General features: G+C 45.3%; 105 protein-coding genes and 2 pseudogenes (1 of these 107 cut by a window edge). 50 read left to right on the top strand and 57 right to left on the bottom strand.

The genetic code is table 11. From position 1 onward, the window contains the following. On the top strand, positions 1 to 729 hold the 3' portion of the coding sequence (locus ACYIA1_RS10405; RefSeq protein ID WP_480335200.1) for an ABC transporter permease. It extends 561 nt beyond the left edge of the window; 729 of the gene's 1,290 nt are visible here — the last part of the coding sequence; its start codon lies beyond the left edge, outside the window; it ends in the stop codon at positions 727 to 729. A gap of 43 nt (positions 730 to 772) precedes the next feature. Next, entirely contained in the window at positions 773 to 2,035 is a 1,263-nt protein-coding gene (locus ACYIA1_RS10400; RefSeq protein ID WP_121961827.1) for an ABC transporter permease, read from the top strand. Positions 2,036 to 2,133: 98 nt separating this feature from the next. Here the strand turns inward: ACYIA1_RS10400 and ACYIA1_RS10395 are convergent, their stop codons facing one another. Both ACYIA1_RS10395 and ACYIA1_RS10390 read right to left on the bottom strand, forming a co-directional pair. Continuing rightward, positions 2,134 to 2,691 carry a phosphatase PAP2 family protein gene (locus tag ACYIA1_RS10395; protein WP_005854688.1) on the bottom strand — a complete coding sequence of 186 codons (558 nt, stop codon included), beginning with the start codon at positions 2,689 to 2,691 and terminating at the stop codon, positions 2,134 to 2,136. A gap of 4 nt (positions 2,692 to 2,695) precedes the next feature. Continuing rightward, positions 2,696 to 3,073 (bottom strand): diacylglycerol kinase family protein, encoded by a 378-nt coding sequence (locus ACYIA1_RS10390; protein ID WP_005864789.1) that lies wholly within the window; start codon positions 3,071 to 3,073, stop codon positions 2,696 to 2,698. A 218-nt stretch (positions 3,074 to 3,291) separates the two neighbouring features. On the opposite strand from ACYIA1_RS10390, the gene ACYIA1_RS10385 reads away from it, so the two are divergent. The 6 genes from ACYIA1_RS10385 (at position 3,292) to ACYIA1_RS10360 (ending at position 10,047) form a co-directional block, all read left to right on the top strand. After that, positions 3,292 to 4,332, top strand: a complete 1,041-nt coding sequence (locus ACYIA1_RS10385; RefSeq protein ID WP_008778169.1) for a sensor histidine kinase — start codon at positions 3,292 to 3,294, stop codon at positions 4,330 to 4,332. A gap of 1 nt (position 4,333) precedes the next feature. Continuing rightward, positions 4,334 to 5,038: a LytR/AlgR family response regulator transcription factor gene (locus ACYIA1_RS10380; protein WP_349194886.1), complete on the top strand. Its 705-nt coding sequence runs from the start codon at positions 4,334 to 4,336 to the stop codon at positions 5,036 to 5,038. A 125-nt stretch (positions 5,039 to 5,163) separates the two neighbouring features. Further along, positions 5,164 to 6,648, top strand: a complete 1,485-nt coding sequence (locus tag ACYIA1_RS10375; RefSeq protein WP_048927625.1) for a TolC family protein — start codon at positions 5,164 to 5,166, stop codon at positions 6,646 to 6,648. Between the two features lie 9 nt (positions 6,649 to 6,657). After that, positions 6,658 to 8,028 (top strand): sigma-54-dependent transcriptional regulator, encoded by a 1,371-nt coding sequence (locus tag ACYIA1_RS10370; RefSeq protein ID WP_048927626.1) that lies wholly within the window; start codon positions 6,658 to 6,660, stop codon positions 8,026 to 8,028. 12 nt (positions 8,029 to 8,040) lie between these two features. Continuing rightward, entirely contained in the window at positions 8,041 to 9,342 is a 1,302-nt protein-coding gene (locus tag ACYIA1_RS10365; RefSeq protein WP_480335195.1) for a sensor histidine kinase, read from the top strand. A gap of 312 nt (positions 9,343 to 9,654) precedes the next feature. Then, positions 9,655 to 10,047, top strand: coding sequence for a Dabb family protein (locus ACYIA1_RS10360; protein ID WP_005854703.1), 393 nt, complete (start codon positions 9,655 to 9,657; stop codon positions 10,045 to 10,047). Between the two features lie 65 nt (positions 10,048 to 10,112). Here the strand turns inward: ACYIA1_RS10360 and ACYIA1_RS10355 are convergent, their stop codons facing one another. Together ACYIA1_RS10355 and ACYIA1_RS10350 are read right to left on the bottom strand one after the other, a co-directional pair. Further along, complete coding sequence (locus ACYIA1_RS10355; RefSeq protein WP_122382516.1) at positions 10,113 to 11,210, bottom strand: phosphotransferase enzyme family protein; 1,098 nt, start codon at positions 11,208 to 11,210, stop codon at positions 10,113 to 10,115. An 88-nt stretch (positions 11,211 to 11,298) separates the two neighbouring features. After that, positions 11,299 to 11,553, bottom strand: a complete 255-nt coding sequence (locus tag ACYIA1_RS10350; protein ID WP_005854707.1) for a type B 50S ribosomal protein L31 — start codon at positions 11,551 to 11,553, stop codon at positions 11,299 to 11,301. Positions 11,554 to 11,776: 223 nt separating this feature from the next. On the opposite strand from ACYIA1_RS10350, the gene ACYIA1_RS10345 reads away from it, so the two are divergent. The 8 genes from ACYIA1_RS10345 (at position 11,777) to lepB (ending at position 19,910) form a co-directional block, all read left to right on the top strand. Then, positions 11,777 to 12,775 carry a class II fructose-bisphosphate aldolase gene (locus tag ACYIA1_RS10345; RefSeq protein WP_005854709.1) on the top strand — a complete coding sequence of 333 codons (999 nt, stop codon included), beginning with the start codon at positions 11,777 to 11,779 and terminating at the stop codon, positions 12,773 to 12,775. A 130-nt stretch (positions 12,776 to 12,905) separates the two neighbouring features. After that, positions 12,906 to 13,313: a transposase gene (locus tag ACYIA1_RS10340; RefSeq protein WP_195283813.1), complete on the top strand. Its 408-nt coding sequence runs from the start codon at positions 12,906 to 12,908 to the stop codon at positions 13,311 to 13,313. Beyond that, positions 13,271 to 14,173, top strand: coding sequence for an IS3 family transposase (locus tag ACYIA1_RS10335; RefSeq protein WP_480336318.1), 903 nt, complete (start codon positions 13,271 to 13,273; stop codon positions 14,171 to 14,173). The genes ACYIA1_RS10340 and ACYIA1_RS10335 overlap by 43 nt, the downstream gene beginning before the upstream one ends. A gap of 540 nt (positions 14,174 to 14,713) precedes the next feature. Beyond that, positions 14,714 to 15,592 (top strand): DUF1573 domain-containing protein, encoded by an 879-nt coding sequence (locus ACYIA1_RS10330; RefSeq protein WP_034531973.1) that lies wholly within the window; start codon positions 14,714 to 14,716, stop codon positions 15,590 to 15,592. Between the two features lie 649 nt (positions 15,593 to 16,241). Then, a complete protein-coding gene (locus ACYIA1_RS10325) occupies positions 16,242 to 17,255 on the top strand; it encodes a 6-bladed beta-propeller (RefSeq protein ID WP_057326709.1) in 1,014 nt (337 codons plus the stop codon). Positions 17,256 to 17,261: 6 nt separating this feature from the next. Next, a complete protein-coding gene (locus ACYIA1_RS10320) occupies positions 17,262 to 18,599 on the top strand; it encodes a glycosyltransferase (RefSeq protein WP_057326673.1) in 1,338 nt (445 codons plus the stop codon). Continuing rightward, positions 18,596 to 19,045: a cysteine peptidase family C39 domain-containing protein gene (locus ACYIA1_RS10315; protein ID WP_036613051.1), complete on the top strand. Its 450-nt coding sequence runs from the start codon at positions 18,596 to 18,598 to the stop codon at positions 19,043 to 19,045. Before ACYIA1_RS10320 ends, ACYIA1_RS10315 begins: the two co-directional genes overlap by 4 nt. A gap of 1 nt (position 19,046) precedes the next feature. Beyond that, the gene (gene lepB / locus ACYIA1_RS10310) at positions 19,047 to 19,910 is read left to right on the top strand and encodes a signal peptidase I (protein WP_048927632.1); all 864 of its coding nucleotides are present in this window, start codon (positions 19,047 to 19,049) and stop codon (positions 19,908 to 19,910) included. A gap of 164 nt (positions 19,911 to 20,074) precedes the next feature. Here the strand turns inward: lepB and ACYIA1_RS10305 are convergent, their stop codons facing one another. After that, on the bottom strand, positions 20,075 to 22,081 hold the full coding sequence (locus ACYIA1_RS10305) for a gluzincin family metallopeptidase (RefSeq protein WP_005864803.1): 2,007 nt from the start codon (positions 22,079 to 22,081) through the stop codon (positions 20,075 to 20,077). Between the two features lie 89 nt (positions 22,082 to 22,170). Here ACYIA1_RS10305 and ACYIA1_RS10300 point away from each other — a divergent pair, with 89 nt between their 5' ends. Then, positions 22,171 to 22,794 carry a DUF4923 family protein gene (locus ACYIA1_RS10300; protein ID WP_122297561.1) on the top strand — a complete coding sequence of 208 codons (624 nt, stop codon included), beginning with the start codon at positions 22,171 to 22,173 and terminating at the stop codon, positions 22,792 to 22,794. Positions 22,795 to 22,800: 6 nt separating this feature from the next. Further along, positions 22,801 to 24,158 (top strand): annotated as a pseudogene (locus ACYIA1_RS10295) (MFS transporter). On the opposite strand, the gene ACYIA1_RS10290 reads toward ACYIA1_RS10295, so the two are convergent. From ACYIA1_RS10290 to ACYIA1_RS10275, 4 genes are all read right to left on the bottom strand, one after another. Next, positions 24,129 to 26,273, bottom strand: a complete 2,145-nt coding sequence (locus ACYIA1_RS10290; RefSeq protein ID WP_083434114.1) for an HRDC domain-containing protein — start codon at positions 26,271 to 26,273, stop codon at positions 24,129 to 24,131. The pseudogene ACYIA1_RS10295 and the gene ACYIA1_RS10290 overlap by 30 nt on opposite strands. A gap of 92 nt (positions 26,274 to 26,365) precedes the next feature. Further along, the gene (locus ACYIA1_RS10285; protein WP_005864811.1) at positions 26,366 to 26,728 is read right to left on the bottom strand and encodes an MmcQ/YjbR family DNA-binding protein; all 363 of its coding nucleotides are present in this window, start codon (positions 26,726 to 26,728) and stop codon (positions 26,366 to 26,368) included. A gap of 21 nt (positions 26,729 to 26,749) precedes the next feature. Beyond that, positions 26,750 to 28,717, bottom strand: a complete 1,968-nt coding sequence (locus ACYIA1_RS10280) for an alpha-L-arabinofuranosidase C-terminal domain-containing protein (RefSeq protein WP_480335190.1) — start codon at positions 28,715 to 28,717, stop codon at positions 26,750 to 26,752. A gap of 27 nt (positions 28,718 to 28,744) precedes the next feature. After that, a complete protein-coding gene (locus tag ACYIA1_RS10275; RefSeq protein ID WP_480335188.1) occupies positions 28,745 to 30,343 on the bottom strand; it encodes an aspartate:alanine exchanger family transporter in 1,599 nt (532 codons plus the stop codon). 130 nt (positions 30,344 to 30,473) lie between these two features. Here ACYIA1_RS10275 and truA point away from each other — a divergent pair, with 130 nt between their 5' ends. Genes truA through ACYIA1_RS10260 form a run of 3 tightly spaced genes read left to right on the top strand, consistent with a single transcriptional unit; the run spans position 30,474 to position 32,773 of the window. Continuing rightward, a complete protein-coding gene (gene truA / locus ACYIA1_RS10270; RefSeq protein ID WP_005854725.1) occupies positions 30,474 to 31,232 on the top strand; it encodes a tRNA pseudouridine(38-40) synthase TruA in 759 nt (252 codons plus the stop codon). 3 nt (positions 31,233 to 31,235) lie between these two features. Next, positions 31,236 to 32,132, top strand: a complete 897-nt coding sequence (locus ACYIA1_RS10265; RefSeq protein WP_005854727.1) for a DMT family transporter — start codon at positions 31,236 to 31,238, stop codon at positions 32,130 to 32,132. Positions 32,133 to 32,143: 11 nt separating this feature from the next. Next, positions 32,144 to 32,773 (top strand): DUF3256 family protein, encoded by a 630-nt coding sequence (locus ACYIA1_RS10260; RefSeq protein WP_005854730.1) that lies wholly within the window; start codon positions 32,144 to 32,146, stop codon positions 32,771 to 32,773. Positions 32,774 to 32,877: 104 nt separating this feature from the next. Here ACYIA1_RS10260 and ACYIA1_RS10255 read toward each other — a convergent pair whose 3' ends face one another. The 5 genes from ACYIA1_RS10255 to ACYIA1_RS10235 form a co-directional block, all read right to left on the bottom strand. Further along, positions 32,878 to 33,720: a PepSY-like domain-containing protein gene (locus ACYIA1_RS10255; RefSeq protein ID WP_122382519.1), complete on the bottom strand. Its 843-nt coding sequence runs from the start codon at positions 33,718 to 33,720 to the stop codon at positions 32,878 to 32,880. Between the two features lie 49 nt (positions 33,721 to 33,769). After that, on the bottom strand, positions 33,770 to 34,213 hold the full coding sequence (locus tag ACYIA1_RS10250; protein ID WP_121772316.1) for a PepSY-like domain-containing protein: 444 nt from the start codon (positions 34,211 to 34,213) through the stop codon (positions 33,770 to 33,772). A gap of 67 nt (positions 34,214 to 34,280) precedes the next feature. After that, a complete protein-coding gene (locus ACYIA1_RS10245) occupies positions 34,281 to 35,552 on the bottom strand; it encodes a sensor histidine kinase (protein WP_480335184.1) in 1,272 nt (423 codons plus the stop codon). 2 nt (positions 35,553 to 35,554) lie between these two features. Further along, the gene (locus ACYIA1_RS10240) at positions 35,555 to 36,235 is read right to left on the bottom strand and encodes a response regulator transcription factor (RefSeq protein WP_005854737.1); all 681 of its coding nucleotides are present in this window, start codon (positions 36,233 to 36,235) and stop codon (positions 35,555 to 35,557) included. Positions 36,236 to 36,312: 77 nt separating this feature from the next. Further along, entirely contained in the window at positions 36,313 to 36,765 is a 453-nt protein-coding gene (locus ACYIA1_RS10235; protein WP_373233584.1) for a PepSY-like domain-containing protein, read from the bottom strand. Positions 36,766 to 36,834: 69 nt separating this feature from the next. Here ACYIA1_RS10235 and ACYIA1_RS10230 point away from each other — a divergent pair, with 69 nt between their 5' ends. The 4 genes from ACYIA1_RS10230 to ACYIA1_RS10215 are packed head-to-tail and all read left to right on the top strand — an operon-like array spanning position 36,835 to position 39,327. Then, complete coding sequence (locus ACYIA1_RS10230; protein ID WP_005864832.1) at positions 36,835 to 37,386, top strand: RNA polymerase sigma factor; 552 nt, start codon at positions 36,835 to 36,837, stop codon at positions 37,384 to 37,386. Next, positions 37,377 to 37,922, top strand: a complete 546-nt coding sequence (locus ACYIA1_RS10225; RefSeq protein WP_224201663.1) for a hypothetical protein — start codon at positions 37,377 to 37,379, stop codon at positions 37,920 to 37,922. Before ACYIA1_RS10230 ends, ACYIA1_RS10225 begins: the two co-directional genes overlap by 10 nt. Positions 37,923 to 37,935: 13 nt before the next feature. Continuing rightward, positions 37,936 to 38,400: a DUF6108 family protein gene (locus ACYIA1_RS10220; protein WP_005864834.1), complete on the top strand. Its 465-nt coding sequence runs from the start codon at positions 37,936 to 37,938 to the stop codon at positions 38,398 to 38,400. Between the two features lie 21 nt (positions 38,401 to 38,421). Continuing rightward, a complete protein-coding gene (locus ACYIA1_RS10215; protein ID WP_480335181.1) occupies positions 38,422 to 39,327 on the top strand; it encodes an outer membrane beta-barrel protein in 906 nt (301 codons plus the stop codon). A 113-nt stretch (positions 39,328 to 39,440) separates the two neighbouring features. On the opposite strand, the pseudogene ACYIA1_RS10210 reads toward ACYIA1_RS10215, so the two are convergent. After that, positions 39,441 to 39,707: pseudogene (locus ACYIA1_RS10210) on the bottom strand (HPP family protein); the annotation flags it as partial. A 191-nt stretch (positions 39,708 to 39,898) separates the two neighbouring features. Between ACYIA1_RS10210 and trxA the strand changes: the two are divergent. From trxA to ACYIA1_RS10195, 3 genes are all read left to right on the top strand, one after another. After that, the gene (trxA, locus tag ACYIA1_RS10205; RefSeq protein ID WP_057326684.1) at positions 39,899 to 40,369 is read left to right on the top strand and encodes a thioredoxin; all 471 of its coding nucleotides are present in this window, start codon (positions 39,899 to 39,901) and stop codon (positions 40,367 to 40,369) included. Between the two features lie 119 nt (positions 40,370 to 40,488). Beyond that, positions 40,489 to 41,325, top strand: coding sequence for a helix-turn-helix domain-containing protein (locus ACYIA1_RS10200; protein WP_005864844.1), 837 nt, complete (start codon positions 40,489 to 40,491; stop codon positions 41,323 to 41,325). 93 nt (positions 41,326 to 41,418) lie between these two features. After that, positions 41,419 to 42,000, top strand: coding sequence for a DUF417 family protein (locus tag ACYIA1_RS10195; protein ID WP_005854756.1), 582 nt, complete (start codon positions 41,419 to 41,421; stop codon positions 41,998 to 42,000). Between the two features lie 54 nt (positions 42,001 to 42,054). On the opposite strand, the gene ACYIA1_RS10190 is transcribed toward ACYIA1_RS10195, so the two are convergent. Next, positions 42,055 to 43,542 (bottom strand): RagB/SusD family nutrient uptake outer membrane protein, encoded by a 1,488-nt coding sequence (locus tag ACYIA1_RS10190; protein WP_057326685.1) that lies wholly within the window; start codon positions 43,540 to 43,542, stop codon positions 42,055 to 42,057. Positions 43,543 to 43,575: 33 nt separating this feature from the next. Then, positions 43,576 to 46,662 (bottom strand): SusC/RagA family TonB-linked outer membrane protein, encoded by a 3,087-nt coding sequence (locus ACYIA1_RS10185; RefSeq protein ID WP_057326686.1) that lies wholly within the window; start codon positions 46,660 to 46,662, stop codon positions 43,576 to 43,578. Between the two features lie 237 nt (positions 46,663 to 46,899). Between ACYIA1_RS10185 and ACYIA1_RS10180 the strand changes: the two genes are divergently transcribed. Further along, positions 46,900 to 47,292 carry a YkvA family protein gene (locus tag ACYIA1_RS10180; protein WP_005854762.1) on the top strand — a complete coding sequence of 131 codons (393 nt, stop codon included), beginning with the start codon at positions 46,900 to 46,902 and terminating at the stop codon, positions 47,290 to 47,292. Between the two features lie 7 nt (positions 47,293 to 47,299). On the opposite strand, the gene bioD is transcribed toward ACYIA1_RS10180, so the two are convergent. The 12 genes from bioD to ACYIA1_RS10120 all read right to left on the bottom strand — a co-directional run bounded on the left by bioD (position 47,300) and on the right by ACYIA1_RS10120 (position 62,408). Continuing rightward, positions 47,300 to 47,980, bottom strand: coding sequence for a dethiobiotin synthase (gene bioD / locus ACYIA1_RS10175; RefSeq protein ID WP_005864849.1), 681 nt, complete (start codon positions 47,978 to 47,980; stop codon positions 47,300 to 47,302). Positions 47,981 to 48,199: 219 nt separating this feature from the next. Further along, positions 48,200 to 48,961 carry a malonyl-ACP O-methyltransferase BioC gene (gene bioC / locus ACYIA1_RS10170; RefSeq protein WP_122382520.1) on the bottom strand — a complete coding sequence of 254 codons (762 nt, stop codon included), beginning with the start codon at positions 48,959 to 48,961 and terminating at the stop codon, positions 48,200 to 48,202. After that, positions 48,952 to 49,617 (bottom strand): DUF452 family protein, encoded by a 666-nt coding sequence (locus tag ACYIA1_RS10165; protein WP_121961165.1) that lies wholly within the window; start codon positions 49,615 to 49,617, stop codon positions 48,952 to 48,954. Before ACYIA1_RS10165 ends, bioC begins: the two co-directional genes overlap by 10 nt. 44 nt (positions 49,618 to 49,661) lie before the next feature. Then, positions 49,662 to 50,825, bottom strand: coding sequence for an 8-amino-7-oxononanoate synthase (locus tag ACYIA1_RS10160; RefSeq protein ID WP_121961166.1), 1,164 nt, complete (start codon positions 50,823 to 50,825; stop codon positions 49,662 to 49,664). A 30-nt stretch (positions 50,826 to 50,855) separates the two neighbouring features. After that, a complete protein-coding gene (gene bioA / locus ACYIA1_RS10155) occupies positions 50,856 to 52,136 on the bottom strand; it encodes an adenosylmethionine--8-amino-7-oxononanoate transaminase (RefSeq protein WP_480335175.1) in 1,281 nt (426 codons plus the stop codon). After that, entirely contained in the window at positions 52,133 to 53,116 is a 984-nt protein-coding gene (bioB, locus tag ACYIA1_RS10150; RefSeq protein ID WP_272059156.1) for a biotin synthase BioB, read from the bottom strand. The genes bioA and bioB overlap by 4 nt, the downstream gene beginning before the upstream one ends. Before the next feature lie 6 nt (positions 53,117 to 53,122). Continuing rightward, the gene (locus ACYIA1_RS10145) at positions 53,123 to 53,587 is read right to left on the bottom strand and encodes a hypothetical protein (RefSeq protein ID WP_480335173.1); all 465 of its coding nucleotides are present in this window, start codon (positions 53,585 to 53,587) and stop codon (positions 53,123 to 53,125) included. Positions 53,588 to 53,604: 17 nt separating this feature from the next. Further along, positions 53,605 to 55,260, bottom strand: a complete 1,656-nt coding sequence (locus ACYIA1_RS10140) for a peptide MFS transporter (protein ID WP_048927647.1) — start codon at positions 55,258 to 55,260, stop codon at positions 53,605 to 53,607. A gap of 26 nt (positions 55,261 to 55,286) precedes the next feature. Further along, positions 55,287 to 56,354: a DUF4831 family protein gene (locus ACYIA1_RS10135; RefSeq protein WP_005854780.1), complete on the bottom strand. Its 1,068-nt coding sequence runs from the start codon at positions 56,352 to 56,354 to the stop codon at positions 55,287 to 55,289. Positions 56,355 to 56,514: 160 nt separating this feature from the next. Beyond that, positions 56,515 to 57,171 (bottom strand): endonuclease/exonuclease/phosphatase family protein, encoded by a 657-nt coding sequence (locus tag ACYIA1_RS10130; protein ID WP_261385579.1) that lies wholly within the window; start codon positions 57,169 to 57,171, stop codon positions 56,515 to 56,517. Positions 57,172 to 57,342: 171 nt separating this feature from the next. Further along, complete coding sequence (locus ACYIA1_RS10125; RefSeq protein WP_121961170.1) at positions 57,343 to 58,989, bottom strand: RagB/SusD family nutrient uptake outer membrane protein; 1,647 nt, start codon at positions 58,987 to 58,989, stop codon at positions 57,343 to 57,345. Positions 58,990 to 59,006: 17 nt separating this feature from the next. Then, positions 59,007 to 62,408, bottom strand: a complete 3,402-nt coding sequence (locus tag ACYIA1_RS10120) for a TonB-dependent receptor (RefSeq protein WP_034531963.1) — start codon at positions 62,406 to 62,408, stop codon at positions 59,007 to 59,009. A gap of 81 nt (positions 62,409 to 62,489) precedes the next feature. Between ACYIA1_RS10120 and ACYIA1_RS10115 the strand changes: the two genes are divergently transcribed. Further along, positions 62,490 to 62,747: a sigma-70 family RNA polymerase sigma factor gene (locus tag ACYIA1_RS10115; RefSeq protein WP_008773389.1), complete on the top strand. Its 258-nt coding sequence runs from the start codon at positions 62,490 to 62,492 to the stop codon at positions 62,745 to 62,747. A gap of 82 nt (positions 62,748 to 62,829) precedes the next feature. Then, a complete protein-coding gene (locus tag ACYIA1_RS10110) occupies positions 62,830 to 63,699 on the top strand; it encodes a FecR family protein (RefSeq protein WP_480335169.1) in 870 nt (289 codons plus the stop codon). A gap of 116 nt (positions 63,700 to 63,815) precedes the next feature. Here the strand turns inward: ACYIA1_RS10110 and ACYIA1_RS10105 are convergent, their stop codons facing one another. The 5 genes from ACYIA1_RS10105 to ACYIA1_RS10085 all read right to left on the bottom strand — a co-directional run bounded on the left by ACYIA1_RS10105 (position 63,816) and on the right by ACYIA1_RS10085 (position 69,942). Beyond that, positions 63,816 to 64,106 carry an RNA polymerase sigma factor gene (locus ACYIA1_RS10105; protein WP_211738187.1) on the bottom strand — a complete coding sequence of 97 codons (291 nt, stop codon included), beginning with the start codon at positions 64,104 to 64,106 and terminating at the stop codon, positions 63,816 to 63,818. Positions 64,107 to 64,203: 97 nt separating this feature from the next. Then, entirely contained in the window at positions 64,204 to 65,058 is an 855-nt protein-coding gene (locus tag ACYIA1_RS10100) for a sugar phosphate isomerase/epimerase family protein (RefSeq protein WP_480335167.1), read from the bottom strand. Between the two features lie 21 nt (positions 65,059 to 65,079). Continuing rightward, the gene (locus ACYIA1_RS10095) at positions 65,080 to 66,594 is read right to left on the bottom strand and encodes a Gfo/Idh/MocA family oxidoreductase (protein WP_122368854.1); all 1,515 of its coding nucleotides are present in this window, start codon (positions 66,592 to 66,594) and stop codon (positions 65,080 to 65,082) included. A 29-nt stretch (positions 66,595 to 66,623) separates the two neighbouring features. Next, positions 66,624 to 67,892 (bottom strand): 3-keto-disaccharide hydrolase, encoded by a 1,269-nt coding sequence (locus tag ACYIA1_RS10090; RefSeq protein ID WP_048927652.1) that lies wholly within the window; start codon positions 67,890 to 67,892, stop codon positions 66,624 to 66,626. A 538-nt stretch (positions 67,893 to 68,430) separates the two neighbouring features. After that, the gene (locus ACYIA1_RS10085; protein ID WP_005854801.1) at positions 68,431 to 69,942 is read right to left on the bottom strand and encodes a bifunctional ADP-dependent NAD(P)H-hydrate dehydratase/NAD(P)H-hydrate epimerase; all 1,512 of its coding nucleotides are present in this window, start codon (positions 69,940 to 69,942) and stop codon (positions 68,431 to 68,433) included. A gap of 123 nt (positions 69,943 to 70,065) precedes the next feature. On the opposite strand from ACYIA1_RS10085, the gene hpt reads away from it, so the two are divergent. The 9 genes from hpt (at position 70,066) to rny (ending at position 76,612) form a co-directional block, all read left to right on the top strand. Next, the gene (hpt, locus tag ACYIA1_RS10080; protein WP_010183721.1) at positions 70,066 to 70,602 is read left to right on the top strand and encodes a hypoxanthine phosphoribosyltransferase; all 537 of its coding nucleotides are present in this window, start codon (positions 70,066 to 70,068) and stop codon (positions 70,600 to 70,602) included. Between the two features lie 36 nt (positions 70,603 to 70,638). Next, positions 70,639 to 71,211 carry an adenylate kinase gene (locus tag ACYIA1_RS10075; RefSeq protein WP_005854805.1) on the top strand — a complete coding sequence of 191 codons (573 nt, stop codon included), beginning with the start codon at positions 70,639 to 70,641 and terminating at the stop codon, positions 71,209 to 71,211. Positions 71,212 to 71,226: 15 nt separating this feature from the next. Further along, complete coding sequence (gene obgE / locus ACYIA1_RS10070; protein WP_005864880.1) at positions 71,227 to 72,387, top strand: GTPase ObgE; 1,161 nt, start codon at positions 71,227 to 71,229, stop codon at positions 72,385 to 72,387. Next, positions 72,359 to 73,186: a peptidoglycan editing factor PgeF gene (gene pgeF / locus ACYIA1_RS10065; protein WP_005864883.1), complete on the top strand. Its 828-nt coding sequence runs from the start codon at positions 72,359 to 72,361 to the stop codon at positions 73,184 to 73,186. Before obgE ends, pgeF begins: the two co-directional genes overlap by 29 nt. Before the next feature lie 27 nt (positions 73,187 to 73,213). After that, the gene (locus ACYIA1_RS10060; RefSeq protein WP_005854811.1) at positions 73,214 to 73,903 is read left to right on the top strand and encodes a B3/B4 domain-containing protein; all 690 of its coding nucleotides are present in this window, start codon (positions 73,214 to 73,216) and stop codon (positions 73,901 to 73,903) included. Positions 73,904 to 74,025: 122 nt separating this feature from the next. Further along, positions 74,026 to 74,226, top strand: coding sequence for a winged helix-turn-helix domain-containing protein (locus ACYIA1_RS10055; RefSeq protein ID WP_005854813.1), 201 nt, complete (start codon positions 74,026 to 74,028; stop codon positions 74,224 to 74,226). A 150-nt stretch (positions 74,227 to 74,376) separates the two neighbouring features. Next, on the top strand, positions 74,377 to 74,670 hold the full coding sequence (locus tag ACYIA1_RS10050; RefSeq protein WP_005864886.1) for a hypothetical protein: 294 nt from the start codon (positions 74,377 to 74,379) through the stop codon (positions 74,668 to 74,670). 5 nt (positions 74,671 to 74,675) lie between these two features. Next, the gene (locus ACYIA1_RS10045; protein WP_005864888.1) at positions 74,676 to 74,966 is read left to right on the top strand and encodes a cell division protein ZapA; all 291 of its coding nucleotides are present in this window, start codon (positions 74,676 to 74,678) and stop codon (positions 74,964 to 74,966) included. 107 nt (positions 74,967 to 75,073) lie between these two features. Further along, positions 75,074 to 76,612 (top strand): ribonuclease Y, encoded by a 1,539-nt coding sequence (rny, locus tag ACYIA1_RS10040; RefSeq protein ID WP_005854819.1) that lies wholly within the window; start codon positions 75,074 to 75,076, stop codon positions 76,610 to 76,612. 63 nt (positions 76,613 to 76,675) lie between these two features. Here the strand turns inward: rny and ACYIA1_RS10035 are convergent, their stop codons facing one another. From ACYIA1_RS10035 to ACYIA1_RS10025, 3 genes are all read right to left on the bottom strand, one after another. After that, a complete protein-coding gene (locus ACYIA1_RS10035; RefSeq protein ID WP_057327810.1) occupies positions 76,676 to 78,544 on the bottom strand; it encodes an LTA synthase family protein in 1,869 nt (622 codons plus the stop codon). Continuing rightward, positions 78,541 to 80,157 carry an ABC-F family ATP-binding cassette domain-containing protein gene (locus ACYIA1_RS10030; protein ID WP_005854824.1) on the bottom strand — a complete coding sequence of 539 codons (1,617 nt, stop codon included), beginning with the start codon at positions 80,155 to 80,157 and terminating at the stop codon, positions 78,541 to 78,543. The genes ACYIA1_RS10035 and ACYIA1_RS10030 overlap by 4 nt, the downstream gene beginning before the upstream one ends. Positions 80,158 to 80,230: 73 nt before the next feature. Further along, complete coding sequence (locus ACYIA1_RS10025) at positions 80,231 to 81,076, bottom strand: BRO-N domain-containing protein (RefSeq protein WP_480335161.1); 846 nt, start codon at positions 81,074 to 81,076, stop codon at positions 80,231 to 80,233. A gap of 514 nt (positions 81,077 to 81,590) precedes the next feature. On the opposite strand from ACYIA1_RS10025, the gene ACYIA1_RS10020 reads away from it, so the two are divergent. The 7 genes from ACYIA1_RS10020 (at position 81,591) to rodA (ending at position 90,722) form a co-directional block, all read left to right on the top strand. Next, positions 81,591 to 82,334: an acyltransferase family protein gene (locus ACYIA1_RS10020; RefSeq protein ID WP_121961321.1), complete on the top strand. Its 744-nt coding sequence runs from the start codon at positions 81,591 to 81,593 to the stop codon at positions 82,332 to 82,334. A 1,072-nt stretch (positions 82,335 to 83,406) separates the two neighbouring features. Beyond that, a complete protein-coding gene (gene purH, locus ACYIA1_RS10015; RefSeq protein WP_005854829.1) occupies positions 83,407 to 84,930 on the top strand; it encodes a bifunctional phosphoribosylaminoimidazolecarboxamide formyltransferase/IMP cyclohydrolase in 1,524 nt (507 codons plus the stop codon). Positions 84,931 to 84,941: 11 nt separating this feature from the next. Then, positions 84,942 to 85,961: a rod shape-determining protein gene (locus tag ACYIA1_RS10010; protein ID WP_005854830.1), complete on the top strand. Its 1,020-nt coding sequence runs from the start codon at positions 84,942 to 84,944 to the stop codon at positions 85,959 to 85,961. Positions 85,962 to 86,063: 102 nt separating this feature from the next. Next, complete coding sequence (mreC, locus tag ACYIA1_RS10005; RefSeq protein ID WP_005854831.1) at positions 86,064 to 86,918, top strand: rod shape-determining protein MreC; 855 nt, start codon at positions 86,064 to 86,066, stop codon at positions 86,916 to 86,918. Then, a complete protein-coding gene (gene mreD / locus ACYIA1_RS10000) occupies positions 86,911 to 87,429 on the top strand; it encodes a rod shape-determining protein MreD (protein WP_005854832.1) in 519 nt (172 codons plus the stop codon). Before mreC ends, mreD begins: the two co-directional genes overlap by 8 nt. Continuing rightward, positions 87,419 to 89,287 carry a penicillin-binding protein 2 gene (gene mrdA, locus ACYIA1_RS09995; RefSeq protein ID WP_121773344.1) on the top strand — a complete coding sequence of 623 codons (1,869 nt, stop codon included), beginning with the start codon at positions 87,419 to 87,421 and terminating at the stop codon, positions 89,285 to 89,287. The genes mreD and mrdA overlap by 11 nt, the downstream gene beginning before the upstream one ends. Continuing rightward, positions 89,277 to 90,722 (top strand): rod shape-determining protein RodA, encoded by a 1,446-nt coding sequence (gene rodA / locus ACYIA1_RS09990; RefSeq protein WP_272057363.1) that lies wholly within the window; start codon positions 89,277 to 89,279, stop codon positions 90,720 to 90,722. Before mrdA ends, rodA begins: the two co-directional genes overlap by 11 nt. Here the strand turns inward: rodA and ACYIA1_RS09985 are convergent. From ACYIA1_RS09985 to spt, 3 genes are all read right to left on the bottom strand, one after another. Further along, positions 90,682 to 91,254 (bottom strand): gliding motility lipoprotein GldH, encoded by a 573-nt coding sequence (locus ACYIA1_RS09985; RefSeq protein WP_029257204.1) that lies wholly within the window; start codon positions 91,252 to 91,254, stop codon positions 90,682 to 90,684. The genes rodA and ACYIA1_RS09985 overlap by 41 nt on opposite strands. Further along, the gene (locus tag ACYIA1_RS09980) at positions 91,175 to 92,689 is read right to left on the bottom strand and encodes a PSP1 domain-containing protein (protein ID WP_057326700.1); all 1,515 of its coding nucleotides are present in this window, start codon (positions 92,687 to 92,689) and stop codon (positions 91,175 to 91,177) included. Before ACYIA1_RS09980 ends, ACYIA1_RS09985 begins: the two co-directional genes overlap by 80 nt. Before the next feature lie 174 nt (positions 92,690 to 92,863). Further along, positions 92,864 to 94,051 carry a serine palmitoyltransferase gene (gene spt / locus ACYIA1_RS09975; RefSeq protein WP_005854840.1) on the bottom strand — a complete coding sequence of 396 codons (1,188 nt, stop codon included), beginning with the start codon at positions 94,049 to 94,051 and terminating at the stop codon, positions 92,864 to 92,866. Positions 94,052 to 94,249: 198 nt separating this feature from the next. Between spt and ACYIA1_RS09970 the strand changes: the two genes are divergently transcribed. Further along, positions 94,250 to 95,221, top strand: coding sequence for a diacylglycerol/lipid kinase family protein (locus ACYIA1_RS09970; protein ID WP_005854843.1), 972 nt, complete (start codon positions 94,250 to 94,252; stop codon positions 95,219 to 95,221). On the opposite strand, the gene ACYIA1_RS09965 is transcribed toward ACYIA1_RS09970, so the two are convergent. Further along, on the bottom strand, positions 95,206 to 95,919 hold the full coding sequence (locus tag ACYIA1_RS09965; protein WP_181987538.1) for a tRNA1(Val) (adenine(37)-N6)-methyltransferase: 714 nt from the start codon (positions 95,917 to 95,919) through the stop codon (positions 95,206 to 95,208). The two genes, ACYIA1_RS09970 and ACYIA1_RS09965, sit on opposite strands and share 16 nt — an antisense overlap. Positions 95,920 to 96,007: 88 nt before the next feature. On the opposite strand from ACYIA1_RS09965, the gene lon reads away from it, so the two are divergent. Continuing rightward, positions 96,008 to 98,479, top strand: coding sequence for an endopeptidase La (lon, locus tag ACYIA1_RS09960; RefSeq protein ID WP_480336317.1), 2,472 nt, complete (start codon positions 96,008 to 96,010; stop codon positions 98,477 to 98,479). Positions 98,480 to 98,616: 137 nt separating this feature from the next. On the opposite strand, the gene ACYIA1_RS09955 is transcribed toward lon, so the two are convergent. The 5 genes from ACYIA1_RS09955 to ACYIA1_RS09935 all read right to left on the bottom strand — a co-directional run bounded on the left by ACYIA1_RS09955 (position 98,617) and on the right by ACYIA1_RS09935 (position 103,894). Further along, the gene (locus tag ACYIA1_RS09955; protein WP_480335155.1) at positions 98,617 to 99,432 is read right to left on the bottom strand and encodes a sugar phosphate isomerase/epimerase family protein; all 816 of its coding nucleotides are present in this window, start codon (positions 99,430 to 99,432) and stop codon (positions 98,617 to 98,619) included. Between the two features lie 2 nt (positions 99,433 to 99,434). Next, positions 99,435 to 100,916: a Gfo/Idh/MocA family oxidoreductase gene (locus tag ACYIA1_RS09950; protein ID WP_005864916.1), complete on the bottom strand. Its 1,482-nt coding sequence runs from the start codon at positions 100,914 to 100,916 to the stop codon at positions 99,435 to 99,437. Between the two features lie 32 nt (positions 100,917 to 100,948). Further along, the gene (locus ACYIA1_RS09945) at positions 100,949 to 101,863 is read right to left on the bottom strand and encodes an endonuclease/exonuclease/phosphatase family protein (RefSeq protein ID WP_005864918.1); all 915 of its coding nucleotides are present in this window, start codon (positions 101,861 to 101,863) and stop codon (positions 100,949 to 100,951) included. Positions 101,864 to 101,932: 69 nt separating this feature from the next. Continuing rightward, positions 101,933 to 103,096 carry a Gfo/Idh/MocA family protein gene (locus ACYIA1_RS09940; RefSeq protein WP_480335152.1) on the bottom strand — a complete coding sequence of 388 codons (1,164 nt, stop codon included), beginning with the start codon at positions 103,094 to 103,096 and terminating at the stop codon, positions 101,933 to 101,935. A gap of 21 nt (positions 103,097 to 103,117) precedes the next feature. Next, positions 103,118 to 103,894 carry a 3-keto-disaccharide hydrolase gene (locus ACYIA1_RS09935; protein ID WP_005854859.1) on the bottom strand — a complete coding sequence of 259 codons (777 nt, stop codon included), beginning with the start codon at positions 103,892 to 103,894 and terminating at the stop codon, positions 103,118 to 103,120. Positions 103,895 to 104,062: 168 nt separating this feature from the next. On the opposite strand from ACYIA1_RS09935, the gene ACYIA1_RS09930 reads away from it, so the two are divergent. Continuing rightward, positions 104,063 to 104,956, top strand: coding sequence for an AraC family transcriptional regulator (locus ACYIA1_RS09930; RefSeq protein ID WP_005854860.1), 894 nt, complete (start codon positions 104,063 to 104,065; stop codon positions 104,954 to 104,956). 74 nt (positions 104,957 to 105,030) lie between these two features. On the opposite strand, the gene ACYIA1_RS09925 is transcribed toward ACYIA1_RS09930, so the two are convergent. From ACYIA1_RS09925 to nusB, 11 genes are all read right to left on the bottom strand, one after another. Beyond that, positions 105,031 to 105,621 carry a sugar O-acetyltransferase gene (locus ACYIA1_RS09925; RefSeq protein ID WP_005854862.1) on the bottom strand — a complete coding sequence of 197 codons (591 nt, stop codon included), beginning with the start codon at positions 105,619 to 105,621 and terminating at the stop codon, positions 105,031 to 105,033. 64 nt (positions 105,622 to 105,685) lie between these two features. Beyond that, the gene (locus ACYIA1_RS09920) at positions 105,686 to 106,615 is read right to left on the bottom strand and encodes a glycyl-radical enzyme activating protein (protein ID WP_480335149.1); all 930 of its coding nucleotides are present in this window, start codon (positions 106,613 to 106,615) and stop codon (positions 105,686 to 105,688) included. After that, positions 106,605 to 108,884: a pyruvate formate lyase family protein gene (locus ACYIA1_RS09915; RefSeq protein ID WP_048927662.1), complete on the bottom strand. Its 2,280-nt coding sequence runs from the start codon at positions 108,882 to 108,884 to the stop codon at positions 106,605 to 106,607. Before ACYIA1_RS09915 ends, ACYIA1_RS09920 begins: the two co-directional genes overlap by 11 nt. A gap of 65 nt (positions 108,885 to 108,949) precedes the next feature. After that, positions 108,950 to 109,690 carry an N-acetylmannosamine-6-phosphate 2-epimerase gene (locus ACYIA1_RS09910; RefSeq protein ID WP_005864927.1) on the bottom strand — a complete coding sequence of 247 codons (741 nt, stop codon included), beginning with the start codon at positions 109,688 to 109,690 and terminating at the stop codon, positions 108,950 to 108,952. Positions 109,691 to 109,701: 11 nt separating this feature from the next. Continuing rightward, positions 109,702 to 110,667 (bottom strand): ROK family protein, encoded by a 966-nt coding sequence (locus tag ACYIA1_RS09905; RefSeq protein WP_005864930.1) that lies wholly within the window; start codon positions 110,665 to 110,667, stop codon positions 109,702 to 109,704. Positions 110,668 to 110,811: 144 nt separating this feature from the next. Next, on the bottom strand, positions 110,812 to 111,636 hold the full coding sequence (locus tag ACYIA1_RS09900) for an alpha/beta hydrolase (RefSeq protein ID WP_048927664.1): 825 nt from the start codon (positions 111,634 to 111,636) through the stop codon (positions 110,812 to 110,814). A 121-nt stretch (positions 111,637 to 111,757) separates the two neighbouring features. Then, positions 111,758 to 112,195 (bottom strand): DUF5606 family protein, encoded by a 438-nt coding sequence (locus ACYIA1_RS09895; protein ID WP_005864934.1) that lies wholly within the window; start codon positions 112,193 to 112,195, stop codon positions 111,758 to 111,760. 211 nt (positions 112,196 to 112,406) lie between these two features. Further along, positions 112,407 to 112,988: a dephospho-CoA kinase gene (gene coaE, locus ACYIA1_RS09890; RefSeq protein ID WP_005854875.1), complete on the bottom strand. Its 582-nt coding sequence runs from the start codon at positions 112,986 to 112,988 to the stop codon at positions 112,407 to 112,409. Beyond that, positions 112,981 to 113,994, bottom strand: a complete 1,014-nt coding sequence (locus ACYIA1_RS09885) for a YbbR-like domain-containing protein (protein ID WP_011966616.1) — start codon at positions 113,992 to 113,994, stop codon at positions 112,981 to 112,983. The genes coaE and ACYIA1_RS09885 overlap by 8 nt, the downstream gene beginning before the upstream one ends. Before the next feature lie 14 nt (positions 113,995 to 114,008). After that, positions 114,009 to 114,323, bottom strand: a complete 315-nt coding sequence (yajC, locus tag ACYIA1_RS09880; protein WP_005864940.1) for a preprotein translocase subunit YajC — start codon at positions 114,321 to 114,323, stop codon at positions 114,009 to 114,011. 62 nt (positions 114,324 to 114,385) lie between these two features. Beyond that, complete coding sequence (gene nusB, locus ACYIA1_RS09875) at positions 114,386 to 115,312, bottom strand: transcription antitermination factor NusB (protein ID WP_480335144.1); 927 nt, start codon at positions 115,310 to 115,312, stop codon at positions 114,386 to 114,388. Between the last annotated feature and the right edge of the window lie 31 nt (positions 115,313 to 115,343).

Below are 115,343 nucleotides of genomic sequence, written 5' to 3'. Positions count from 1 at the left end.
GTGCGGGATGTCTCCCTGCTAGCCGAGTCTGCCTATGGCGATGTCTGGTTGCCTTATACCACCGACAATTCCCTGTATGATAATGGTTCCGACCGTCTCGTCGGGGGCTTCCGTTGTTATATCCTCGCAAGTTCGTCCGCCGACTTTGATGCGATCCACTCCGAGGCTGAGGCGAATATCGCTCGCCTTAACGAATCGCAAAGCACGCACCTACTGAAAATTGGAGGAGGACCTGATACCCATTTGGGCGATTTGGCTCGCGAGGATGCTTTCTCTGAGCCGAATGTACGGGAACTGGTCATGAAATATGTTATCATCGTTCTTGTCCTTTTGCTGATCCCTGCCATCAACATGAGCGGTATCACGCAAAGCCGGATGCGTAAACGTATGGCGGAGATCGGGGTGAGGAAGGCGTTCGGGGCGACACGCTCGGAATTACTGACGCAGGTACTCTACGAGAATCTGTTGCAGACCTTGCTGGGAGGTGTGTTAGGTCTGTTTTTCTCATACGCCTCCGTATTGCTCTTGTCCGATTGGTTGCTAGATACGGGCACGGCATCGATGGGTATCGGTCGCACCTTCGTCAATGCGGAGATGATGTTCAATCCATTGATCTTCCTTTATGCGTTCCTTGCTTGTCTTGCGTTGAACCTGCTGAGCGCCGGCATCCCGGCTTGGCGAGCCTCAAGGATGCGTATCATCTCGGCTCTCAACGAGAATGTTCATTAATCTCCCGCGTTGGATGATAGCTATACTAAAATAATAGAAAGATATGATACGACATTTATTACAATTGATCTGGAACCAGCGCAAGCAAAACGCTTGGTTGTGGGCTGAGTTATTGCTGGTCTCGGTCTTCCTTTGGTTCCTTGTGGACTACCTGTATGTGATGGGGCGCACGTATACGGCTCCTCTGGGCTTCGATATCCGGCATACGTACAGCATCGTGATCAGCAGCCTCTCGGAAAGAAGCCCGGATTATATCCCGAAGGAGAAGCGGGAGCGGCCGGATGGTGTTCATCTGCTGACGGCGTTGGATCGCATCCGCACCTATCCCGGCGTGGAATCGGCCTGCCTTACGGATGGGGGGATGCCTTATTATATGGGAAGCCGTAACCTCGTTTGGCGGATTGATACGTTGCAGGTGCCCTGCCGCTATGCTTTCGTCACCCCGGAGTTCTTCGACGTGTTCCGTATCTATGATAAGGACGGCAAGACGGCTTCCTTGAAACGGGCCATCGAGGATAACAACTCCATCGTAATCTCCGCCGACGTGGAGACGATGAATCCCGGCCTTTCCCTACTCGGGCAAAAGGCGTACCGGGGGAATGTGACCGACGAGATCGAGGAGACGATCCGTGGTATCAGCGTCCCCATCCGCCGTCATGAGTACACCAAGGCGGAACCCAACGTCTATAGGGCCCTGCGGCTAAGCCGGATGGAGGAAGGATACTATGAGGGGATGATAGATGCCGTGCGACTCTGCGTACGTGTCCGTCCGGATGTCGATAATGCTGATTTCCCCGCACGCTTCCGCAAGGATATGGCCGAACAGCTTCGGCTAGGCAACCTCTATCTGCTAGACGTACAGCCCTTGTCATATATTCGCAACGGTTATATCCGTTCGATCGGCGTAGAGAACGAGGTGAAAACCCGTGTGGCGGTAGCCTGCTTCCTATTGGCGAATATATTCCTCGGCATCATCGGTACCTTCTGGTTCCGTACGGAATATCGCAAAGGCGAGATGGGGCTTAGGATGGCCTTAGGCTCTACCCGCCGTCAGTTGAACTCGATCATGGTGGGAGAGGGTGTCCTATTGCTGGTCTTGGCGTTCATCCCGTCCTTACTCATCAGCTTCAACATCGCCCATATGGATTTGATAGATACCTATCAGCTTCCGTTCACGTGGCTGCGCTTTGCGATTTGCGGAGGGATTACGTTTGTCTTGATCGTCCTCATGATCATCTGTGGCGTATGGTATCCCGCCCGCTCGACAGCCCGCTTGGAGCCAGCGGAGGCGTTGCATTATGAATAAGAGTTAACTTACATATTTCACACATACACACAATTGAAAGCCCGGTCTTGTAGTGATACATGGCCGGGCTGTTTTCGTGCTTGGCAAAAATCCGCGAGTTAAAACGTCATTGACGCATATACCCCATAATGCCCGTCTCCCGCTACCGGGCTGATAGACAGGTTATGTTTCTTCGCGAACGGACGGGTAAAGATATAGGCGCTACCGGCGCCGATAACGGCTCCCGCCGCCACGTCCCACCAATCATGCTTCTTTCCATAGACCCGGCTCCAACCCACGTAGGTAGACACGGCATAAGCCGGAATACCCCATTTCCATCCATAACGCCTTTGGATAAAAGCGGCTCCCGCGAAGGATACGGAGGTATGCATGGATGGGAACGAATGATTATCGCTGAAGTCGGGCCGCTCTTTCTTCACTAGGTATTTCAGCGCATAGGTTACGCCCAATGTCGTAACCCCGGTGAATACGCCTTGTTTCAGCCCTTGCCAGTCTTGGGTTGCCAATACGGTTGCTAGACTCGCCACCGGAGTGATAAACACCAATACGTCTCCCGAGGTCCGTACGGCTTTCCGGCTACCGGTCACCTTCAATTCTTGTCCGTTAACGGACAGGCATAGCATGAGCATTGTAATTGCGAAAAGGATATGTCTCATAGATTTAAAATATAGTTGCTATTTTAGGTATAAAAATGACGAACCCGACGATCGCTGCCGCTATCGCCATCAATAATACAGCTCCCGCCGCCAAGTCTTTCGTTCGCTTGATAGCCTCATTATACTCAGGGGAGACCAAATCTGCTAGGGCCTCGATGGATGAATTGACCGCCTCGGCAGCTAATACCGCCCCGATCACGATCGTTACTGCGATCCATTCCATGCGGGAAAGTCCAAATACCATTCCGGCGATAAGTACGCAAACTGCCGCGAAACAATGGATCCAAGCGTTATGCTCCTTCGTGATCAATAGCTTGATTCCGTTGAAAGCGAATTTAAAGCTTCTGGCTCTCTTTCGAAATGTGAAACCGTCATTCTTCATTTTTATAGCATCTCTTATTGAGGAGGGCAAATATAGGTATTTTTTGCCTTTATCGCATATCCTGACGAACAAACAGGATATTCACCTTTCATATTCCGCAATTCGTCAAGATTATTTGTTGGTTTTTATCTGGAACGATAACTTCGTTGATTAAAAAAGTGCCCGTGATACGAGCATAGATCAAAGTAAAAGAATAAATTTATGGCTTGAAATCAGATATGAAGATAAAATATAACTTTCTAAGTCCGTTGCTAATGGCGATATTGGCGATCTGTTGCCTGTGGATTGTTACGGATGTCGCTTATGGTGTCCGCATGTGGGAACTGGGAGTGGACGCATGGATCGGGCGTATCAAGGCCCTTGCTATTATATTGATCGGCGTTAGCTTATCTTATTTGTTTTTTAATTACTTGGCTAATACTTTTTTAGATAGGAATAAAGAGCGGAGGTCCCGCCCGGTGTTCCGGGAATATCTATGGGTGGTCTTGTTTAATTTAGTCGTGCTCAATATCGGCTTATATATCGTGATCTATTCTATAAATGGAACGACCTATCGGTGGGGAGAGGCGTTAATGATCAATGCGGTAGCTGTGCCGATCTTTCTCCTATACTATTTCTTGATCCGTAATAATATATTAGCCAAACGCTATTCGGAGAAAATCGTCCAATTGGAGAAAATGAAAGTAGATCAATTGGAAACGCAATTGAAGCTGCTGAAGATGCAATACCATCCCCATTTCCTGTTTAATGCCTTGAATACGATCTATTTCTTGATTGATGAGGAAAATGAGGAAGCGATTGAGGCTGTAGAGTTACTTTCGGACTTACTCCGTTATCAATTATATGATATAAATACGAAAGTGACGATCGAAGAGGAGATTGATTATTTGCGAACATATATTCAATTCCAGCGACTTCGTATGACGAAACGCTTACAGTTCGAGGAGTCCTTTGACCCGGAATTGACCGGACAAAAAATACATCCGTTGCTTTTCCTTCCATTATTGGAGAATGCGTTTAAATATGTGGGCGAAGCGTATTGGATACAAGTATCTATGCGGAAAGAGAGGTCAAAGGTCTGCTTTGGAGTAAGCAATACTTTCAATCCGGACTCCTTGGAACAAAGAAAGGGGAAAGGCATTGGGATCGACAATCTGAGAAAACGATTGGAGCTATTGTACCCGGATAAACATGAGCTACGTATAAAAAAAGACAATACCCGTTTTAGGGTTGAGTTATGTATTGATTTATCAGAATAATATGGAAATAAAGTGTATCATAACGGATGATGAGCCAATCGCCAGAAAAGGACTTCGGCGACACATCGGTAAAATTGATTTTCTGACCATCGTCGGAGAATGTGAGGACGCTATACAACTCAATAATATGCTGAATTCGGTTCAAGCGGATTTGCTTTTTCTGGATATAGAGATGCCGGATATGTCTGGACTGGACTTTTTGGAGAGTGCTCAGAACGCTCCTAAGGTAATTATCACCTCGGCATACGAGCGGTATGCGTTGAGAGGATATGAGTTTGACGTGGTGGACTATTTATTGAAACCAATCTCTTTTTCCCGTTTCCTGAAATCGGTCAATAAAGCACATGCGTTGATGGAATCTACATCGAAAAGCGAGGAGCCTGCTTATATCTTTGTCAAGACGGAGAAGCAACTTAAAAGGCTTTATTTAAAGGAGATTCAATTTATAGAGGGCATGGAGAACTATATTGTTATCCATGCCCTCACTTCCAAAGAGATCGTTCATCTCCGGTTGAAGAGTATATTGGAAACGTTGCCGGCACAAATTTTTATGCAAGTGCACCGCTCTTTCATCGTGAATCTTTCTTATGTACAAGCGATAGAAGGAAATCTATTAATCATTGGGGAGCATAAAATACCGGTGTCGCGCCCTTTACGGGAAGAGGTCTATAAATCGATCGTCAATAATCAACTCATTCAAAGATAAGTATCCAAAAACGGACACACTGTTCATTATCGAACACTTTAAATATTCCTATTTGTCGGATTATCAATAGTATATGTTTTTGGCATGCCTTTTGCCTTAGGCAGGATAAAAAAACTTATACTAAGATGAGAAGGATCTATATAGCGATGTGTTGTCTGTGGGCGGGGATTTCGGGAGTATGTGCCCAAGACAATACGAATAAAGTTCGAATAACCCTGCGGCAAGCGATCCAGATCGCACAGCTTCAATCCGTAGACGCTGCCGTGGCGCTCAATGAGTTGCGAACGGCCTATTGGGAATTCCGTACGCATCGGGCGGATCAGTTGCCGGAAGTGATATTTACGGGGACTCTGCCTTCATATAGCAAGCAATACTCGAAGTACCAGCAATCGGATGGTTCTTATACCTATGTGCAAAACAATGCCTTAGGCTTAAATGGAGAGATCTCTATCGCCCAGAACATAGCCTTGACCGGAGGTAAGATCGCCTTGAATACCTCTTTGGATTTTACCCGTCAGCTAGGTAGTGGCGCTTACAACGAGTTTATGAGCGTACCTGTTAGTTTGACATTGACGCAACCGATCTTCGGCGTGAATGACCAAAAATGGAAACGTCGTATCGAGCCTGTTCGTTACCAAGAGGCTAAGGCCGCTTATATGGAGAACGTGGAGAATGTAACGATCGCTACCATCACGAATTACTTCAACTTACTGTTGGCGGAAGATAATCTGGATATCTGTAATCAGAACTTGTTGAACGCCAATAAACTCTATGACATAGCGGTAGCGAAGCGTAAGATCGGGCATATCTCGGAGAGCGAGTTGATGCGTTTGAAACAGTCGGCCTTGCAAGCGAAAGGTAAGCTAACCGAGGCTCAATCCAATTATAACGCGATGATGTTCAAGCTCCGTTCCTTTTTAGGGATGAGCGAGCAAGACGTGATCGAGCCTGTTCTTCCCGAGGCGATAGAAGGGGTCCGTATGGATTATCAGGCGGTATTGGAGAAGGCTCAAGAAAATAACTCGTTCTCAAAGAATATCATGCGCCGTCAGTTGGAAGCGGATTATGATGTGGCGACCGCCAAGGGAAACCGTCGAAGTATTAACCTGTTTGCCTCCGTGGGTTATACCGGTAAGGATGTGTCCATGCGAGGAGCTTACAACCCGTTGAAAGATAACCAGATCGTAGAGGTCGGGCTTTCGATTCCTATCTTGGACTGGGGAAAACGAAAAGGTAAGGTAAAAGTAGCCGAATCGAATCGGGATGTCGTACTTTCCAAGATCCGTCAGGAGCAAATGGATTTCAATCAAGATATCTTCCTCTTGGTGGAGAATTTCAACAATCAGGCCGCTCAATTGGAGATAGCCGCCGAGGTGGACACGTTGGCGGAAAAGCGCTACAAGACCTCGATCGAGACTTTCATGATCGGAAAGATCGATATCCTAGACTTGAATGACGCCCAGAGTTCGAAGGATGATGCGAAGCAAAAGCATATCCAAGAACTGTATTATTACTGGCGTTATTTTTATAACATCCGTAGTATAACATTGTATGATTTCTTGAATAATCGTACATTAGATGCCGATTTCGAGGAAATCGTGAAACGATAAATTGATTATATGATACTGATAATAGATGATGATGCGGCTGTTCGTTCCTCGCTTACATTCCTGCTAAAACGTGCGGGTTTCCGGTCGGAGGCGGTTCCGGGGCCGAAGGAGGCCTTGGAGGTGGTCCGTGCCACGGCGCCGGAGCTGATCTTGATGGATATGAACTTCACGCTGACTACCACGGGCGAGGAGGGGATTCAATTATTGAGACAGGTGAAGATCTTTCGTCCCGATGTACCTGTGATCTTGATGACCGCTTGGGGATCGATCTCTTTGGCAGTGCAGGGAATGCAAGCCGGAGCCTTCGATTTTATCACGAAGCCTTGGAATAACTTGGTATTATTGAAATCGATCCGGACCGCCTTGGAATTGAGCGAGCAGAAGAAAGAGACAAACGCTCCCTTGAACCGTTCGGATGCCGACCATAAATTTCATTTTGATAAGATCGTGGGGCAAAGTGCCGCTTTGATGGATATATTGGGGACGGTCTCGCGTATCGCCCCGACAAATGCCTCTGTTTTGATTACCGGCGAGAGCGGTACGGGTAAAGAGCTGATAGCGGAAGCGATCCATGCGAATAGCCCCCGGTCGAAAGAGGCTTTCGTAAAGGTAAACCTAGGCGGACTATCCCAGAGTCTTTTTGAAAGCGAGATGTTCGGACATAAGAAGGGGGCTTTTACGGACGCATACATGGATCGGGTAGGACGTTTCGAGATGGCGAACAAAGGTACGATCTTCTTGGATGAGATCGGCGATTTAGAACTGTCTTGCCAAGTAAAGCTACTTCGGGTATTGCAAGACCAGACCTTTGAGGTCTTGGGGGATAGCCGCCCCCGGAAGGTGGATATACGGGTCGTAAGCGCTACGAACCGGGATTTACGATCGATGGTGGCGGACCGTACGTTCCGTGAGGATCTTTTTTACCGGATCAATTTGATCACGGTGCATTTACCCGCCTTGCGTGAGCGAAGGGAGGATATCCCATTGCTGGCCCGATATTTCGCGGATAAGCAATCGGAGGTCAATGGGCTACCGAGGGTGGAGTTCTCATCGGATGCCCAGACCTATTTAAGCCGTCTTCCTTTTCTCGGTAATATCCGTGAGTTGAAGAACTTGGTGGAGCGGACGATCCTTGTGTCGGGTAAGACGCTTTTGGATGCCGCTGATTTCGAGGTTCATTGCATGAATACATCCGGCTCTAAATCAACGATTCCGTCTTCTTTGGAGGGCTTGACCTTGGATGAGTTGGAGAAGCAAACCATCTTACGCTCCTTGGAAGCGCATGGAGGTAATTTATCGCATGTCGCTACGGCACTGGGAATCAGTCGTGCCGCATTGTACCGGAGATTAGAGAAATACGGAATCCCGATCGATAAATAAGAAGAGGCGAGGATGAGGCTGAAAGGACTATTCTGGATATTGACGACGCTACTGTTGACTATATTGGCGGTGGTGACTTATTATGTCTTTTATACGTCTTCTATCCGGATGTTTTTCGCGCTAGAAGCCTTGGTCTTGCTTACGATCATCTATTTATTTGTCTTTTATCGCCGTATCATAAAGCCCTTGCATATCATCGGTAACGGTATGGAGTTGTTGAAAGAGCAAGACTTTAGTTCCCGCTTGGGAAAGGTCGGGCAAACGGAGGCGGACCGGGTGGTCGATGTGTTTAATAAGATGATGGAGCAGTTGAAGAATGAGCGTTTGCACCTCCGGGAGCAAAACCATTTCTTGGACTTGCTGGTCAACGCCTCTCCGATGGGAGTGATCATCTTGAACTTGGATGAGGAGATTCTATCCATGAACCCGGCCGCGTGTAAATTGTTTGGTGCGCAAAGCTCGGAGGATATGGTGGGAAAACGTTTTCTTCAACTAGATTCTCCCTTGGCGGAAGAATTGGTACGGGTTCCGATGTATCAAGCGCAAACCGTCCGGCTGAACGACGCTAATATTTATAAATGTACGCATTCCTCATTCGTAGACCGGGGTTTTCACCACCAATTTTATTTGATAGAGACGTTGACCCAAGAGGTGTTCAAGGCCGAGAAGAAGGCGTATGAGAAGGTGATACGTATGATCTCTCATGAGGTGAATAATACGACCGCGGGTATCACCTCTACCTTGGATACGTTGGAGTCTACTTTCAGCGGGATGGAAGATATGGAGGATGTCTGCGAGGTTTTGCGGGTCTCCATAGAACGCTGCTATAGCATGAGCCATTTTATCACCAATTTCGCTGATGTGGTGCGTATACCCGAGCCCCAAAGTCGTCCGCAAGAATTGAACCAAGTGGTGTCCGCTTGTAAACGCTTTATGGAGACGGTTTGCCAGAACCGGAATATCGAGATTGTTATGGATCTGAGCGAGGAATCTCCAGTCGTGAATTTGGATAATTCATTATTCGAGCAAGTCTTGGTCAATATTATCAAGAATGCCGCCGAATCCATCGAGCGAGATGGAAAGATTTATATCCGGACGACTGTGCGTCCCACCTGCTTGGAGATAGCCGATACGGGCAAGGGCATCGACAAGGAAACGGAAACTAAACTATTCAGTCCGTTCTTCTCTACGAAACCGAACGGACAAGGTATCGGCTTGATCTTTATCCGTGAGGTACTGTTAAAACATGATTGCCGATTCTCTCTCCGCTCTTACGCGGATGGATTGACAAGGTTTAAGATTTGGTTTAGTTGAAATAATCCCTTTATTGTTTAAGGTTTTTTTCTTGTAGGCTAAGACTGTATCCTTACAGATGTTAGCCTTTTTGTCTGCTTGTATTCATCATGCAACAGCCGTTGCATGATCATCTACCAACTGTTGCACGATCTTCTACCAGCCGTTGCATGATCGTCCAACAGTTGATAGATGATGGATGTCTCTAGAGGAAAAGTCTAAAGATAGGGATGGAAAGGACTAAAGGATACGGAGGTTTTGGGCAAGCTGTACTGGATTTTATACTATCTTTGGGCCGTATAACAAAGCAATAGAAATCTAATCTTGAATATCATGAAGAAAGTAGTATCTGTATTATTTATCCTTGCGATTATCGTATTTTCTGTATTAATGGTAAGCTATTCGAGTGATCAAAAGCCGGAGAAAGTTCTTCGCCATGTTGTTATGTTCGGTTTTAAGCCGGATGTGTCCGAGGCGCAGGTGAAAGAGGTTGAGGATGCCTTTTGTAAGTTGCCTTCTCAAATCGACTTGATCAAAGGATATGAGTGGGGAACGGATTGTAGTCCGGAGGGATTGCAACAGGGCTTGACTCATTGCTTTTTCTTGACTTTTCATTCGGATGCGGATCGGGACGCCTATTTGGTACATCCGGCGCATAAAGCGTTTGGCAAGGTGTTAGGAGGGAAGGCATCGGCGGTTACGGTGTTGGATTATTGGACGAAATAAAAAGAATGGGCGGGATGAATCGATGAGTCATCCCGCCCGTTTTTATATTCCTCAGTTACTTTATATTATAACCATTGATTCATGAACTGATCCATCTCTTCCGCATGGGCTTCTAGGCTTTGAAGTAGCTTGAATTGGGCTTTTGTGCGGATTAAGTTATGTTTCGGGCTATGGATCTTGTAATAGGTATCGCCGTTGATATAATCGGTTAAGAAACGAACGGTCTGCATATAAGTCAATAAGCGTCCACCGTAAGGTAGCAATTTGATCTCGGTAGGAGTTAAGAACGCCTTGGCTTTTTCCATATATCCACGGGTATAGGCTTTGAATATCTCCATATTAACGTTTACGTTATCCAGATTCTCATCGTCCTCGGCACCCGTATTGGCTCCGGTACGGATAAAGTCGCCGATATCGGAAAGGACGAAACCCGGCATCACGGTGTCCAAGTCGATCACGCAAAGCACCTTGTCGTTATCAGCGTCAAACATCATATTGTTAACTTTTGTATCGCAATGGTTCGTGCGTTTCTTCAATTGGCCCTCACGGTACAGGCGTTCTTGAATGCACATCGCTTCGGCACGTTTCTCGATCTCCTCTACCAAATCTTTCACCTCTTCCAACCGGCCTGCCGGATTAGCGGCTACAGCCTCATGGAATTGTCGCAAGCGGAACTCCATATTATGGAAATCCGGGATGGTCTCGCCCAGCGTACCCTCGGGTATATCGGACAACATGGTCTGGAAATCACCGAACGCTTTGCCAGCCTCATAAGAAAGCTCAGGAGTTACTTCCTCATAGCTTTTGCTGCGAGGGATGAATAGGCATACCCGCCAATAACTATCTCCGTCGAAATAATATTTTTTCCCGTCTTTAGTCGGCAAGAAGGTTAATACCTTACGGTCGATATCCGTTTCACCTTTTTCCTCCAGCTTCTTGCGGATATGAGTGGTAACCACATGGATGTTATTTTGCAGCATATCCACATTGGTGAAGATTAAATGGTTGATACGCTGTAGCACGTATTTGATCTCCCCTTTCTCGTTGGTCACTTTCAATGTATCATTAATGTGTCCGTTTCCGAATGGTTCAGCGGAAACTACTTTCTCGTCCAACTGGAACTGGGCCAAGATGTTTAGTAATTGTTCTTTCGTTTTTGCCATGATATTTCATATGTTAACTCCGGCAAAGATACAAAAAAAGGCCACGATACAAATCGTGACCTTTTTTTATTTCTTAAAGAAAGAAATCTTATTTCTTGTTACGGTTACCATAACGGCTCATGAACTTATCAACACGTCCGGCTGTATCGACCAACTTAGACTTACCAGTGTAGAACGGGTGAGAAGTGTTAGAGATCTCGACCTTTACCAACGGATAAGTTACGCCGTCGATCTCGATCGTCTCTTTAGCGTTAATAGTAGAACGAGTGATGAATACATCATCGTTTGACATGTCCTTAAATACTACAGGACGATAATTTTCAGGATGAATACCTTTTTTCATTGCTTTATTATCTATTTTAATTTATACTCTGTATATATTTGGTAACCGGTATTTTGGCTTGCAAAGGTAAGGGTTTGCCACAAACAAACAAAGAAAATCGTATTATTTTTTTCAAGAGCGTTGATTTTGTGTTATTTTATATGCTTTGAAGCATCATTTGTCGTGAATCTTGATTATCTTTGTGCAAGTTTTTAATCATTAACGTAATAACATAATAACAACTATGGTAAATTACAAAGATTTGGGCTTGGTGAACACAAAAGAAATGTTCGCTAAGGCTATCAAGGGCGGATATGCTATTCCTGCTTTCAACTTCAATAACATGGAACAGATGCAGGCTATCATCAAGGCTGCTGTAGAGACAAAATCTCCGGTTATTTTGCAAGTTTCAAAGGGCGCTCGCCAGTACGCAAACGCTACTTTGCTTCGTTACATGGCACAGGGTGCTGTTGAATATGCTAAGGAATTAGGTTGCCCGAATCCTCAGATCGTTCTTCACTTAGACCATGGTGATACGTTTGAGACTTGCAAGAGCTGTATCGACTCTGGCTTCTCATCTGTAATGATCGACGGTTCTCACCTTCCTTATGAAGAGAACATCGCTTTGACTAAGAAAGTTGTTGAGTACGCTCATCAATTCGATGTAACTGTAGAAGGCGAGCTTGGTGTATTGGCAGGTGTTGAGGATGAGGTTTCTTCAGACCACCACACTTATACCAATCCTGAGGAAGTTATCGACTTCGCTACTCGTACGGGCTGCGATTCTTTGGCTATCTCAATCGGTACTTCTCACGGTGCTTATAAGTTCACTCCGGAGCAATGTACGATCGACCCTGTTACAGGTAAGATGGTTCCTCCTCCATTGGCATTCGATGTTTTGGACGCTGTTATGGAGAAACTTCCGGGATTCCCTATCGTTCTTCACGGTTCTTCTTCTGTTCCTCAGGAAGAGGTTGAGACTATCAACAAATTCGGTGGCGCTTTGAAGGCTGCTATCGGTATTCCTGAAGAGTGGTTGCGTAAGGCTGCTAAATCTTCTGTATGTAAGATCAATATCGACTCAGACTCTCGTTTGGCGATGACTGCCGCTATCCGCAAGACTTTCGCTGAGAAACCGGCTGAATTCGATCCTCGTAAATATCTGGGCCCGGCTCGTGATAACATGGAGAAACTTTACAAACACAAGATTATCAACGTTCTTGGTTCTAACGACAAGTTATAATCGGAACATAAGATTCTTTCTATATAAAAGAAGGCCATCTCGGAAACGGGATGGCCTTTTTGCGTTAAGGGGGGTGACATGATACAGATTTACTTCACACGCAATTAACAATTAAAAGAACGTGTGTAAGATGTCAAACAAAGCAAGAGAACGTAAAAGTTACAGCCAGGATTTCAAGCTCCGTATGCTGAAGGAGTATTATGAGAGTGGCTCAACCAAGTACAGCCTATGTAAGAAATATTCGGTTGATTACGTGACATTCAGTCGCTGGGAAGGTTATTTTGAGTCAAAAACGCTATCTTTACCGTCCGATCTGACAGAGTTAGAGCATCAGGTATATATGGCACGAAAGAAATCCGAATCATCCAAGGCGACCGGTCCCCAAACGGAGAGCGAGAGGCTCCGGGAGGAGAACTTGCGCCTACGCAAGGCGTTGGCCTACTCTGAGTTGCGCAATGAGGCTCTGCATGAGCTTCTTAAGATCGGGCGGGAACAATATGGCATCGACCTGCTAAAAAAAGCTGGCGCCAAGCGGTAGACAACCTTCGGCTCAGGCATCCCAAGGAATCGATCGGTAGCCTGAGCGGGCTGTTTGGCAAGACTAGAGAAGGTTATTACTCCGTGAGCAAGGAGAAACGCATACGCAGGGAATTGTCAGAGAAAGAGATACTTGACACCGTGAGGGATATCCGGCATGAGGCTCCGGGCATCGGGGCGTACAAGCTGTACCTGATGCTCAAGGAACTCTATCCGGACGGGATGCGTGGCCGGGACTGGTTTTACGGGCTGCTGCACAAGTCGCAGCTGATGCTGAAGCCCGGGAAGCGCCGTCACACGACAAGCTCCAACCATCCTTACAGGAAGTACAAGAACATGATCAAGGAATTGACCGTCAACAGGATCAACCAATTGTGGGTGGCCGACATCACCTATATCGACACCGATGAGGGCGTGGCCTACCTGCATCTCCTGACGGACGCGTTCACGCATGAGATCATAGGCTGGGTCCTTTCCGACAGCCTAGTCGCCTCCAATACCGTGACAGCTCTGGACATGGGTATCTCGCACGTGTCACCCCTGGGGGTCGATGGACTGATCCACCACTCCGACCGCAGCGTTCAATATTGTTGTAATCAATATATTGATCGTCTACAGGCCATTAAAGCCACGATCAGCATGACGGAGGACTACAAGCCTACCGACAACGCGATCGCCGAGCGGGTCAACGGCATCATCAAGCAGGAATGGCTCTACAGGATGAAACGCCCCCCGGACGTGGTGGTCGCAAGGGATTTGTTGGCGAGGATCATAGACTTCTACAACAATAGGAGACCGCATAGGAGCAACAGGGACATGCTCCCACCTGTCAGGTTCCGAGAAGCTCTGACTTGTATGTGATCGCTCAATGGAGGCTTTGCGCCTCCAGCCGCAAGGCTTCCTCCGCAGTGGTTTTTTCATGGTTGTTTTGCATGGAAAAAGAAAAACGGTATTTTTGCCGCTGTGAACCGGTTTAGGAAACAACTTTCAACCCTGTGAAGTTTTTCAGGAGAAGGTTCTCTAAGATGTGAAGTACCTTAGAAAATAACAGTAAAATCTGTGAAGTAAATTTAGGCATAGTCAAAGTACTTTAGAAAATAACATAATATATACTTACTTGGCCATAGAAGATATACTGCAAGTGCCCATGGATATGTACTTACTTCGCTTAGTAAGTATATCCTTGAGAAAAGAATATTAATTTTTTTGTTAATTTTTTTTACTTTTTCTTGTTGGTTCGATGTTTTTTTTATATATTGCCATCGTGATTACCGTTACATCTGTTTAATACGTCTTTTTTTAATTTAGTCCCTCTAGAGAAAGAAACTATCCGGCTGATATGGAAACTTTATGAAGAAAAGATTTCAGGTGTTTTTTACAGACTCTTAAATTGATAGGCTTATGAAAAGGAACACATGGCTTATGCTGCTTACTTTTATCATGTTTTTATCCTGTGGCAGGCAAAAGGGCGATAATGAGCTGCTTCCCATCGTTAAGGAATGGTATGGGAAAGAGGTTAAATTCCCGGATCATCCCGTATTCACACTTTACGGCAAAGATACTGTGGACTACTCGATACCCCAGTCTCCCTATAAGGTGTTGGTGTATGTGGATTCCTCCGGTTGTGTGGACTGTAAACTGCAATTGCAGAAATGGCAGGAATTGATTAAGTATACTAATTCGATAAGCGATGGGGAAATCCCTTTTCTGTTTTTCTTTTTCCCGAAAGACTATAAGGAGTTGTGCCAATTCTTTAAAAGGGATCTGTTCGACTTGCCGGTCTGCATCGATTTTGATGGCGAGCTGAACAAGTTAAACGATTTCCCACCATTCCCCCAGTTCCATACCTTATTATTAGATAAAGACAATAAGGTCTTGGTGATCGGCAATCCTGTGCATAGTACGGAGATCCGAAGCCTGTATTTCAAGCAGCTGTCGGAGACCTACGATACAGCCAACGAAAAAGATGACAAATTGATAACAACGAGCGAGGTAAGCCCCATCAAGGCCGATTTGGGAACCTTGAAGGTAGGCGACAGCAAGAAACAGCTTTTCGAGGTAAAGAATACGGGCGACAAGCCGCTGGTTATCATTGCCACAAGCTCCACTTGCGGTTGCGCCTCGGTAGAATATCCGAAACAGCCCATTCCCCCGGGTGGAATCGCTACCGTGGAAGTCACGATGAATCCCAAGGATGTCGGCTTTTTCAATGAGATCATTCAGTTGAAATGCAATACGGAATATCCGGCAAAGCTTCGGATCCGAGGTAGAGCGGAATAAATAATCATCAGGTAAAGAAAGGAGAAGTTTGCCCTGCGCTTCGAAACACCTAGGCAAACTCTCCCCACTACCCCTTAAAAAGAAAGGAGGTGTACAAAGGTACGAAAAGTTATCGACCTATAAGTTAGGTTTTGGCAATTTCCATAAGTTTAATAGGCTTAGGAAGTGTGGATTATTTCCAATTAACAAATCAAAAACAAGAACATTATGCTTAATAAAATTTTAACAATAGGTAGCTTTGCGGCGATAGCAGCCGCTTTCGGGTTCAATAATACCGATAGTGCTAACGAGGAGGTTTCAGTTTCCGATCTTATGTCGGCTAACACTGAGGCGCTGGCTTACTGCCCGAATGGGTGTGTAGATGGTAGTGGTGGTTGTGATTGTAATGGCTGGCATAACTAGAAGGAATATGGAGGTTGATGGCAATAGTATTATGTTAGATATTAATATAATACTAGTATAGATGAGGGTGTGCCAAAATTACTGTATATCATAGAGAATTTGATCTGCTTTGTTTACAAAACTGTTTATCAGTGTAATACAAAAGCCTTAATTGATCTTGAGAGGACATGATAAAGAGTTTTGGCGCATTCTTATTCTATTATATATGGGAAAAATAAATAGAATAGATTTTATACACAAGAAAAGTATGAACAAAAAGATATATTTATTTCTGCTAATTATTATTTACTGGAGTTGCTTATCAAATTCAAAGTCAGAAAAATATCACAATAAAAAAAGCAATGTAATTAATATACGTAGTCAAATAAAAGAGATAATTATAGATGATTTACTTATCAATAATTATTCATGGTTGCAGATTATAGATAAGTATTTATTTATCAAGGATTACAAATCGGCAAATGAATTTATACATATTTTCAACAAAAACGACTTTGGATATATAACAAGTACGGCATTTAAAGGGCAAGGTCCAGGAGAGATTACAAATATAGGCCATATAGCAGAAGATAAAATGAATCGTAAATTTTACGTGTCAGATCATGGAAAAAACAAAATTTTTAGTTATGATATGGATAGCGTAATTACTGATCCATCTTATCTTCCTGTAGAAAAAACGAAAATGGGGGAGCAAACATTTCCTACTGAATATATATATATAAATGATACATTATCTATTGGTATGACTATACAACGTCTTGGTAATGGGAATTTCAAACCTATTGTTGGAAAATTCAATATGGAAACCAGCAAAATAACACCTATGAGTTATACTACTCATCCGGATGTTAAAAAGAAACGTGTTTGTTTTGATATCTCTATGGAACATGGTATCTATGTGGAGACTTATATCCCTCATGATTTGATGACAATATGTAATCTAGATGGAACATTAAAGTATAATGTATATGGAACTGAGTGGAGTACGGAAACGCATGGCATTGACTATTATGGACCTGTGGTATTTTGTAATAATAGAATAGTCGCTCTTTACTCTGGAAATAAATCTTTCACAAATGGAAAGACTAATTATCCCACAAAATTTGTAGTTTTCGATTTGGATGGTAATTATCTAAAGACATTGGAAACAGGATATCCTATCATTTCTTTTTGCTATGACAAGGATAATCACCGAATCTTAATGAGCATGAATGCAGATATACAGTTCGCCTATTTGGACTTAGGTAAATTACTAGATTAAAGAGCCATGACCCTATTATTCGACATATATCCGGCCATCGGCCACTTGAACGCAAGCTTCGCTCTTGCGAATCAGTGGCGGGAGAGACAGCATCGAGTTGTTTATTGTGCGGTAGAAGCCGGGCATAAGAAGCGGATAGAAGACAATGGATTTGAATGCGTCATGCTGGATTATCTTTTGGACTCCGACAAGCAAGAGCTGCGTGTAAAGGGTCTGCGTTTTATCTTGGAATGCGTAATCTCTGCGTTTACACAAGAAAGGGAACAGGCTTTTTCCCGGAGAGCGGCCGATTGGGAAAAAAAGATTGCGGAGCTGTCTCCCGATCGTGTCTATTTGGATGCCCAATGCGCCTTGCGCACGGCCTTGTATCATAAGCTGGAAATCCCTGTCGTATTAGTAGAGACGATGCCGCTATCCCTTTATGACCCTTGGGTTCCTCCTTTCACCTCCGGCCTGATCCCTAAGCAGACAGGCATATCCAGGCTGGGCATACGCTTGGCGTGGGAAAAGATCGTGATAGCGAGAAAGATCAGGAACCTGTTTTTTTCTATGCTGCTATGTAGACAAGACTATTTTTCTTTGTATAAGAGGCTTTTCTTAGAGTGTGGTTTCCCTTTTGAGGAGAAGATCGATTGGAGGCGGCCTTTTATAATAGGAATAAAAGAGAGTAAGATCCTCTCTATGAATCCCTCAAGCCTTGATTTTCCCCGTAAATATCCACCTAATTGCCAATATGCGCCCTCTAGAGTGGACTTGAATCGGGAGGATCCCATGCTCAACCGACGATATGCCCGAGTCATGGAGGAGGTTTGTTTACAGAAGCAGCAGCGCCCGGATACCAAGATCATCTATTGTTTCTCGAGTACCGTTATGGGGTTTGAAAAACGATCTAAGATCATTTTCATGAAAATAAGGGATATTTGCTTACGAAATCCTCAATTCGTTTTCATACTATCTGTAGGAAAGTATCATAATACCTCTTATTTACTCCCTTGTCCGTCCAATCTATATGTGTTCCAACAGGTACCCCAGTTGCACTTGCTTTCATACTGCGACTTGATGATCACGTCTGGCGGGATGAATAGTATCGCGGAATGTATCGAAAAGGAGGTACCCATGCTTGTATGCCCCTTATCATTAAAATCGGATCAATTAGGAAACTCAGCGCGGGTGGTCTATCACGGTTTGGGGTTGAGGGCACGTATTAAGTTGGACTCTTCACGAACAATCGAGAAGAGAATCGTCCAACTGTTTGAGAATTATGCTACTTTCAAACGAAATCTTTCCATGATGCGAACAAAGATCTTGGCGGAAAGTACGGCTATAAATACAGAGGTAATATGAAATCACTCCGCTTTATACGAAAGACATTTGTGTATCGGGATATTCCATCTTCCGGGGTGATGTGTCTGCTATCAATCATAAGATACCATAAAGGAGCTGTAGATTCCGCCCGTTTATTGCCTGCCTGCCAGTCAACAGACGGAAGAACCTTTCTATCCGATTTGGCGAACGTGGCGGAAACGGTGGGATTACGTACGCAAACCGGAGCGTCTACCTTGTCGAACTTGAAAAAATTCCCCCATCCGGTCATCTTACATATAAGGAATGATTGGGGAGCGTATGACTTCGCTGTGTGTTATGGCTTTCATGGAAGATTCTTTTTGGTGGGCGTGCCTAATTGGGGATTGATGGAATTTAGGGAAATGGAGATGGAGGTGTTATGGGAATCTCGTGTGCTACTGTATTTGGAACCTACGGGTGCTTTTAAAAGGAAATCGTTCTTGTAAGATGAAGAAAAATGAGAAAATAGATCTTGTTTACAAGCTCTGCCGATATGTGGTCGATACGCTATTTTGGGGCTGTATGGTCGTGGCCTTATTCGTGGTTATGCAAATATTCCTCTTCTCGTCCTTTAAGATCCCGAGCAATTCCATGGAACCCGGACTGATAGCGGGAGACTATGTGCTGGTGAACAAGCTGATTCCTGGAGCCCGTTTGTTCAACGTTTTCGCTTCTTTGCGTGGCGAGCAGGTTCAGATCGTTCGTCTACCGGGGCTAAGAGAGATAAGGAGAAATGACGTGGTCGTGTTTAATTATCCGTACCCTAACGATTCGGACAAGATAGGGATGCATATGATGAAATATTACATTAAACGTTGTCTGGGGTTGCCGGGTGATAGTCTATCTATCGTAAATGGTTATTATAGAGTCAATGGGATATTTGAACCCGTAGGGAATATCGAGGGACAAGAACTATTTTCCGTCCAGAGTAACAAAATGCTGAAAGATGCCGGGTTATATTGGAGTTTTCCGAAAGACAGCTTGATAAGTTGGAACGTGAAAAACTTCGGCCCGCTGTATCTCCCAAGGAAAGGGGATGTGATTGATATGAATCGTGAGAACATCAGTATCTATCGTAAGCTGATAGAATGGGAGACCGGCCAAAAGCTTGATCCCCGGATCGTGAGCTACACCTTCCAAAAGAATTACTATTTCGTGGCAGGGGACCGGATCGAGGACTCGCAAGACTCTCGTTATTGGGGCTTGTTGCCTGAAGAATTTATCGTGGGAAAGGCCACCTTTATATGGAGATCCATGAATCCGCAGACAAGGGGGGTACGATGGGATCGTATTTGTAGCCGTATAGAATAACTTGGCGAATAATAATCAAATTGGGGAAAAGTCTTCTTTTTATTGTATAGGTGTGTGCCAAAATGTTGTCGTGTCCATACAGACTTGATCATTCTTTTTGACACACACACATCTGAATCGGTTTGTTCTGGTTGTAAGAGCCAAGTATATGAGGCCTAAGAGTTTTAGTCTTTTAATACCTTACGGAGTGCTTCCAACATCGGATCTACGGTAAGATCGTTGCCGGTAGCTTGCTTGATCCACACATTCGGGGTGAGGCGGCCTTGCTTGAAGATACGGCTAACCTCATTCGCAAAATCCTTGCCGTTGAGGTAGTTCTCAAGTTGGAACTCAATAATCTGTCCGAAAGCGTAGGCGGAAAGGTAGAGCGGATAACCGATCATATGGGAGTAAATCGCTAGGACGGTCTCGTCTTTCACGCCGAATACCGGAGCGTAATACTTATTCCAGATTTCCTTGGAAAGACGGATCACGGCCTCCTGCAATTCCCCGGCGGTAGCGTTAGGATGTGCGTACATCCATTTCCATACGGAGATATCCAGCATGGAAACACCGCAAATCTCATACATGCTCCATATCTTATCCAAGATATCCATCTTTTCTTTTTCTGGATTCTCGTCTTTTATGCCCAGTAACTCAAGGTCTCTTTTCTGGAAGACAAAGGCCAGCGCTTCGGTGAAAGCCGTATTGGGAACTCCGTTGAGCATATAATAATCGACATCATATAATGAGATCGTTTGCTCTACGTTGTGCCCAAACTCATGGATGGCGATATTATATCCTTTGTAATCCATCCCTTGTGAAGGGATACGGGTACGTAAACGGGAACGCTGGCCTTTCATGGAGGCTCCCCACGCATGACCGGAACCACGGGCGGGATCGACTGCGATCTTATCCGCCAGATATTGGGCACGATCGGGGCTGAATCCTAGTTTCTGTAAGATTTCCGGTAGCTTCTTTTCCATCGTTACCGCATCGGGATACAGGGTACGGGTTTGCTCGTTTAGCTTGTTCTCGTCCAGATTGCTACGGGCCTTGAAGCCATCGTACCATATATCGTAGGCTTCCAGTTTGCGTCCGAGGCGTTTGGAGATGATTTTCCCCACTTCCTTTAGTTCGGGGGCGGAAAGGAACTGATCGAACAGGGCTTCTACATCGTTGACATCTATTTCCATATCTTCCGTGAACTTACGGTCTATATAAGTGTTTCCCGTATATTTGTCTATACGCTGCATGGCGTTGAAGTTATTCAACATTTTCTGATAGCGGGCCGGGCTTTCAGGGGTACCTTCTAGTTCATTTCCAGCTTGGGATAACGTATTGGCGTACGGGTTCCATTCGTAACGATCCGAGTTGATCACCTCTTTCGGGATTTCTTGCGAGATGATTCGCTTCATGACCTCATATACCATCCGTTGTTTTTCCAATCCCTCTTTTCCTTTGTTATAATTGGCCTTGATCTCGTCGCGAAGGTTCCAATGGCAAAGTAAGCGCATGTCGGAGGGGAAAATGGTTTTTCCTTTAGGAGTTAGTAAATGCCCCATATAGATATTATAATCCGCGATGTAAATATCTGCGTCACTTTCCGTATCGGCGGCGGCTTGCTTTACTTCCGCCGGTATCCGTTCCGTAAACATATCGCCCAGACGGGCGTAGGCCCATGCTTTACGGTCATCACCTAACGCCTCTTTCTCCTTGAGAGTAAGTTGGGGAAAGTTGAGGGCGATGATGAAGCCGATCTTGTTGGCGTATAGATCGTCCATTAGGTGGGAACTGGGGCTGTAGGACCCGAATTTCTCGTCGATGGCGTGTAGAGGTCCGGTATCTAGGTTCAAATTTCGTTGCAGACAGAGTACCATCTCGTTGAAATTGCCATTGATACCTTCAAGATACTCGCTGATCTTGAGGAAAACTTGGTCTTTTTCGGCGGGATCGGATAGATAATTCTCCCGGCAGAAGGTTTGAAACGCTTGCTCATCCCCATCGGAGGTTTGCCAGAGGCGGGCTACTTGCTCGACACCCTTCGTGATTCCTGCTTGATTCTTAGCGTCCTTGGCTATTAGCTCGTCAATCGTAGCTTTTACGATAGAAGGCTGGATGCTGGCTTGCCCTTGCATAAAGCCAAAGGCGCAGGCCAGTAACATACAAATACGTACGACTTGCTTTCTCATGGTATGTTTGTATAAAGTTATTTAAAACAAATGTATGAATAATATTCGTATCTTTGGCCGATTTTTCTAATTGAGTAAAAAACAAAGAGATGAAAAAGTTACTATGTATGTGGATGGCCGTATGCGGCCTTTTGTTGATTCCCGGAAACATGAAGGGACAGTCCTTGAAAGATATCTTAAATTCATCTGCCGTAAAGAACGCCGTGACTTCTGTCACCGGAGGGAAAGCCGTGACTTTCGAGAATTTACAGGGAACTTGGATGTATGTGAATCCTGCCTTGCGACTGGAAGGTGATAATGCCTTGAAGAATGTAGCGGGAAGCTTGGCGGCTACCGAGGCAGAGAAGAAAATGAAGGAATATTGCGAGAAAGTAGGTATCGTGGAAGGTGTATTTAATTATGTCTTTAATTCGGATAGTACGTTTACGAGCGCATTGAAAAGGGGAAGCCTGAAAGGTACTTACTCGGTGAGTCCGGAAGATAAAACGGTGACGTTACGGTATACGGTGGGTAATAAGAAGCTGACCGTTTCTACGCTTACCGCCCATGTCATCCTTTCTGGTAATGAGTTGACATTGCTTTTTAACGCGGATAAATTACTGAAGTTCTTGAGCACGGTTTCTTCTATATCCAGCAATACGACCTTGAAAGCCATCAATAAGTTGGCGAGTGAGTACGATGGCATGATGCTGGGTTTCGATTTGAAGAAATAATGTAATATGATACGATTTATACCGAGGCGCTATTGGGCAGTAATAGCGGTTGCGTTGGCATTAATCATGTCCGTGTTGGACGGCACGATTGTCAACGTGGCGCTTCCTACCTTGTCCCGTGAATTCGGGACATCCCCTTCCTCCACGATCTGGATTGTCAACGCTTATCAGCTAACGATTACGATGTCTCTTTTATCGTTCTCCGCTTTGGGAGATATTTATGGATATAAGCGGATTTTCTTGATCGGGACGACAATATTCTGCTCAACGTCATTATTCTGTGCCTTATCCTCGTCTTTCGCCATGTTGACGGTCGCGAGAATATTGCAAGGGATCGGAGCCTCGGCTATCATGAGCGTGACGACCGCTTTACTTCGTATTATTTATCCTCCTCAATATATAGGGCGGGGAATGAGTATCAATGCCATGGTCGTGGCGGTATCGATTGCTGCCGGGCCGTCGTTGGCGGGCGCTATCTTATCAGTCGCTTCTTGGAATTGGTTGTTCGCTATCAACGTACCTTTAGGGATTTGCGCGATTATAACGGGTTATTTTCTTTTGCCTCAAAATCCTTGCAAGGATGGGCCGAAACGAAAGTTTGATAAGATCGGTGGAATCTCGAATGCCTTGACTTTCGGATTGCTGATTTATTCGTTGGAAGGCATCGCCCATCATGAGAACTGGAGAATGATCGCTTTACAGGTTCTTCTTCTATTGGTGATCGGAACATTTTTTATCCGCAGGCAACTACGGCAGGAGGTTCCGATATTGCCATTGGACTTGATGCGGATTCCGATATTCGCTTTGTCCGTATTATCCTCGATTACTTCATTTACGGCACAGTTGTTGGCGATGGTATCATTACCCTTTTATTTGCAAAATGTAGCCGGAAGAAATGAGGTGGAGACGGGGCTGCTGTTGACACCTTGGCCGGTAGCAACGATCTTGACCGCTCCGGTAGCCGGGAGGCTGATCGAGAAATATTGTTAGGCGGTATCGGAATGGTGGTGTATGCGACCGGACTTCTTCTATTGGCTTTATTGCCGGGGCAACCCACCGATATGGACATCGCTTGGCGATTGATGCTTTGCGGTATGGGCTTCGGCCTGTTCCAGACCCCGAATAATAGCACGATGATATCGGCCGCCCCTCGTTCCCGGAGTGGTGGGGCGAACGGTATGCAAGGTACGGCACGACTGCTGGGGCAAACGCTGGGGACGACATTTGTCGCTTTGATCTTTAGTGTTACCTCTGCGACCGATAGTATGCCGGTTTGTATGTATGTAGCGGTCGGTTTCGCTTTAGTCGCCGCTATCGTGAGTTGTCTCCGTATCTCACAGCCCGTTCCCATGCGTGGAAGGTGAGTAGGAAGATACGATTTCTAATAGGGTCTCACCGTAGTTCTCTATGATCTTTTTGCCGATTCCGGGTATCTTCAACAGTTCTTTCGAGTTCGTGGGCAAAGTGTTGCAAACGCCAATTAAGGCTTTCTGTTGCAAGATCGTGTAAGGAGGCAACTCCTTTTCTACGGCAAGCTCGTATCTCCATTGTTTCAAACGGGCATATAGCTCAGGATGTAAGACATCCGTGGAGACGGGGATCTTTTCCGCTTCCGTCGATTTCCGTGTCGATTTCCGCTTGCTGGCAACAGCCGACTCCTCAATGTTCGCTTTAGCCTTGGCGGATAGATAGTCGATGAGACGAAAACCATCTTGGCAGGCTTTTAATGTAGCGACCTTGATCGTAAGCTCATCGCTGAAAGCTTTTAATGCGGATGTAAATGCCTTACGGGCCTCTTTATTGTCGATCTCCACGTCGGAAGCCTCTATCAAAGGGAGGCAATAGGTCTCGATCTTTTCCAGAAAGTAAGCGCAACCTTTTCGGATGCGGTCTTGTATATGCTCGTCCGTATCATAGAGATTCGTGCTGGAGATCATACGGGTGAGTTGCTGGCAGAAACGTTCGCCTACTTCTACTATATCCGAACGGAAATAATCCCGTACCCGGGGATATTGGTTGCTTAATTCCGGGTATAGTTTTTGCAGATGGGTGTATGCTGCGTAAGATGTATATTGCAACTTTTGTTGTACGGGATTGAAGTCGAATAGCTCGGTTGCCAATCTCAAATAATACTGTTGTTGGGCTTGACGCAGTTGGTCTTCACACGGTTGACGCTCCGAGAGGGAAGAGGTATAACTTAATATCTTCTCATCGCTAATCATGGCGTTTCGAGTGATCGGGCTACTCAATACCATTCCTTCCAATGTCTTGCAACGGCTCAAGGCAACGTAGACTTGTCCGTGTGAGAAGGCGGCGGATGCGTCGATGATGGCATGCTCGAAAGTCAAGCCTTGGCTTTTATGGATCGTGATCGCCCAAGCGGTTTTCAGTGGGTATTGGCAAAAAGAGCCGGCGATTGTTTCCGTGATATCCTTCGTGTTCTCGTCGATCGTATATTTCACGTTTGTCCATGTCTCCCGGTCTACGGTGATATCGTTTCCTAATTCGTCGGATACGATAATCTTGCTCGGGCTGATGAAGACAATTCGGCCGATCTTTCCGTTATAATATCGTCTTTCGCCGGAAGAGTCGTTTTTTACGAACATGACTTGAGCGTCTTGCTTTAGCTCCAATACCTCGTCGGTCGGGTAGGAGTAAGCCGGAAAGTCATCCTTGATCTCCGCCTTATACGTATAAGCCGGGCCGGGTAATTCTTGCAATTTCCGGTTATTGATTTGCTGGGCTTGATAATTATGGGTTGTCAGCGTGATATAACCCGCTTTGTCATTTGGTTTAAAATTGGGGATATAACGTTGGTTTAAGGTGTGTAGCGTATTCTCGTCGAAGCGGTTTTCCCGGATATTGTTCAATAAGCGTACGAACGTATCGTCCGCTTGGCGATATACTTGAGTTAATTCGATGCAAAGATAATCACTTTCGGAAAGAGCCTTACTGTCAAAAAAGAAGGGAGAGGCGTAATGTTCTCTCAACAAATTCCATTCGTCCTCCTTCGCTACGGGGGCTAATTGTTGTAAATCTCCGATCAATAATAATTGAACGCCCCCAAAGGGTTTATTCCTATCCCGGTAACGACGTAGCATATCACTGATAGCGTCCAGCAAATCGGCACGTACCATACTGACCTCATCAATCACGAGCAGGTCCATACTACGGATGATATTGATCTTATCCCGGCTGAATTTATGAGAATAGGATTTATTTTGCCCGGAGGCCATTTCGCTACCCGGTATATACGGTCCGAAAGGTAGCTGAAAGAAGGAGTGAATGGTTACCCCTCCCGCGTTAATCGCCGCCACTCCGGTAGGTGCTACCACAATCATCCGTTTTGGGGAAGTCTCTTTAAGTTTTTTCAAGAATGTGGTCTTTCCTGTTCCCGCTTTTCCGGTAAGGAAGATGTTGGTTCCGGTATTTTCCAGATAGTTGAAGGCAAGGTCCAATTGTAAATTTGTTTGCATCATATTTAAGTCGTTTAGGTGAATTCACAAATGTACGTATAATCTTTCAAACGTCCTTCTCAAATGGAAAATAAACGGAGTAACTGCGCTAAAATCTACATCCCTTTTTCCTTTTTAGGAAGAGATTGATATACGATATCGTAGGATTGTTTTATAAGCTCTTTGATCTTGTTGTCGGGTACATCTTGATTAAAATAGACACTAATCCAGTATTTTTTATTCATATGCCAACCGGGTGTTATGCCAGAGTATCGAGCTTGCAACTCTCCCGATTCATTCGGGTCACATTTGATACAGCAAAAATCGAATACTTCGATATTTACGAAGCAGAACCATTTACTTCCTACATAAAAGCAAAGAACGTCCCGACTGTATTTATCAGGGACATTCGTGAAAGGCATTTTTTCATAAACACCATTCAACGAAAGGCAATATTCCCTAAACTTTTCAATATTCATAACTTTCGTATGTATGATAGATTATAGCGATATCCTATAGACTAAGAAACTTAATGGTTGGATGGAGACTTCAGTAACGGGAGCCTCTAGTTCCACCGCTGATTCAATGGGTATGACTGTTTCCGGTTTACCCAATGTATTCTTCGCTTCCAGGTCTGAGGCATGTAAGACTGTCAACTTTCCTTTATGCTTGCCGGATGAGATTCCGTTTAGGTTTAATTTGATCTTTTTGCTCTGGATGCTGGTATTGACGATTTTGATGATGAACTCGTTTGTGCCTTTGTCGAAAGCGGCTGTGGCGAATAGCTCGCTTTGCCCGGTAACGGCTTCTTTGTTCATCGTCAGGGGCAATACGTTTGTTCCGGCATTGTGCCCGTATAATTGTTGTACATAGTAGTTAGGAGTTTTCACGATGTTTAGGTTGTCGAACCAGATTAAGTCCGGACGCCATTGCCACGCATCGACATGTGCGAATAAAGGGGCGTATGTGCATAATTCGACCACGTCGGCATTTCGCTCAAGACCGGTCATAAACGCAGCCTCGCATAATGCGGTCAGGAAGCTATTCTCCCGGTTAGTCGGGTGGCAAGCATATTCACCGGCGAACACTTTGGGACCTTGCCGATCATACGAATCATATCGTTTGGCACTATTTAGGAACCATTCAGGTGAGCGATAGAAATGTTCATCCACCAGATCTACTTTTAAGCGTTTCATCTCCGGCCATAGATATTCGAAATCTTTTCCTTCCGAATTAGGACCGGAACTACCAATGATTTTGATCTCCGGATATTTAGCTCGGATGGCTTTCACGAACGGCTCGAGGCGTTCGGGATATAACGGTCCCCATTGCTCGTTACCGATAGCGATAAATTTCAGATTAAAAGAAGCCGGATGCCCCATATCTGCACGCATTTTGCCCCATTGGGAGGTAACAGGGCCATTGGCGAATTCGATTAAGTCCAAGGCATCGTCTATATAAGGTTGTAATTTATCTACTGGCACATGCTGGTCCATGTCCTCATTCTCAAACTGGCATGACAGCCCGCAATTCAACACAGGCAAGGGCTCGGCTCCGATATCTTCGCTTAATTGGAAATACTCAAAGAATCCCAAACCGTAAGATTGATAATAATCCGGGAATTTCTTGTGAGGAAATGTATAATTCCACCGGTTGATATTGATAGGCCGGTTCTCTACGGGGCCTACCGTATTTTTCCATTGGTAGCGTGTGGCGATGGTTGTACCCTCAACGATACATCCACCCGGGAAACGAAAGATTCCCGGCTTTAGATCTTTCAACGCTTGTGCTAGATCGCGGCGTAGGCCGTTCGTGCGATTATTGAATGTCTTTTCAGGAAAAAGGGAGATATGTTCCAGATCCAAGGTACCTGCCGTTTCCATCGTGATGCGTAGGCGTGATTTAGCCTCGGTCGCTTTGGGAGACAAGATAACGGAATATTTCTTCCAGTCTTTTCCTTTTATCTCTAGGTGTTGTGTCTCATAAATATCGTTATCTCTATTTACCAATTCGATACGTAGTTTGATCGGGTTATTGGTCTCGGTACGGGCATATAAGGAAAAGTCGTAATTTTCATTAGCTTTTATACCGATACCTTTGAAGCCTTCGTTCTCTAGACCGGTTCCGGTGATTTGTCCGGCATAAGTCAGGTGTGCGTAATGGGGGTTTTTGTCGAAACAGGGATTCTTTTCAGCTATGCTTACATCACCGAAAGGTTCCCAACCTCCCCATGGATTCTCAAACTCGAAGGAGCGGTTCTTGATTAGTTCCGCATACAATCCTCCATCTGCCCCGAAATTGATATCCTCGAAGAAGATTCCATACATAGTTGATTGGATAGGCGCACCTACATTCTGTACATCGATGTCAAACTCATACACAGGCACGATGTCTTGTGCGGTCATGCAGTTTATACCGACACTTAAGAGGAATAAAGCCGCAATTTTTTTCATGTTCTTTCTTCTCATATTCTGTGTTTTTCAATAAATAAAGATTTAGACAATCAAATTCGCTATCATCTGTATAAACAAGATCAGGAATACCATCGCTATCGGATAAACTGTCGCATAAGCCACGCTTGGGGCTGGGCTGTCTGTCATGGAATCCGCGGCGGCAAGCCCCGGGGTACTGGTCATACCGCCGGCGATTGTTCCGACTAAATCGAGAATGTTGATCTTAAAGAAATAATATCCGGCTAATACAGCTACGATCATAGGGATCATTGTTATAGCGATACCGACTCCGAATAACGTTAAACCGCTTGATTGGAAAGTGGAAACTAGGTTTACACCGGCAGATGTCCCTACTTCGGAGAGGAATAGTAATAATCCCAATTGGCGAAGCAGGTTATTAGCGGAGCCGGACATAGACCAAATGATCGGGCCTGTTTTTCCGATGGCGCTTAATATCAAGGCAACCATAAGGATACCGCCGGTCAGTCCCGGAGAGAATGAGAAGGAATCCGAGAAGGATATATTTAATTTTCCAAACAATACGCCTAATACGATACCCATAGCGATCGGGAAAAAGTCTGTATCCGAAAGACGTTTCTCATCATTACCAATGAATTGGGCGAGTTCATTTACGCTTTCTTTCTCGCCGGCGACCATCAACTTATCTCCAAACTTCAACACCAAATTAGGTTCCGGGGAAAGGTCGATTCCGCTTCGACGTACACGGGTTACCGTACAGCCGAAAGTACCTTGTAAATTTAAATGGCCTAGCGATTTATTGATAATGCTCTTATTGGTCAGTAACAGGGATTGCAAGGTCTGTCCGCCACTTAACGGCAGATCTCCCTCGATACGTTCTCCCAACAATAATGTCAGTTGCTCCAAGGCTTTGTCGTTACCTACGGCCTTCAGTAAATCTCCCTCGTAAAGCGTGGTATGGGGAGTTGGCATAGATATGACATTGTCGTGTTTTATACGGGAGACTACCGCTCCGGTCATGGCCCGTACCTGCAATTGTGCCAAACTTTTTCCGCAGATATTTTTATTCGTGACTTTAAATGCGGCGGTATGTAATGTGGGATATTGGCTTTTTCGTTGGGTTTCCAGCGCTTTAGCCTCAGCTATCAAATCCTTGCGAAGCATTTTTGGCAATAGCTTCACGAAAAGGATCACACCGATTACGCCGAACGGATAAGCGATACCATAGGCGATGGATGCTGCGGATGATTGCGTGGAGTCGATCGCTACCGCTAAACCGGGCGTACTCGTCAATGCCCCAGCGATCAGACCGACGATACTCGGGGTATCGATATCCAAGATATACTTGAATAAGATTCCTGTCAGGCATGCCGAACCGACAATTAATAACGTCAGGATAATGAGTGTCTTGCCTTTGGAACGGAAGGAGTCGAAAAATCCGGGGCCCGCTTGGATACCAATGGTAAAGATGAATAACACCAACCCCATATTCCCTAATTCCTTGGGTATGATAACCCCGAAATGGCCGAATAACAAGGCGATGAAAATAACTGCTGATACATCTAGCGAAAGACCTTTGATCTGTATCCGGCCTAGCATGAATCCAAGCGCTATGATCAGAAACAGGGCAAAATAAGAAGACTGAAGTAATGTTTCAAACATGTCAGATAGTTTTGAAGTGAAGCTGTTAAAGATGCAAAATTAAACTTTTTAGTCCATTCAGGCAATGGCTTGGTTGGATTTCTGTACCTTTGTGCCATATTTTAGAAAAGATAAAGTAAAGAGTATAAGCGTGAGACGATATTTTATATATCTGGGGTATAACGGAAAGAATTTTCGGGGTTGGCAGATCCAGCCGAATGGTATGACGGTGCAGCAATCTATAGAGGAGGCCTTGGCCATCTTGATGCGTAAGCCCGTGCCTATTGTGGGGGCCGGCCGTACCGATGCCGGTGTACATGCCCGCTTAATGATCGCCCATTTTGATTGGGAAGGACCGATCGAGGATTTGGCTTTCCTTGCGGAAAAATTAAATAGGCTGCTGCCTAAAGATATCGCCGTTTATAAGATCGTGCCTGTCGTACCGGAAGCGCATGCCCGCTTCGACGCCACTTCACGAACCTATAAATATTATATTACGACCAGGAAAGATCCGTTTAATTATGAGCTGGTTTATAAGCTTCCCGGTCGTTTGGATTTCGAGGCGATGAACGAGGCGTGTAAGGTCTTATTCGATTATATCGATTTTACGAGTTTCAGTAAGTTGCATACGGATGTAAAGACGAATAATTGCCATATCCAACATGCGGGTTGGACGCAAGAAGGGGATATTTGGGTGTTTACGATCCGTGCAGACCGTTTCCTTCGTAATATGGTGCGTGCGATCGTTGGTACTTTATTGGAAGTCGGAAGAGGACGTTTAACGATAGACGGCTTCCGAAACGTGATTGAGGCAAAGGATCGTTGCAAGGCCGGAACCTCCGTGCCGGGACATGCCCTGTTCTTGGTAGACGTCACGTACCCGGAAGAACTCTTTCCAGTGGAGGGTTAAACCATGTGGTTAGCTCTAGCCTTCCTCTCTGCCTTTTTGTTAGGTTGTTACGAGGTCAATAAGAAAATGTCGTTAAATGGGAATGCCGTTATTCCCGTTTTATTCTTCAATACGCTCATAAGCAGTTTGATTTTCGTCCCGTTCATCTTGCTCTCTTTTTATACGGATTGCTTGGACGGGACGATGGTGTATGTACCCCGTGCCTCTTTGGAGGACCATCTGAAGGTATTGATAAAGGCGGTGATCGTCTTATCCTCTTGGATATCGGGGTATTTTGCCTTGAAACATTTGCCGCTGACGATAACTGGGCCGATCAAGGCCAGCCAGCCCGTGCTTACATTACTGGGTGCGATGCTTCTGTTCGGGGAACGGCTGAATCTATTTCAATGGGTCGGAGTCTTGCTTTCTATCGCTTCCTTTTATCTCCTTTCCTCATCGGGGAAGAAAGAGGGGATTCATTTTGCCCATAATAAATGGATCTTCTTCACGGTCCTGTCTATCTTGACCGGGGCGATGAGCGGATTGTATGATAAGCATTTGATGCGTAGTATGGATGTAATGACGGTACAAGTCTGGTTTAATGTCTATCAATGTGTTATCATGTCATTTATCCTGTTGTTTCTATGGTATCCGAACCGGAAAAAGAGCACGCCTTTCCAATGGCGATGGAATATCATCTTTATCTCCGTATTCTTATGCGTGGCGGATTGGGTATACTTTTATGCTTTGACATTCCCGGATTCCATGATCTCGATCGTATCGATGGTACGTCGGAGTAACGTATTGGTGACATTCTTGGCGGGAGCCATCTTCTTCCATGAAAAAAACTTAAAGAACAAGGCGATCGACTTATTCCTTGTGTTGTTAGGAATGATATTCCTATATTTGGGGACAAAATAGAAAATTAGATAATGAGACGAGTTATAGTTACGTTGTTGATCTGTGTCTTTGCGTTGGGAATGAACGCACAAGATATGACAAGTGTGTTCACGGCGATGCCAGACCAATACATTCCTCAATTGGAGCACGCTTGGCGAAAGGATTTGGTGGATCTTTATACTTCAGGAAAAGAATCCCGGCTGAAAAATACGATGAATGGCTTTTCTACCTTGCAAAAGCTAACGAACGATTACCTTTTGCTACAGACTACGGAGCGTAGCACGGTAGAGATGAAATTACTTCCCTTGGTAAACAATACCTACGTGGTTTGTATGATCTCTACGGTAAACGGCCCGGTTCCGGATAGCCGTATCGAGTTTTTCACGACCAATTGGGAGCCTTTGGCAACATCCGATTTATTCACGCAGCCAACTTCCGATTGGTATATCAAGCAGGGAATAGATAAGAAAGACGAAGCCTATCAAGAGGCCGCCTCACATTTGGATATGGATTTAATTCAATATCGATTGAGTCCGGATGATCAGACTTTGACCGCCATTTATACGACTCCTCAATATCTGAGCCAAGAGGCTCGTGAGAAAATAGAGCCGTATCTCAGTGAACCGAAAGTCTATACGTGGCAGAAATATCATTTTCAGTAATTCTTTCCTTATCCATCCACTCCGATATAGTTCATGAGGTTTTACTGCAACCCGCTTTGCAGTACTACTGTGGGTTGCAGTAGTACTGCGATAAAGAGTCTTTTTTAATGGGTAGGAGAGACTAAGATCCCTTCTTCATTAAAAAGAATCGTTATATCTCGGTCTCCTTGCTCCAGCTCGAACTCATAAGAGAGTCCTTCCGCTTTTTGAATGACATGGATATCATCGATTCGATAAGAGGCATATGTGGAGGCCTTGAATGCGGTCATCACGATATCGGGTACTTGGGAAGAGCGTATTTCCCACTCCGTATATAACCATTTGTTCTGGGTATCCAGCCAAACTTCCTTATGGATATTCTCATGAAGGATATCCACCTCGGTACCTTTTGCCTCCGTATCTATCTCAAGGATTGTCGCTCCCGGATACATTTCTGAAATGAGTTCCTTAATAGCGCTGGGGGTAACGGAGGGACGATGCTCGTTGTCGCCGTTACCATCGGTTACTTCCTTGATGAGAATACCGCCTTCCGTATAATGTAGATCTACATCTTGCTCGCCATTTTCAACGTCGAGAACGTAAATGGTACCAGCGTCCGGACGTTCTAGCATATCTACATCGTCTATCTTCCATTTAGCGTATAGGCTTGCCTCGAAACTGTTTTTTACGGTTTGGGGCAAAGCCTTGTAAGGAAGATCGGTCTCTGTCAGCATCCAGTTGCCTTGCGGATCAAACCACGCTTCAGCCTCATATGAACCGGTGTAAAATTCTGCTTTGACATAGCCTGCCTCGTTCTCCCAACTGACACGTTGCGCATCCGGATATTTTGTGTCAAAGGCTTTTGTTACAATACTCTCAGGTGTGAATTTGTCATCATCGTCATCACATGACATGAATACGAATGAGCTGCAAACCAAAGTTGCCATTATGAATGCTTTTGTTTTCATACGATTGATTTTAATTAAAAATATATTAATACTTATCTTAGAGTGTCTATTAGTCATCGATATCAATCAAGTTCCCTTTTAAGTCGAATGTCATCTCAAGACCGTTATCTAGCTTTATCTCATAATCCCGTATCTCTTTTTCTATTTTAACAACCTTATTCGATGAATAGTTTTTCTTGATAAGGTCTTGTATTACCTCCGGAATGATCGCTTGCGGGATAGGGAGCCCATGCCGTTTAATCTCTTTCCATTCTCCTTTATGGTTAAACTCAACATTGGTCCCGTCCGTGAGGATCACGTCGTAACTGCTAATCCGGATCAGATTTTTCTCTATTTGGATATGCGATACCGGGATGTCCTTAAAATGATCCGATATGAATTGGCGGCTGGAAACCGGCAATACGTTGGTGTCACTCGTGATCTTATCGTTGCCGGCACAAGCTATGACAGATAATAATGATAAGACTATCAGTAAATAATTGATCCTTTTCATATGCCTTGTTTTTTATTATACCGCAAAGAAAAGGATGCATTTTGGAAAAAATTGGGAATTTCGGCCGTTAATAGAATAATAATGTGAATGTATGCATACCATTTGCGTATTGGTAATCTATCCGGATCGAATATAGATCGACTATTGATTTGACAATGGCCAACCCAAGGCCCGTCGATTCTTGTTGTTTGCTTTGGCTGGCAAAACGGGCAAATAATAATTCCTTATCAAGGGTTTTGTCGATTCCCGTATTTGCGATCGTAAGCATACGGCGAGAGATCGTGATTCCTATATCCCCTTTCTCGTAATTATGGACATAGGCGTTTTTTATGAGATTGGTGATTAACGTAGTGGCCAGCGATTCATTCATGGTGCATACCAAACTCTCTTTTTCTGAAACTCGTAAGTGGAGAGCTTTTCTTTCGTATATGTCATTAATTCCTTCTAATATCTTATGGATAAGATGATTTAGGCAAATATCCCGGGTTTCGGGGAATTGTTTGTTATCTATCCGAGAAAGTAATAGGAGGGATTTATTCAACCGGATGATGCCGTTCAACGCTTGATGCAAGCCAGCGATCTCTTTCAGTTGATCTTCCGTGCAATCCGGATGTTCGCTTAATAATTCTAATTTGTTCATGCATACGGCCAATGGAGTTTGTAACTCGTGGGCGGCATTCTCTACGAAATGTCTTTGTTTGTTGTATAGCTTGTCACTCTGGTTGACGCTTTCTTGAACGGTCTCGTTTAATATCTTAAATTCCTCGATGGGTGTAGGGTTGTTTAATGGAGGATTATATTTGCCTACTTGAAAACTTTTCAACCAGCTTAATAGCATATATAAAGGCTTAAAGCTTCTTTTGAATCCTCGATGGATCACGAATAAGATGCAACTTATCAATGCGATATATAAGACGGTCATGCTCCAGATAATCGTCTCGATCATATCTTCTTGTTCTAAGGTGGATAACTCCAGCGTCAGTTCGTAGAATTTACGATCTTTTGTCATGAAATAAGTGCGTAAGGCACGAACCGGTTCGTATTCTTGCTCTATCTCTATGTATACCGTAGCATCGTAGAACTCGTCCTTATCTAGTTTCGCTTCGCTTTCCGGAACCTCACGAATGTAGTACCGGGTCATGATATCCACATGATCTTTCAGCAATGTGCTGTCCGCTAAGGCGGAGCGGATGATAATCTCTTTGTAGTTCTCAAGGCTGTCATTCGTCTCGTCTTCTACCTCATGTAGAATCATAAGGCAGAAAACACATCCCCAAGCGGCGAAAATGACCAATATGGGGACAAATAAATTGCGGAGGGTGTAATGGATTAGCTTCATATTTATTCCTCGTCGGTCATTTTGTAACCGAAGCCATAGACCGCCTTTATTTCGGGGATGGCTCCGGCGGCTTTTAATTTCTTTCGCAAGTTTTTTACTTGGCTATAGATGAAGTCGAAATTATCGGCTTGGTCTATATAATCTCCCCAGACGGACTCGGCTAAAGTAGCTTTGCTGATCAAACGGTTGGGGTTGGATATGAAATAGTAGAGCAGATCGAACTCCTTACGGTTCAATACGATCTCTTTCCCGTTTATATAGACGGAATGTTTATCGGGATATATCGTTAGGTTCGCTAAAGACAGTTGCAATTCCCCATCTTGTTGCTTGCGGCGGATAACGCTCTTGATGCGGGCGTTCAATTCCGCCAGATGGAAAGGCTTGGTCAGATAATCATCGGCCCCAAGATCTAATCCTGTAACTTTATCCTCGATAGAGTCTTTTGCGGAGATAATGATGATGCTGTCTTTCTTGCGTAAGGCTCTTAATTCCTTCAAAAGGGTAAGGCCGCTACCTCCCGGAAGCATGATGTCTAATACGATACAATCGTAATCATAATCATTTATTTTAAGAGAAGCTTCCCGGAAAGAGGAAGCGCTCTCTACCACATATCGTTCTTTTTCAAGAGAACGAACGATAACTTCTCTCAGTGCGTTTTCATCTTCGACTACCAGAATTTTCATAGGCTAGCTTGTTAATCACACAAAGCTACTGAAATATTCTGGTAAAAATCTGGAATAAGAAAAGATTCAGTACCGTTCTACTTCAATAATTGGGCCTCTGAGTTAAACGTGAGGCGAACCTCATTGTTCTCATGCTCTAGTTTGAATACGTAAAATGTTCCCGAAGGCTTGTCTATTTGTGTCACCTCATCTATCTTATATTCATGATAAGCCGAATTTGTTAGGTTATCCATGATGTCTACGGGAACATCTTCGGCATGGATATCGAATTTCGTACTTAGCCACTCGTTATTTTTGCCGAGCAGAACCTCTTTCTTAACGCCTTTATCCTTGATGTCGACTTCTACACCTGCGGTATCTTTATCGTAATCGGTAATGGTCGCCCCCGGATATTTTATCTGGATCACCTTTTGAATCGCTTGAGGGACCGATTTGTCATCGGAACCTTGTTTCTTTTGTTGGCAACCTACGGTGAGGAATAAGCAGCAGCTCATGAATAAAATAGCTGTAAATGATACTTTTAGTTTCATAACGTTTAAGTTTTCTATTACAAACAAGCGGGTGACAGGCAAAGTTTTTTCCAAATAAGTTAATTTTCCATGATATGTTTTTCTTCCTTTGTCGTCTTGATTATAGAAATGGAACTTGAGACGTTTAAAATAACCGTACTACCTCTCCGGCAGAAGATGTTGAATTTCTCCCAGAGACTGGTTGAGGACACAGCCGAAGCTGAGGATGTGGTGCAAGAGGCATTCATAAAGCTTTGGTATATCCGGGAAAAACTGGATGCCTACCATAGCGTGGAGGCGCTGGCTATGCAGGTTACGAAAAATCTCTCATTGGATAAGATAAAGTTGCGAAAGCCGCAGGGATCGGAGTTGGAGAGCGTTACGTTGGTATCGGATGCGGTAAGCCCCGACGAACAACTGGAGCAAAGGGATGCCGCCGAATGCATACGGCACTTGATCGCCCAGTTGCCCGCTTTGCAGCAAACCATTATCCGGATGAAGGATGTAGAGGGCTATGAGTTAGCCGAGATTGCGGAGATCACGGCTACACCGGTCGAGAATGTCCGGGTGAATCTCTCAAGGGCTCGGAAAAAGATACGGGAACAGTTTTTACAATTAAATAAACAAGAGAAATGGACATAGACGAGTTATTAAACCGATATTTTGAAGGAGAAACCTCTTCGGAAGAAGAGCGGGAACTTCGAGCCTTCTTTACTTCCGGGAATGTTCCGGACAGGTTGGCGGTCTATACGCCTATGTTTACCTATTTGGAGGAAGAGAGTCGGAAGGAACGACAGCCGGATGAGGCATTGATTCCGATTGATGAGGATATCCTTTTTATGCTGGATGCGGAAAAGGTGGAGGAAAAGAAGACATTTACTTTACGATCCGTGTTGTATTTGGTATCCGGTATCGCCGCCAGTTTCTTGCTGCTTTTGGGGCTTAACCATCTGTTGAATCCGGTAGATCCTTGTTTCTGTTCGGATAATTATGTCGTTATAAACGGTCGTTGTTATACGGATATTCATAAAGTTCGCTCCATGGCGCTGGAAGCTTTGCAGGAGGTGGCCACACCTGCGGACGAGTACTTTCCGGAAGTGGATCGTGATGAGGCCGACCGTATGATTATAGATAACCAATTGGACGAGCTTCGTTCTTTATTTGATGATAATGAATAAAAATACTGTAAATATGAGACGGTTCGAATACATGTTATGGTTGCTGGTGGCGGTATTTTGCTTAATGCCTTGTGGTGTCTCGGCTGCCGAGACACAGAAAGACTTGAAGATTCAGGAAGTTTTTCAACGATATGGCAAAAAACGTAATGTCACGATGGTGGAGTTGTCTAACGAGATGTTGGAAACGTATGGCATGACTCGTTATAAGAGTATTACGATCAAAGATGATCCGGAAGCCCTGCGGTTTACCCGCCAATGTCTGGAAGCGGACCAGAAAGGGGCCCGGAAGATCAAAGAGGTGACGGACGATGGAGGGGTAGTCTCCGCTTATTACCAGTTGAAGGGCGTAGAAGCAGATATCAACCGTTTTGTCCTTTTTAAGGTCAGCAAGAAAGGGGTAATAACCTTGGTGTACATTGAGGGAGATTTGGATAGTGATGATTTAATCACGCTATTATTTACGAAGAAAGATTTATAAACAAACAAAACAGATAGGAAGATGAAAAGAATACTTTTAGTCTTAATGGCTTGCTTCCCAGTAATCGGGTTGATGGCCGCTGAGGTTGAGCCTTTGGCTGGGGATACGATTATCACCCTTGAGAGAAAACGTATCGAGGTGAAAGATAATGGCGATCGCATGAAAGTCAGGGTGTATGAGGTAGACGAGGAGGGTGATTCCGTGGACGACGAGTTGATCTTCGAAGGGCATTACCGGGACGGACAAAGCTATGAACGCCGTAAACACGTGAAGTCTATCAATATCCCTGTGCCTACTTGGGATAAGGACTTCAATCCGCATTGGGCCGGTTTTGGAATGGGCTTCGCGAACTTTGCGGATGGGAGTTTACATGTAAATGATGTAGACGGAGTCTCCCTTCGTAGTGGAAACTCATTGGAATATAATTTGAATGTATTGGAAAAAGCGTTCCCGTTCTCTCGGTATCGTTGGGCAGTGGTGATCGGTGCCGGTATGCGTTGGAGCCGTTACCGTATAGATTCGAATGAGTATTTCAAGGAGATAGACGGTGTTACGGCTTTACGTCCGGCTCCTGAGGGTGTTACGTTGAAAGCGAGTAAGTTGAATATCACGAGTCTGACCATTCCGTTGTTATTGGAATGGCAACCTAAAAAGCGTTCGAGTGAATTCTTCTTGTCTGCGGGTGTAGTCGGTGTGATCAAGACTTGTTCTTCCTCGAAGATCGTATATAATGACGCTTCCGGTAAAAAGCACAAAGAGAAAATGGATTTCGGTATGAATATCCGTCCGGTAACTATGGATTTCTTATTTCAAGCCGGTTGGGATTGGATCGGTCTTTACGCCAAGTACTCACCGATCGACCTCTTTGAAAATGGGAAAGGTCCGAAGGTGCATCCGGTTTCTATCGGCTTGCAGTTGCATTTGTAGATCGTTGAGGTTTTACGGAAAAAGAACGTACGATATGCCGGATCTTGTTAACCAAGGTTCGGCATCGTTTTTCTTTCTTGTTGGCGTAAATAGGATCGGCATCCTACGTACGTTACGATCAAGGGAAAAGGAGAATAGCGTACGATACAGACACCGACGATGGCCCCGATCGACATTAACAGAACTAATTTAAGACGACTTACGGTCCATACTTTTTTATCTACGATCCACATTCCGATCGTGAGCGCCGCCATCTCCGGGAAGATAATCTCTTTCTCTCCCATAAGCTCGGAGACACCCACCATTAATAAGATCATTAATAAAGCGCAAATATATCGTTTACGTGGAACAGGGTCGTTGAATAATTGTTTATTGCTCATAATGTGTTTTTTGGGAAAACGTCGCAAAGGTACGGCATTTATCTTGAAAAAACTTATTTTATACTTTTTTGATGGGGATCGGGAAGTATTGCAAACTTATCCGGCGATATGGCCATTTCTTAATCGTGGAAATAAGATGAACTTTGCAATATAAATAGAAGACAAAGTAATAAATAAAAAGGAGGTTCAAGATGGGTTTTATTAAGGTAGGTGCCGTATTGTTCGCAAGTCTTTTGGTAGGAATGGCGAACGCTAGTAATGGAAATAAGAATAATAACAATAAAACAGAAAATAAAATGACAGTAACAGAATTAACACAAGAAGATTTCGTAAAGAAAGTGTATGACTTTGAGACAAACCCGAACGCATGGAAGTTCGAGGGTGATAAACCTGCGGTTATCGATTTCTATGCCACTTGGTGTGGCCCTTGTAAGATGATGTCTCCTATCTTGGATGAGATCAGCAAAGAGTACGAGGGTAAAATCAACGTATATAAGGTGAATGTCGATAAAGAGGCGGATTTAGCGAGTGTTTTCGGTATCCGTAGTATTCCTTCTTTATTGTTTGTACCGATGAAGAAAGAACCGAGTATGGTTCAAGGGGCTATGCAGAAGAATGAGTTGAAGAAATTGGTTGATGATATTTTATTAGAGTCGAAATAACTCGTATAGTGTGTTTTGGGGATTAGTGACGCGGAAGTTTGCTGGGAATAAAGTGAACTTCCGCTTTTTGTTTATATAATATTGTTATCTTTATCCGTCTTAAAATCCGGAAGAAATCTATGGAATATATTTTTAATACTCGCTTAAGAGGTAATATAGCGTTGACCGATTCGTATCACACGAACCTTGCTTTGCAGAAAGATAATACGCTTTACAAATTTATTTGGGTACAAAGCGGTTCGTTGCAACTGGAGATCGATCACGTACCGACTACCTTAGTGAAAGGTGAGATTATTCCCTTGACTCCTTTGCACCATATCGAGTTCAAGGCGATCAATGGCGAGTACTTGACCCTTCTGTTTAACAGTAACTTCTATTGCATTTTCGGACATGACAATGAGGTGTCGTGTAATGGTTTTCTTTTTAACGGGACTTCCAATGTGATGCAATTGAAATTGAGCGAATCCCAAGTTGCCTCTTTGCGCGATATCACCGACAGCCTAACGAGTGAGTACGCCATAAAGGATAATTTGCAAGAGGAGATGCTGCGTATCTTACTGAAACGTTTCATTATTTTGTGCACCCGGATCGCACGTGAGAAGTTTTCGGTAAGCCCGGAACGGGAAAAGGCGTTCGATATGGTTCGCCAGTTCTATGTATTGGTAGATAACCATTTTAAGGAAAAGAAGATGGTCCAAGATTATGCGGATATGCTGCATCGCTCACCAAAAACCCTATCCAACCTTTTTACGACTTGCGGATTACCTTCTCCGTTACGGATCATTCACGAACGAATTGAGGCTGAGGCCAAACGATTGCTATTATATAGCCAGAAGAGCGCGAAGGAAATCACGGAGATCTTGGGCTTCGAGGATCAAGCCACATTCAGCCGTTTTTTCAAGAAAATGACGGGAGAAAGCGTCTCTGAGTACCGGAAAAGAGAGAAACGGGAATAATTGCTAACTCATCCGGTAAAATCGCCATTTACGGGATAGGTGTTTCTACCGATCTTTGCGGTATAAGTTCAATACTATAAAACAAATAATAAGATGAAAAAGTTGAATGACCTGTTTTACTCGTTTTTGCAAGTGGCGGCCTCTACTCAGAAGCTAGGTATTAATTTGATCCGTATATCGATCTTGATCATATTTGTGTGGATCGGCGGTTTGAAGTTCTGGAATTATGAAGCGGAAGGCATCGTTCCGTTTGTGGCGAACAGCCCTTTCATGAGTTTCTTCTATACGAAAAGCGCTCCCGAATATAAGACGTATAAATTAAAAGAGGGTGAGTTCGATCAAGCGAAGCATGAGTGGCATCAAGAGAATAACACGTATGGCTTCTCTCGTGGCTTGGGAATCTTGATCATGGCGATCGGTATCTTGACTTTCCTCGGCATTTTCTCGCCGAAGATCGGTTTGGTAGGAGCGGGGTTGGCTATAATCATGACGTTCGGGACGTTGTCCTTCTTGGTCACGACTCCGGAGGTCTGGGTACCTAATCTTGGCAGCGGGGAATTTGGTTTCCCGTTATTATCGGGGGCCGGGCGATTGGTGATAAAAGATACGGCGATACTGGCCGGTGCGATCGTGGTGCTGTCGGATTCGGCGCAACGGATCTTGAAAAAGAAATAAGCGAAACAAGAAAAAGGGGAATGGTTTTAATGCCATTCCCCTTTTTCTTGTTGGTTACCGTTTATTCTGTACGATATTCGGGTTTGCGTCGATCTCGCTTTGCGGAATCGGGAGTGCTACCCGGGGATCGGAAGCGTTGATCACCTGTGCGTCGGTAGGTAATTGCGGCAAATGCCAACCGCCCTTGCGGATTACCGGAATATTGTTACGCATGTAATCAAAGAACGCATGTCCTTCGCCAACCAATTCTTTGCGGCGTTCTTTAAGGATTCTCTCTAGGGAAAGCTCGGAGTCGCTAACGGATTTATTGGGGTTGGCTCGGCTTACGATTTGATTCAGGTAGCCTAACGCCTCGCTACGTTTTCCTAGCTTGAAAGCCGCCTCGGCCGCATTTAAGTATATCTCGGACAGACGGATGATGCATAGGTCATTGTCTTGCGGATTGCCGGTCAATACATCTCCTGTTTTTCCGGGATACTTCGTCAGATATTTAGGATGTCCGGTCGAACCAGTTGGAAGGATATCCTCGTCCGGTTTTTGAGGTAAGCGGCATAAGGCATGGCGAACATCATCCGGGTCTTCACCCAGTAAATCCAAGAAATCTTTCGTCAAGACCAAATTGTTCCAATCTTTCACGTTATCGGCATATACCATGGGAGCGCCTTCTCCGCCACTACCGCCGGAAGGCTCGGTAAGCGTAAAGTAGAACTCGAACAGGGATTCGGAATTGAAGTCTTTTCCCCATACGGAGGTATACTCATCGTGCGTGAACAAGGTATAAAGACCTCCGTTATTGATTACTTCTTGAGCGTATTTAAGGGCGTTCTCGTTGTCGTTCATATATAAATAGATACGAGATAAAAGTGCTTTCACGCTCCATACATTTTGGTGACCGTCGGATTTGGTTGTAACAAGGTTGGGTAAGGCTTCGGTCAGGTCTTTGATCACTTGGTTGTAGCATTCGGCTACCGTGTTGCGAGACGGTTGGTGAGTCGGCAACTCCGTCTTGATCTCGATGGGCACACCCAAGGACGCCCCATTATCCAGTGTATAAGGCATGCCAAAGAGGCGGGTTAAATCGAATAAGGCCAAGCCACGCATAGCCAACGCCTCTGCTTTTATACGGGCGATTTCTTGCGTGTCGGAGGTTTGGACGCTACCGTTGTCTATTTTCTCGATTAAGCTGTTCGCTTGATGAATCACGATATAGGGTTGGTTCCATACTCTCGTGATATTAAAAGCGTCGTCGGCGGCTACGTTGAACAGATAGTACGGAGATACACGTCTGCCGGGACCTTTGTCAATACGAGCTTGTACGTCTTCGCCACGGCAGTCGGCATAATAGAGGTAGTTGTCTCCATAATAACTATGCTCGGATGCTATGCGATAGATTCCATTTAATGCGGTTTTAGCGTCTTCCAGTGACTGAATAGCGTTATCGCTGGTTACGGAAGTGGAGGGATCCAGATCCAGCCAATCTCCGGAACAAGCCGTGAATAAGAAAGGAAGAGCGCTTACGATATATTTAATTGACCATTTCATTGTATTTCTTTTTTATCGAATGAATTGTTGTGTTTAGAAATTAACTTCCACGCCGAAGCTAAAGGTTCGCATGGGCGGTGTCTCGCAGAATACCTCGCCGGATACGGGCACTTCCGGATCATATTGCTTCCATTTCGCCCAAGTCAGCAAGTTGCTGCCGGAGAAATAGACACGGACTTTATCCAGCAAGACTTTATCGGTCCAGTTATGAGGCAGGGTAAACCCGAACGTCAGGTTCTTTAACCGCAAGTGATCCGTACTATGTACGAAGCGAGAGGAACCACCGCTCACTTTGTCGGAGCGTCCCAATACGAAACGGGGAATGTCGGTGATATCACCGGGCTTTTGCCAACGGTCTAACTCATAGATGGGCAGGTTGCGGTTTCCTTCGCTGGCTCCGTCTGTCTCGATATACGTACCGGTCTTGTCGAAAGAATAGCCGCCCAATGAATAAGAGAGCGTAAAGGCCAAGTCGAACCATTTATAAGAAAGGATATTGGTAAGGCCGCCGGATATCTTCGGATCTACTTGTTTATAAGGAACCGCTTGCGCCTCATTGACATCTTGGGTCAAGGTGCGGTCTAGATTGCCGTTCTCGTCTTCCGTATTTTTATAATACAGCGCATTTCCGCTCGAGGGATCTACCCCGGCGAATTCCTTTACATAGAATGTATTGAATGGCAATCCTATTTTCCGGATAAACCAACTACTTTCTACCACTTGATCGAGATTACCATCAAGGGCCACGATCTTATTCTTGTTATGTGTCAAGTTCAATACCGTAGTCCAATTAAAATCTGCGTTCGAGATATTCAAGGAACGAACCTCCAGCTCGACACCTTTATTGTTTAACTGCCCCAGATTACCCAGATAGTTCAGGAATCCGGTCGTGGCGCTGATCGGACGGTTGTAAAGCAAATCCTTGGTGTCACGATTGTAATACTCGAGCGTTACGAAGATGCGATCGATAAACGCGAGGTCTAGTCCGAGGTTCATATTATAGTTCTTCTCCCATTTTAGATTGGGATTGGCTTGTGTGCTTTCATACGAACCGGGGTTATCCATATAGTTCTTTCCGTAACTATATAAGCCCATATAACCGTAATAAGATCCCGGCTGATTACCGTTCACGCCATAAGAGGCACGGATCTTGACATCGCTCAACACCGGCTTTACGGCTTTCATGAAATCCTCGGCTCCCAGATGCCACATGCCTGAGACCGACCAGAAATTACCCCAGCGATGCTCCGGCGCCAATCGGGAACTACCATCCCGGCGGAAACTTCCGGCGATATAATACCGGTTGTCGTAATCATAATTCAAGCGGGTTAGATAAGAAAGCAACCGATAATCCTGTGTAGAGGATACGAAACTGTTTATAACGGCGGCATTGTCCGGCTCGAATAATTGGTCGGACGGCATCTTGCTTTTCTCACCGGCGGCTTTATCCGTCTGGAAACTTTCCGCCTCATAAGCGGCTAGTACATCCAGATGATGTTTGTTGGCGAATGTCCTCACGTAGTTCAACGAGGTAGAGGAGATCAATTTCCCGTATTCGATAAAACCTTTGGACGATTGGGCATCGCTACCGCTCTTGGGACCCGCCCCGCTTAATGCGTTGAAATAGCGGGCATCCTTCTGGATGCTATAATCATAGCTGAGTACTTCCTTTAATTTAAGTCCTTTGATAATCTCTACCGCACCGTGCGCCGTACCGAAGATACGGGTCATACGAACCCGGTTATAGTCGGTACGCATATCCCGCAAAGGATTTACGTTCGTTCCGGGATAGGTATTGGCGTAGGAACCATCCTCGTTAAATACCGGGTAGGAGGGAGGAGTGGCTACTGCCATGCAATAGAAAGGATTGATACTGGATGTACGTTCCTCGTTCATCTCTTGATTCACTTGCGAGAACATGAGGTTCGCTCCGGCCTCGCCTCGTTTGCCGATCTTTTGTTGCACGTTAAAGCGTCCGGAGTACCGTTCCATCGATGAGTTCTCCACCAGACCCTCTTGTTTTTGATAACCCAAGGAGCTGTAGACCGTCGTGTTCTCGGAGCCACCGGAAACGGAAGCCTCATAATTTTGATGTACGGCCTGTCTCATCAACACGTCTTTCCAATCGGTATAGCCTAAGGCGGGAACAGAGGTGTACGTCCCGATATTGGCGTTGGCGTACTCTTCCGGAGTCTGGGTGAAAGATGCGGGATCTTTGGCGATCTGGTCTTGCGCGTAATTAACCAAGCCTTCATAAAGTAGTTCCCGGCGTTGCTCTCCGTTGAGGGTCGGGCGGAAGTCTACCGCTGCGTCCGAGAATCCGGCGCTAGCGTTCAACGTGACCCGGGTACGTCCTTTCGATCCTTGTTTGGTCGTGATCAAGATAACACCGTTGGCCGCACGGGAACCGTAAAGGGAGGCGGCGGCAGCATCCTTTATAACCGTGATATTCTCGATATCGGAAGGATTGATCGTACTCATGATGTTGGTCTTGGCATTGTTCATGTAGGAGGCCTCCGAACCGCTTCCGGTACTTAGGTTTCCCGAGGTGACGGGAACTCCGTCTATCACAAACAAAGGTTCGTTCGATGCGTTGAACGAGCCCATACCACGGATGCGGATGGATGCGTTCGCTCCCGGTTGCCCGGAGCTTCCCGTGATATTGACACCGGAGGTCATGCCTTGTAGTTTCTGTTCTATGGAAACCACCGGCATCTCTTTCAGCAGGTCAGCCCGTAAAGTGTTGGCGGAACCGGTAAAGGAAGAACGTGAGAAGTTACCGTAACCGGTTACCACGACCTCATCGAGGTTCATCGCCTCCGGTTGTAAAGCCACGTTTAAGATACCGTTTTTCGGGATAGGTACTTGGGTCTGCTTCATGCCGATGTAATCGACAATAATGAATTTGGCGTCAGGATCAACTTCCAGCGTGAAATGCCCGTCGAGATCGGTCTCCGCTCCCGACAGGCTCCCTTTTACGATAACGGTCGCTCCGATCAGAGGCTCCTTGTCCTCTTGGGAAATCACCGTTCCTTCGATCTGTCTTTTTTGGGCATACGCTACCCCGGGCAATAGAAGTAGACATAGGAATAGTATGCCCCATGTTTTTACATTTCTCATCTCTTTTTGTTTAAAACGTCTTATTAATACCTATACTAACTAAAGGATTATCTGAAAAAGGCGTGCCAGATGTGATAAATCCTGTAGGTTTCTTTATAATTGTTTTCTTATGAGATTATTACGAAAAGCTTTGAATACGGGTGTGGAGGTGGCATTGTGTAATATTTCCTCATTTGATGTGCAATTTTTCTACACTACTTGTTATCTTTGTGAAAGATGATTTAATAGGATTCGTTTATGGACACAAGAAAGATTGAGGATGTTCCTTTCGAGGAAGTACATGAGATACAAAGATATGGGACTTATTTCTCGGAGAAGAGTTTCTGGAAGAAGATAGAGCGGGTAGCGAAGAAAGTGGGGGCTACGGTATTGCGTCCTGTCTTCACGCTGTATTATATGTTGCAGGATGAAAAGGTGCCTCTTCAACATAAGGCTTATATAATCGGGGCTTTAGGGTACTTTATACTGCCTTTCGACTTGATCCCGGAGAGCGTGCTCCCCATTATCGGCTTCACGGACGATGTGGCGGTGATGACTTTCGTATTGAAAATGGTGAAGGATAGCATTACACCGGAGATCCGGAGAAAAGCGGATCAGAAAATACTGGATCTATTTCCTGATCCGGCTTGATAGGGTGTTATAGCAACGGGCGAATATCGGGAAGCTCCTCGCTTCCCTTTTTCATTTCCGGAAGGAGGATTAAGGGGATTTCCGGGAATTTGGCCTTTAGATACTCCAAGGTATTCGCCTCGATCAGCGGGTCGATGCTTGGATATTGGTTATAGACGATGGCTTTTACCTCGATGCCGTATCGCTCGCAGGCGTACAGGCTGAGCAAAGTATGATTGATACTTCCCAGCTTGCCGGACGTGACTAGTATCAAGGGATACGCCTGTTCCTTCACATAATCGATCGTAAGGGATTCCATGTCGTTCGGCACCATCAGTCCTCCGGCTCCTTCCAGTAATACATACTCGTAGGTCTCTCGCAATCGCCGGGTGGATTGGGTGATCGTGTCTAAATCGATACGTCTTCCATCTTTCGCCGCCGCCATATGGGGAGAGCAAGGATAGGTGAAGATATAAGGACAAGTCAACCCTCGTGTGTCCTCGTCGGTAAAGGGTATCCCTTGGATTTGGCGGTGTGCCTCTATATCCTCTGATACGTGCTCGCATCCGGTCTGTATCATCTTTTGGGTGATCACTTTCTTTCCGGCTTTCGCCAATGCCTTGGCGATCATTCCGGTGGCTACGGTCTTTCCGACGTTCGTGTCTATGCCGGAGATAAATAATACATTTTCTTTCGTTTGATGGCTCATTGTTCTGTTGTTTAAATAGTTGCTTGATTAATCTTTTGTCTCTATGGATATTACCCCTTGTCTCTAAGAGATTTATTCCTTTTCTTCTGTGCTATTGATCTTTTCACCCTTGTGAAAAGAACGTATCACCTAGGTGAAAAGATCGTTTCACCCTTGTGATACGATCATATCATATAGGTGAAAGGATCAATACCTCGGAAGAGGCGACCTACTTCACCTTTATCTTTTGACCACTAAGATATAGAGTGGACGGTAAGTTAATGTGACTCCACCATCCGCCGAGGGGAATCTCTCTTGATAATCCCAGCAGAAACGTTCCTGTTTTCCCCGTGTCCAGACGCGAGAGGCGTTGGCCGTGACACCCGTGTACTTTAGATGTCTCAGCACCTCCAGCGGATGCTGGAAGGTCAGGGCGATATTTCCTTCCTCTTCATGGACGATCCGGAAGTAGGTGGATAACCACTCCCTTAATTGTCCGGCGGTAGGATAGGTGAGCCCTTCTCCGGTCAGTTCCTTGATCTCGTGAAGGTTGTCCGGCGTGAAGGTGTTGAAAGCCAGTATGCCTCCGGGCGATAGGGTGGACGATAGCTTATGGAGGAAACGCGGAAGGTCTTTCATCCATTGCAGGGCGGAGGCCGAGGCAATCAAGTCGAACGTGCCGGGAAAAGCCAGTCGCTCGGCATCACCGGCCAAGAATAGAGGAGGGGCGGAAGGAAACAACTCCTCGATGGCGCTTTGCCAAGTCTCGCAAAGATCGTTGAGTACCCATTCCTCGATTTGGCATTCTTGTTTTAATAAACGGGTGAATCCGCCGCTTCCGCAACCGATTTCCAGCACCCTGCGGAAATGAGAGGAGGTGTATACGGTCAATAGCTGTACCAGATGGGCGCATATCCGTTTTTGGGCTTCCGCGTGATCGTCGTATGTATTCACCGCTTGGCTGAAACGCCGGCGGATCCGTTCTTGTTCGATTACTTCCATAATTCGTTCCATGATTGATAGTGGTAAAAAGGAAGATGAGGCGCCTTGATCTCTTGGATGGGGCAACGGCCTTGCCAGTAGTTCCGGAGGTTGGTTGCCGGGAATATCTTATCTTCGGTGGACAGGATGGCTTGATCCCAGAAGGCGGATATCCGCGGATCGGCTGATTCGAGCTTTTCCGGGAGGATCTGATTATATAGAGATTCCAGTTCCTCCTTGATCTCTTCCAGCGGACGTGGTGAGAGTTCCGAATAGCGATTGAATGTCTCCTTGTCTCCGCACATCCTGCGGTTAAAGCGACGCATGCCTTCCTCGCTGATTTGATGGAGGGTTCCCTCGAAAATCGCGGTCGGGATGCCTAGCGTATCGTGCATGGGAAAAGGGGTACCGTTCAGGGCGGTCGCCGTGGTAAAGGATCGGTGGCCTGCCCAGAGCCGGGTGGCTACCCATACGCCTAGAGACCAAGCGACCAGATGTACCTCTTTATAGGGGGCGAATGTCTCTTCGAATGCGAGCGTCCTGTAATCGTAGGCAATCCATAGGTCTGTCTGCTCCGGTACTTCCAGATGGCGGAAAAGCTCCGGCGAGGTGGACCAGCCGGCGAGACAGAGGATCAGACTAGGGGATCGCTTATTTATTATCTTATCTATATACATACTATCAATTCAATTTATATACATACTATCTATCCAGTTCTCTATCAGTCGGTGGGAGACGGGGCACGCCCCGTCTCTACAATCAGTTGATGCATATTTTTTATCGTGAGGTTTGCCGTAAGGGAGAAGCGGATACGGGAGGTACCTTTGGGCACTGTCGGCGGGCGAACGGGGAGGCAGTAGAAGCCTTTTCGTTGTAGCTCTTCCGCTTTCCGTACGCAATCCTCGCTCTCTCCCACAATGAAAGGGATGATGTGGCTTTGGCTGATCTCGCCTCCTTTGCCCGTTAAAGCCTCCGCCAGCAATCGGCTATACGCTAGAAGATTCTCCCGTTCCTTCGTGAACGAGGGGAGTTGCTCCCAGATGAAGGAAGTCCATGCGATTTGGAACGGTGGCAGGGCCGTACTGAATATGAGCGGTCGCATCGTATTGACCAGATATTCCCGTATCGTACGGGAACAAACCAAATAGGCCCCCATAGACGCTAACGCCTTGCCGAAAGTACCGACCAATAGATCGATCTCTTGGATACAGCCTTGTTCCTCGGCGATACCTAGCCCCGTCTTTCCACGGGCTCCGATGGCATGAGCCTCGTCTACGTACAATAGGATATTGGGATATTGCCTTTTGATAGCTATCAGGCGGTTTAAGTCCGCTACATCCCCGTCCATGCTGAAAATGCTTTCGGTCAAGATGATGATCGTCTCGTATTGACAGGCGTTCTTTTGTACGAGGCGTTCCAGTTGGTCATAGTCGTTGTGGCGGTAACGGAGGAATGGGGAACCACTCAGCAAGATGCCATCGATGATGCTGGCGTGCACCAGCTTGTCGGCGAGTAATAAGGTCTGTTTATCGGTTAAGGCCGGGAGGATTCCGGTGTTGGCATGATAGCCACTATTGAAGATCAATGCGGCTTCCCGGTCGAAGGAGCGGGCGATCTGTTTCTCCAGTTTCGTATAGACGGAGAAATTACCCGTCAGCAAGCGGGATGATGAGGAGGAGTAGGGATAGAAGCGGTCTTGTGTGGATGCTTGAAACTCCTCTTGTAAATCCTGCCGGCTGGCTAATCCAAGATAATCGTTGGAAGAGAGATTCAGCATACGCATTCCCTCTTTTAATATCCATATTCCTTGATGCTCGACTTCCGGTAGGTGCCTAAGATTCCCGGAGGCTCGTAAAGCCGTAAGTTGCTCGTTATATGATTTCATATATCTATATATTACCCGGTTGTAGATATGTTAATTATGCGTTAATACTCTCAATAATCCGGAGGTTAGTCTGGATAGTTCATACGTGGAGATAACGAAAGGAGGCATGAGATAAACCAGCCGTCCGAATGGACGTACCCATATCCCTTCCTCTACGAATCGACGTTGCAATACCGCCATATCCACCGGATGCTTCATCTCGATCACCCCGATCGCCCCCAATACCCGTACCTCAGCGACTTCAGGCAGTTTGGCGGCTGGCGCTAACTCCGCCCGCAATTGTTCCTCTATAAGCTTCACTTTCTCCTGCCAATGACTGGCGATCAATAAAGAGATCGAGGCCGAAGCGATAGCGCATGCCAAGGGATTTCCCATAAACGTAGGTCCATGCATAAAGCATCCCGCCTCGCCGGAACAGATCGTGTCGGCTATCGGCTTTGTCGTGATCGTGGCGGAAAGCGTAAGATAACCTCCCGTCAATGCCTTTCCGATACACATGATATCGGGTTCGACTCCCGCATGTTCCCATGCGAACAACTTTCCGGTACGTCCGAAGCCTGTCGCTATCTCGTCGAATATCAATAAGACGTTATACCGCTCGCAAAGTTCCCGGGCACGAATGAGGAAAGTGGGGGAGTAGAAATACATACCTCCTGCCCCCTGTACGACCGGTTCCAAGATCAAGGCGGCGATCTCGTCGGCATGCCGCTCTAGTAAATCCCGCAAGGGAGCCATGGCCTCCTCTCTCCATTCCTCGCCGAATCGGACCGAAGGTTGAGGTATGAAGTATTGGATGGGTAGGCTTCCGGAGAAGATCCCATGCATACCTGTCACCGGATCGCATACCGACATGGCGTGCCAAGTATCCCCGTGATAACCGCTACGGATCGTGGCGAAGATATGTTTTCCCGGTATGCCTTTGGACTGCCAGTATTGGATCGCCATCTTTAAGGCTACCTCCACGGCGACCGAGCCGCTATCCGCTAGGAATATCTTTTCTAGGGAAGGGGGCAATAGCGGTAGTAATTTAGCGGCCAACTCGACAGCCGGCTCGTGCGTGAATCCCCCGAACATGATATGGCTCATCTTATCCAGTTGGGTTTTAGCCGCCGCGTTAAGTACCGGATGGTTGTATCCGTGGACTGCCGCCCACCAAGAAGACATTCCGTCTATTAGCTCCCTGCCGTCCGCAAGGGTTATCGTTACGCCCTCCGCTTTGGATACCGGATAGACGGGAAGTGGATCGATGGTCGAGGTGTAGGGATGCCATAGATGATCCCGGTCGTATTGTAAAAGTTCGGTTGTTGTCATTTTTCCCAATCGGTGTTTTCGGTGAGTGAATAGCCTTCGGAGGTAAATAAGACTTTGTCTTCCTCTACCTTACTTCCGATAGTCGTTAATAAGTCTCCGATGATCGCGGAGTTAATCCCTATATATAGGGATTTCCGTTGCGTGGCCTCGCTTAATTGTGCCCGTCCGCCGGAGAAACGGAGAAATGCATTCGGATTGATCAAGCGGAAAAGGGCGATCGTTGTTAGCCATTCCTCTTCTTCTAGGATCTGTGTATTCTCCATAGGAGTTCCCGGTATCGGCTGTAATAAATTGAGAGGGATGGATAAGACACCTTCTTGCTGTAAGAAACAAGCCATCTCGATTCGCTCCTCCATCGTCTCGCCCATGCCGATAATACCACCGCAGCAGATGCGGAAACCGATTTCCCGGGCGGTATGGATGGTTTCCATCTTCTGCTCGATCGTATGCGTGGAACAAAGTTGACGGAAATAGGAAGGGGCGGTCTCGATATTGCAGTGATAATTCTCCACTCCGCTATCGTAAAGCGATTGGAGTTGGGAGCGGGTTAGCAATCCCATGGAGGCACAGCATTTAATATCGCTTTGCCGCTTGATTTGCCGGATCGTATCGGTGATCTGTTCCAATTCTTTATCCGATACTCGCTTGCCGCTAGTCACCAAGGCAAAACGCCGGATACCCTGTTTCCGGTTATATACCGCATGATAGACACATTCCTTGGCCGGAAGCAAAGGATATAAGTTTACGAGGGTCTTGTAATGTCCCGACTGCGCGCACCATTTACAATCCTCGCTGCAATTACCGCTTTTGGCGTTGATGATGGAACAAGTGTCGAACTTATTCCCCATAAAATGGCGGGTGATTTGGTGGGCGGCCTTGTAAAGCGCCTCTTTGTCCGGGTGATTCGCCAAGCTTAAAGCCTGTTCCTCAGTAATCTTCCCACCCTCTAGGATGTACTGCTTTGCTTCTTCTATTGTCATTTTCTCTCATTTAATAATTCCGTGTATATATATACCCAGTTGTAGAGACGGGGCACGTCCCGTCTCTACAACCGGATGGAAATAAGAAAGGCGGAAAGTATCCGAAAGAATACTTCCCGCCTTTACTATATTATATAATGTATAGTGAGCTACACGATGAGCCGGATGAGCGATCTCATTTGATACCAATACCGGGAGTAATGCCGTAAACAGTCCATGCGATACCGCGAGGCTCCGTTTGTTCTCCTCGGTATTCTCCCTCTCCTCGTCATCCTCTTCGAAAAATCCGTCCGTGAACGTACCGATACCGGTATGTAAAGACTGGTTCTTTTTCTCGAAGCGATCGGCTACAGAAAAGGATAATTGTCCGATCGTAACAGCCCTCTGTACACTGATGAAAGCCGCATACGCCTTCCGGCTCCATCTTCTGAAACGGAGTGCCTGCGAACGATATGTATACGACTTTCTCATCCTCTAATTTTCAATTGTCAAGCCACTTTATCCAGTTTCTTCATGATAGAGAACATGAACAACGCGGACAGTAAACAAAGAACGATCAACACGCTCCATACCATCCATAACTGCATGCCTCCCCACAAATAGCCGATGATAGCGACCAGATAGTTACCGATAGCCGTAGCCACGAACCACCCCCCCATCATCATACCTTTGTATTTAGGAGGAGCCACTTTGGATACGAAAGAGATACCCATCGGAGAAAGCAATAATTCGGCGAAGGTCAATACCAGATAAGTTGAGATCAACCAGTTCGGAGAAACCAATACCTGCAATTTGCTATCCGCCGCTAAAGCGTCCGGTGTAGGCAAGCCCATAGAACCGATCGCCAAGATCAAGAAACCGCAAGCGGCGATCATCATACCCAATCCGATCTTACGAGGAGCGGACGGCTCTTTCTTCTTATTAGCCAGATAACCAAAGATCGCCAACGATACCGGAGTCAATACAACCACGAAGAACGGGTTAAATTGCTGGAAGGTCTGCGGAAGGATCGTTACGGTTTCCGGCAGAGCCATATATTTGATACCTAGAGCGGCTAATGCGGCCACGGTCACGATGCTGGCGATCGTCTTACCTTTGCTCGTTGTGGATTGTGCGATAGCGAATCCCCCATACACGGCGATAACCAATAATGTTAAGTTAATCACATCAAAGCCGATACGATCCAGTCCGGTCACTTGGTTGGCCGTATAGTCGCGAGCAAAGAACGTCATTGTCAGACCATTTTGATGGAAAGCCATCCAGAAGAACAATACCACGGCGAATACCAGCAGCAAGGCGGTGATACGTTGTTTCGTCTCGGCAGGTGACAATTCCTCTTGCGGAGCGTGGGAAGCCTGTGCCTGTTTGGTGTTGACATCCGCATGCTTAAAGGTAGAGCGGAATCCCATATAGATAGCCATCGATATGATCAATGAGATACAAGCCACACCGAATCCATAGTTGTATGCCTCGGACAACTTCTCGATATACGTGGAACAGAACGTAGCCATATCGCCGGTGAAACCTTGTGCGCTTTGCAGAGCGGCGAGTGCCTCTTTGTTCTCTGCGGAGATGGTTCCGTTTAAGAATTGGTGAGCGAGTGCCGGAATTTGTGACTCGTAGAAAAGGTTATACTTACCCAACATCCAGTCTGTCATTTTCGTGGCAGCCGTAGGTGCGTACATGGCACCGATATTAATCGCCATATAAAACAAACTAAAGGCTTGGTCACGTTTACTTCTATATTCCGGGGCATCATAAAGATTACCTACCATCACTTGTAAGTTACCTTTAAATAATCCGGTACCGCAAGCGATTAGCGCTAGCGAGCCGAACATCATGATTTTTCCCGAGGCGGCATCTGTTGGGATGGCTAATAAAAGATAACCGACAAACATGATGATGATACCCGAGGTAACCATCTTTCCATAACCGAACTTATCGGCCATCATACCGCCAATCAATGGCATAAAATACACGAACGCTAAGAAGCTAGCGAAAATCGTTGATGTCTCAGCGGCCGTATAGCCGAATTTCGCTTGCAAGAATAATGTGAAAATCGCAAGCATCGTGTAATAACCGAAGCGTTCGCCCGTGTTCGCGAGTGCTAGGGCATAGAGACCTTTAGGTTGTCCTTGTAACATGTGTTTTAGATAATATTAGTTTATACTTATTGAATAATTTGCTTTATGGCGCCGGTTTCCGGATAGAAAAGAACCTTGACAGGGGCTTTCTTATCCTCAAACATAACAGGGGCTAATCCTTCCCGTGTTCCGAATTGAGTGATTTGGGCCTCTCCTTTGTAGAGTGTTTTTTTGTTCATTAGTATTTCTATGCTGGCTTTTCCCGGAACATTGTAGACGATTCCTTTCAATGATTTGTCTTTCTTCTCGGCTTCCTTGGCATCAAGGATCGGAGCTCTTTCTGTCGCTTTCAAGTTCATATAGACAGGGGTACCGCCCAAATCGTCAGCGTCTACGATACCTAGCTGCTTGGAGAAACGGAACAATACTTCTTTGTCTAGGTTGTCGTGGGGGATGATACTTACCTCATAATGCTCGGTTTCTTTGGTCAAGATTCCGGTGAATAGGTTTGTTAATGCTTTTTCTTGCTCCTCCAATTGCTGGATCACCAGTTTCATGGCTTCACCATCGGGAGGTAAATTATCCGCCTCGCCGGTCAAGATGTTCAAACGGCTTTCCCGGATACGGTAAATTTGTTTAGCGGCCACCTCCGCTTGTTTGGCGGTGGAGCCTGCCATTAGTAATTCCTCTGAGAAAACGGAAGCGTCTGTCACTTTTTGTTGGGAGCCTTTATTTTTCTTTGCGGCATCTAGCTCGGATTCAACTGGTGTATATTCTGCGTTTATCGAGCATAATAATCCATCTTCGGTAAGATAAGCGTAAGGGGCGACCGTACCTTGTTTGAATTCTACGATATAGGTATTATCCGCATCGGGTAATCCCCGGTTGATCAGACTGATTTTTCCGAGATCGAAATAAACCTTGTCTTCCGTGACCGCATCCTTTACGCCTAGATACTTCTCTGCATATTGATAGTAAGGCCCGGCTTTGCAAGTTACTTTCGTCACTTCGGCGTCTACGACTAGCGAGGTCTTGGGCAACGAGTAGGTGATTCCGAAATTATTGGCTTTTACGGCGTTCTTTTTTACCACCTTGGTTTGTGCCATAAGCGGCATTCCGAGGAGTAAACTAGCTATAATGATTATATTCTTCATATCCCAGTTTATTTTAATTCTGTATATTATTGCGCAAAACTAGGAAATATTTTGCTTAAAACCAATTGGAAGTATTCTTATTGCATGAAAATCCCGGACAACATTAAGAATTTCTAGATTCGCATTGTTCGGGATTCTGAGGATGTCCGGGGGAGAAAGCTTAAAATAGCACGTCTATATAGATCGGCAGGTGATCGGACGACTGGATATCGATCACTTGGTCGTTGATAATCCTAAATTCATGCTTTAGGTCGCCGAAGATATAATCTAAACGCAAACGGGGATGATCCGAGGGGTAGGTCTCTAACGTAGGGTCGGATAAGAGCCTCCACGTTTGTTTCATCGCCTTGAATTCCTTAGAGTCTGGCTCCATGTTGAAGTCTCCGGTGATCAGGATTGGTTTGTTTTCGCTTTTCATCGTCTCATTGATGAGTCGTATAGAGGCCAGGCGAGAGTCTGGGTCGAGCGAGAAATGTGTGTTACACAAGGTATAGTTCGGATATTCGAGACAAAGGAAGGTACGTGGCTCTTCCTTTCCCGGCAGGGGTATGTATTGGTAGCTGCGAGGTTTCTTGCGGGAGAGTGCGGCGATTCCGTATAATCCCTTAGAACGTTCTGTGGCGGGTGCGAAGATTGGATACATGCCGGTCAACCGTGCCAATTCTGCATATTGGTTGATCCATCCAGAGCGTTCGCATACACTGTCCACCTCTTGTAGCCCGACATAGTCCGGCTGGATCTTGTTGATCACTTCAGCGATTCGCTTCAAATTGGTCTGTTGGTCCATACCGATCCCGATGCGGATGTTGTAGCTCATGATTCTTAACGATTGTCGTGTCTTGCATAGGCCACTTCCCAAATTTAGGAGGGCGATGGTTAGGAGAAATAAGATTCGTTTCATGGATTTCTAAGGTATTTCGTGAATAGAAACCCCCGCAGACAACAAGAAGGACTATCTGCGGGGGGCTACAGTTATAAAAATTGAAGATTAATAATTATCGTTCTGTGTTAATGCGCCTCCTACATAGTCGATCTCGCTTTGTGGAATCGGGTAGGGGTATGTCTTATCGGTGACGAGTGTCCCGGCACCGGAATACTTGCCCTCATCAGTCTTGCCGAATTTCTGCATCGTAGATACGAAGGTGCCCCAGCGAATTAAGTCGTAGAAGCGTAATCCCTCGCCTGCAAGTTCGATACGGCGTTCGTGGCGAACGGCGGCACGCAGATCATCGGAAGCTTTCACTTTATACTTAGCGTTGAAAGTATCCTCGGTCACTCGATCGCTCTCCTTGAGATTGAACTTACGGTATTTTGCGTAGCTATCTGTCAAGGAGGTTGTCACGAAGGCACGGTAACGTACTTGGTTGATCAGGTCCGCCGCCAGTTGTTTGTCGCCACCCGTCTCGATCAGGCATTCAGCGTACATCAGCAATACATCGGCATAGCGGATGTGATAGTGGGTCCAATCCGTGTTCAATAAATCGTTTAGTGGCCGTCTGGAGAAGTCTGGATACTGCTTGCGGCTGTGTTGCTGTGGGAAATTGTCGTAGCCGGAATAGTCGTGTACCTCTTCGGAACCATCGTTCTTGACGAATATATCGCCGGATGACAATACCGTGTGTACCAAGCGTGGATCGCCTACCTCATATTCGTCTACCAAATCCTTCGTCGGACACTCGCCGCCCCATCCGCCGGCAATACCGCGACCGACATTCATTTGTGGACAAACGCTACCGCTAGTGTAGCTAGGAATGTAAGAGCGCAGGGTGATGAAGACGGACTCTTTTGACATATAGCCCTCTGTGGCGTTATTGAATAGCTTCTCGTAGTCATCTACTAATTCATAGCTTCCGGATTCGACAACTGCCTTCAGGTCTTTCAGAGCCTCTCCGTAGTTGCCGTAGAACATCAATACCCTAGCACGGAAAGCCATGGCGGCCTCTTTGGTGATTCGTCCAATCTCGCTGGTTGGAAGGCTTTTTGCATTAGGTAGATTAGGTTCGGCAATTGCGGTGTTCAGGTCTTTCAGGATAAAGTTCATGACCTCCTCCTTGCTGGATTTCGTGATCGTACTTTTGTCGACGACTTCCAGGGGCTTGTCAAGTAGTGGAATATTCTGGAAGATTGTAGCTAGGTCGTAGTAATAGAACGCACGCATGAATTGAGCCTCTGCGATCCATCGCTGTTTGGTTTCTGTGCTGACCAAGCCTCCGGCATCATCGATCAATTCTGATTCAGGTGTGATTAGCGATAGGAATACGTTGCAGGCTGAGATCGCTGTTTGGTAGCGATGAGTCCAAAGGTCGGACAAGACTTGATTAGTCGCCATTGGTGTTCCGCGGGCGATTTCCGTGATACGAACGCGGTCTCCTGCATCAGAGCCGCCTTTGGAGCAGTCGTCGCTCAATTGATCTCCCAAGACAAATTTCATGTCCTGATAGTTCCAGCTATCCTGTAAGGGCTGATAGCAATTGACCAAAAGTTTGTAGCCGGCATCCTTGGTACTCAGATAAGTTACCTCATCCAATGTTCCCAATGGCGGGCGGTCTAGAAAGTCGCTGTTACAGCTTGTCGTAAGGGCACCGACGCATGCGATCGATACAAGTAATTTCCCTATGTTAACTATAGATTTCATAATAATTCATTTTAAGATTATAATTTCAAACTAAGACCGAACATGAATGTACGCGGTTGCGGATAGAATCCCATATCACAGCCTTTGTAAAGAGGCGAGTTATTGATCTCTCCGATCTCAGGATCTAGTCCGGAATAACCGGTGATCGTGAATAAGTTCTGTGCGGCAACAAAGAAACGAAGGTTGTTGATCGTGATCTTCTTAGTCCATTCGGACGGAAGCGTATAACCGATTGTCAGGTTCTTCAAACGAACATAAGAACCGTTTTCCACATACCAATCGGACATTTCCAAGTTCATGCGGCTATCCGCATCGATTGCGAAGTTCTCGTTTGTACTACCTGGTCCGTTCCAGTAGGTTGTTAATATATCTTTCGGAGCATTGTACCAACCGGTACCTGAATAGATGTCATATTTCAATATGTTTAAGATGTCGTTGCCGACTGATCCTTGGAAGAAGGCGGAAATGTCGAATCCTTTCCATTCTGCGCCTAAGGTCAAACCAAAGGTGAAGTCTGGATGAGGATTTCCTGTCATCGTGCGGTCTTCGTCGTCTAGTTTACCATCTTTGTTTAAATCTTGGAACTTTAAGTCGCCCGGCTTTGCGTTTGGCATTACCATTTGACCGTTGTTCTTGTAGTTGTCGATCTCTTCTTGGGTCTGGAAGACACCATCGGTTTTATATCCGTAGAAATAACCGATCGGTTGTCCTGGCTCTGTCATCGTATAGGAGAAGTATCCTAGATGGATGCCTTTACCCGGAATATTCGCTCCACTGCCTAGGCTTTTTACCTTATTTTTATAGGTGGATACGTTTCCGTTGATATGATATTGGAAGTCGTTCCCGATCTTACCGTCGTATCCTAGCGTTACTTCAAAACCTTTATTGCTTACGCTACCGGCATTCATCCACGGCGTGTTGGGGAATCCTAGTGAACTGGGCACGGGTACTTGCACCAACATATCACTTGTCTGACGGTCAAAGTAGTCGAAGGTTGCTCTCAAGGAACCTTGGAAAAAGGCCAAATCCAATCCGAAGTCCAGTTGGCGAGTAGTCTCCCATTTCAGATCCGGATTACCCACCTGCGTACGTCCGGCATACAAGTTCGTCTGATACGGATTACCGAAGAGGTAGTAGCTACCATTTCCGAATGTATTCATATAGGCTCCGGAGGAGATAGTCTGGTTACCGATCTCACCCCAAGCTGCTCTTAACTTACCTTGTGACAGCCACTCAAGGTTATTCATGAAGCTCTCTTCCGAGAAATTCCAACCGGCGGATACGGAGGGGAAGCAACCCCAGCGATTACCATCCGCAAATTTAGAGGATCCATCCCAACGGATATTGGCTGTGATCATATAACGGTTGTCAAAGGAATAAAATACACGACCGAAATAAGAATTCAGCGTACTTGTGGCGTAGTAGCCTGATGCGGCGGGATTCATGGTACCGGCGTTGATGATCTGCTGGTTCGGGTTGTTGTTGACCTGTCCTTCTTTATAGGCGTAGATCTCTTCGTAGCGTTCTTTCTCCGCGGAGGTACCGACCATGGCTGTTACCGCATGTTTGTCGAATTTTTGATTGTAAGTTAGGTAATTGTCGAATACCCAGTAATCTTTATTCGCTACGCTCCGACTGGCGCCCGCATAAGTGGAGTACTCATCTCCATCCAGATAGTAAGAAGGACGGAAAGAGTCGCTTTGGTTACGGACTAAGTCAAGAGCGATACTGGATTTGAAGGTTAAGAAGGGTAACAACTTGACTTCGCCGGAGATATTACTTTTCGTGGCGATCCCGTGCCATTGATTTAATGCGGAGCGGTCTACCTGTCCAACCGTGTTCGGTTTGTTTGAGTAAATCACGCCTGTATAGCGAGACCAAGGATTGGTCGGCTCATAACCACCCATAATCCGGTTTTGCAAGAAATCTGGGATATCCACTAGGTTGTCGCGATATACCGGAGTGATTGGGTCTGCCGCAAGGGTACTGAACACGGTTGCTGTGTAAGAGTTATTCTCATCTAGGTTGCGCCTGGATTCGTACGTGACGTTCACATTTGCGGAGAGGTTCAACCACTTGGTTACCTCAGAGTCTACGTTCAATCGACCGGAGAGGCGTTCATAGTCGGAACCTTTCAAGATTCCTTGTTGATCCATATAGCCAAAGCTAGCACGGTATCTGAGTTTCTTCATACCTCCAGAGAAAGCTAGGTTGTAATTCTGACTGATAGCTTCCTTGGGTTTACGGGTACTCTCTTTCCACCAATCCGTACCGGATCGTCCTCCGTTTTTCCCTAGGAAAGTAAGGATCTGCTCTCGCTTCTCTGATGTGGCGAAATCATCGATCAAGGCTTTCCCGGATGCGGCGTAAGCCCGGTTCTTATATTCCATGAAACCTTCGGCGTCTAGCATGTCATACGTTTTCACTACATCTTGGAAACCAATGTTCATATCAAACTCGATGTTGCTTCGGTAACTCTCGCCGGAAGCTCCTCGCTTTGTGGACACTAGGATCACACCGTTGGCAGCACGGGCACCATAGATCGCTTGTGCGGAAGCGTCTTTCAATACCTCTATGCTCTCGATATCACGGGCATTTAACCAACCGATATCACCTTGAGGTAGACCATCTACTACATACAACGGATCATTATTATTGATAGTACCGACACCACGGATACGGACATTACCGAGTGAACCTGGGCTACCGGAACTAGATGTTATGGTTACACCGGCTGCTTTTCCTTGCAAGGCGTCGGCGGCGCTGCGAAGCGGTAGGTTCGAGATCTCGTCTCCTTTTACTTGAGAAACAGCTCCGGTTAAATCTCTTTTCTTGAAGGAACCGTAACCAACAACTACTACCTCATCCAACTTTTGAGTGTCTTCCGCTAAAGTGACGTTGAGGTTGCTTTTATTGCCTACGTTGATACTTTGTTGGAGATAGCCGATGTACGAGAATTCAACGGTAGCATTGGAGGGAACATTCTCTAGAATGTAGTTTCCGTCCATATCGGTCATAGATCCGATTGTAGTACCTTTCACTACAACGTTTACTCCGATCAGAGGCTCCCCATCTTGTCCTACTACTTGTCCGGTTAGCCGTTTGCGATTTTGGTTGGTGGATGGCAACTCCGTATCTTTCATGGTCTTGTTGGTAAGTACTACGTGATTCTTGACGATCTTATACGTAATATCCGTACCTCTAAAGACATTGTTTAATACTTGTTCTATGGATTCTTCATGGATATTGACATCAACCCGTTTATTCAAATTGATTTGATTGTCATTATAAAAGAATTTATATTCACTTTGGTCTTCAATCGCCTTAAAAACTTCAGTGATAGTTCCTTTTGTGATATTTAAGGATATAATTTGTGCTGATGCCGCTACTGTGTACGGCTGGAAAAAGGTTAAGCACAAACCTAAAAATAATGATTTTTTCAGGGTTCTGTAATTAGTTCTACCGGAACCATTGACATTCCCCGATATGAAATATCAGAGATGGATAAACAAGAGGCTGTGGAAGATAATGATCCTTATTCGATACTTAGTATTTTTGAAATAGAACGAATCACGGAAAATACGATAGAGGAATTACCGGATCAATGTAAATCCATTTTTAAATTGAGTCGTATAAGTGGACTCAAGAACCAAGAGATCGCAGATAAATTGGATATCTCCGTCCGTACAGTGGAAACACAGATATATAGAGCCCTTAAGATTTTGAAAAGTAGATTGAAAGATTATCTGGTTTCTTGAAAAAATATAATACAAAAATCTATCAATCTTGTAAGTAGCACATCGTTTTGAAGTGTCATACATATAGAATCGAGAAAAAACAATGAAAGAATATATAAAAAATATAATTGCGGAAAGTCTCAAAGACGAAGTAGATGTTGATAGGGAGTGGGAGCGTTTGTTTTCATCCATAGAGAAAAAAACTACTACCAAAATGAAAACAAGAAGGCTATTCCTTCAGTACATGAAATATGCCGCTGCCGTGGTTTTGGGCATAGGTGTTTCACTATCAACGTTGTATCTTACGAATCAAGAGAACTTATCGACAGTTGGAAATTATAAATTAGTAACGAGCAAAGGAGAGAAGAGCTATTTGCAATTACCGGATGGTACGAAGGTTTGGCTTAACTCTTGTACAACTCTAGAATATGCGGAGAACTACGGCCATTCCAATCGTAGCATTTATTTGGATGGAGAAGCTTATTTTGAAGTCGCAAAGAATAAAGACTTACCATTTGTTGTAAAGGCAAACGGTATCGATGTGAAAGCGATTGGTACGGCCTTTAATGTTTCCGCTTATATGGAAGACTCGCAACTAACCACAACCTTGTTCAATGGCAAGGTCGCTGTACAACCTACGTTGACTAAACAAGAGGTCTTACTTGAGCCTAACCAAGTGGCGGTTTATGATAAAAGTAGAAATAAGATAGAAGTAGTGCCTTACGATAAGAAACTATTCGCTCAATGGAGAGGAGGTTTCTTGTCTTTTGAAATGATGTATCTGCAAGATATAACAAAGTTGTTGGAAAGGAACTATAACGTTGTATTTCGTTATGAAAATCAAGGGATAAAAAAATTAAGGTTTAGCGGAAGTTTCCGTAACAACGAAGATTTATCGGAGATTCTCAATGTGATAAAGACGAATACGGGCATTCGCTATCAAATACTGAAAGATACTATAGTAATCAAATAATAAATCATTGAATTATTAATCTTAAAAACAGTCTTGCTTATGAGAAATGGATGATTTTTAGTGTAATACGGATAAAAACGTAACATTGTTAGATCTTATTATTAATCTTAAATTTATTAATTATGGCTAATCAGATAGGGAGTTCCGGTAGAACGAAGGTAATTAAGGCATTCGTTCTGTATAGCCCTGTATAAATAAGCGTTTAAAGACGTGTGAATATCGATGTTCTCACGCTTTTCCCAGAAGCGGAGGAAGACGTTTTGTAAGATGTCTTTTGCGTCTTCCGGGTCGGGGATAAATTTTCGGCAATGTATATAAAGTTGGAGATAAATAGACTTGAACAGGGTATTAAAGGCGGCTATATCTCCTTGTTTGATCAATTCGATTATTTTGTTGTCAGATGCCATTTTATTCCCGTGTATTATTAGAAAGGTGGAGCGTATAGGCAAGGAGAACATTCCTTGGGCCTATACGCTTACTGCCTGTCAATTAATGCTAACCCTATTATAAGATTTCGTTTGCGGTTTTATTGAAATATTGGATACATTCTTTAATATCCGGTACTGAGTTTTCCCAGTTGTATTCATACTCGATAGAGAATACTCCCTTGAAATTCTGGGATTTGAGTTCTTTCACCATTCCCTTTACATCTAGGATGCCTGTGCCCCAGATCACGTCGTGCTGCTCATTCTCTCCTGCTTTTTTCGGGGCGATATCCTTGAAATGCAAAGAGATGATTCGACCTTTGAGTTGCTTTAAGCAATCAATCTGGTTTAGCCCCTCCCGACGCCAATGCCCCACATCTGAACAAGAACCTAGCAAGTGGCTGCGTCCGGAAATGGCTTTCAACAAGTTCTCCGGTTTCCAATACTCGGAAGGCTGCGGGTGATTATGGACGGAGATCTTAATGTTGTATTGCTTGGACAATTTTTCTACCAGGTCCCAATCGCTTAAAGCCGGTTCGCAAGTAATGAACTCTAGGTCCATCGCTTTCGCGAATTTGAACATTTTTTCCCAATCGGACGACTTTTCGGCTACATACACCCCGGTTCCTACGATCTTGATACCTTTGGATACCGCAAGCTCCTTGATCTCTTTCTGAGTTTGTGCATCGAGGTTAAAATCGAATACTTTATCTCCCCATTTACCACCGAGCTTATGGCCGGGATAAATCTCGATGTATTTCAATCCCAGTTCTTGTGTCTTATCGAGAGCTTCCGTCAAAGGGAACAGGTGGAAACTATAGGATTGCATCCCTAGACGCCATCCGTTCTTCTCGGCCTTCGTTTGCGCTTCGGTTGGAATAGCCAATAGGCAGCAAACGATCGCTATCATTATTTTATAGATATGTCTTATCATATTCGGTTGTTATTAAAAGGTTTATCTTGGCATATTCGGCAAAGAGAAACCGTTGTTGTACGTATGCTTGATCCATTCGTTGGCCATCTCCGCAGCGTTAAACTCGGCGAAGCGACGGTCGAAACGCGGATCTCCGTCAATTACCTTGAAATCATCCACCGTGACGATCTTGATCTTATCGTTCGGGGAGATGTTCGTAAACCGCATATTCTCTCCATCCCATTGCAACTCACGATGCAAACCTTGCAGTCCGGAGAGGCGAACGGCCAAGACTCCCATCACGACCATCTCGTTGAACGGACCGGAGAACTGGAAGTTGGATGAGGCTTCCGTACGATTTTCCGGGGATTCCTTACATGCACGGATCCAGTCTTGCTCATGGGCGTTGGTAGACCATATGTCTCCATTGCCGCCTTTCACTCTCGGGATCGTCGGTTTGGGCTGGTTGAAATGTTCCATGTCGGAAACCGGTAATAAGGTCGGGTTCATTCCGTAACAGCCTGTCATGATCTTTCCTTTCGTTCCGATGAAGATGATACCGCCGTTCTCGTCGCCCATCATCTGCCCGTCTTTCAATTCTTCCGGACGGGGAGGCATCAAGCCACCATCGTACCAATAGACTTTTACTTCCGGCATCTTGACATTTCCTTTGGGCGGACGTGCGGGGAATGTATACGTTACGATCTGTGCGTGAGGAGGGGAGTACAGATTACTCAAAGTCGAGCTGCCGATTACGCTGGTCGGATATTTTAAGTCGAGTGCCCAATACAACGGGTCCATGATATGGCAAGCCATATCGCCCAAGGCCCCGGTTCCGAAGTCCCACCATCCACGCCAGTTCCAAGGGGTATAGACCGGATTATAAGGCCGCTTTTGAGCCGGGCCGATCCATAAATCCCAATCCAGTGTCTTCGGGCACTTCGGGGTATCGTTCGGCTTCATCAAGCCTTGGGGCCAGATGGGGCGGTCTGTCCAACAATGTACCTCATATACATCGCCGATTACGCCAGACTGTATCCACTCCGCGATCTGCCGGCACCAGTCGAATGAGTTACCTTGGTTACCCATTTGGGTGGCTACCTTATATTTCTTCGCCAGTTTGGTAAGCAAACGCGATTCGTAAACGGAGTGGGTAAGCGGTTTTTGCGTATAGCAATGCTTGCCTAGCGTGATTGCGTGGGCGGTCACGCCGGCATGTGTATGGTCTGGGGTGGCTACCATAATCGCGTCGATGGACTTACCCATCTCATCGAACATGACACGCCAGTCTTTAAAGCGTTTAGCCTTCGGATAGTCCTTGAAGGTCTTGTCCGCATAGTGCCAATCTACATCGCATAAAGCTACGATATTCTCCGTGTTCATGTTGGCGAGGTTACGACGTCCCATACCGCCGACACCGATACCCGCGATATTCAGTTTGTCACTAGGAGCTGTATAGCCAAAGGATTTACCGAGCACGGAACCCGGAACGATCGTTAGTCCGGCTGCCGCTACGGCTCCGGTCTTGAGGAAACTTCTTCTCGAAATGTTTTTCATAACTATTAAATTTTAAGAAAACGATAATTCTATAATGTTTGTAAATGAAGGTTGCGCCAAAGAACCTTGATGCCGCCACCATCATGTATTTGTAATGCGATGCGCCCTTGACCGGCTCCGATCTTTTCATCCCGGATGTTTACCATCTCCTCTCCGTTGAGCCAAGTCTGTACATTATCTCCTTGTACCCGGATACGCATCGTGTTCCACTCTCCTTGTTTTAGGATGTTCTCCTTCTCGTCCGGGATCTGTATCAACCATCCTCGTCCGTAGGATTCGTAGATACCGCCCGTGTCAAAGCCTTTGGGGGCGACTTCCACTTGCCAGCCGTTTACCTTTACATCTTTTTCTTCTACAAAGGAACGAATAAATACGCCAGAATTACCATCTGCTTCCTGTTTAAATTCCACGGAAAGGTCAAAATCGTCGTAATATTCCCGGGTGGCTAGATAGCCGTATTGTTTATCCGGGCCACTTTCGCATATTAATAAACCATCTTTTACATACCATAATTCTGTGCCGTATTTATCCCAGTTCGTAATGTCCTCGCCGTTGAATAAACGAGCCTCTCGTGTCTTGCGGGGAAGTTCCTTGATCTTGATATTACGGAACCATGCGGGATAACCGTGGTCTTGCAAACAAATCAAGCCTTTATGCGCTAATCCGTATTCAGGAGCGTTCGCCCATTTACCGCTGTTCTTACGGGAGAACCAATCATCAGACCATGCATCGAACTCTACGGTTTTGTGCCCGTTCATAAAGTAGGTGACATGTCCGTTGTCAAAAATAATCTTAGAGTTGTTCCATTCGCCGGCCGGATGTACTTTTATCGTGTTGAAGTCCGGTAAATACATCGCGTAATCCACTCCGCAACGTTGCCAATCTTCCAATGGCTCCGCGAAATTGATATCATCAATCAATTGATACTCGGGGCCGGTAACGTAGGGAACCGGGAATTGAGGACGTTCTACCACATGATATAATAAACCGCTATTTCCTCCTTTCGAGATTTTCCAGTCCCACGAAAGCTCAAAATTCTCATAAGCCTTGTCGGTGACGATGTATCCGCTGGCATCGCTACCTTGCCCGTCCGCTTGGATGGTTCCGTTTACAACTTCCCAAGGTCCGGTCAAGGCGGTTCCGTTATAATCCCGCCAGCCATCCAAGGTTTCCCCATCGAATAGAAGTTCCCAACCTTCCGCTTTCTCTTGTTCGGTCAATGTGTTATGCTTCGTGTTATCACAGGCGATTAAACCGAAAGCAGCTGTCATTACGAACGATACGATTGTTATTTTCATGTACGTATAGCTTTATTGTTAATACAAATTTGTCGGTGTTTTATATATGAGACAACTCTGGGGCAAGGGATACGTAAGCTCTTTTTCCTTTTTTATTTATTTTAACGGAAGTGTATGGCAATCGGTCATTTATTAGTCGGCAAACGCAGTAGTACTGACTTTGCCAAGTAATATATACTAACATCGCCAACGCAGTATATCTGATTTGGATACACTAATATACTATATGATGTAGCCAAATGTTGCTGTAATAGTTATGGTATCAACGACTGAAGCTTTTCTATAAAATGATAGGGATACAACTATACATGTTTAAAAGTTACAATAACTCTACTTTACAGAGCTTTGTCATAAAAGATATCGCCGACATTTATCGAGTGAGTAAGAAAAGGTTGAAATGTGATAGCAAAAGGCGTTGGGGTACCATGAAAATTTACTACCACCATTCTATATGTACACTGTAAGTCCGTATAATATATGGAATAGCGGTAGTAATTGTAACAAACGAGAGTAAAAACGCCCGTTGTTTTTGCTGGATTTATTTGATTTGCTTAAACGCTTTTCCGAGCATATCCGTGATGTCGCTGGCGATCATGCTCTCTTCCGAGCGGAAAGCGGCGGCGAGATCACCGGCTGTGCCGTGCAAGAATACTCCGACTACAGCGGCAGTTTCCGGAGAATAGTCTTGCGCCAATAAGCTGAGGATGATACCCGTCAGCACGTCTCCGCTACCGGCGGTTGCCATGCCCGGATTTCCGCAACTATTGAAATAAATGTTTCCTGCCGGAGAACAAATAGCGGTATAAGCACCTTTCAATACGATACAAATCTTATGTTCGGCGGCGAAAGATTGCGCTTTCATCAAACGGTCGTATGAGTTCGTGCTTTCACCCGCTATCCGGTCGAACTCCTTCGGATGGGGAGTGAGGATGCTCCGTGGCGGGATCTTATTGAATAAGTCCTTGTTGGATGCCATTATATTAATAGCGTCCGCATCGATAACGACTGGTTTTGTGCTGGATTGCAGGATACGTTCGATCGCTGCTGCGGATTCTAAATGCTGTCCGAGTCCCGGTCCCATACCAACAGCGGAGTAACTACCTATCTCGGGAACCGTAGAGAAATAATCAGGATTTGCGTCTAGACTTAACATCGCTTCCGGGAAAGCGGTCTGGAAGATTGATTCGCCTCGGGTCGGGATATGCACGGTCAATAGTCCGGCTCCACTCCGTAAGCATGCCTTTGCGGATAATAGGGCGGCTCCCATTTTTCCTTTACTTCCGGCGATCAATAAAGCATGTCCGAACGTTCCCTTATGGGCGAAACGTTTGCGAGACTTTAACGAATAGGATATATCTTCTTCCGTAACCAATGAGTAAGGGGAAGCCGTCTCATAAATTGCGTCCGGATGGATTCCGATATCCAGTATTTTCCACTCGCCTACGTATTGCTCATTCTCCGGAAAAAGAAACGCCAGTTTCGGGAAGCCGAATGTCAAGGTTAAGCTGGCCTTGATGATCGCCTCCGAGTCATTCTTACGATTATCTTCCCCGAATAAGCCGGAAGGAATATCGATCGCTACGACTTCCGCCTCGGATTGGTTGATATAATTGACCATAGCGGCGAAACCTCCGGTGAGAGGACGGTTTAATCCCGAACCGAACAAGCCATCGATCACCACGTCTCGGTCGGTTAGCGTCGGCGGCTCAAAGTCACGGACCACTTCCGTAAATTCGATCCGTTCCATGTCGAGCAGACGCTGCTTGTTTTGCTCACACTCTACGGACAGATGCTCCGTCGGGTTGAATAAATACGTCTCTACCCGGTATGATTCCTCGTTCAAAAGGCGGGCGATGGCCAAAGCGTCGGCTCCGTTGTTGCCTTGACCGGCGAAAATCACGATGCGGACCTGCTTGGAGTAGCGCCGGCAAAACTCATGGACGAACGTCGTAGCGGCACGCTCCACTAAGTCGATCGAACTAATTGGCTCGTGTTGAATCGTATATTGGTCGAGCTCCTTTACCTTGTCTGTAGCGAATATCTTAATCATAATTCTAGATGTCTGGGGTTTTATTCTGCTTACAAATGTATAACAAACTTTGGTATGTTGCTACACTTTTTTGTGCATCGCCGAAAAAGTTGTACATTTGTCCCCTCGAAAACCGAAAGATTTATGGACAGAATTCGTCTAAAAGACAAAGAATTTGAACTGTTTATTCCGGAGTCGGATATTCAGGCGGCTATCGCTAAAATGGCCGTTCAGATTAAAGCGGATGTGGAAGGGAAAAATCCTCTATTCGTGGGTGTGCTAAACGGGGCTTTTATGTTTGTCGCCGAGCTGATGCGTGAGCTGGATGTTCCGTATGAGCTGACATTCGCTCGTTATTCCTCGTATCAAGGAACTTCCAGTACGGGCATATTGAATGAGATCATGCCGGTGCAGGCTGATATTCGCGGACGTATGGTGATCTTATTGGAGGATATTATCGATACGGGCTTTACGATGAGCTACGTGATGGAGAAGCTTCGGAGCGAGGGTGCCGCCGATGTAAGATTGGCAACGATGCTTTTCAAGCCGGAATCCTTGAAATGCGAGTTGACTCCGGATTATGTAGGCTTACAGATACCCGCTGATTTTATCGTGGGACATGGTTTGGATTATGATGAGTTGGGCCGCTCATATAAGGATATCTACAAGGTTGTGGAATAAAATAGTATACATTATATATAATAAAGGAACAATAGTATGTTGAACGTGGTTATTTTTGGTGCTCCCGGTTCAGGTAAGGGAACACAAAGTGAGTTGATTATTAAAGAATACGGTTTGGATCATATCTCTACTGGCGATGTATTGCGTGGCGAGATGAAGGCTGAGACTGAACTGGGCAAGATCGCTAAGGATTATATCGAGAAGGGACAATTGGTTCCGGACGAGTTGATCGTTGATATGTTGGCGAATGTATTGGATAGCAAGAAGCCGGCTAAGGGCGTAATCTTCGATGGTTTCCCTCGTACGATCCCTCAAGCGAAAGCCTTGAAGAAGATGTTGAACGAGCGTGGAACAGACGTTTCCGTTATGTTGAACCTTCAAGTAGAGGAAGAGGAGTTGATCAAGCGTTTATTGGAGCGCGGTAAAGTATCCGGACGTTCTGACGATAACTTGGAGACGATCAAATCCAGACTGGATGTTTACCATACTCAAACAGCTCCTTTGGCAGACTACTATGTAGGTGAAGGCAAGCACGTAGCCATCAAAGGGATGGGAACAATCGAGGAAATCTTCGGTCGTATCAAAGAGGCGGTTAATAACGTAAAATAATTGAAATAAACCAATATGGCTGAATCGAACTTTGTAGATTATGTCAAGATCTATTGCCGCTCAGGAAAGGGTGGAAGAGGATCTTCTCACTTCCGTCGTGAGAAATACATTCCGAAAGGAGGTCCCGACGGGGGCGATGGAGGGAGAGGAGGTCATGTGTATCTCCGTGGTAACCGGAATTACTGGACGCTCCTTCACTTGAAATATGAGCGTCATATCATGGCCACCAATGGTGAGAGTGGTAGCGCGAAGCGTAGCTCGGGTAAAGACGGGGAGGATCGAGTAATCGAGGTTCCTTGCGGTACGGTTGTTTACGATGCTGAGACCGGAGAGTTTATTTGCGACGTTACGGAAGACGGTCAGCAAGTGATGTTGCTGAAAGGCGGTCGTGGCGGTCTGGGGAATTTTAACTTCAAGACGGCTACCAATCAAGCGCCCCGTTATTCGCAACCGGGTGAGCCGGCATTGGAACGTACGGTGATTCTTCAGTTGAAATTGCTGGCCGATGTCGGTTTGGTAGGCTTCCCGAATGCGGGTAAATCTACCTTGCTTTCTGTCGTATCCGCCGCTAAACCGAAGATCGCTAATTATCCTTTTACTACGTTGGAGCCTAATTTAGGCATCGTGAGTTATCGCGATAACCGTTCGTTCGTAATGGCCGATATACCGGGTATTATCGAAGGAGCAAGCGAGGGAAAAGGTTTGGGACTTCGTTTCTTACGTCATATCGAACGTAATTCCTTGTTATTGTTCATGGTTCCCGCTGAGGCAGACGATATCAAGAAAGAATACGAGATCTTGCATAATGAGTTAGTGAAGTATAATCCGGAATTGCTGGATAAACGCCGTGTACTGGCCATCACCAAGAGCGATATGCTGGATGAGGAATTGATCGAGGCTTTGTCGCAAGACTTGCCGGAGGGAATTCCGTATGTCTTTATATCTTCTATCACGGGACTGGGTATTGTCGAGTTGAAAGACCTTTTATGGAAAGAGCTGAATAAGGAGAATTTCCATGAGGCTGAGCGAATTGTCCATAAGAATATAGATGTAAGCACGTTGGAATTTGAGGACGACAACGAATACATCTTCCCCGTGGATGAGGACGAGGATGACCCGGATGAGGTATACGAGGAATACTGGGACGATGATGAAGATGAAGATACAAGAAAATAAGCAAATAGAGGTGTCGCGGTTCTCCGGGTTAAGCGGATACCGCGACATTTCTCATTTTACGACAACACGTCATGGCGGCGTGAGTACGGGAACGTACGCTTCGATGAATCCGGGCGTTTATACCGAGGATGATCCGGGCTTCATCCGGAAGAACTTGGAACTTCTTTCGGATGCGGTCGGGATTTCCCTAGAGAATATGGTTATACCTCATCAGACCCATGAGGATCGAGTATTGGCGATCGACGCGTCTTTCCTTTCGCTGAATGATAAAGAGCGAAAGCTACGTTTGGAAGGCGTGGACGCTTTGGTGACGAATGTTCCGGATGTATGTGTAGCCGTATCTACGGCGGATTGTGTCCCTGTCTTGTTATATGCGCCGGATCGTAAAGTGGTAGCTGCCGTCCATGCGGGTTGGCGGGGTACGGTTTTACACATAGCTCGTAAGGCGGCAAGCTTGATGATCGAGGCATACGATTGCGATCCTACTCAATTGGTTGCCGGAATAGGTCCCTCTATCAGTCAAGCGGCATTTGAGGTGGGAGAGGAAGTCGTAAAAGCTTTTCAAATGGCGGGCTTCCCAATGGAGCGGATTCTTCGACGTAATGCGGAGACTCAAAAAGCGCATATCGATCTATGGGAAACCAACCGTTTACAATTGTTAGAGGCAGGATTGCTCTCCGGGCATATAGAGATCGCTGGCATCTGTACTTATATTCGGTATGAGGATTATTTCTCCGCTCGTCGCCTCAGTGTCAAAAGCGGCCGGATCCTTACCGGGATATGCTTGAAAAAATCTTAGTTATATTGGCTCAAACTTATAATAGACATGATTTCAATCACTCTTTCATCTGAGATATCGGAGGCTTGCCCCGATCTTCACGTGTTGGCTATCGCCTGCCAAGTAAAGAACACGGAGCCCGATGAACGACTTTGGGAAGAAATAACCCGTGTTGAGGAGGACATCCGTTCTACCTGTAAGATAGAGGATATTAATAAGTGGACTCCTATTTTCGCTACCCGTCAGGCTTATAAACGTCTGGGGAAAGACCCGAATCGGTATCGCCCTTCCGCCGAGGCGTTAAGACGGCGGATACTTCGCGGGCTTCCTTTATATAAGATAGATACCTTGGTGGATATCGTCAATCTGGTTTCTATCCGTAGCGGTTATTCTATCGGAGGATTTGACGCGGATAAGATTGTAGGCGGATTGGAACTAGGTGTCGGAAAAGAGGGGGAAATTTATCACGGTATCGGACGTGGTGAATTGAATATCGCCGGTCTTCCAGTCTACAGGGATGGAGTAGCGGGTGTCGGAACGCCTACCAGCGATGAGGAACGTACCAAGATTGAAATGTCGACCACTTCATTGTTAATGATTCTGAATGGTTATTCCGGTAAGGAGGGCTTATTGGAAGCGGGTGGTTACTCGGTTGACTTATTAAAAAGATATGTCTCAGCGGTAAACGTGGAAGCGGAACTGATATGCCGAGAAAACAGAGGAAAAATAACGTTATAACCGTGTTAATATTGTTTACAAAGCGAAAAATGTCCATCTTTTATGCTAAAAAACATCTATAATCTTTTGTTTTAATCATTTAATCTATAAATTTGTCCCCAGTAATCAAATGTTATCATAAAATGATTGAATTAATTGGTACAAACGCCGGCCTTGTATGGAACGTTTTAAATGAAGGCGGTAAAATGAGTTTTAAGGCAGTGAAGAAAGCCACGAAGATTAAAGCGGAAAAAGATATGTACGCCGCTTTTGGTTGGTTGGCGAAAGAAGGTAAATTAGCTTTCGAGGAGATTGAAGGTGAAATGTATGTTTCTTTAGTGTAAACAAGAGGAACGTTTACAAGAATTAGGGAGGGCTGTTCGATTTTTTTGGACGGCCTTTTTATTTGTCCATACGTTTTCTGTCAAAATAATTAAGTCTACAGTTGGTTAATTCAATTCAAAAACTTACTTTTGTGTAGAATTTGGTGTGAAATGACCGAAGATCATAAGAGATTGTTAGCTGTATTTGAGGTTAGAGTTCGTGATTTGATGGCGTTATGCGATCAGCAGAAACGTAGAATTGACGAACTTACAGCTGCTTTGAGCCTTAAAGACGAGGAGTTGCGGCAGGCGAAGGATATGATTGAAGGATTGAATGCCAAATGTGATAACATGCTGACGGCGCGAATTGTTTCCACGAACGAGGAAGAGATGAAGAACGCCCGGATGCGGTTATCAAAATTAGTGCGGGAAGTAGACAAGTGCATCGCACTTTTAAATGAATAGAAGCGATGGACGAAGAATTTCTTATAAATATAGTGATAGCCGGAAAGAAATATCCGCTTACGATCAAACGTCATGAGGAAGAGTTGGCACGTGCCGCCGCTGATCAGATCAACAGCAAGATTCTTCAATACAGGCAGCATTTCGCGGTCGAGGTGGATACGAAAGATTTGTTAGCCATGGTGGCTTTTCAACTCTCGATGCATAATCTGGAGTTGGAAAAACGGAATGATACAAATCCTTTTACGGATAAGATACAGGAGCTTACAACCGAGTTGGAAGGATATCTGAAGAAATAACATACATATTGTAAGAAGAGAGTTTCCGCACTGCTTTGCACGGTGAGACCGTGTGATGGTAGTGCTTTTTTTGTATATAAATAAATGAATCTTAAATTATTAGTTAAATGGTTGGAATGTATATAATCATACCGATAGTAACCTTCATCATTGGTGGGTTGCTTGCGTGGCTGGGCATGCGTTTCCTTCTGAAGTCGAAGTACGACTCCGTGCTTCAAGAGGCGGAGAAGGAGGCCGAGGTGATAAAGAAGAACAAGATGCTGGAAGTAAAGGAGAAGTTTCTTCATTTGAAAGCGGACTTGGAAAAACAGGTATCACAGCGTAACGCTAAGATCCAGTCTGTCGAGACTAAATTGAAACAAAGAGAACTGACGATGAATCAACGTCAGGAAGAGTTACAGCGTAGGAATAACGAGGTAGAGGCTGTAAAGGAGAATTTATCTTCTCAGTTGGAGTTGGTGGAGAAGAAGAAGCAAGATTTGGATAAACTTCATCAGAAGGAAGTGGAGCATTTGGAGGCTATCTCCGGGTTGTCCGCCGAGGAAGCCAAAGAGCGTTTGATCGAGTCCTTAAAGGATGAGGCAAAGACGCAAGCCGCTTCTTACATCAACGAGATCGTCGAGGAGGCGAAGATGACCGCTAATAAGGAGGCGAAGAAGATCGTGATCCAGTCTATCCAACGGGTAGCGACGGAGACGGCTATCGAGAACTCTATTACCGTGTTCCATATTGAATCGGACGAGATCAAAGGACGTATCATTGGCCGTGAGGGACGTAATATCCGTGCTTTGGAGGCCGCTACCGGTATTGAGATCGTGGTGGATGATACGCCTGAGGCTATCGTTCTTTCCGGATTCGATCCGGTTCGCCGTGAGATCGCTCGTTTGGCCTTGCATCAATTGGTACAGGACGGACGTATCCATCCGGCTCGTATCGAGGAGGTGGTAACGAAGGTGAAGAAGCAAGTGGAAGACGAGGTCGTAGAGACTGGTAAGCGTACCGTGATCGATTTGGGTGTGCACGGTTTGCATCCGGAATTGATCCGTATGATCGGTAAGATGAAGTATCGTTCTTCTTATGGACAAAACTTGTTGCAACATGCTCGTGAGACGGCCAACCTTTGTGCCGTGATGGCTTCTGAATTGGGCTTGAACCCGAAGAAAGCGAAACGTGCCGGATTGTTACATGATATTGGTAAAGTGCCCGATGATGAGCCGGAATTGCCGCACGCTATCTTGGGTATGAAGCTTTGCGAGAAATATAAGGAGAAACCGGATATTTGCAACGCCGTAGGCGCTCACCACGATGAGGTGGAGATGCAGACGCTGTTGGCTCCGATCGTACAGGTTTGCGACGCTATTTCAGGTGCTCGTCCGGGCGCACGTCGTGAGATCGTAGAGGCTTATATCAAGCGTTTGAATGATTTGGAACAATTGGCTTTATCGTATCCGGGTGTTGTCAAGACTTACGCTATCCAAGCGGGTAGAGAGTTGCGCGTAATCGTTGGCGCTGATAAGATTGACGATAAGGACACCGAGAACTTGTCCGCTGAGATCGCTAAGAAGATTCAGGATGAGATGACTTATCCGGGACAGGTTAAGATCACGGTGATCCGTGAGACTCGTGCGGTAAGCTACGCTAAGTAAGAATATATTTAATATAAATAAAAAAGGCCGGCTTGTGTAAGTCGGCCTTTTTTATATCTGTCGCTATCGATTTCCCAGATCGTCGTATAAAGTTTGTAATAGGACTTTTCCTTTCTCCAAGCGGGTCTCGTTTCCGCTTTCAGGTTCTTCTACTAAAATCTTGTTCCCTTCATTGTCGTATACGGAAACACCGGATTCGTCTATAAAGCCAAATCCATTATTGAATGTATAAAAGGCGTAATGCGGGACGCAAGGATTCAATATATCTTTGCTGAATGAGAACTCATCCGTGGGGAGACCCATCTGATTTAATAAGGTGGCTGCCAAATCGGTTTGGTTCGCATACGTATCGATCACTTTAGGTTCGGCGATCGCTCCGCCTAGCCATAGCATAGGTATGTGGAAACGTAAAGGTCCGTACTCCTGCATGTTTTCAGGGTAACGGTATCCGTGGTCGGAGACAAAGATGACTACCGTATTTTTCCATGTCGGCAGTTCCTTGAACGTATCAATGAAATTGCCGATACAGCTGTCCGTAAACGCGACGGAGTTTAGATAAGGATGCTCCAAATGGTGAAACGGGACCTCGAATGGCTCATGGCTACTTAATGTCAGGAATGTACTTAACCAAGGTTTGCCGTCGACTGGTCTTTGCTTGATATCCTCGTAAAGATGCGAGAACGTGATATCGTCGTTTGCTCCCCATTTACTCAGACGGCTGCTCAAGGGAAAATCACGGTCTGCCGTTATCTTGCTGTAGCCGGAACTATAGAAATAACTTTGCATATTCGTGAAATTGATATCACCTCCATAGAGCATATCCGCCGTATATCCTTCTTTGTTAAGACTCTTTGCGATAGATGGAAGGGTCTGGCTTTTCACCGGATACTTCATGATGGAGGTGGTGGGTTGGGCTAAATAGCCGTTCAATACGGAGACTAAGCCTCGGTCGGTACGGAACGAGTTGGCATATAGGTTCGTGAATAATACACCTTCTTTGCTCAGCCGATTCAAGTTCGGCGTAATTCCCGGCTCACCACCAACAGCCTCGATAGCATTTGCCGTGAAACTCTCCATGATGATAATGAGAATATTGGGACGAGTCGTTGTCAATAGCTTGACAGGCTCTGTAGGTATGGAATCTCCCGGGCATAAGGAGTCTTGGGCTTGAATGAGCGTATCGAATAAGGCTTTCCGCTTTTCCTCCGGATAGAAATCGAATTGCGAGGCAAAATCCTGTTGCTTACTCAATGAGGCTATCAGACTGAAACACGGGTTGATCGCCGAATGATTCAAGAACTGGTTCTGGCTGAAATAAACCATGCCGACATTTGCCGTAGACGTAGTTACGCCTCCCCGGATCGGAATAAACAATATTCCCCCTGCTAAGAGGATGGCGAAAGTACTTCCCAATTGTTCCAATCCCGTAGGTGGAAAGCTAGGCTTTACTGGCGCGAACCGGAGGATGAAGGTGAACCAAGCATAGATACCTAGCGCATATGCCACGAATACCAATAATTGGATAAAGAACATTCCCAGCGGAACGCTCGCCATCGCATCGGCGGGCGATTGTAGGTAGAAGAATAAGGTAGCGTCCAACCTGAATCCCCAAAAGCTATATAAAGCCACATCTACGGAAAAGATCGCGGATACCAGAATTCCCATGATCAAGAAGTACCCTTTCAATACCTTCTTTAGCCAAACGCCCGGAATCCAAACTGATACTAAAGTCAATAGGAGAGGGATGGCCGTAAGGTATCCCGCTATCGTACAATCCAGCTTCAGCCCATGAAGCATAACCTGTAGGAAGTCCGTGAAGGTACAAGCCTCGGACAACGCATGCTGATAAAACATAAATACCGGTTTTTGAATAACAAAAACCGGTAGCCATGCGATAAAAACGATTAGTATGAATAATAATCTTTTTTTCATTTCGAATATAGCTTTTCCCGTAACTCAGCGATAGCCGGATCTGTGATGTAATCATCGTAATCCATCATCTTATCGATGATACCGTTAGGAGTCAGCTCGATGATACGGTTCGATACAGTCTGTATGAACTCGTGGTCATGGCTGGAGAACAGGATATTTCCCTTGAATGTCTTCAATGTATTATTGAAGGCTTGGATGGATTCCAAGTCCAAGTGGTTGGTCGGAGTATCCAAGATCAAGCAGTTGGCGTCGGTGAGCATCATACGTGAGATCATACAACGCATCTTCTCACCTCCGGAAAGTACGCTTACCTTTTTCATAAGCTCCTCGCCCGAGAACAACATACGTCCGAGGAAGCCTTTCAAGAATACCTCGTTAGTATCCGGCGAGAACTGGCATAACCAATCGAGCAGGTTGATATCTGTATTGAAATATTTGGAGTTATCGAGAGGAAGATAAGAGGTCGTGATCGTCTGTCCCCACTGATACGTACCGGCATCCGCTTTCTCCTCACCGTTGATGATCTGGAACAAGGCGGTCATGGCACGAGGGTCGTGACTGATAAATACGATCTTGTCATCCTTCTCCACGAAGAAGTTCAAGTCCTTGAACAATACCTGTCCGTCGATACTCTTCGACAATCCTTTCACCTCAAGGATCTGGTTGCCCGGTTCGCGGTTAGGCGTGAACAAGATTCCCGGATAGCGGCGTGAGGACGGTTTGATCTCCTCGATATTCAGCTTCTCCAACATCTTTTTGCGACTGGTGGTCTGCTTGGACTTCGCTACGTTGGCGCTGAAACGGCGGATAAATTCTTCCAACTCTTTCTTCTTCTCCTCGGCTTTCTTATTCTGGTTCTGCTGTTGACGAAGGGCTAACTGGCTAGACTCGTACCAGAAGCTATAGTTTCCGGCGAATAATTGTAATTTACCAAAGTCGATATCCACGGTATGCGTACAAACGGAGTCGAGGAAGTGACGGTCGTGGCTAACAACCAATACGGTATGCTCGAAATTAGAGAGATAATTCTCCAACCAAGAAACCGTCTCAAGGTCCAAGTCGTTCGTCGGCTCATCCAATAATAGGTTATCGGGCTGTCCGAACAAGGCACGGGCCAATAAGACACGTACTTTCTGCTTACCGCTCAAGTCCTTCATATACATATAATGCAAATCCTCCTTGATGCCTAGTCCGCTCAATAGGTTGGCGGCGTCGCTCTCTGCGTTCCAGCCTTCCATCTCGGCGAATTTCTCTTCCAGTTCCGATACGCGGATACCGTCGGCGTCGCTGAAATCAGGTTTCTCGTAAAGGGCGTTTTTCTCGCTCATCACCTCCCATAAGGTCGTATGTCCCATCAATACGGTATCCATAACCGTATATTCATCGAACGCGAAGTGATCTTGGCTCAATACGGAAAGACGTTCGCCCGGTCCTAGGTTAACGCTACCTCTGGTAGGGTCTAATTGCTTGCTGATTACACGGAGAAACGTAGATTTTCCGGCCCCGTTAGCACCGATAATACCGTAGCAATTGCCCGGTGTAAACTTCATGTTCACATCCTGAAAAAGGATGCGTTTTCCAAACTGTACGTCCAGATTGTTAACTGTTATCATATTTCGTATACCTATTAAATTGCGATTGAGGATGCAAAGGTACGAAAAATATTGTTTATCTTATCATTGGATGTCATACATCCCGCTCGTTCTCTCCCTTTTTTAGGCTAATTATCTTTTGGGCGTTGAGCGGTGAGATAACGCTTTTCCCGGTTTTGGCTTCCAGCTCTAATCGGGCGTTACGAGCCACCTCGCCTCCTTGTTGGGCGACATTTATGTGCTCGCTAAAGGTGTCTGGTTCCGATGCTTCTGATATTTCCTTGGTAGATAACTCGGCCAGCATGTTTAATACAAGCTCTTTGTTTGTCATATTATCTCGAAGATTCTCTTTTCTTAATCCTTTGAATCGTTTATATTCCATGGAGGTCATGTCGGACCATGACTTATAGATTATGTCGGTTAATGTAGCGAAATGGAGGCCTTCTTCCAGTCCTCTCTTCTTCCATTCGTCTGTTAGATCTTTCCGTATCTCTATGGATTTCAATCGTTGGTTGATCCAATTATCCGAATAGCCCAATCGTTTATAATCGACCATGGCTTGCTCAATAGACAACTCCGGATCTTGCATTTGATCCAAACGTTCCTTCGCTACTTGGGCGATCCATAATTTGAAAGGTTCGGCCTTGGGAGATGGTGCTGATTGGATAAGGCGGAAGAGTTGCTCGGTATTGGCTAGCTGTATTAAATATTTCTTGCCATCAGCGGCCTGCATTTTCAGTTGACTACAATTTGTAGTCAACTCGCTACCTTCTCTTTTCAATCTGTTTTTTAATACACTCCAGTATTTTCGAGGGTTGGGGCTATCTGTTAAAATAGATATAACATCAACGATCGAGAAATACCATTCCTCTTGTTCGTCATCCCATATGGCGCGAACTTTTCTTTCTTCGAATAAGCGGATAGATTCTTTTTGTGTCATTTGTAGTTGCTTTGAGTAGTTATAGACAAAGGTAAATGAGAATTTAGTATATCCATAGTTTAATAGTTTGATTAAAAGTTTATTTATCGCAAAGTAAGTATATTAATCTCATTTAAGCAAACGATACGCGGTTTAAATGAGAAGGTACGAAAAATATTGCTTATTTGGTTTGGGCTTGGGTGCTTGGTCGTACCTTCTACGTTCTGAATAAGTAGGGTTCACACCTTTTTTTGTGTCCTTATGCCTCTTATTTATTAACCCCATAATAGTATAGCCTATGATTTAAACCCATTCTTTCCTTATTTCCTTAATTTATGCTTCGCCGCATTTCTCCGGAAGAAAAACGACCAATTTTATTCTTAAAGCCCAGAGAAAGGTAAAGGTGGATGCGCCCCCGTTTTATTTTGTTTCGAAATGGGTGCGACACGCTTTTGCATTCTTTTCCCTGTTGGATGGAGATGCAGAGCGTGGCGCACTTTTAGTTTCAAACAATTTAAAAACGAATCTTTTTACGATGACAAATGATGAGTTGCAATCGAAGACGATTGCCTTTTTGCGCTTTCCCTTGATCGTGGGGGTGGTATTGATACATTGCTATTATAAAGAATTGCCGATAGGTGGTGTTAAGGTTCCCGTAATGGATGAATATCCCATTTATAAATTAATAGCGGACCTGTTTTCTCAAGTGCTGGCACGTACTGCCGTACCCCTTTTTTTCTTGATATCCGGTTATCTGTTCTTTTATAAGAGTTCCTTTAGTTGGCCTATGTATGGCTCTAAATTGCGAAAGCGGGCACAAACCTTGCTGTTGCCTTATCTATTTTGGAATGGAGCATTGGTGGGTTTGCACCTCTTGATAGAACTTTTGTTTCCATCTGTGCTTGCCGGTGAGGTTAAACCTGTGCTGGATAACGGATGGTGTGATTGGTGGGATATCTTTTGGGCGAGAGAACCTAGTGAGCCGGGAGGAATGCCGATGCCGATCAACTATCCGTTGTGGTTTATCCGTGATTTGATGGTATTGGTGGTATTCTCGCCATTGGTGTATGCTATGGTACGCTATTTACGGCAATATGCGTTAGCGCTACTTGGCTTTCTTTGGCTCATTTACGATGGGGTCAGTTCGCCGGGTTTAAGTCCGACCGCTTGGTTCTTTTTCTCGCTTGGTGCTTTCTATAGCGTGCATCGGCGGAATTTTGTAGTGGAGACGCGTCCTTTATTACGGGGGCGGCATTGCTTTATGTGGTTTTGGCTTTAGCGGATCTTCTTTCAAAGGAATTAGGATGGAATGTTTATGTGCATAATGTAGGCATTCTTGTGGGCTGTGTCTTTGCGATCTCTCTTTCTGCGTATGGATTGGAAAAGGCTCTTTGGCGGACTAACTCCTTCTTGGAGGGGGCTAGTTTCTTTGTCTTTGCCTCTCATGTTATCGTGCAGATCTTTATATATCGATTGATATTATGGTTCTTCCGGTCTTCTGCGGAATGGGCGATTATTGGGATTTACTTCGGGGTTGCTTTGGGAGCTATTTTGATCTGCTTGGCTTTCTATGCCATGCTTCGGCGCTTCCTACCTAGGCTTCTCTCTGCAATCACGGGAGGCCGATAGCTTTCTGTGGGGTGATGACTTGTCAGTGGGAGGCGCTTTGTTATGACTATTTGGTCAGGATTGGCGTTTTACGCTGACAATGCCTTTTTATAGGCAGGGTGAACTGGAGGGAAAGGAGAGCGAAAAAGGTCGGTTTTTGCCGGTTTTCGGGTCTGCGGATAGGCATTGTAAGGTTGTTACGATCCAGTTGTAGGGTGTTTACGGCGGCGTTGTTAGTTGCTTTCGACTGCGAATGCTATTGTTTTCGGAGCGAAACACTATTGTTTTCGAGTGAAAAGTCTATTGTTTTCGAATAAGAAGTCTATTGTTTGTATGTTTGAGGGTGATAAGAGACGGGAATCCTCGCTAGAATAAAAGCCCCAAAAACGATATATCATTGAAAGATAACTAATTGCGGATTTTTATTCTCAAATATGGAAGCCGACTGTACTCTGGGGCGAAATATTCGATTCTCTGGAGCTTTAGGGGACAAAATGTCAGAATGTCAAATTGGGCGATCTTCTATTATTAACAAAGGAAATCTCATTATCTTAGGGCAATGTCATAGGTTGTAGAGACGGGGCGTGCCCCGTCTCCCGTATCATGTGCGATGGATTCATGTTTCTTTGGCTATGGATGAAATTTGGTATGGTTGCCTTGTTTTTATCTGAATAATAAGGCTGGATTGGAAATAAATATCTACTTTTGTGCTCTAAAACATTAAAGTAAACGAAAATAGAAAGATGGCTGCAACGAAACGAATGAAACGTGCCTTGGTCTCTGTGTTTCACAAAGACGGGCTGGACGAAATCCTAAAGAAATTGCATAGCGAGGGTGTGAGCTTTGTATCAACAGGTGGTACTCAATCATTTATCGAGTCATTGGGTTTGCCTTGTGATGCGGTAGAGGACTTGACTTCTTATCCGTCTATTTTGGGCGGTCGTGTGAAGACGCTTCATCCGAAGGTATTCGGTGGTATCTTGGCTCGCCGTGAGAACGAGAATGACCAGAAACAATTAGCTGAATATGAGATCCCGGAGATTGACTTGGTTATCGTTGACCTATATCCTTTCGAGGAGACTGTCGCTTCCGGCGCTGAGGAACAAGCAATTATTGAGAAAATAGATATAGGCGGTATCTCTTTGATACGTGCTGCCGCGAAGAACTTCAAGGATGTGGTAATCGTAGCTTCCAAGGCTCAATACCAGCCGTTGATGGATCTTTTGAACGAGAAGGGCGCTGAGACAAGCATCGAGGATCGTAGATGGTTCGCCAAAGAGGCATTCGCCGTTTCCTCGGGTTACGACTCCGCTATCTTCAATTATTTTGATGGCCGCGAAGGTTCCCATTTCCGTGCAACGGTAGATAGCCCGATGCATTTGCGTTATGGCGAGAATCCTCATCAAGCCGCTAAGTTCTATGGTAAGTTTAACGATATGTTCGATCAAATCCATGGAAAAGAGATTTCTTACAACAACTTATTGGATATCGACGCCGCCGTGAACTTGATCGATGAGTTCGACGAGCTGACGTTCGCTATCTTAAAACATAATAACGCTTGCGGTATCGCTTCCCGCGGTAATGTGGTTGAGGCTTGGAAAGAGGCTTTGGCCGGTGACCCGGTTTCCGCTTTCGGTGGCATCTTGATCACGAATACTACGATTAACAAGGAAGTGGCCGAGGAAATCAACAAGATTTTCTTCGAGGTGATTATCGCTCCGGCTTACGACGCTGATGCGCTGGAGGTACTTCAACAGAAGAAGAACCGTATCATCTTGATCCGTAAGGATTGTAAGACTTGCCCGATGCAGTTCCGTTCTTTATTGAATGGTGTCTTGATGCAGGAGAAGGACTTGAGTATCCAAGGTAAGGCTGATTTGGAGCCTATGACGGATAAGCAGCCGACAGCCTCGGAGGTTGAGGACCTGTTGTTCGCCAACAAGATCGTGAAGAACAGCAAGTCCAACGCGATCACCTTGGTGAAGAACAAGCAGCTTTGCGCCAGCGGTATCGGGCAGACCTCTCGTGTGGACTCTTTGAGACAAGCCATAGAGAAGGCTAAATCATTCGGCTTCGACTTGAATGGCGCCGTGATGGCTTCCGACGCTTTCTTCCCGTTCCCCGATTGCGTTGAGATCGCAGACCAAGCAGGTATCACGGCCGTAATCCAGCCGGGAGGCTCTATCAATGATAAGTTGTCTGTCGAGTACTGTAACCAACATGGTTTGGCTATGGTGAAGACAGGTGTTCGTCATTTTAAACATTAATAATAAGACTAATGGGATTGTTTTCTTTCACACAAGAAGTTGCCATAGATTTGGGTACCGCTAATACCATTATCACGTGTAATGATAAGATGGTGGTAGACGAACCTTCGGTGATTGCTTTGGATGCTCGCTCGGACAAGGTGCTGGCTGTCGGTAAGGTGGCCCGTGAGATGTACGAGAAGACGCACCCGAATATTCGTACCGTACGACCGCTTCGTGAGGGAGTTATCGCGGATTTCTACGCTGCCGAGCAAATGATTCGCGGCTTTATCAAGATGGCGAGCGGAAGGAAGCGCTGGTTCGCTCCGTCCTTACGTATGGTGATCGGTATCCCTTCAGGTAGTACGGAGGTAGAGATACGTGCCGTGCGAGACTCTGCCGAGCATGCCGGTGGACGTGATGTGTACATGGTTTTTGAGCCGATGGCTGCCGCTATCGGTGTCGGTATAGATGTCTTGGCCCCCGAGGGTAATATGATCGTGGATATAGGAGGTGGTACTACCGAGATCGCTGTCATATCCTTAGGTGGTATCGTGTCGAATAAATCAATCCGTATGGCGGGTGACGATTTAACGGCTGATATCGTGGAGTATATGCGTCGCCAACACAACGTGAAGGTGAGTGAGCGTATGGCCGAGCGTATCAAGATCAACGTGGGTTCCGCGCTTACTGTATTGGAGGACGCTCCGGAGGATTATGTGGTTCACGGCCCGAATCAGATGACTGCCTTACCGATGGAGGTACCCGTCTCTTATCAGGAGATCGCCCACTGTTTGGATAAGTCTATCTCGAAGATCGAGGCGGCTATCTTGAGTGCCTTGGAGCAAACCCCTCCCGAGTTATATGCCGATATCGTGAAAAACGGTATCTATTTGGCTGGCGGTGGCGCTATGCTTCGCGGTTTGGATAAGCGCTTGCGGGATAAGATGAATATCCAGTTCCATATCGCCGAGGATCCGTTGCATGCCGTGGCGAAAGGTACGGGAGTCGCTTTGAAGAATATTGAGAAGTTTAATTTCTTAATCCGATAAGAGTAAATAATTGGGAATTGAGAATTGAAAGTTGAAAATTAGCGAGCCGATAGGTCTAGTTCTTTTCAATTTTCAATTCTCAACTTTCAGTTTTCAATTCCTATGCGTAAGTTACTAGAGTTCCTGATCGGGAAGAGGCATTGGTTTTTGTTCATTCTGCTTGAGGCTGTTTCGTTGATGTTGGTCTATCGTAATAACGCGTACCAACGGAATATTATATTCAGTTCAGCGAATGTCGTGACAGGATATATCGCCTCGATATCCGGATCTGTTACTTCTTATTTGAATCTTCGGGATATCAATAAGGAGTTATTGGAGCGTAACGGACAGTTGGAATTGCAAATGCTGGATCTGCAAGATCAGTTAGATGCGCTGATTGCGGATACGGTTAGTTTTAAGGGATTCGCGCCGGATTCGACGGAGCAATTTCCTTATTCGTTTGTCGTGGCGGATGTAGTGAACAACAGTGTCACGCATTTGTCCAATTATATTACCGTGAATAAAGGGAAGCTGGACGGGATCATGCCCGATATGGGAGTTGTCTCGGAACGAGGTGTGGTTGGTATCGTATCGACGGTTTCCGATCATTTCTCCGTGATCATTCCGTTGCTGAATCCTAAGTTCCGGTTGAGTTGTAAGGTATTAGGTAGTAGTTATTTCGGGTCATTAAGCTGGAATGGACGCAATACGCTGTACGCCAACCTCGATGAGTTGCCGCGCCATGTGGAGTTCCAGAAAGGCGATACGATCGTGACGAGCGGTTACTCCGCCGTATTCCCCTCGGGTATTATCGTAGGTACGGTCGCTGATTTCGAGAAACAACACGATGATAATTTCTATTCATTACAGGTCGAGCTGGCTACGGATTTTCAAGCGTTGAACAACGTGCGTATTATCAAGAATTTCCGTCAGACGGAGCAAATTGGTGTAGAACAAGAGGCGAAAAGAAATGATTAATAATTTACTGCGTGGTTTCATATATTTCGTGGTGTTTGTGTTGATTCAGGTCTTGGTCTTGAACAACATTCATTTCTTGCGGATCGCTACCCCGTTTCTGTATCTCTATTTCATTATTAAGATGCCGGTCGGTAGCTCACGGACGCAAGTCGTTTTCTTCTCTTTCATAGCCGGGGTGGTTATTGATACGTTCAGCAACACACCGGGTATGCATGCGGCCGCCTGTACATTGGCGGGATTTTGCAGGGAGCCGTTAATCCGTGTATTCATGGGGAAAGATTTGCCGGAAGGTATTTACCCGTCTTATAAGACCTTTGGTTTCGGAGGCTTTTTCCGATATGTGTTATCGTTTGTGTTGATACAACATACGACTCTTTTTGTGATTGAGTCGTTGACTTTATTTGACCCGTTGTTTCTGGTTGTCCGTATCCTCTCGAGCGTGGTGATGACAACCTTATTGATTTGTACGGTAGAAGCATTCAATATAGAGTCTCAGAAAAGTGGAGAATAATACCAAGTATGAGTTTGAGAACAGGCGCTATGTCTTAGGTGGGGCGGTGATCCTGTTGGTTATCATCTTTATTATCCGTTTGTTCATCCTTCAGGTGGTCGACAACGATTATAAAGCTTGGGCGGATAGTAATGCTTTCTTGAAAAAAACCTTATATCCTTCCCGAGGCATGATGTACGATCGTAATGGTAAATTATTGGTCTATAACCAGCCCGCTTACGACGTGATGCTTATCATGCGTGAGATACAGCCTTTCGATACCCTCGATTTCTGCGATGTGCTGGGCATCACGAAAGAGCAATTCCTCAAACGTATAGCGGATATTAAGAACCGGCGGTTAAATCCCGGTTATTCTTCCTATGTCCCTCAAGTATTTATGAACCAGCTTTCTGCGCAGGAATATGGCGTGTTGCAGGAGAAGTTATACAAATTTCCCGGTTTCTATATCCAGAATCGCACGATCCGCCAATACGAGTATCCCAATGCCGCTCTTGTGCTGGGAAATATCGGCGAGGTAAACCGGAAAGATATAGAGAATGACGCTTATTATACACAAGGCGATTACTCCGGCAGAACCGGGATCGAGCAATCGTACGAGGAATATTTGCGGGGCGTGAAAGGAGTCGAGATCCTGTTGCGTGACGCTCACGGACGTATCAAGGGGCGATACGAGGAAGGCAGGCACGATATCCAGCCGGAATCCGGCAAGAACTTGAAATTATCCTTGGATATGGACTTGCAGGCTTATGGGGAGAAGTTAATGCAGAATAAATTAGGGGGTATCGTGATGATAGAGCCGGAGACAGGGGAGGTACTTTGTATGGTTTCCGCTCCTACATATGATCCGAGTATCTTGATCGGGCGCCAGCGGGGAAAGAACTACGTGGCTTTGCAGAAGGACCCGTTGAAACCTTTATTCAACCGCCCGCTCATGGCGCAATATCCTCCCGGATCTACATTTAAACCGACTCAAGGTTTGATCTTCTTGCAAGAAGGGGTGATTACTCCGGAAACTCAATATACCTGTGCGCATGGATATACCTTCCGGGGAGGTAAGCCGGCTTGTCACGGGCATCCGTCTCCTCTGAATCTGGTCGGGGCGTTGGCGACCTCTTGTAACTCTTTTTTCCCTTGGGGACTGCATGATATGATCGACAGCCGGAAGCGATATCCGTCGGTACAGGAGGCTTTTGAGGTTTGGAAGAATTATATGGTTTCTATGGGGTATGGCTATAAGCTGGGAATCGATCTTCCGGGGGAGAAGCGAGGGTTCATTCCGAATAGTAAGTTCTACGATAAGGTGTACCGGGGACGTTGGAATTCCAGTACGGTTATCTCGATCGCTATCGGTCAGGGTGAGATATTGGCTACGCCTTTGCAAATCTGTAATTTGGCGGCTACTGTCGCTAATCGGGGATATTATATTACTCCGCATGTCGTGAAAGAGATTCAAGACACCCCGCTGGATACATTATATAGTAAGAGGCATTATACATCGGTGGATACGCATTATTATAGTTATATTGCCGAGGGTATGCGAGGGGCTGTTACGGGAACCGCTTATGGTGGAACCTGTCGTGGGGCGGCTTTACCGGATATCGAGGTTTGTGGAAAGACGGGAACGTCGGAGAACCCGCATGGTAAGGACCATTCTATTTTTATGGGATTCGCTCCTTATCAAAAGCCGAAGGTCGCCATTGCCGTGTTTGTGGAAAACGCCGGATTCGGTGCTACCTATGCGGTGCCTATCGGTAAATTGATGTTGGAGAAATATTTGAAAGGAGAAATATCCGAGGCTAACAAGGCGACGGAGGAATATATTATGAATGCCGTAATACTACCGAACAATGCGCTATAGGAAAACGGAAATATGGAAGTCGGTAGACTGGATTACCATTTTGTTGTATTTGATTATGGTAATCGCCGGTTGGTTTAGTATTTGTGGGGCGAGCTACGAGTTTGATAACGTTGGCTTGTTCGATCCGTCGGGTCGTCCGGGGATGCAGATGATTTGGATCGGTACCTCACTCGCCCTTATTTTCGTCATATTGATGCTGGAAAGTGACTTCTTCGATATATTCGCCTATCTGATCTATGCGTGCGTGATCGTATTGTTGATCGCCACTATATTTTTAGCACCTAATATCAAGGGATCGCATTCTTGGCTCGTATTGGGACCTATCCGTTTGCAACCAGCGGAGTTGGCTAAGTTCGCTACCGCTTTGGCCGTGGCGAAGTTTATGAATGGCTATGGCTTTAAGCTAACGACGGTCAAGAATTTCTCAATCACTTTGTTCTTGATCTTCTTGCCGATGGTTTGTATTCTTTTACAGAAAGAGACGGGGTCGGCATTGGTTTACTTGGCATTCTTCCTGATGTTATACCGGGAAGGAATGACTGGATATATTTTGTTGATAGGAGTTTGTGCGGTCGTCTTTTTCGTTACGGGAATGAAATATTCAGAGGTGATGGTGGGTATTACCCCATTGGGTGAATTAATCGTCTCTTGCCTTGTCTTATTAATAACCATGGGATTAGTTGGGAGTGTCCGTAAGGATTATATAAGCGTTAAGATCATGCTTGGGGGAATTGCTTCGACATTCTTGATCGGGTATGTCGTTTCTTTGTTTGTCCCGGTAAACTTCGCTTGGATATCGATAGGCTTGGTAGGAGCCGCGTCAATCTATTTATTCTATTTATCCATTCGAAACTGGGTATGGCATTATGCGTTAATCGCTTTGTTCGCTTTAGGTTCTATCGGTTTCCTATTTTCTGTGGATTATGTGTTTAATGACATATTGGAACCTCACCAACAAATTCGTATTAAAGTCTCTTTAGGCTTGGAGGATGATCCAAGCGGGGCGGGGTATAATGTGAATCAATCCAAGATCGCTATCGGTTCCGGAGGATTATCCGGAAAAGGATTCTTGAATGGGACGCAGACCAAATTGAAGTATGTGCCGGAACAGGATACGGATTTTATCTTTTGTACGGTAGGCGAGGAGCAAGGCTTTTTTGGAGCCTCTGCCGTATTGATCGTATTCGGACTTTTTATTCTTCGTCTGATTGTATTGGCGGAGCGGCAAGATAATGCTTTCGGGCGAGTCTATGGCTATAGCGTAGCCTCCATATTCTTTTTCCATCTGGCGATTAATGTCGGCATGGTGACGGGATTGACTCCGGTTATCGGCATTCCCTTGCCTTTCTTTAGCTATGGAGGTTCCTCGCTTTGGGGATTTACGATCTTATTGTTTATTTTTCTTCGTTTGGACGCTTCTCGGAAGGAGCGTTAGTGGAAGAAGGTAAGACCCGTAAGCCGATTTCCTGAATGCCCGGAAGTTGGTCGTTACGCATCCCCTGCCGGAAGCTAAAGGTATATTGCCCTTTAACGGGGAAATAGTAAGCAGACCGTATCGGGAAACTGGATTGAAACAGGGAGATCCCGTCCCCATACCATTTCCCAAACTCATCAGCTAACATACATTCGATCGTATCCCTTTTTAAAGGACCTATCGGAAGTTCCTCGCTGCAAAATACCCATAGGTTCTGATACGGATACATATTATTGTTCCGTACTTCCAAGGTTAGGTCGTACGGAACCGATATATCCTCAATCAAGAAAGTGAAATAGTACTCCTTATTCTTCTCCCACGAGGTGTTCTGGATAGCTTGATACTGATCGTATACAGCTTCATTCTCGCAAGAGAAGCATAAGAAGCATGTTACACAGGCGGCAATGAACTTTTTAAGCCTCAGGCTTTGTCTCTGGCCTATTCTCCGTTTTATCAGGTCTGGCCTGTTTGATCGGTTGCTGAGGTTTGTCATTATTCGCAGGCTTGTCATTGTTGGATTGCTTATCGTTATTAGCTCTCGGCCTTTGTTTCGGGCGATTGTTTCGGTTGTTCTCCCTGTTATTATCACGGTTGTTCTCCCGATTCTCCCGACTGTTTTCCCGGCTATTATCTTTGTTATTCTCCCGATTATTTTCTCTGTCCCGGTTATTCTCACGATTGCTATTCCTATTATTTCCTCCGTTGCGGCGATTATTGCCACCGGCTCCGTTTCCTCCGTTGTTCTTATTCTCAGAAACAGGTGCGTCGGTGTTGGTAACTGCCGTCGCGGTGGTGTTAGCTCCGTTCCCGTTTCCATTGTTGTCGCCATTATTCTTGTTGGCAGGACGTTTTTTCTTTTTCTTTTTAACAGAGTCGAAACGTGTGACGCTTTCTTGCCCAAGAATATCTTGAGCGTCTCGTTTCGGTGGTTGTGGCTTCGTATCCGCCTCTAGAGATATCGGCTTCATGCCTTTCTTATTCATGTTAATGACATCGAAAGCACGGCTTGCCGGAATCGTGATAAGATTAGCCGCAAATGATTTATCCGTAGAATAGGTAATTTCCCGTTTGAAAATATCCGTCTTGAAATGATAGTAATTATTATCTTTGGTCTCCAAGACAATCTCCCGGGAAGGAAGGCGTTTCTGGGCTTCCACATATGTATCTACCTCATAATTGATACAACATTTCAATTTAGCGCATTGTCCGGCCAATTTCTGGGGATTCATGGAAATATCTTGATAACGGGCAGCTCCGGTAGCGACCGATACAAAACTTGTCATCCAACTGGAACAGCAAAGTTCTCTACCGCAAGGGCCGATACCACCGATACGTCCGGCTTCTTGACGAGCACCGATCTGCTTCATCTCGATACGAACACGAAAAGCCTCCGCTAGCACTTTAATTAGTTGACGGAAATCTACACGTTCATCCGCTATATAATAAAAGATCGCCTTATTACCGTCACCTTGATACTCTACATCACCGATTTTCATATTCAATCCTAAATCGGCCGCGATTTGCCGCGAGCGAATCATGGTGGCATGTTCCTTTGCTTTTGCTTCCTCATATTTCTCGATATCGGTCGGTTTTGCCTTTCGGTAAATCCGTTTAGGCTCGGCTTCCGTGCGCACGTTGTTCTTCTTCATTTGCAGCAGAACCAATTTACCCGTTAAAGAAACCGTACCGATATCATGACCGGGACTTGCCTCTACGGCTACTATATCACCTTTTTCCAAAGGTATTTTAGCACTATTCAAGTAATACCCTTTGCGGGTATTTTTAAATTGAACCTCTACGAAATCAGTCGAGCCTTCCGCGTCGGGTACATCGCACAACCAATCATAGGTATTCAGTTTATTGTTTTGCCTTTTGCTGCAACCTTTGCAGCCCATGTGGCTACTTCCTTTATCTAATATGAAATCCATTTATTTTTAATTTGTAAGAGGGCCATCGACATAACCACCCAATTTATCTAAATATGCAAAAATAGTGATTTATTCCCATTCAAAATCATAGTTATGATTTTTTCAGTTATAAAAAAAGACCCGAAGATAGGTGTTATACCTAACCTTCGGGCCTTTTCTTATATATTTACACGATTAGTCTACCAACCCATGGCTCTTGAATACCTTGTGGATTGTCTCCAAAGCGTAATCTAGTTGCTCTTTCGTGTGGGTAGCCATAAGGGAGAAGCGGATCAGTGTATCCTCGGAAGCAACTGCGGGAGCTACTACCGGGTTTACGAAGATTCCGGCCTCAAATAATTCTTTTACGATAAGGAATGTCAAGTCGTTGTCACGGATAAACAACGGGATGATCGGGGTAGAAGTATGTCCGATCTCACAACCCATGTTACGGAAACCATCCAATGCGTAATGAGTCAAATCCCATAAATGTTGGATACGTTCCGGTTCGCTTAACATGATATCTAATGCCGCGTTCGCTGCGGCAGTAGCGGCAGGCGTATTGCTTGCGCTAAAGATATAGGAACGGGAGTGGTGACGTAAGTAATTGATAACCGGTTCGTCTGATGCGATAAAACCACCGATAGAAGCGAAAGACTTACTGAAAGTTCCCATGATCAAATCAACATCGTTCGTAACGCCGAAGTGATTACAAGTACCGCGGCCATGATCACCGAATACACCGATACCATGAGCCTCGTCAACCATTACACTTGCGTTATATTTCTTTGCGAGAGCTACGATTTCCGGTAATTTAGCGACATCACCTTCCATGCTGAAGACACCGTCGATAACGATAAGTTTCACCTTGTCTGGCTCGCATTTCTGGAGTTGTTTCTCCAAGGAGTCCATATCGTTATGCTTGAATTTCAATTTCGTGGAGAAAGAAAGACGATGTCCTTCGATAATGGATGCATGATCCAACTCATCCCAAAGGATATAGTCCTCACGTCCGGTGATACAGGATACAACACCTAGATTAACTTGGAAACCTGTAGAGTATACGATGGCGTCTTCTTTACCAACAAATTCTGCTAAACGTTTTTCCAACTGGAGGTGTAAGTCCAACGTTCCGTTTAAGAAACGTGAGCCGGCACAACCTGTACCATACTTTTTAATGGCCTCGATCGCTGCTTCTTTTACTTTAGGATGATTGGTTAATCCTAAGTACGCATTAGAACCAAACATCAAGACTTTCTTCCCGCTGATTAGAACTTCCGTGTCCTGATCGCTCTGGATTTCCCTGAAATAAGGATAGATTCCCATTGCCATGGCTCTTTGAGGAGCGTCGTACTTTGCTAGTTTCTCTTGTAAAAGTTTCATATTATTATAAAAGAGAATGATTTATCTCGCTATTTATTTATTCTAATAAAGAACACAGGTTCGCCGCGTACATAATCCCATGTTTCGGCAAATCCAGCCGCAAAAGTAGTAAAAAAATAACTTATAGTAGTCGAAATGCTTTAAAAGTTTTATAAAAGCATTATTTTTGTCCTCTCAAATAAAAAAGAAGAAGTGAGGATGAGCGAACGGGATATAAAAGTACAAGCTATCATAAACCCTATATCAGGTGTAGGGTCGAAGCGCAAGATACCTAAGATGATCGAAGGGATCTGCTCGAAAAAGAACTGTTCGTTAAACATTTCTTTTACAGAGTATGCAGGCCATGCCAGCGAGTTGACTCGGCAAGCCATAGAGGAAGGAGCTGAATATATTTTGGCGGTAGGCGGTGACGGGACGGTGAATGAGATAGCGAGAGCTATGATCCATTCGAACGCGATCTTAGGTATCATCCCGAAAGGTTCGGGCAATGGCTTAGCTAGAGAATTGCACATACCGATGGACGTGAAAAGGGCTATCGATCTGATCGCGAAAGGGCATGTTACGACGATAGATTGCTGCCGGGCGAACGGACAGGTCTTTTTCTGTACCTGTGGAGTCGGTTTTGATGCCGCCGTCAGCCAGAAATTCGCAAATGAGAAACGGCGCGGGTCTCTTACTTATATAAAGAATACGATAGAGGAGTATCTGAGCTATAAGCCTGAGCCTTATGAATTGGTGGTAGATAATCAGACGATCAAGGAGAAGGCGTTTCTAGTCGCTTGCGCGAATGCTTCGCAATATGGTAATAACGCGTTTATCGCTCCGCACGCGAATATACAGGACGGACGGATGGACGTTACGATCTTATCCCCTTTTATGCCATTGGATATCGCTCCTTTGGCCATCCAATTGTTTACCAAACAGATTGATCGGAATAGTAAGATTAAGACGATGAAAGCCCAGCAAGTCACGATTATTCGCCAACATCCGGGCGTGATGCACTTGGATGGAGAACCGATCATGGCAGATCGCCGTATCGATATTACGGTGGAACCAAAGGCCTTACATGTGCTGACTCCGGAGGTTGTGTCTTTCACCAAGGAGGTACATAATTTATTTGACGAGGTAACTCGCTTCTTCGATAAAAAGCTTCCTTACATTTTCAAGTAAAAGTCTTTAGCTATAGCGGTGAATTCATCGCTATATCGATGCCGCTCGATTTCTAGGGTCAGATGAGACGACTTGGGCTTTGCTACCGGCGTCGCTGAGAGTTCTATTAATAAACGCTTAGGAGGGGCATCCGGTATGGGGGAAACGTGGGTTTCTCTCGATGGAGACAAAGACTCTTCTCGAGCGAGGTCTATTAAAGACTCCCGTTGATCAAAGGGAAGCACCAAGGCGATATTTCCTTCGGGTGCCAACAGTTTGCGGCTATCACGCAATAAATCCGGGAGTGATAGAGTATCCGTATGCCGGGCTAGATTACGTTTAGTATCCGGGCATTTCAATGAATCAATAAAATAGGGTGGGTTGGATACGATCAAGTCATATTTGATATTCTCATCCGGCATATATTCGGAGAGCGAGGTTTGATAGACTTGTATCCGGTTGGCGAAAGGCGATTTCGCGATGTTTTCCCGAGCTTGTAAACATGCGTCTGAATCTATATCGATAGCGTCTAGGATCGCGGTGCTACGCTGCGCCAGCATGAGGGCGATCAATCCCGTTCCGGTTCCCACATCCAAAATCCTCTGACATCTCTCTGTGCTAGCCCATGCCCCAAGCAAAACGCCATCCGTTCCGACTTTCATGGCACATTTATCGTGCCATACCGTAAATTTCTTGAATTGAAAATAAGGATTTGCCATATCTCTATCGATTGTATGCCGCGAAATTAGTAAGAATTGAATGAAAAGCTGTAACTTTGGCACGTTTATTGTATTAACATATACAATGATGAATGTATATATGAAAGAAAAGACGAGAGTATTTTGCCAGAATTCGTTTGATGACTTGGATGACAATATTGGTATCGTAATGCCAATTCTTACAGAATGCGATGTAGATGAGGATTTCGCAGAAGGAATAGAGAAAGTTGGAGACACTATACCCATTCTTCCGTTAAGGAATATGGTACTCTTTCCGGGTGTTGCCTTGCCGGTGATTATCGGGCGTCCTAAATCGATGCGCCTGATTAAAGAGGCTGTACATAAAAAGAGTTTGATCGGAGTTGTTTGCCAGAAAGAGATGGGTACGGAAGATCCGGTTTTAGAGGATTTATATACTACCGGGGTAATCGCTGACATCGTTCGTGTCTTAGAGATGCCGGATGGTAGCACTACTGTTATTCTTCAAGGTAAGAAACGCTTTGAATTGAATGAGTTGACCGAGACAGATCCGTATCTTTCCGGTAAGATCACCGTGTTGGAGGACACGAAGCCGGACAAGACAGACCGCGAGTTCGAGGCTTTGATCTCAACGATCAAGGATTTGACCATCAAGATGCTTGGGGCCGTGGCTGAACCTCCCCGGGATTTGATCTTCTCGATCAAGAATAATAAGAATGTCTTGTATGTGGTCAATTTCTCTTGTAGCAATATACCGAGTGGATCGGCCGAGAAACAGCAATTGTTATTGATCGGGGACTTAAAAGAGCGTGCGTATCGGTTACTTTTTATCTTGAACCGCGAGTATCAGCTGGTGGAGTTGAAAGCTTCCATCCAGATGAAGACACATGAGGATATCAATCAACAACAAAAAGAATATTTCCTTCAACAGCAAATCAAGACGATTCAAGAGGAATTGGGCGGGAATATCAATGAGTTGGAGATAAAAGAATTACGGGAGAAAGCCAGTCGTAAGAAATGGCCTGCCGAGGTAGCGCAGGTCTTTGAGAAGGAATTGCGAAAATTGGAACGATTGCATCCGCAATCTCCGGATTATTCCGTACAGACGCAATATGTCCAGAATATTGTTAACTTGCCGTGGAACGAGTATAGTAAGGACAATTTCAACTTATCTCATGCCCAGAAGGTCTTAGATCGTGATCATTATGGTTTGGAGAAGGTGAAAGAGCGTATTATCGAGCATCTGGCCGTATTGAAACTGAAAGGGGATATGAAATCTCCGATCATTTGTTTGTACGGTCCTCCGGGAGTCGGCAAGACTTCATTGGGGCGTTCCATCGCAGAGGCTTTGCGCCGTAAATATGTACGTGTCTCTTTAGGTGGATTGCATGATGAGGCCGAGATTCGCGGACATCGTCGTACCTATATTGGTGCTATGTGCGGACGTATCATCCAGAATATACAGAAGGCGGGAACATCGAACCCTGTCTTTATCTTAGATGAGATCGATAAGATCACGAATGATTTCAAGGGGGATCCAGCATCCGCTTTATTGGAGGTCTTGGACCCGGAGCAGAATAATGCGTTTCACGATAATTATCTGGATATCGATTACGATTTAAGCAAGGTAATGTTTATCGCTACCGCTAACAATTTGAATACGATTTCCCAGCCGTTGCTGGATCGTATGGAACTGATCGAGGTGAGCGGTTATATCATGGAGGAGAAGGTAGAGATCGCAGCGAAGCATCTCGTGCCTAAGCAGATGGATGTACACGGCTTGAAGAAAGGTTCCGTGAAATTCCCCAAGAAAACCTTACAAGTGATCGTTGAAGCCTATACACGCGAGAGCGGTGTCCGGGAATTGGATAAGAAAATCGCCAAAATCATGCGTAAGCTAGCCCGTAAGGTCACTAGCGATGAGCCTATCCCGACTAGTATTAAGCCGGAGGATTTGTATGAATATCTAGGGGCGGTCGAATATTCCCGCGATAAATATCAAGGGAATGACTATGCCGGCGTGGTTACGGGATTAGCTTGGACAGCTGTTGGTGGTGAGATTCTTTTCGTGGAGTCGAGCTTAAGTAAAGGTAAGGGATCAAAGCTTACTTTGACCGGGAATCTGGGAGATGTGATGAAAGAGTCTGCCATGTTGGCACTTGAGTATATCCATGCGCATGCGGCTCAGTTTAATATCAACGAGGAGTTGTTCGAGAACTGGAATGTGCATGTCCACGTACCGGAGGGGGCGATCCCGAAAGACGGACCGAGTGCCGGAATAACGATGGTGACTTCTCTTGTCTCCGCCTTTACTCAGCGTAAGGTGAAAAAGAACTTGGCTATGACCGGCGAGATCACGTTGCGTGGCAAAGTGCTTCCTGTAGGTGGTATCAAGGAGAAGATCTTGGCGGCTAAACGTGCCGGGATCAAGGAGTTGATTCTTTGCAAGGAGAATGAGAAGGATATCAATGAGATTAAACCGGAGTATTTGAAAGGCTTGGTGTTCCATTATGTGAGTGACATTCAACAGGTGGTGGATCTGGCGTTGCTGAGAGAAAAGGTGGATAATCCATTGTTTTAATAACGACTTTTTATGCATATATTGGTGTGGGCTTATACGTATATACGTGTAGGCCCATATTAATATCGGCGTAAGCCTATACGTATATACGTGTGGGCCTATGCCGATATAGGTGTTTTTAAAGGAAGAGTATGCCTTTATTTAGAGCATTTCTGTAGGAATTCCAAGCTGTTGCGTATCTCTTGGATATCGGATTTGAAATCATCGTACTCAATGGAGATAAGTCCGTTGAAATGCTGACGCTTCAGCTCGTTGACGAACGCTTTTACCGGTAAGATCCCGGTTCCCCATGTAGCGTCTTCCATCTTGTCGGTGAGGTCTTTCAAATGTGCTACTTTGATGCGTCCGGACAACTTCTGGAGATTCTTGAGCGGATCTTCATCCACTCGTTTCCAATGGCCGATATCGGCGCATACTCCCATCAAGGGAGAACGGCCTTTCAGCGCTTTCTCTACCACCTCGGCACTTGCGTAAATGCATGGACTCGGATGGTTATGGATCGCTACCTCCATATCGTACTTCTTGGCGAGGGATTCGATGTAGTCCAACTGGTTTAACTCCGGTTCGACAGTCACGATATGTGCGCCTATTTTATGAGCGAATGCGAAGAACTTATCCCATTCCTCGTTAGTCCCATAAGAGGCTACACCAAAGGCGATCGGCTTGATTCCCCTTATCTTGAACTCGTGGCGTAATAAAGCGCAGTCATCATCGCTCAAGTCGTAATTCAGATAGGTCTCTTTTGGGAACGGAGCGCCCAATTCTTGGAAAAAGAAAGCTTCCGCATACCCCATGCCCAATTGTTGGGTCTTATCCAAGGTCTCCATCAACGTAAGATTGTGGAAAGTCCAAGTCTGTATACCCACCTTCCAGTCCGCTTTTTGCGCCGCCAGCTGTACGGCCTGCCCAAGGAGCATGACCGTACATAGTGCTAATATAATATATCGTTTCATACTTATACCGGCATTTCCGGAAGACTCCAGCCTTCACGATAGGTATGTCTGATATATTCGTTGGCAGCCTCTAGCGCATTGAACTCCGCGTATTTCGTATCGAAATAGGGGTGACCGTCTATCACCTTGAAATCATCGCTGGTTACGATCTTCAATACGTCGGAAGAGGATATGTTGGTGAAACGCATGTTTTGGGCGTCCCACATCAATTTCTTGTTCAAGCCTTGCAGACGGATCGCCAATACGCCTAATAACACCATCTCGTTGAATGGTCCGGAATAAGCGAAGTTGGAAGTTCCTTCCACACGGTTCTCAGGAGATTCTTTACAAGCACGGATCCAGTCTTGCTCATGGAAACCGTCGAAGTATCCGGTAGCGTTCGGGATACGGCGCAAATAAGGGGTTACTTGAGGTACACGGCCGGATAATAACCGGGAGTTGAAACCTCCGCAATCGCAGATCAACGTATCTTTAGTACCTACGAAGATACATCCACCCAAACCGTCACGCATCATATCTACGCCATCCGGTAATAAGTCCGGACGCTGAGGAAGCATACCGCCATCGTACCAATATACTTTCACTTCCGGCAAGGCTACCTTTGGAAGATTGTCACGAGCCGGGAAGCGGAATTCTACCACCTCCGATTGAGGAGCGGATTCCGTATTGATCTGGGTAGAACGGCCTTGTACGCGATCCGGATAACCTAACTTCAAGGATTGATAAACCGGGTCGAGCACGTGGCAAGCCATATCTCCGAAAGCTCCGGTTCCGAAATCCCACCATCCACGCCAGTTCCAAGGGGTATAGATCTCATGGAACGGACGCATGGCGGCCGGGCCGATAAATAAGTCCCAATTCATCGTCTTCGGACAACGTTGTTTTTCGGTTGGGCGCTGTAATCCTTGCGGCCAGATCGGACGGTTGGTCCATGCGTGTACTTCTTTTACTTCACCGATCTCTCCGTTCCAGATCCATTCGCATAATTGACGTACACCATCGCCGGAGTTCCCTTGGTTACCCATCTGGGTCGCTACCTTATATTTAGCGGCGAGTTTTGTCAATAAACGGCTCTCGTAAACGGAGTGGGTAAGCGGCTTTTGGCAATATACGTGCTTCCCCATTGTCAAGGCCGTGGCTGCGATCGTGGCATGAGTATGGTCCGGAGTAGCTACCATGACACCGTCGATCTGGTCGCCCAACTCATCGAACATCTTTCGCCAGTCCCAATAACGTTTAGCGTCCGGGAATTCCTCGAAGCAGTTCTTCGCGTATTTCCAGTCGATATCGCAAAGCCCGATGATGTTCTCGGTTTTCATGCCGACCAAGTTCGGGTGGCCTTTACCACCGATACCGATACCGACAATATTCATTGTATCACTTGGTGCCTTATGGCCTAATCCAGCGATCGTTTTAGAGGGGACGATTGTTAGACCAGCTGCCGCTACGGCTGCTTTTTTCAGAAAATCTCTTCTTGATTCCATGTTGTATAATTTGTTTTTTTTAGTAGTTACTGTTAGAAATTGAAACAGGAGGTTACCATTCTATGATCCGAAGGGTAAGGGGAGACTACCACGTCCGAGGTGGTCTCGCTTTCGCCTGTGATAAATGAGTCTGTTACCTTACATCCGGAATATAGTACGAAATCCAGACGGTCTAGTATTTCTTGTTCGCTAGGAACGGGAGTCCATGTATAGCCGGGTGTGGAGACCTCGTCCGGATGGATTGTCCGGTAGGAGTCGTTCATCCCGATCTCAGAGAAAGCCTTGGTTGCCGGCCACTCCACCTTGATCTTGTGGATACCGGCATCGGCGGCCCGTTGTGTCCAGTCCAAGAAAGAAGGCTCATTAAAATCTCCTGTTAAAAAGACAGGATAACCTTCTTTCATGACTTGCTGTATATCTTTTTGATAACGAGTTACTTCTTCACGTCGGGCCTCGTTGGCGAACCGGATAGCTTCCTCCTCGGTATCGATAAACGGATAATCGCCATAAGGAATCCCATTCAATTGATAAGGCTGATACGGGATATAATATAGATGGCAATTAAACATCCAGCAGAATTTGTCTTTGCCTACCTGTATCTTCACCCCGTAGCGGGAAGCCGTACTGTCGACGACCGGATAACGAGATAAGATATAATGTCCCTCCCCTTGGTTGAAAAGGTGGAAACCTAGGGATTCCGCGATTTCCGGCACATGATCGTGCTTGATGCCGTCTTCTTCATAGATATGCCCTTCTTGGATTCCTACGATATCCGTCTGGCTAGCCTCGATCACTTTCGCTGTCTGGCTAGGGGGAAGCTTTCCCCCTAGGGTATTCAACCAAATATTGAAACTGCTGACTTTTACCGTTGCCGGCTTGTCGCTACATGCGCTCAATGCACAACAAAGTATGGCTACGCAGCATAAAATTTCACTTATCTTCCTCATGTTTCTCTGGTATTTACAGGAACAAATATATTAAATGTCCCGTTCTTTTCACTACTAAGACTTCTTAATTTATTTTACCATCGGCCAAGGAAACTTCGATACAAGCTGGATGCGTTGACCTGTAGCTTGTGATTTTCGGGCGGCCTCGATAATCTCTAATACGTGTAACGCATGCTCGACATTTATAGGTGGTTCCGTGTTTAATGCCATGTGTTTGCTGATATCGGAAGCACCTTCTTGCCAAACATAGCCATTGGTGTCCGGAACGAAACGCTGGGGTACCGGATGATCCATCGTCGATAAGTCCACCCCGTTCGGTGCCCAGTCGTAACCTACCATATGCATATTGCCGTGTGAACCGTATAAGGAGATCGTCGCTTTCTCCTGTCCTTTACCTAAATGTCCGTATGGATCGAAATAGTTGAAACCACACTCGATATGAGAAAGGACTCCCTTTTCGTGTTCCATGATAATCATGGCATTATCTTCTTCTCGAACTTTGATCTTGCCCTTATCGTCTACGGTTCTCTCCGGGGTTACGATTGTAGTCATGGCAACAACGGATTTAGCCGGTCCCAATAATCCGGTTAGGGTAGCGATATTATAAACTCCTAAGTCGGGCATACTGCCACCTAGCGGTTCGTAGAAGAAAGCGGACCAAGAAGGACCTTCATGTCCGTAATGTCCGTGCGCGCATGCCAGATTACCTAGGGTTCCTTTATTGATTTGTTCGGCCATAAAGGCAAATTGAGGACTGTTTACAACGGCAGGCGCACCCCAGATACGAAGCCCCTTGCTAGTAGCGAGATCGTATAATTCTTTGCCTTCCTTATAGGAATTCGCCAAAGGTTTCTCGCTCCAGACATTTCTTCCCGCCATTAAAGCCTTACGGTTCAACTCTCCGTGAACCTGCATATCGGTCAATGTAAGCATCAAGTCGAACTTGGAACCGCTAAGCATATCATCGATATGCTTGTACCATTTAGGTATATTATATTGCTTGGCCGCCTTTTGAGCACGATCCGGTTTGATATCGCAACAAGCTACGATTTCTACATACGGGCACTTCGATATATGGGGAAAATATTGGGTAGATACACTTCCGCAACCGATAACGGCTACTTTCACCTTTTTACCTTCCGATTCGAATTTCTCCGCATAGGCGGAAAGGGGTGATAGTAGTGACGCGAGACTTGCTGCGGCCGATACTTTAAAGAATTCTTTTCTATTCATGGCATTGATTTCTTAATACAATTAGTCTAAATCCTTAATCTTCACATTCTTGAAATATACTTTACTTCCATGGTCCTGAAAACAAAGTTTACCGGTGGTAGAGATACCGTAATCGGGGAAAGCTTCCCATTTACCGCTATAACGACGCATCTTCCAATCTTCGGACCCTTCTTGGAAAGAGAATAGTTTTTCTCCGTTCAGCCAGTGCTCAACATATCCATCCTTGTAAAGTACCATAGAGGAGTTCCATTCTCCCGGAGGGTTCACCTGTTTGGTTTCCGGTACATACATAGCGTAGTTGCAACCCGTTTTCTGCCAGTCTTCCAATCCCTCTTTTCCGGTCTCGCTGACCCAAGGATAGTTATCGTCATCGATCAACTGGTATTCCGGGCCGGTTTCAAAAGGAGCTTTGTACTTAGGCCCTTCTTGTACGTGATATAAGAATCCTGAGTTTCCTTGCGCCCCGATTTTCCAATCCCATTTGATCTGGAAATTATGGTAGTTCTTAACGGTAACGATATCGGTACTTACCTTGATCGTAGTATCCGCTATCACGTCACCACCGTTTCCGTAGCCGACGATCACCCCGTCTTCTACCTGCCATCCCTTGACATCACCCCCGTTGAACATTTTCCAACCGGTAAAATCCTTGCCATTGAATAACAAGGTATAGCCTTCCGCTTTTTCTTCCTCAGTCAATACATTATCTTTTACTTCCGTGGATGAGGAACGACTTCCACATGCAACCATACACATCCCGTAAATGGTTACTAGAAAAATAGATACGATCTTTTTCATATATTAGAATATTTAGTTTAATTATCTCCTTATGATAACGCCATTTGATATGGTTTATTTGTTCATTGGCAAAAATACTGCACATAAAGGATTTGGATAATAGAGTATCTAGCTAAAAAAAATGGATTATCTTTGCGTTATTCAGTAACCATCTAAAAGTTCTGGTTTATGGCGAAAATAAAGCATGGTTTTTCCGGTCAGCGATTGATTGTCTATCCTTTCTACGTTATAGAACAAGCGTTGAACAACCCGTTAGTTGCGGACTTGGTCGTACACTCTATGGGGTATTTTCCGAAGGCGGAAAGCCATTATATTGATCGTGCGTCCGGTTGTGGAGAGTATCTTTTAATTTATTGCACCAAAGGAGAGGGCTGGTACGTGTTGGATGGAAAACGATATGTCGTACCCGAGAATCATTTTTTCATCCTCCCGGCAGAGAAGCCCCATCAATATGGTTCGAGCGAGCATGATCCTTGGTATATTTATTGGGCACATTTTAAAGGGAAAAAGGCGAAGTATATCAGCGATCAACTGCAAGGGGTGATCCCGATCGACATGGATGATAATTCCCGTATCGGCGATCGTATCGCTTTTTTTGATGAACTATTGAATGTGTTGGAGAGTGGGACGGATGAGGCTACGGTTAATTACGTCAATTTAAGTTTCAATCATTTGATCGCCTCTTTCCTCTATGTGAAGACGTATAGGGAGGCTAAATTCTCCAAAAGCAAGGCGGAGAATACGTTCTTTATTAGTTTGGCGACCCACTTCATGACGGAGAATCTGGAAAATAAATTGACATTAAAGGAATTGGCCTCTCATTTCGGCTATTCGGAATCTTATATGTACAGGCTTTTCTTCAAGGAAACCGGTTATGCTCCGATGAATTATTTCTTGCATATGAAAATAGACCGGGCTTGCCAGCTATTATTACATACGAATATGAAGATCAATCAAGTCGCCTTGAAACTGGGCTTTGACGATCCCTACTATTTCAGCCGTATCTTTAAGAAGATAGTAGGGACATCACCCAAGGATTACCGGCACTCGTTACCGAAGTGAGATATTTACGATGAACCTAAACGGGAATTTAGGGCTGCCCTAAACGAGGGCTTAGGGATACCCTAAACGGGAGCTTAGGGCTGGCGGTATTTATTCCGGTCGGCTTCCGTTATTTCCCGGATTACACGGCAGGGATTGCCGGCAGCTATAACATTGGCCGGAATATCTTTGGTTACGACACTACCTCCGGCGATTACCGTGTTATCGCCAATGGTCACCCCCGGAAGGATACAGGCTTGCGCACCGATCCATACGTTATCGCCGATGGTCACGGGAAAAGCGTATTCCAAACCCTCATTACGTTGCTTTACGTCAAAAGGGTGGCCGGCGGTATAGATGCCTACGTTCGGGGCGATGAATGCGTTATTGCCGATACGAACTTTCGCTCCATCCAAGATAACGAGATTCACGTTGGCGAAGAAATTATCCCCAATCTCGATATTATAGCCATAATCGCATTGGAAAGGGGATAGGATAACGGTGTTCTTCCCTTTCTTGCCTAGAAAAGAGGTTAGAATCCGATCTTTTTCTTCCTCTTGGTCGGGGGGCAATTGGTTGTATTTGAAAAGGACGCATTTCGCTCTTTTCATCTCATCTTGAAGCTCACTATCATGATTCGCATTGTATAATAGACCTTCCGCCGCTTTCTCTTTTTCTGTTTTCATATGTCTCTTACTAAGATTTATAAAACGATGATTTGCGCGAAGATACTATTTTATTGGGAGGAGTTTATCCTCCGATTCGTATTTCCAAACCCATTTTTTCCCCCATCTCCTTAAAGGGGAACAGCTCTTCTTTGGCTAGCATTTGCTCGCAGGGATAAGGATAGGTGAGACCTAATTGCTCGTATTTATCTTTTCCCAATGTATGGTAGGGAAGCAGGTATACGCATTTGATACGATTTTCTTTCGCCAGCATGAATATTTCCCGAAGCGTATTCTCATTGAAATTGAAACCGGGGATTACCGGTACACGGATCGTTACTTTATTAGCGCTCTTACTGGATATATACCGTAAATTCGTGAGGATCGTATCCAAGTTCGCTCCGGTTTCTTTCTGAAGTAAATCCTTGTCCGTATGTTTGATATCGAACAAGAACAAATCGATAAGCGGAAGCGCTTGCTTTATCTTATCAAGATTCACTTGCCCGCAAGTCTCTACGGAGGTATGCAGTTTCTCGTTCTTGCATTGGATCAGCAAATCCATCAATCCCTCGAATTGCGTGAAAGCTTCCCCTCCGGAAAACGTAACCCCTCCACCGGAATTCAGGTAATAATCCCGGTCACGTAAAAGGATTTCCATAACCTCGGATGAGGTAATTGATTCACCGACAAACTTAATAGCGTTCTGCGGGCATATACGCTCGCAAGCCTTGCACGCCACACAAGCCTGCCGATTAAATACCGGATAATGATCTTGGATGGAGATATTTCCCCGTGTACAAATCGCCTCGCAACGTCCGCATCCGATACATTTATTCTTGATATGGAGCAGATGCGGTTTCCTTTTCTGGGATTCCGGGTTGGAGCACCATGGACAATGTAGGGGACAACCTTGAAGGAAAACGACGGTCCGGATGCCCGGGCCGTCGTGAACGGCGAACCGTTCGATCTCCATGATTGATAACCTATTCTCGCTAACCTTATATTTATTCATCATATAATACCCTGCTTAAAAGTTCCTGTTGAATATTGGGAGATAAATCGACGAATACCGCGGAGAACCCGCTTACCCGGACGATTAGGTCCGGGTAATTTTCCGGGTGCTCTACCGCGTCTTCTAAAACTCCCTTATCTACTACAGTCACCATCAAATGGCAACCCCCTTTCGCAAAATAAGTCTTGAACAGGCTCTTGATGACAGCCCTGTTCTCGTTGAACATGGAAGGAGAAAACTTAATGTTTTGTACCGAGCCTCCATGATACTTGGCGTCGAACTTCGCCAAGGAATTCAGCATGGCCGTGGGGCCGCTTTTATTCGCTCCCCCTTGCGGATTATTGGCAGGATTCATATACATGCACGATAATCGCCCGTCGGGTGAGGCGGCGGTCCGGTTTCCCCATTCCGTGTTTAATTGATTATTGCTGATAACGATCAAGAAGTATTGCATACCGATGGCGATACCGCGATTGCGTACGCCTTTCGCTACGAACTCGTACAAATCGTTGGCCATCGTATCGGCAGTCTCAAGGTCGTTACCATATTTATCACAGTTTAGGCAATCTTTTCGTAAAGCCTCATAGCCGTTAAAATTAGCTAGCATGGCATCATTCAATTGCCGTAACGTGTATTTTTTTTGATTGAATACCAGATCCCGGATTACCCACAGGGAATCGGAAGTGTTGATATTGCCATACGTCTCGTTTGTCCCGCCTAGATAACGTACGCCTCCGTCCAAAAGCGCTTTTCCCCGTGCGATGCAATCATCGGTCAATAGGCTGGTAAACAAGAAACTTACGTGCTGGTTCATCACCTCATACGAATGGTATTGGGCTTTGACAGACAGATCCAGATAATAATCGAGTAAAGCCTTGTAACCGTCATAGAATTCCTCGAATGTCTGATACTCCTCTAATTTCTTTAGAGGTACCGGCCCGGATTTACGTTTACCGTCAATCGGGTCGATACCATCATTCATATAAATCGTAAGTAGTTTTAGTAAATTGATGCAGATGTTGGGCGTACCCGTACTTTGTCCTTGTATCACGAACTCGGTACACCCGAAAGGCACGTATTGTTCCGCTGCTTTCTCGTCTACACGCATTCCGTACATGACGGCCGGGACGTTTACGTCGTCATTGTAAAGGGTCGGGTAAGTAGCTCCCGCACCCAAAGCGTCCAACGCTTCGTCCCAGATTTCCTCGGAGGTATCTTTATCGAAACGCAAGGTGAATTGTGGCTCTACATACCTGCAATTTTTCGCTACTTTCATGGCGATATGCAGGAATACGTCGGCCTCTTTCGGATGTTTGCGTCCTTTACCGCCTACGATGATACGTCCGTTTACGGTTGTACGGCGATTTTCAATCATGGTCCAAAGCGAGTGGATATATCGGTATGCCTCTTCGTCGGTCAATCGCCCGGACTTGAGATCGGCTACTAAATAAGGGCCTAGATAATCATCCAGACGACCGTAGTTTATAACACCGGCCAACAAAGCGAATAACCAGAATAACTGCATCGCTTCATGGAACGTACCGGGTTTCTTCTCCTTGATGTTCTCTAGGGCTTGGCAGATACGCTCTAATTCTTTTTGCCTTTTCATGTTGGCTGAAGCCATTTGCTCTCTAGCGTCTTGCTGGAGATGAGAAGCACAATCTACAAAAATATCCAGACATTGGATGCCTGCTTTGTAAAAGTTATTATCGGGTTGCTCTTTGAGTTTCTCCTGTAAATCAGAGCGAAGGCCACCGATGCCCTTATCCAATAGTTTCGGGTAATCCAGCATCATTCCGGATAGACGTGCGGTAGCGATCATCGGGTATTCGCAGTCGATGAACATACCCAATGTATCCTCGGTGAGGACCTCCTTGTTGAATTGGGTCTTTAAATCGTGATCCAACCAATAATCATATAACGCATCCACCCGTTTTCGTTCAGTTTCATCCAGTTGTTGCTGGAAGGCACGGAGTTTCTTGAATACGCAATAATGCCCGACACCCCCTAAGGAAGTTACGCATCCGAACCCGATCGGTAGGAAGTCCGTACGTCCGGCGATCAAGTCTTGATTCGTGATCTTGCGAAATAGCGTGGGGTATAAAACTTTCAGGCATTCCACTTCACGTATCTCTTTGGGTAGGGCGGCACAGGCTTTATGGACTGCCGTATACCGCTCCATGATCTCCAGTTGTACGATCAGAGGTTTCTCGCAAGGTAATTTCTTGCTGATCTCTACGTTTTGCGCCCCTTCTACATTGAAATTTGCCATATGATTATTGTTGTTAATATTGTGTAGAGACGGGGCATGCCCTATCTCTACAAGCAGATGATTTTTTAATGTTTGCTTCTTTCGGCTTCCCGCCAATTATTTTGATAACCGGTTAGTAAGTCCGTAAAACGTTTCGTGATCAAGTGCGGACGGGTGATCGCGCTGCCTACTACTACGGAATGAGCTCCGAGGAAGATACATTTCATGGCATCTTCCGGCGAGTAGATATGCCCCTCCATAATGACATAGGCTTTGTCTTTAAAGTCACGGCACATACGGGCGAATTCCCGTAAATCCGGTTGCTCGATATGCTTGGTTGCTTCCGTATATCCATATAAGGTAGGGCCAACGATATCGGCTCCCATTTCTACGGCACGTACAGCTTCCTCATAATTAGAGACATCCGCAAAAATGATAGCTTCCGGTATCTCTTTCTTGACGATTGGTAGCAATTCGTATGCAGGGCGGCCTTCATGGGTTATTTGGCTCGTACAGTCCAAGGCGATAATCTCGGCTCCGGCTTCCCATACGGCTTTAGCGGCCTCTAAGGTTGGGGTGATAAACACATCTGTGTCATCGTGCCAGATTTTCCAAAGCCCGATTACTGGTAAATCCACTTCTTTTTTAATCGCCTTGATCTGCTCTGGGTCGTTGGCACGGATACCCGCGGCTCCTCCCCATTGGGCGGCTTTTGCCATTTTTACGACAAAGTCTACTGAAAAAGTCGGATCATCGTGTTGTACTTGACAGGATACGATCAGTCCTCCCTTGAATGAATCTAAAAGTTCTTTCTTATTTGTTTTCATATTTTTTTTCGTTACATCGTTTTCTCTAAAAGTGCGGCGCCGATTATTCCGGCGTCATTTCCTAATTCCGCACGGATGACTTGGGGGATACCTATTTCCTCGGCGGCGAAGGTACAAGTATGTAGTTTCTCGTTTAAAGGTTTCAACAGCAGGTCACCTGCATGTGCGATACCCCCCCCTAAAATGATTACTTGCGGACGGAAGATGGTTATGAACGTGGAGATTCCGGCGGCCAGTCTACTGATATAGTCATCGACGATCTGTTTAGCGAGGGAATCCCCTTGTTTAGCGGCCTCGAAAAGAATCTCACCATTGACTTTGTTTTCGTCTTCGCCGCAAAGTTTCCATATCAAGGTGTCCTTATTCTTTTGTAAGGTCTCTTTCATGATACGGATTAATGCGGTGGATGAGCAATAAGCTTCCAAACAGCCTTTTTGCCCGCATGTGCAGCGTTCGCCATTGTATACCAATTTGGTATGTCCAAGTTCGGCTCCCATATTATCGGATCCGGAATAAATCTTCTTACCCATGATAATTCCGCCTCCGACTCCCGTTCCTAGCGTTAGCATGATGGCGTCGGTATATTGGCTGGCCGATCCGGCCAAGACCTCTCCATAGGTCGCGCAATTGGCGTCGTTGGCTATATAAGTAGGCAATGAGATATGCTTCTTTAAATAGTCGTAGATGGGGACATTCTTCCATCCGAAACAATTGGCATGTACCAAAAGGTTCGTCTTTGGATTTACGTAACTAGGCATGCCGATGCCCCAAGAAGAGATGTCTTCCATTTGCAAGCCTGCTTTGAGAACCGCTTTTTTGCTGACTTCCGCCATGTCGGTGGTGATCTCCTCGATCGTGCGTCCAGCTTGTGTCGGTATACTCTCCTTTGCGATAATCTGGTGATTCTCATCTACTACGCCAGCGACCATATTGGTACCGCCAACGTCCAGACCGAGATAATACTTGGTGCTTTCCATCTTTGCTCTTTATTTTATGAGGTCAATAGAGTGAATTATTTGTTGGCAAAGATAGAGGAGTTGTCTGCCCTAGACAATGTGAGGTTTAGCCTAAAATAATGGACTATTTTTGCATAAGTGCTCTCGCAAGCTTACGAGAGTACTTTAGAGAAGAGGTGTTATCGAGAGGAGACTTCTGTAATAACCTTCAAATATAGTGTGACTGTGTTTCTTTATGTTTAAAGAATCATATCGTAGGTCGATTCTATTATTTTTCTCGATGATGGAGCAAGCCTCTTTTATCATGGGCTTGAAGTCTTCTTCTGTTTTATCTTTGTCTCCGTTGGCTAGGTAGATATATAATTTTTTTTCTCCTTGATAGGTTTCCGTGAACACTCGTAACCTATCAATCATCATATTTTCGCTGTATTTATAGTTCGGTGATATGGCTATAATATAAGGAAATAAGTCTGGGTGTTCCATCATCGCATAAGTGACGAATGTCCCTCCCAACGAATGTCCGACTAAAATCCTGTTATTTCCCGCATGGTATTTTTCTTGGATGAAAGGGATTATTTCATTCGTTAATGACGAGAGCATTTCTTTTCCATGTCCCGGGTTGTCATATCTTTTTACCGATAAGGAATCTGTGAAAGGCGGGGTCAGCTCACTTTGCCTGTTTGAATTAAATATTCCAACAATAATACAGGGTATGTTGGGATGTGTCAACTCGAATGTTGAACAAAATAAATTGAATGTGGGGGGATATTGTGCGTCTAAGACATAAATAGCGAGTAAAGAGTCACTTTTAAGGCTACCATCTACTCCGCTTAAATAGACTTGCATTTCACGGGTCTCTTCAAAATAGTCTGAGTTGTAGATATATCGACTCCCTAATGCCTGCATCAAGTAGAAATCGGCTTGCGCATGTATCCGGCATATTCCTGAGAATAATACGATAAGAAAGAGAAGAACTGTTTTTGTTTTCATAAATAGTGATATCTAGAATTATGCAAATATAGCGAAAAATAAAGTCTTTAAGTATGTTTAAAAAAAGGACCGGACGATGGGTATCGAACGGTCCTTTCTTTAATCTTTATGTCGTATGCTGTTATTCTGCTTCTTTTTCAGCAGCTTCCTTTTCTGCCGGAGCATCTTCCGGGGTGAAGTCAGTGATGCCTGCGTTGATCAAGATGTTATACCAAGAGAGTAGTTTCTTGATGTCGCTCGGATAAACACGCTCACGATCATAGCTAGGCAATACCTCGGCAAAGTACGCACGCAATTGGTCTGTCGTGGCTTTGGAAGGTACCAAAGAGGCGGTTTTTCCCTCTTCCTTGTTCTTTACGCTAGTCAATACCTCATGTAAAGGCACTTCTGTTTCATCCGTATAGATTGCGATATCGCCTAATGAGATTACTTTATCTTTTGCGTATGCGGGTACTCTCTTGTTATCAGTCAGCGATTCAACGATCAACATGTTTTTTCCATGGGAAACCAGTTTATACAGACCGGGTTTTCCCGAAATAGACAAAATAGTCTTCAACATAATGTTTTTTATTTTCTATTAGTGTTAAACTTCGAAGTGACAAAGGTAATAAGAAAAAGTGGAATTCTTCCGTCATGAGGACGGTTAACTTCGTTGGAGAAGTATCTTAGGTGCATCAACGAAGTATCTTAGGTTCGTTGACGGAGTATCTTAAGTTCATTGGATGATGAAGGTAAGATGCTGTAAAAGCCACTCGTCCCGCTATCGGTGATTATTGGGATTGAAGCCAACATAACAGTTTGCCTACTTGCGGTATAAGGGCCTGTCTATTGTCATTATAGATAACGTAATCGGAGCGATCTTTCTTTTCCTCGTCCGACATTTGGCTGTTGATTCTGCGTTCGATTTCTTCTCTCGAGGCTGAGTCCCTCCCCAAGGCTCTTTCGATGCGGAGTTCTCTTGGGGCATAGACCATCAAGCTTATGTCTACCACTTTGTAGAAACCGGATTCGAATAATATGGCGGATTCGATGGCACATAAAGGGGAAGTCTGTCTCTCTACCCAAGCCGAGAAATGACGGTTTACCTCAGGATGAATGATCTGGTTGACCTGTTGTAATTGTTTCGGATTATTAAAGATGTGGGAGGCTAGAAGTTTCTTGTTCAATCCCTCATTCGTATAAATCTCCGGACCGAAAAGGGCTGTTAATTTCTCACGGATAACCGGGGAGTTATTTGTCAGCCATTTACTTTCCTCGTCCGCTATGTATACGGGTACACCGGATAACGCTAATAAAGAGGCTACGACGGATTTGCCGCTCCCGATCCCTCCTGTAATACCTATTTTAATCATGCTTATTGTTGTGTTCCAAAATAAATTCTACCTTATCTGGCAATAAGATTGCCGTATGCACCCAGTCTGGTTTCTTGGTGAGTTTGACGGGTAGGGTACCAGATACGTTTTGCTCCAGATCCTCAAAAGGTATATGAATCGAGAACATATCTTCCGAAAGTCCTTTGAATCGGGACAAGGGCACACTGCAAGTCACTTTTACGACCGCCGGAAACATACGTACCGTATAATGTGGCGGTATATGACTGCAAGAGACAGGTATTTCCAATGTCTTCTCCGTGTACTCCTCTATCGGAATCGTGATGGATACACTTTCCGGATCGAAGTTAACGCCGTCTACCTTGATCAGTTGTACGGTTCTCGTAATGTTTTTATTCGCCTTTTTAACCTCGGTGAAGACCGTCTTAACCGAGGTCAGTGTATCCAAGATCGCCGCGGTGGCATAAGCGTTGATCTTTTGAGGGGTGATTCGGATATCCCCGGATAGTTGAAAGCCGGCTTCCAGATGAATATCGCCATTAAAGACGACCGGTATTTCCTTATGGACCCGCTGACTGAAATCCATATCTATTTGTTGCGGATCAAAACTTTGTAATGCCGTAGTGGCTATCAATTGTTTTTGAATATCGTTCTCGATCTGCCTTTTACTTACTTGAACCGAACCATTTTTCTCCTTCGTATTCTTCATGTTCACTTCAATCGGAGCAAACGATCTTCCAAAAGTATAGTTGAGTAAAACGCTACCCTTGTCTTTTACCTTTGCGGTAATCGTTTCCACCTCAGGGGCATTAAACGCTATATCGGCAGGTACGTTCTTATACTTAACCGGAAAAACAAGTTCTATCTCATATTCCTGCTGCAAGCTTTGGAGTAGCCAGAAACCGAAAGCCAAAAGGGCGAAAAAGAAAAAGACCAAGACCTCTTTCCATCTGTCTCCGTGGAAAAAAGCCTTAGTCTTTGCTTGGATAGACTTGAAAGAATTTTGTATGTTCTCAAGTCGTGACATATTCTGTAGTTAGATTATTTCTGCTGCTGAGCGTCTTCCGCTGAAGCGAAAATAGAAGTTTTATCTACACGGATACGTACTCCATCCGCTACCTCGATTAGCATATAAGTATCACCGATCTCTTTGATCTTTCCATAGATACCTCCGGCGGTAATCACTTTATCGCCTGTTTTCAACGCCTCACGTGATTTCTGGATTTCTTTTTGTTTCTTTTGTTGCGGACGGATCATGAAGAAATAGAAGATAGCTACGATAACTACCATCATCAAAATACCGGACCACTGACTTCCTCCAGCTGGAGCTTGAAGTAAAATACTGAGTAAGTTCATACTATAATAATCGTTTTACAAGTTAATATCAATAATGATATGCACAAATGTAATGATAATAATTAATCTTTGAGCAATAACTTCTCTTTTTTTAATTCGTTGACTATTGAATCCAGAATTCCGTTAATGAATGTTCCGCTTTTAGGTGTACTATAATACTTTGCGGCATCGATATATTCATTTAAGGTAACGTTGATGGGAATGGTCGGGAACGATAAAATCTCGGCTAAGGCGACTTGCATGATGATCAAGTCCATATTGGCGATACGTTCGGTTTCCCAATTCTTCATATGTTTGTCGATGCGTTCACGATATTCCTTACCTTTCAACAAACTTTGACGGAATAACTTGATTGCGAAAGCCTTGTCTTCCAAATCCTTGAACATTGGCAATAAGGCTTGTTTACTACCTTTCTTCTCCTCGAATTTCTTGATAGTCTTCAAGGCGAAAGTCTCTACGATCTCAATATCGTCGTTCCAGTAGATGCTTTTGTCTTCCAGATATTCCTCTATCATCTCGTTCCCACAGATTACTTTCTTGAAGATCTGGCGCCAGAACTCACGATCCGTCTCGTACGAGTCTTCTTCGTTTTTCAAGTATTCGGCGTAAATTTCAGAGCTTAAGATCGTATCCAATACGTTTTTAACAAACTCCTCGTCGTTACTCCATGAGAGACCTTGCTCGTCCACATACTTTTTCAACGTATCGTTTTCCGCTAATTGAGCGACAAAACGATTGTCTACGAAGCGTGTATTCGGGTTTAACTCCTCATCGGTAGGCATGTATTTGCACTTCCGGGTGTCAAGGACCCTTCTTTGCAGGTTGGTAACTTCGATAATTAGGAGTAAGAAATAATAATATAAGTCATATGACTTCTGAAGGCTGAAAAGCAATTCGTTTTCCGCAACTTTGAGGTCACCGTTTCCGTTTTGATAGTAAGAGTATACTATCTGTAAAACTTTAATGCGGATTAAAATTCTGTTGATCATCGTTTGAAGGAACTTCTTATTATAAATTAGG

Source organism: Parabacteroides sp. KHUB-02, from assembly GCF_056640955.1.
The sequence above is the reverse complement of the archived record's forward strand: the minus strand, read 5'-3'. Positions and strand labels throughout refer to the sequence as shown.

Bases quoted from the DNA above. Each gene is read 5' to 3' on its own strand.
- ACYIA1_RS10035 (WP_057327810.1), bottom strand. From the start codon at position 78,544: ATGAAAAAAAGATTATTATTCATACTAATCGTTTTTATCGCATGGCTA.
- ACYIA1_RS10125 (WP_121961170.1), bottom strand. From the start codon at position 58,989: ATGAAATCTATAGTTAACATAGGGAAATTACTTGTATCGATCGCATGC.
- ACYIA1_RS09930 (WP_005854860.1), top strand. From the start codon at position 104,063: ATGGCGAAAATAAAGCATGGTTTTTCCGGTCAGCGATTGATTGTCTAT.
- ACYIA1_RS10360 (WP_005854703.1), top strand. From the start codon at position 9,655: ATGAAGAAAGTAGTATCTGTATTATTTATCCTTGCGATTATCGTATTT.
- ACYIA1_RS10375 (WP_048927625.1), top strand. From the start codon at position 5,164: ATGAGAAGGATCTATATAGCGATGTGTTGTCTGTGGGCGGGGATTTCG.
- ACYIA1_RS10365 (WP_480335195.1), top strand. From the start codon at position 8,041: ATGAGGCTGAAAGGACTATTCTGGATATTGACGACGCTACTGTTGACT.
- ACYIA1_RS09935 (WP_005854859.1), bottom strand. From the start codon at position 103,894: ATGAAAAAGATCGTATCTATTTTTCTAGTAACCATTTACGGGATGTGT.
- bioA (WP_480335175.1), bottom strand. From the start codon at position 52,136: ATGACAACAACCGAACTTTTACAATACGACCGGGATCATCTATGGCAT.
- ACYIA1_RS09985 (WP_029257204.1), bottom strand. From the start codon at position 91,254: ATGACAAACCTCAGCAACCGATCAAACAGGCCAGACCTGATAAAACGG.
- ACYIA1_RS09965 (WP_181987538.1), bottom strand. From the start codon at position 95,919: ATGGCAAATCCTTATTTTCAATTCAAGAAATTTACGGTATGGCACGAT.
- obgE (WP_005864880.1), top strand. From the start codon at position 71,227: ATGGCTGAATCGAACTTTGTAGATTATGTCAAGATCTATTGCCGCTCA.
- ACYIA1_RS10300 (WP_122297561.1), top strand. From the start codon at position 22,171: ATGAAAAAGTTACTATGTATGTGGATGGCCGTATGCGGCCTTTTGTTG.
- ACYIA1_RS09905 (WP_005864930.1), bottom strand. From the start codon at position 110,667: ATGGAAAGCACCAAGTATTATCTCGGTCTGGACGTTGGCGGTACCAAT.
- bioD (WP_005864849.1), bottom strand. From the start codon at position 47,980: ATGAGCCATCAAACGAAAGAAAATGTATTATTTATCTCCGGCATAGAC.
- trxA (WP_057326684.1), top strand. From the start codon at position 39,899: ATGGGTTTTATTAAGGTAGGTGCCGTATTGTTCGCAAGTCTTTTGGTA.
- ACYIA1_RS09895 (WP_005864934.1), bottom strand. From the start codon at position 112,195: ATGTTGAAGACTATTTTGTCTATTTCGGGAAAACCCGGTCTGTATAAA.
- ACYIA1_RS10130 (WP_261385579.1), bottom strand. From the start codon at position 57,171: ATGAGCTACAACATCCGCATCGGGATCGGTATGGACCAACAGACCAAT.
- ACYIA1_RS10355 (WP_122382516.1), bottom strand. From the start codon at position 11,210: ATGGCAAAAACGAAAGAACAATTACTAAACATCTTGGCCCAGTTCCAG.
- ACYIA1_RS10390 (WP_005864789.1), bottom strand. From the start codon at position 3,073: ATGAAGAATGACGGTTTCACATTTCGAAAGAGAGCCAGAAGCTTTAAA.
- ACYIA1_RS10145 (WP_480335173.1), bottom strand. From the start codon at position 53,587: ATGAGAAAGTCGTATACATATCGTTCGCAGGCACTCCGTTTCAGAAGA.
- bioC (WP_122382520.1), bottom strand. From the start codon at position 48,961: ATGGAAGTAATCGAACAAGAACGGATCCGCCGGCGTTTCAGCCAAGCG.
- ACYIA1_RS10320 (WP_057326673.1), top strand. From the start codon at position 17,262: ATGACCCTATTATTCGACATATATCCGGCCATCGGCCACTTGAACGCA.
- ACYIA1_RS10275 (WP_480335188.1), bottom strand. From the start codon at position 30,343: ATGTTTGAAACATTACTTCAGTCTTCTTATTTTGCCCTGTTTCTGATC.
- bioB (WP_272059156.1), bottom strand. From the start codon at position 53,116: ATGACAATAGAAGAAGCAAAGCAGTACATCCTAGAGGGTGGGAAGATT.
- ACYIA1_RS10395 (WP_005854688.1), bottom strand. From the start codon at position 2,691: ATGAGACATATCCTTTTCGCAATTACAATGCTCATGCTATGCCTGTCC.
- yajC (WP_005864940.1), bottom strand. From the start codon at position 114,323: ATGAACTTACTCAGTATTTTACTTCAAGCTCCAGCTGGAGGAAGTCAG.
- ACYIA1_RS10255 (WP_122382519.1), bottom strand. From the start codon at position 33,720: ATGAAAACAAAAGCATTCATAATGGCAACTTTGGTTTGCAGCTCATTC.
- ACYIA1_RS09885 (WP_011966616.1), bottom strand. From the start codon at position 113,994: ATGTCACGACTTGAGAACATACAAAATTCTTTCAAGTCTATCCAAGCA.
- ACYIA1_RS09940 (WP_480335152.1), bottom strand. From the start codon at position 103,096: ATGAATAGAAAAGAATTCTTTAAAGTATCGGCCGCAGCAAGTCTCGCG.
- ACYIA1_RS10225 (WP_224201663.1), top strand. From the start codon at position 37,377: ATGGACATAGACGAGTTATTAAACCGATATTTTGAAGGAGAAACCTCT.
- ACYIA1_RS10315 (WP_036613051.1), top strand. From the start codon at position 18,596: ATGAAATCACTCCGCTTTATACGAAAGACATTTGTGTATCGGGATATT.
- ACYIA1_RS10385 (WP_008778169.1), top strand. From the start codon at position 3,292: ATGAAGATAAAATATAACTTTCTAAGTCCGTTGCTAATGGCGATATTG.
- lepB (WP_048927632.1), top strand. From the start codon at position 19,047: ATGAAGAAAAATGAGAAAATAGATCTTGTTTACAAGCTCTGCCGATAT.
- lon (WP_480336317.1), top strand. From the start codon at position 96,008: ATGAATGTATATATGAAAGAAAAGACGAGAGTATTTTGCCAGAATTCG.
- ACYIA1_RS10010 (WP_005854830.1), top strand. From the start codon at position 84,942: ATGGGATTGTTTTCTTTCACACAAGAAGTTGCCATAGATTTGGGTACC.
- ACYIA1_RS09970 (WP_005854843.1), top strand. From the start codon at position 94,250: ATGAGCGAACGGGATATAAAAGTACAAGCTATCATAAACCCTATATCA.
- ACYIA1_RS10050 (WP_005864886.1), top strand. From the start codon at position 74,377: ATGACCGAAGATCATAAGAGATTGTTAGCTGTATTTGAGGTTAGAGTT.
- ACYIA1_RS10045 (WP_005864888.1), top strand. From the start codon at position 74,676: ATGGACGAAGAATTTCTTATAAATATAGTGATAGCCGGAAAGAAATAT.
- ACYIA1_RS10285 (WP_005864811.1), bottom strand. From the start codon at position 26,728: ATGAATATTGAAAAGTTTAGGGAATATTGCCTTTCGTTGAATGGTGTT.
- ACYIA1_RS10160 (WP_121961166.1), bottom strand. From the start codon at position 50,825: ATGAAATCATATAACGAGCAACTTACGGCTTTACGAGCCTCCGGGAAT.
- ACYIA1_RS10245 (WP_480335184.1), bottom strand. From the start codon at position 35,552: ATGAAGCTAATCCATTACACCCTCCGCAATTTATTTGTCCCCATATTG.
- ACYIA1_RS10235 (WP_373233584.1), bottom strand. From the start codon at position 36,765: ATGAAACTAAAAGTATCATTTACAGCTATTTTATTCATGAGCTGCTGC.
- ACYIA1_RS10325 (WP_057326709.1), top strand. From the start codon at position 16,242: ATGAACAAAAAGATATATTTATTTCTGCTAATTATTATTTACTGGAGT.
- ACYIA1_RS10195 (WP_005854756.1), top strand. From the start codon at position 41,419: ATGAAAAAGTTGAATGACCTGTTTTACTCGTTTTTGCAAGTGGCGGCC.
- nusB (WP_480335144.1), bottom strand. From the start codon at position 115,312: ATGATCAACAGAATTTTAATCCGCATTAAAGTTTTACAGATAGTATAC.
- spt (WP_005854840.1), bottom strand. From the start codon at position 94,051: ATGAAACTTTTACAAGAGAAACTAGCAAAGTACGACGCTCCTCAAAGA.
- pgeF (WP_005864883.1), top strand. From the start codon at position 72,359: ATGATGAAGATGAAGATACAAGAAAATAAGCAAATAGAGGTGTCGCGG.
- ACYIA1_RS10115 (WP_008773389.1), top strand. From the start codon at position 62,490: ATGGATAAACAAGAGGCTGTGGAAGATAATGATCCTTATTCGATACTT.
- mreC (WP_005854831.1), top strand. From the start codon at position 86,064: ATGCGTAAGTTACTAGAGTTCCTGATCGGGAAGAGGCATTGGTTTTTG.
- ACYIA1_RS09955 (WP_480335155.1), bottom strand. From the start codon at position 99,432: ATGAAACGATATATTATATTAGCACTATGTACGGTCATGCTCCTTGGG.
- ACYIA1_RS10110 (WP_480335169.1), top strand. From the start codon at position 62,830: ATGAAAGAATATATAAAAAATATAATTGCGGAAAGTCTCAAAGACGAA.
- ACYIA1_RS10290 (WP_083434114.1), bottom strand. From the start codon at position 26,273: ATGATGCAAACAAATTTACAATTGGACCTTGCCTTCAACTATCTGGAA.
- ACYIA1_RS09915 (WP_048927662.1), bottom strand. From the start codon at position 108,884: ATGGCAAATTTCAATGTAGAAGGGGCGCAAAACGTAGAGATCAGCAAG.
- ACYIA1_RS09945 (WP_005864918.1), bottom strand. From the start codon at position 101,863: ATGAGGAAGATAAGTGAAATTTTATGCTGCGTAGCCATACTTTGTTGT.
- ACYIA1_RS10135 (WP_005854780.1), bottom strand. From the start codon at position 56,354: ATGAAGAATATAATCATTATAGCTAGTTTACTCCTCGGAATGCCGCTT.
- ACYIA1_RS10020 (WP_121961321.1), top strand. From the start codon at position 81,591: ATGACAAATGATGAGTTGCAATCGAAGACGATTGCCTTTTTGCGCTTT.
- ACYIA1_RS09900 (WP_048927664.1), bottom strand. From the start codon at position 111,636: ATGAAAACAAAAACAGTTCTTCTCTTTCTTATCGTATTATTCTCAGGA.
- ACYIA1_RS10220 (WP_005864834.1), top strand. From the start codon at position 37,936: ATGAGACGGTTCGAATACATGTTATGGTTGCTGGTGGCGGTATTTTGC.
- ACYIA1_RS10090 (WP_048927652.1), bottom strand. From the start codon at position 67,892: ATGAAAATAACAATCGTATCGTTCGTAATGACAGCTGCTTTCGGTTTA.
- ACYIA1_RS10105 (WP_211738187.1), bottom strand. From the start codon at position 64,106: ATGGCATCTGACAACAAAATAATCGAATTGATCAAACAAGGAGATATA.
- ACYIA1_RS10370 (WP_048927626.1), top strand. From the start codon at position 6,658: ATGATACTGATAATAGATGATGATGCGGCTGTTCGTTCCTCGCTTACA.
- coaE (WP_005854875.1), bottom strand. From the start codon at position 112,988: ATGATTAAAATAGGTATTACAGGAGGGATCGGGAGCGGCAAATCCGTC.
- ACYIA1_RS10400 (WP_121961827.1), top strand. From the start codon at position 773: ATGATACGACATTTATTACAATTGATCTGGAACCAGCGCAAGCAAAAC.
- ACYIA1_RS10180 (WP_005854762.1), top strand. From the start codon at position 46,900: ATGGACACAAGAAAGATTGAGGATGTTCCTTTCGAGGAAGTACATGAG.
- ACYIA1_RS09925 (WP_005854862.1), bottom strand. From the start codon at position 105,621: ATGAAAACAGAAAAAGAGAAAGCGGCGGAAGGTCTATTATACAATGCG.
- ACYIA1_RS09920 (WP_480335149.1), bottom strand. From the start codon at position 106,615: ATGATGAATAAATATAAGGTTAGCGAGAATAGGTTATCAATCATGGAG.
- purH (WP_005854829.1), top strand. From the start codon at position 83,407: ATGGCTGCAACGAAACGAATGAAACGTGCCTTGGTCTCTGTGTTTCAC.
- ACYIA1_RS10190 (WP_057326685.1), bottom strand. From the start codon at position 43,542: ATGAAATGGTCAATTAAATATATCGTAAGCGCTCTTCCTTTCTTATTC.
- ACYIA1_RS10280 (WP_480335190.1), bottom strand. From the start codon at position 28,717: ATGAGAAGAAAGAACATGAAAAAAATTGCGGCTTTATTCCTCTTAAGT.
- ACYIA1_RS10250 (WP_121772316.1), bottom strand. From the start codon at position 34,213: ATGAAAAGGATCAATTATTTACTGATAGTCTTATCATTATTATCTGTC.
- ACYIA1_RS10260 (WP_005854730.1), top strand. From the start codon at position 32,144: ATGAGACGAGTTATAGTTACGTTGTTGATCTGTGTCTTTGCGTTGGGA.
- ACYIA1_RS10165 (WP_121961165.1), bottom strand. From the start codon at position 49,617: ATGTATATAGATAAGATAATAAATAAGCGATCCCCTAGTCTGATCCTC.
- ACYIA1_RS10345 (WP_005854709.1), top strand. From the start codon at position 11,777: ATGGTAAATTACAAAGATTTGGGCTTGGTGAACACAAAAGAAATGTTC.
- ACYIA1_RS09950 (WP_005864916.1), bottom strand. From the start codon at position 100,916: ATGGAATCAAGAAGAGATTTTCTGAAAAAAGCAGCCGTAGCGGCAGCT.
- rodA (WP_272057363.1), top strand. From the start codon at position 89,277: ATGCGCTATAGGAAAACGGAAATATGGAAGTCGGTAGACTGGATTACC.
- ACYIA1_RS10215 (WP_480335181.1), top strand. From the start codon at position 38,422: ATGAAAAGAATACTTTTAGTCTTAATGGCTTGCTTCCCAGTAATCGGG.
- ACYIA1_RS10055 (WP_005854813.1), top strand. From the start codon at position 74,026: ATGATTGAATTAATTGGTACAAACGCCGGCCTTGTATGGAACGTTTTA.
- ACYIA1_RS09910 (WP_005864927.1), bottom strand. From the start codon at position 109,690: ATGAAAACAAATAAGAAAGAACTTTTAGATTCATTCAAGGGAGGACTG.
- ACYIA1_RS10350 (WP_005854707.1), bottom strand. From the start codon at position 11,553: ATGAAAAAAGGTATTCATCCTGAAAATTATCGTCCTGTAGTATTTAAG.
- ACYIA1_RS10060 (WP_005854811.1), top strand. From the start codon at position 73,214: ATGATTTCAATCACTCTTTCATCTGAGATATCGGAGGCTTGCCCCGAT.
- mreD (WP_005854832.1), top strand. From the start codon at position 86,911: ATGATTAATAATTTACTGCGTGGTTTCATATATTTCGTGGTGTTTGTG.
- ACYIA1_RS10340 (WP_195283813.1), top strand. From the start codon at position 12,906: ATGTCAAACAAAGCAAGAGAACGTAAAAGTTACAGCCAGGATTTCAAG.
- ACYIA1_RS10230 (WP_005864832.1), top strand. From the start codon at position 36,835: ATGATATGTTTTTCTTCCTTTGTCGTCTTGATTATAGAAATGGAACTT.
- hpt (WP_010183721.1), top strand. From the start codon at position 70,066: ATGGACAGAATTCGTCTAAAAGACAAAGAATTTGAACTGTTTATTCCG.
- rny (WP_005854819.1), top strand. From the start codon at position 75,074: ATGGTTGGAATGTATATAATCATACCGATAGTAACCTTCATCATTGGT.
- ACYIA1_RS10030 (WP_005854824.1), bottom strand. From the start codon at position 80,157: ATGATAACAGTTAACAATCTGGACGTACAGTTTGGAAAACGCATCCTT.
- ACYIA1_RS10095 (WP_122368854.1), bottom strand. From the start codon at position 66,594: ATGAAAAACATTTCGAGAAGAAGTTTCCTCAAGACCGGAGCCGTAGCG.
- ACYIA1_RS10075 (WP_005854805.1), top strand. From the start codon at position 70,639: ATGTTGAACGTGGTTATTTTTGGTGCTCCCGGTTCAGGTAAGGGAACA.
- ACYIA1_RS10085 (WP_005854801.1), bottom strand. From the start codon at position 69,942: ATGATTAAGATATTCGCTACAGACAAGGTAAAGGAGCTCGACCAATAT.
- ACYIA1_RS10140 (WP_048927647.1), bottom strand. From the start codon at position 55,260: ATGTTACAAGGACAACCTAAAGGTCTCTATGCCCTAGCACTCGCGAAC.
- ACYIA1_RS10305 (WP_005864803.1), bottom strand. From the start codon at position 22,081: ATGAGAAAGCAAGTCGTACGTATTTGTATGTTACTGGCCTGCGCCTTT.
- ACYIA1_RS10240 (WP_005854737.1), bottom strand. From the start codon at position 36,235: ATGAAAATTCTGGTAGTCGAAGATGAAAACGCACTGAGAGAAGTTATC.
- ACYIA1_RS09980 (WP_057326700.1), bottom strand. From the start codon at position 92,689: ATGGATTTCATATTAGATAAAGGAAGTAGCCACATGGGCTGCAAAGGT.
- ACYIA1_RS10100 (WP_480335167.1), bottom strand. From the start codon at position 65,058: ATGATAAGACATATCTATAAAATAATGATAGCGATCGTTTGCTGCCTA.
- ACYIA1_RS10330 (WP_034531973.1), top strand. From the start codon at position 14,714: ATGAAAAGGAACACATGGCTTATGCTGCTTACTTTTATCATGTTTTTA.
- ACYIA1_RS10025 (WP_480335161.1), bottom strand. From the start codon at position 81,076: ATGACACAAAAAGAATCTATCCGCTTATTCGAAGAAAGAAAAGTTCGC.
- ACYIA1_RS10380 (WP_349194886.1), top strand. From the start codon at position 4,334: ATGGAAATAAAGTGTATCATAACGGATGATGAGCCAATCGCCAGAAAA.
- ACYIA1_RS10200 (WP_005864844.1), top strand. From the start codon at position 40,489: ATGGAATATATTTTTAATACTCGCTTAAGAGGTAATATAGCGTTGACC.
- ACYIA1_RS10185 (WP_057326686.1), bottom strand. From the start codon at position 46,662: ATGAGAAATGTAAAAACATGGGGCATACTATTCCTATGTCTACTTCTA.
- ACYIA1_RS10265 (WP_005854727.1), top strand. From the start codon at position 31,236: ATGTGGTTAGCTCTAGCCTTCCTCTCTGCCTTTTTGTTAGGTTGTTAC.